Origin of the sequence: Segniliparus rotundus DSM 44985 (assembly GCF_000092825.1) — a bacterium.
Classification (GTDB): Bacteria; Actinomycetota; Actinomycetes; order Mycobacteriales; family Mycobacteriaceae; genus Segniliparus; species Segniliparus rotundus.
The window spans coordinates 443460-556401 of sequence record NC_014168.1; the positions used below are offsets into that span (position 1 = coordinate 443460).

Sequence of the window (112942 nt, forward strand, 5' to 3'; positions counted from 1 at the left end):
GCGATCAAGTCGTGCAGGTCGGTGGACCGGACGATCTCGACGGTGCTCATGCCGCGGCCTCCTCGTCCTTGGTGACCGACCCGAATCCCTGGAGCGCTTGCTCGTAGACCTCGTCAGGGTCCATGAACCGCAGTTCCTGGGCGAGCAAAGCAGGCACGTCCTGGTGGAACAGGCTCACGGCGCTTTCGGGCCGGCCCGGCCGCACCACCCGGCCGTTGCCCCGGCGGTCCTGGGTCAACGACAGCGTGCCGCCGTGCCGGTGCAACGAGATCTCCAAGCTGCCAGCCCCTCGGCGCACAGGCACCGCAAGCCGCGCGGCGAGCCACCCGGCGACCAGGTCGAGGGTGATCGAGGGTTCGGGGCCGAGCACGACGGCCTCGGTGACCGGCTCATAGTTGGGCTCGTCCAGCGAGGCGGTGAGGATGGAGCGGATCGGCGTCGCCCTGGCCCACACGAGGTCGGTGTCGCCGGGAGCGTAGCCGTGGACGAGTTTGGCGAGCGACGCGGCGGCGTCGGCCGCGGTGATCGAGTTCGTGACCCTTCGCGAGGCCAGGGCGCCGATAGGGTCCTCGGCCGGGACTTCGGGGGCCAGGCCCGGCCACCAGGCCACCACCGGTGTGTCTGGCAGCAAGAACGGGATCACGACGCTGTCGCCGTGGTCGGCGAGCGGTCCGTAGAGCCGCAGCACGACCACCTCCGAAGCCCCTGCGTCCCCGCCGACCCGGATCTGCGCGTCGAGCCGGGTCGCGGCGTAGCGCTGGCCCTTCGCGACGATGATGACCCGGCAGGGGTGCTCGCGGTTCGCGGTTCCCGCGGCGGAGATGGCGAGCTCCACGTCCTCGCCGTCCTCAACGCAGACGACGAGGGTGAGCACTCGGCTCACCGCGGGGTTCCCGGTGGCGGTGCGCAGCGCCACGAGGCGCTTGGAGATCTTCTCCGTCGTGGTGGCGGGGAGGTCGATAATGCTCATTTCTGCCCTCCGAGGCGATGAGACACAAGGGGCGCCGATGGGAAACCGCGGCGCCAGGAGCAGACGCGCCTTGCGTCGGCGGGGCGACTCGGCGCGACGGCGCGCGCGAGAGACGACGACACTGCGGCGGATCGCGCGGCAGGGGCGAAGAACATCATGGCCGCCTCCAGGTCCGGCCGCTGCGGGCCAGCATCTCGGTCGCGCTCTTGGGGCCCCAGCCGCCGGAGGGGTATTGCTCCGGCGCGCCGCCAGCGCCCCAATGCTCAAGGACCGGGTCCAGGATCTTCCAGGACAGCTCCACCTCGTCGGTCACGGGGAACAGCGAGGGCTCGCCGAGGAGCACGTCGAGGATAAGCCGCTCGTAGGCCTCGGGCGAGGACTCGGTGAAGGCCTGCCCGTAGTTGAAGTCCATGTTCACATCGCGCACCCGCATCGCGGAACCCGGCACCTTCGAACCGAACCGAAGGGTGACGCCTTCATCCGGCTGCACACGGATGACCAGGGCGTTCTGCCCGAGTTCTTCGGTCATCGCCTCATCGAAGGGCAAGTGCGGGGCGCGCTTGAAGACCAGCGCGATCTCGGTGACGCGCCGCCCGAGCCGTTTGCCGGTGCGCAGGTAGAAAGGCACCCCCGCCCAGCGGCGCGAGTCGACTTCCACGGTGATCGCGGCGAACGTCTCGGTTGTCGAGTCCGACGCGAAGCCTTCTTCTTCCAGCAGGCCGCACACCTCTTGGCCGCCCTGCCAGCCGCGCGCGTACTGACCGCGCGCGGTGGTCTCGTCCAAAGGGTAGGAGAGTTTCGCGGCGGAGAGCACTTTGGTCTTTTCCGTGGTGACTTCGTGCGCCGCGAAACTCACCGGCTCCTCCATCGCGACCAGCGCGAGCAACTGCAACAGGTGGTTTTGGATCACGTCCCGCGCCGCGCCGATCCCGTCGTAGTACCCGGCACGCCCGCCCAGGCCGATGTCCTCGGCCATGGTGATCTGGACGTGGTCGACGTAGTGCGCGTTCCAAATCGGCTCGAACAGCTGGTTCGCGAACCGCAACGCCAAGATGTTCTGCACGGTCTCTTTGCCGAGATAGTGGTCGATGCGGAAGATCGACCGCTCGTCGAAGACCTCTTTGATCACGCCGTTCAGCTCGATGGCGCTCTCCAAGTCGTGCCCGAACGGCTTCTCGACGACCGCGCGCCGCCAGCTGCCTTCCGGCGGGTGGGCGAGGCCGGTGGCGGAGAGGTGTTTGAACACGACCGGGAAGTCTTTCGGCGGCACCGAAAGGTAGAAGGCGTAGTTGCCGCCCGTGCCCCGGTCCTCGTCCAATCCGCGCAACGCGTCGGCGATCCGCTCGAAGGAAGCGTCTTCGTCAAAGGCTCCCTGGACGAACCGCATGCCTTGGGCGAGCCTGGCGAACGTTTCCTCCCGGAACGGGGTGCGGGCTTTGGCCTGCACGCAGTCTCGGACGAAGTCCGCGAAGCCCGCGTCGTCCCAGTCTCTGCGGCCGAAGCCGACCAGGGAGAAGCTGGGGGAGAGCAGGCCTCGGTTCGCGAGGTCGTACACGGCGGGCATGAGCTTGTGGCGCGAGAGATCCCCGGTGACCCCGAAAACAACGAGGCCGCACGGGCCCGCGATGCGCGGCATGCGTTTGTCGCGCTCGTCGCGCAATGGGTTGGTCCACCCGGCAGGCGGGAGCGCCGCCTTGGTCATCCTCGCAGCCCGTTCAGTTTCTCGGCGGTGGCGTCGAGCAGCTCCTGCCAGGAAGCGATGAACTTCTCCACGCCCTGTGTCTCCAAGACCTCGAACACGTCGTCCATGTCGACACCGGCCTCGGCGAGCTGGTCGAAGACATCGTGCGCGTTCTGCACCTTGCCCACCACGGAGTGCAGACGCACCTCGCCGTGGTCCGCGAAGGCCTCCAGCGTTTTCTCGGGCATGGTGTTCACCGTGTTCGGGGCGACCAGGTCGGACACGTACAGCGTGTCCGGGTAGTTGGGGTTTTTGGTCCCGGTGGAGGCCCACAGCGCGCGTTGCGGGTTCGCGCCAGCGGCTTTGAGCTCCGCGAACTCGTCCGAGGAGAATTTCTGCTGGTACAGCTCGTACGCGAGCACGCCGTTGGCGAGGGCGGCTTTGCCGAGCAGCGCCTTCGCCGCGTCGGTGCCGACTTTGCCCAGGCGCTCGTCCACTTCGGAGTCCACCCGGGAGATGAAGAAGGAGGCGACGGAGTGGATCTTGCTGAGGTCGCGACCGGCCGCCGCCGCCGCTTGCACGCCCGCGATGTACGCGTCGATGACCGCGCTGTGGCGCTCGATGGAGAAGATGAGCGTGACGTTGACGCTCACGCCTTCGGCGATCACCCTGGTGATCGCGGGCAAGCCCGCCTTCGTCGCCGGAATTTTGACGAGCAGGTTCGGGCGGTCGACGATCTTCCACAGCTCGAGGGCCTGGGCGACGGTGCCCTCGGTGTCATGGGCGAGACGGGGGTCCACCTCGATGGACACCCGGCCGTCCACCCCGCCGGAGCGCTCATACACTGGGGCGAACACATCGCAGGCCGCGCGGACGTCGTCCGTGGTGAGCGCGGTGATGACCGCTTCGACGTCCGCGCCTCGGGCGACGATCTCCGAGATCTGCGCCTCGTACGCCTCGCCTTTGGAAAGCGCGCCTTGGAAGATCGTCGGGTTCGTCGTCACACCGACCACGGACCGGGTGGCGATCAGTTCCGCGAGGTTGCCGGTGCGCAACCGGTCACGCGAGAGATCGTCGAGCCAGACCGAGACGCCCGCCTCGCTCAATGCCTTCAGGTTTGCGTTCTGTTGTCCGCTCATACTGCCTCCTTGGTTCGGTGTGATCCGGGGTGATTCGTCAGCTTTTGGCTTTTTCGAGAGACCGCGTTGCGGCGTCCACCACGGCTTGCGAGGTGAATCCGAACTCGCGGAACAATGTCTTCCAGTCCCCCGAGGCCCCGTAGTGCTCGATGGAGACGATCTCGCCCGCGTCCCCGACGTGGCGGTGCCAGGTCAACGCGATCCCGGCCTCCACCGCGACTCGCGCCTTGACCGCGGGCGGGAGGACCTGGTCTCGGTACTGCTGGCTTTGCGCCTCGAACCATTCCACGCACGGCGCGGAGACGACTCGCGCCCCGACGCCCCGGCTTTCGAGCTCCTTGCGCGCCTCCACGGCGAGCTGGAGCTCTGAGCCGGTGCCGATGAGCACCACTTGCGGCTCGGTGGCCTCAGCCTCTTGCAGGACGTACGCGCCCTTGGCCACGCCCTCGGCGCTCGTGCCCGGCAGGATCGGCAGGTTCTGGCGGGAGAGGATCAGCCCGGTCGGGCCGTGCAGCTTGGAAAGGCCGAGCTGCTCGCGGTCCAGCAGGGCGAGCCACGCGAACGCGGTCTCGTTCGCGTCGGCGGGGCGCACCACGTTCAGGTGCGGGATGGCCCGCAGCGCGGCGAGGTGCTCGACCGGCTGGTGGGTCGGACCGTCCTCGCCGAGGCCGATGGAGTCGTGCGTCCAGATGTAGATCGGATCGATCTCCATGAGCGCCGCGAGCCGCACCGCCGGGCGCATGTAGTCGCTGAACTGGAGGAACGTTCCGCCGTAGGCGCGCGTGGGGCCGTGCAGGGTGATGCCGCCGAGGATGGCGGCCATCGCGTGCTCGCGGATGCCGAAATGCAGTGTCCGCCCGTACGGCTGCGCTTTCCACGCTTCGGTGGAGATGCCCGAGGGCCCGAACGAGTCGGAGCCTTTGATGGTGGTGTTGTTGCTGCCCGCGAGGTCGGCCGAGCCGCCCCAGAGCTCGGGGAGCAGGGGGCCGAGCGCCTCCAGCGTGTCGCCGGAGGCCTTGCGGGTGGCCACGTCTTTGTCGCCGACCTGCCATTTCGGCAGCGCGTCGGCGAGCCCTTTGGGCAGCTGGTTCGCGAAGACCCGGTCGAAGAGCTGTTTGCGCTCCGGCTCGCGCGCGGCCCAGGCCTCGAACTGCTGGTCCCATGCTTGGTGCGCCTTCGCGCCCCGCTCGCGCAGGCGCCGGGTGCGCTGCATGACTTCGGGGTCGACCTGGAACTTTTGCTCCGGGTCGAAGCCGAGCTGCTCCTTGACGGCGGCGACCTCTTCGTCGCCGAGCGCCGCGCCGTGGACCGCGCCGGTGTTCTGCAGCTTCGGGGCCGGGTAGCCGATGATGGTGCGCAGGATGATGATCGACGGCCTCGCGGTTTCGGCCTTCGCCGCTTCCAGCGCCGCCTCGATGGCGACGACGTCCTCGCCCGAGTCGACGTGCTGGACGTGCCAGCCGTACGCCTCGTAGCGCTTGGCGACGTCTTCGTCGAAGGCGATCGCGGTGTTGTCCTCGATGGAGATGTGGTTGCGGTCGTAGACGACGACGAGGTTGCCCAGCTGCTGCGTACCCGCCAACGAAGACGCTTCGCTGGTCACGCCTTCTTGCAGGTCGCCGTCCGAGGCCACGACGTAAATGTGGTGGTCGAAGGGGCTCTGCCCGGCGGGGGCGTCCGGGTCGAAGAGGCCGCGCTCGCGCCGGGCGGCGTAGGCCATGCCGACAGCGTGGGCGAGGCCTTGCCCGAGCGGTCCGGTGGTGATCTCCACGCCTTTGGTGTGGCGGTACTCGGGGTGGCCGGGGGTGAGCGAGCCGAACACGCGCAGCTGCTCGATGTCGTCGAGTTCGAGCCCGAAGCCGCCGAGGTAGAGCTGGATGTACAGGAAGAGGCTGGCGTGCCCGCAGGACAGGACGAACCGGTCCCTGCCGACCCAGTCGGCGTCGTTCGGGTCGTGCCGCAGCACCCGTTGGAACAGGGTGTAGGCGAGGGGGGCGAGGCTCATGGCGGTGCCGGGGTGCCCGTTGCCGACCTTCTGGACCGCGTCCGCGGCGAGCACCCGGACGGTGTTCACGGCGCGAGTGTCGAGGTCGGTCCAATCGGCAGGGTAGGCGGCGCGGGTGTGCTTGGCGATGAGAGCGGGGTCCGCCGCGTTCGCGGTGTCCTGAGCAGTAGCTGACACGTTCTTCCTCGGTATTGTGGATCTTCGCAGGTCGCGATCGGTATCTCGTGGTGGAGGCTCCGGTCTGTCGCAGGCAGTCGGCTTCGTGGGCGTTCGACGCCTCCGCTCCCCAGCCTAGCGCGCTCGGATCGTGCTCGTCCGAGCAGCTCGGTGAACTTGGCCAAGTCGTCGGCCGCTCTTGTCGGCGCCGGGGCGCCGGGCCCGATTGGGACTGCGGGCCCGACTCGTCTACCATCGTCTGTAGTAGAACAGCCCATTTTTGCTAGGAGCAACGTGCCGGTCAGCGCGGACCCCGTCGAGCGGGGCGTTTCCGCCCCCTCTTTGGGGGCGGGGCGCGTTTTGGCGTTGGCGCGAGACTATCTCGCCCTCACCAAGCCGAGGGTGATCGAGCTGCTTTTGGTGGCCACGATCCCTGTGATGCTGCTCGCTCATCGGGGGACGGTCGATCTGCGCCTGATCCTGGAGACGCTGTTCGGGGGATGGCTGGGCGCGGCGAGCGCCAACACGCTCAACTGCGTGGTGGACGCGGACATCGACAAGGTGATGGACCGGACGAAGAACCGCCCGCTCGCGCGAGGGGCGATGAGCCGCCGCGCGGCCCTTCTTTTCGGCCTCGGACTGGGTTCGGCCTCGTTCTTGTGGCTGTGGCGCTCGGCGAACCTGCTGGCGGCCTCGCTGGTTGTGGCCACCATCGCTTTCTACGTTTTGGTCTACTCGATGTTCCTCAAGCGCCGCACCTCGCAGAACGTCGTCTGGGGCGGCGCGGCCGGCTGTATGCCCGCCTTGGTCGGCTGGGCCGCCGTGACCGGCTCGTTGGACTGGCCCGCGCTCGTCGTCTTCATGGTCATTTTCTTCTGGACTCCGCCGCACACCTGGTCCCTGGCCATGAAATACCGCGACGACTACTCCACGGCCGGGGTGCCGATGCTCCCGACGGTGGCCGACGAGCGTCTGGTCGCCAAACGCATGGTTTGGTACACATGGGCCACGGTGCTGACGACGTTCGCGCTGATCCCGGTCGTCGGCCTGTTGTACGCGGGGGTGGCGATCGCCGCGGGTTCGTGGTTCCTCTACGAGGCGCATCGGCTGAGCGCGGGCCTCGCGGCCGGGCGCCCGGTGACCCCGTTCCGGCTGTTCTTGCAGTCCAACAACTACCTTGCCGCAGTGTTCGTCGGGCTTGCCGTCGATTCCGCGCTGGCGTGGCCGACGGTTGCGAGCCTTCTTTCGTGACCTGCTTCTCACCTGTCTCTTTTCGGCGGGCGACCTTCGTCACGATTCTCCGCGTAGTGGTACCGTGAGTTGTGGTTGCACGCACAGCAAGCGGCCACAGCATGGCGTTGTTACAGTCATTTCTGTTGTGTCCTCGGCCGGAAAGCCCGGATGAAGAAGGGATTGGTGCAGGTGAGCGCGACTTCCAAAGTTCGTTCTCTGATCGACTTGGCGAAGGACGTGGCTGTCGCAGCCGCAGTCGGAGTTCGCGCGGGGATGATACCCCTGCTCCCCGTACCACGTCCGGATTACGCGTTGCGCCTGGTGAAGGGCATTGACACGGTCGGCCCCGTCGCCGCCGCGGTGGTGGCGAACGCCGCCTTCACGCCGGACAAAACCGCTTTGATCGACGAGCACGGATCGCTGACTTGGAAGGAAGTGAACGAGCAGGCGAACGCCTTGGCGCGCGGTTGGGCCGCGCAGGGCCTCAAGGCGGGCGACAGCATCGGCTCGATCTCGCGCAACCACCGGGGCTTGGTGCTCACGATGGTCGCCGCGGGCAAGATCGGTGTGAAAGTCTTGCTGCTCAACACAGGTTTCGCCGCGCCGCAACTGATCGACGTCATGGCGCGCGAAGGCGCCAAAGCCATCGCGTTCGACAGCGAGTTCGCCGGCATCATCCACCGGCTTCCCCCGGAAGTGCTCCGCACATTGGTCTGGGAGGGCGGCGAGGACCCGGCCGCGACGGCGGGGCTGCCGACGGCGGAGTCGGTCAGCGCGGGCCACAGCCGGGAGAACCTGCCCAAGCCGGAGTGCCTTGGCGGGTTCACCTTGCTCACCAGCGGCACCACCGGCACCCCGAAGGGGGCGCCTCGGGGCAAGGTCAACCCGATCGGCTCGGCCCAGTTCTTGCACCGGGTGCCGTTGCGCGGGGGGCAGCGCTTCCTCGCGACCGCTCCGCTGTTCCACGGCACCGGCCTCTCGCAATTCATCCTCGCGCTCGTGCTGCGCCACACCGTGATCCTGCAGCGCCGCTTCAACCCCGAGCAGACCTTGCAGCTCATCGAGCGGCACAAGGCGCAAGTCCTCGTTGTGGTGCCGACGATGCTCCAACGGATTATCGACCTGCCCAAGGAGACGCTGGACAAGTACGATGTGAGCAGCATCCAGGTCGTTTTCGCGGCGGGCTCGGCCCTGTCCCCGGACCTCTCCACCCGGATCATGGACCATTTCGGCGACACCCTGTACAACCTGTACGGGTCGACCGAAGTCGCCGTCGCGACGGTCGCGCAGCCGTGGGAGATGCGCGCGGCCCCCGGCACAGCCGGACGGCCTCCGGTCGGCGTCAAGCTGGCGCTCCTGGACGAGCACGGCAAGCGCATCACCGAGCCCTTCAAGGAGGGCCGCATTTTCGTGCGCAGCATGCTCTCCTTCAACGGGTACACGGACGGGCGCAACAAAGAGATCATCGACGGCCTCATGTCCAGCGGCGACGTCGGCCACTTCGACGACCTCGGCTTGCTCTACGTCGACGGCCGTGACGACGACATGATCGTCTCCGGCGGCGAGAACGTCTTCCCCCAGGAGGTTGAGCACCTGCTGACTGAGCACCCCGAGGTTTTCGAAGTCTGTGTCATCGGCGTGGACGACGACGAGTTCGGCAAGCGGCTGAAGGCGTATGTGGCCAAGGCTGAGGGCTCGGGCCTGGACGCCGAGGGCGTGCAGGCGCACGTCAAAGCCCACCTCGCCCGGTACAAAGTGCCCAAAGAGGTCGTGTTCGTCGACAAGCTGCCCCGCAACGAGACCGGCAAAGTGCTGCGCCGCATGCTGCTGGACGAGCACAACAAAGCAGTGTCCTGCGCCAAAGAAGCCGCTGAGAAACAGTCGGCGCCCTCCGCGACCGCCGCGCGGGAAACCGTCGAGCGAACAGCCCAGGCGATGCAGTCCGGCCCGTCCGCGCTGCCGGCGCAGGACGCCACGCCCGCGCAGCAGGAGGCCGCGGCAGGCGGATCTGTTCCGACTCAGAGCGCCTCGGCCGCCCAGCAAGGGTGACCAAGGGCCTGCACCTTGTGCTCGGCGACGAGCCGCTCCTTGTCGAACGGGCAGTCGCCTCGGTGCTTCGCGAAGCCCGCGCGCACGACGGCTTTGTCGGCGGCGGGGTGGCGGCTCCGGTGATTTCGCGGCTGCGCGCAGGCGACGCGACAGCGGATCTGCTCGCCGAGCTGACAAGCGCGTCGTTGTTCGCCGAGCAACGGGTGCTCGTTCTCGAAGAAGCGCAGCAAGCAGGGGCAGACCCGTGCGCGCGCATCCTCGACCTGGCCCGAGAACAAGACGAATCAGTCACTGTGGTGGTCTGCCATTCCGGGGCGGCGCGCAACCGGCCTTTGGTGAACTCGTTGCGCGAACTGGGAGCGCAGACGCACGCTTGCGCGAAGCTGACCAGGGCGGGGGACCGGCTGGACTTCGTCCGCGCGGAATTCCGCGAGCACGGGGTGCGCGTCCCGCCTGCCGCTGCGCAAGCCCTGTTGGAGTCGGTCGGGTCCGATCTGCGCGAACTCGCCCGCGCGTGCTCGCAGCTCGCTTCGGACACCGGGGGAGTGGTGAACGTTGAAGCGGTGCGCCAGTATTTCCAAGGGAAAGCGGAGGTGAGCGGTTTCGACATCGCCGATCTCGCGCTCGGCGGGGAAACAGCCGGCGCGCTCGCGGCGGCGCGCTGGGCGCTCACCAGCGGCGTGGCGCCGGTGCTCATCGCGGACGCGCTGGCCGAGTCGGCCCTGTCGTTGGCCAGGGTCGCGGCGGCTGGCCGCGCGAGCCCGGAGGCGCTCGCGTCGAGCCTCGGGATGCCGCCGTGGCGGGCCAAGAAAACCCAAGGCCATTGGCGGATTTGGAGCTCCGGCGGCAACGACGAGCAATCGGCGCTGCGCCGCGTGGACCGTGCCCTGCGCTTAGTGGCCGAACTGAACGCGGACGTGAAAGGCGCGGCGGCGGACATTGATTTCGCGGTGGAGTCCGCCGTGCGGCAGATCGCGGGATTGGCGCGCTCCGGTTAGGAGCCGAGCCGCCGCACCGCTTGCCGGACCGGCTCGGGCACCGGGACCGGCGTGCGGGTCACAGCGTCGACGTAGACGTGCGCGAACCGTCCGAGCGCGGCGGGCTCGTCGTCGCCAGCTGTGAAAACAGCGAGCCGGTACACGACGCTGCGCTCCCCGAGGCGCTCGCAGGCGATGCCCACTTCGAGCTGGTCGGGGAAGCTGAGCTGGCGCAGGTAGCGGCACGAGGTTTCCGCGACCACGCCGATGGCCTGCAACTCGCGAGTGTCCATGCCGGTCTCGCTCATCAGCCAGGCGTTCACCGCTGTGTCGAAATACGAGTAGTAGGCAACGTTGTTCACATGCCCGTAGTGGTCGTTGTCCGCCCAGCGGGTGGGCACCGGCCAGCGGGTCGTGAAGGCGGGCGCGTCGCTCATGCGCCCCTCCCGTGAGGGAGTATCACTTGCCGCACGGCGCTCCCGTCGGCGAGGCGGTCCATCGCCTCGTTCAGGTCCGCCAAGGCGAGGGTGTGGCTCTTGAGCTTCTCCACGGGCAGGGCGCCGTCCCGCCAGAGCCCGATGAGGGCGGGGACGTCCTGTTGCGGGTCCGCCGAACCCATATACGAGCCGATGGCGGATTTGGACTCGCCGACGAAGGAGACGGCGGGCAAGGCGAGTTCTTCGGTCGAGGGCGGCAGCCCGATGAACACGGCGGCGCCTCCCCTGCCCGCCAGTTCGAATGCTTGCCGCATGACGGCGGCCTTGCCTGCCGCTTCGAACGCCCACCGGACGCCCAGGCCGCCCGTGGCGTCCGCGACCACGGCAGCCGCGTCCTGCGGGGCCGCGGCGTGGGTCGCGCCCAGCTGCAGAGCGAGCTCCCGTTTCGCCGGGACTGGGTCGATCGCGATGACAGGTGCTGCCTGCGCGGCTTTTGCTCCGAGCACTGCGGCCAAACCGACGCCGCCGAGCCCGATGACCGCCACGCTTTCTCCCGGCGCGACGGCGGCGGTGTTGCGCACAGCCCCGAAGCCGGTGAGCATCGCGCAACCGAAGAGCGCGGCGATGTCCATGGGCAGGTCGCGGTCGACGACGACGGCGGAAGACCGGTCCACAACAGCGTGTTGGGCGAATCCGGACACCCCGAGGTGGTGGTGCAGGGAGCCGCCGATCGCGTCGGTGATTCTGCGTCCGCCGGAAAGCAAAGAGCCCGCGCTGTTGGCTTTGGCCGCCGCCGCGCACAGGGTGGGCTGTCGCCGCGCGCACGCGGGGCACCGGCCGCAGCTGGGCATGAAGACGAGCACCACATGGTCGCCCTCGCGCACGTCCCGCACGTCCGGCCCGACGGCGGCGACGACACCAGCCGCCTCGTGCCCGAGGGCCATCGGCAAAGGACGGGGCCGGTGGCCGTTGATGACGGAAAGATCGGAGTGGCAGACCCCGGCGGCCTCAATGCGCACCAGCAGCTCGTGCGGGCCTGGCTCGGCGAGGTCCACCTCTTCGAGCGCAAGCGGCTTGGAAACGGCGTAGGGTTGCGGTTCGCGCTCGTGGCGCAGCACAGCGGCGAGAGTTTTCATGCGGGCGCAAACTCGTCGAGCCGCATGGGCATGGCGGAACTACGCGTCGATCTTGTTGACCAGCTTCGTGAGGGCGCTTTTGCGGTTGGCGGCGTTGTTCTTGTGGATCACGCCCTTGCTCACAGCCTTGTCAAGGTTGCGATTGGCGGCCACGAGGAGCTGGGCGGCCTGCTCTTTCTCGCCCGCTGCCGCGCTGGTGCGGACCTTGCGGATGGCGGTGCGCAAGGCGGAGCGGACCGCCTGGTTGCGCTGGCGTGCAGCCTCGTTGGTCTTGATGCGCTTGATTTGCGATTTGATGTTCGCCACGTCGGTGTCGTCCTCGTTTTCAGCGGCTCGAAGCCGTGGTCCTTCTGTTGTTTCCGGGTGAGTTGCCCCTCAAGCGTCTCAAGCGCCGGTGAGCTTCTGGCGAAAAATCCGGCCCCACCGGGGAGGAGTCAGACTTTCGCGACGAGACAGCTTAGCACGCGACCCGCGCATGGGGCCAATCGATCCGTTCGGGGGCCCGTCCGCGCGAAGAAATCAACAAGCGCAGGCGCGTTCTGCCCTCTGCGGGCCCGCTATGTCATAATCGACACAGCCGTCATCGAGCATGACGACTCCGAACACGCGAGATCAAGACCGGTCGGCAGCGCGGCCGGGTTTTCTCAGTCGCAGAGCGAGGCTTCGCGTTCGGCGGGCGCGGGAAATCCGGCAAAGGCAAGGACAACGAAGTGAAGCCAGGCACTGACAAAACAAAGCCGGAGAAATCGGCCAAGAGCAGCCAGTCGCAATCGCAGTCCAAGGGCGGTCAGCGCCAGTCCCAAACGCAGGGCGGCGGAGCCCAGTTGGACGGCGCCTTCGAGGATTACACCGAGTCGCCGGGGTTCGAGAAGAACTTCGACGAGATGTTCGAGCAGGACGGCTCCGCCAGAGCCCCGTATCGGGGCGTTTTCCAGGCGTTGGAGCCATTGGACTCCGACGACCTCAACGCCCGCGCGGAAGCGCTCGGCAGGGCCTTCATCAACCAAGGCATCACCTTCTCGCTCTCGGGGCAAGAGCGGCCCTTCCCGCTCGACCTCGTGCCCCGCGTCATCGCAGCGGCGGAATGGGCCAAGCTGGAGAAGGGGATCACCCAGCGGGTCCGCGCCTTGGAGGCGTTCCTCGACGATGTGTACGGAGACCAGGAAATCCTGCGCGACGGCGTCATCCCGCGCTCGCTGATCTTCTCCTGCCAGCACTTCCACCGCCAAGCCTCGGGCATCCGGCCGCCGAACGGCGTGCGCATCCACGTCGCGGGCATCGACATCATCCGCGACGGCCAAGGAACGTTCCGGGTGCTGGAGGACAACCTGCGCAACCCGTCCGGCGTGAGCTATGTGATGGAGAACCGGCGCACCATGACACGGGTCTTCCCCGACCTCTTCGGCACGCACCGCGTCCGCCCGGTGGACGACTACCCCGCGCATTTGCTGCGCGCCCTGCGGGCCGCCGCGGCCACCAACGAGGACGACCCGACCGTGGTGGTGCTCACCCCCGGCGTCGCGAACTCCGCGCACTTCGAGCACTCCCTGCTCGCCCGGCAAATGGGCGTCGAGCTGGTCGAAGGCCGCGATCTTTTCTGCCGGGACAACATCGTCTACATGCGCACCACCGAAGGCGAAGTCCAGGTCGACGTCATTTACCGGCGCATCGACGACGAGTATCTCGACCCGTTGCAGTTCAAACCCGAGTCCCTGCTCGGCGTCGCGGGCATCGTGAACGCGGCGCGGGCCGGGAACGTCGTCATCTCCTCCGCGGTCGGCAACGGGGTCGGGGACGACAAGCTGGTCTACACCTACGTGCCGTCGATGATCGAGTACTACCTCGGCGAGAAGCCCCTGCTCGCGAACGTGGACACCTACCGTTGCTGGATACCGCACGAGCTGGAGCAGACCTTGGACCGGATCAACGAGCTCGTGCTCAAACCTGTGGAGGGCTCGGGCGGCTACGGCATCGTCTTCGGGCCGGACGCGTCGGAGAAAGAGCTCGCCGCCATGTCCCGCAAAATCCGCGCCAACCCCCGGGACTGGGTCGCCCAGCCGGTGATGCAGCTGTCCACGGTCCCGACCAAAATCGGCGACAAAGTCGCCCCACGCCACGTGGACCTGCGCCCGTTCGCGGTCAACGACGGCGAGAACGTGTGGGTGCTGCCCGGAGGCCTCACCCGAGTGGCCCTCAAAGAGGGCTCGCTGGTGGTGAACTCCAGCCAAGGCGGCGGCAGCAAGGACACATGGGTGCTGGGCAACCGCTCCCAGGCGAAGACGGAGGTGGCCTCGTGATGTCAGCCCGCAATGCTGCGTCGTTGTTTGTGGATCCGGTCGGCGATGTGTCGAGCGCGCCGATGGTTGGGCGTTGTGCTGAGAGCGGTGGTGTCTTGTGATGTTGGCCCGCAATGCTGAGTCGTTGTTTTGGATCGGACGGTACGTCGAGCGGGCCGACGACACCGCGCGCATTCTGGACGTCGGGGTGCACCAGCTCCTCGAAGACGCGACGGTGGACTCGGACCAGCAGGCCCGCGGCCTGCTGCGGATCCTGGGCATCACCCCGCCGGAGGGCGAAGAGCTCCACGTCTGGTCGATGACCGACCTCGTCGCGTTCGACCGGGAGAACGGCAACTCCATCGCGGATTCGCTCTACCGGGCGCGCGAGAACGCCCGAGGGGCGCGCGAGGTCACCTCCACAGAGATGTGGGAGAGCCTGAACACCACCTTCAACGGCATCGCGGACAGCGAGAAGCTCGCCCGCAAGCTCGGCCCGCACGAGTTTTTCTCGTACGTGGAGAACCGGGCGGCGTTGTTCTCCGGCCTGGTGGACTCGACCCTCTCCCGCGACGACGGCTACTTGTTCCTCCTGCTCGGCAAGCATCTTGAGCGGATCGACATGGGCATTCGCCTGTTGCTGGTCGGCTCGGGCGACCGCTCGGACGCGTCCTGGGTTTCGGTGCTGCGCGCGGCAGGAGCCCACGACACCTACTTGCGCACGTACCGGGGTTTGCTCAACTCCACCTCGGTCGTCGAGTTCCTCGTCCTCGACCGCCTCTTCCCCCGCTCGGTCTTCTACTCGCTGCACCGGGTGGAGGAATGCCTCGCCGAACTGGACCGAGGAGACTTGTACTCCAGGGTCGGCTCGCGCAACGAGGCGCGCAGGATCATCGGCAGCGCGCGCAGCGCGCTGGAGTACACGCGGGCTTCCGACTTGGTCGACGACCTTTACGCGCGGTTGTCCAGCGTGCAATCGGCCTGCTTGGAGACCGGCGAGGCTGTCGCCGACCGATATTTCACGGTGGAGCCTTACATGCTGTGGAGCGATGTGCGCGCAATTGGGCGCGCGGGAGGGGAGGAAGTCGCATGAGCTGGCGGCTGCGCATCACGCACACCATCGGATACGCCTACGACTCGCCGGTGCGCGCCTCGTTCAACGAAGTGCGCATCAGCCCCCGCAACGACGCCCGGCAGAACGTCATCAACGGACGTGTCACCACCGAACCGGCCGGCCGGTATTACCGGTATTCGGACTACTGGGGCACCTTCGTCACCGCCTTCGACCTGCACGCCCCGCATTCGGAGCTGGAGATCGTCGGCGCTTCGGTCGTGGAGACCGGCGCCGACGACAAGATCGAGAAGCCGCTTTCCTGGGACGAGCTGGGCTCGCCCCGCGTGACCGACAGATACTACGAATACCTCGGCTACACGGATTTCGCCCCGAACCACCGCCCGTTGTTGGGCGTGGCGCGGCGCATCCGCAAACAAGACCTTTCCCCGGCGCAGACGGTGGGCGCCGTCGTGGAGTGGGTGCGGGACGAATTCGAATTCGTCCCGCAGACCACGACCGCGCGGGTGACGGCGGTGGACGCGGTCAACGCCAGCAAGGGCACGGCCCAGGATTTGGCCCACGTCTCGCTCGTGCTGCTGCGCGGTCTCGGCGTCCCCGCCCGGTATGTGACGGGATTCCTGTACCCGGACACCAAGAAAGCGAAGGTCGGCGAACCTGTGGAGGGTCGCGCCTCGGCGTGGGTCGAAGCGTGGTTCGGCGCCTGGCAGGGGTTCGACCCGTTGGTCGGCGCGCCGATCAACGAGCGCCACGTCGCGGTGGGCCATGGCCGCGACTACGACGACGTGCCGCCCATCAAGGGCATCTACACGGGCGGGCTCGCCACCGACCTCGACGTGCACACCGAGATCACCCGCCTGTCCTAGGCCCCCTGCGGCGGACAGACGCGCATCGACGATGGAGCCGCCGCCCTTGCGGAGATCCCGCAGACCGGAGTGTGACCGGCGAAAGCCCACGGGCCCCGGTGTTCCCGAAACTCGCATAGATGCTGCGATCTGCGTCTTTTAACTTGCATCTGAAATGCATATTTGAGATGATGCGACGGTGCAACTCACCAAGTTCACGGATCTCGGCCTTCGCGTCACGATGCTGCTTGCGGCGGCGCCGTCGGGGCGCCAACTGTCCACCGCGCATGTCGCGGAGCAGATGCGCGTGCCGTACACGCACGCCGCAAAGGTTGTCGCGCGGTTGGCGGGACTGGGGGTCGTGGAGTCCGCCAGGGGCCGTGCTGGGGGGCTGCGGCTCGCCGAGTCCGCCTCCAGCCGCTCGATCGGCTGGATCGCCCGGCGGCTGGAGGGGGACGGCGAGGTCGTGGAGTGCGAGGGGGCGAACCCGTGCCCGTTGCGCGAGGGCTGTCGGCTCCGGGGGGCGTTGCGCCAGGCGCAGGAGGCTTTTTTCCACGTCCTCGACGGCTGGACGGTCGCGGAGATGATCCGCACTCCGACGGAACCGATCCTGCGCGAGCTTGTGCTCGCCACAGGCCCGAAGAAAGGAATCTGATGTCCCTGTCCGATCAGGCGAAGTCTGTCCTTCGCGCCACCGCGCCGGCCGTCGGCGCGGCGCTCGACGAGATCGCGCCGCTGTTCTACGACAGATTGTTCGCCGCGCACCCCGAATTGCTCCGAGACTTGTTCAACCGGGGCAACCAGGCGCAAGGGGACCAGCCGAAGGCGCTGGCGGGTTCTATCGTCGCGTTCGCGGGCTTGGCCCTGGCGGGCGACGAGGACCGGTACGGGGCAGTGTTGGACCGGATCGCGCACAAGCACGCCTCCCTCGGCGTGACGGCCGAGCTGTACTCGGTGGTGCACGAGCATTTGTTCGCCGCTATCGCCCAGGTGCTCGGCGAAGCGGTCACCCCGGAGGTCGCTTCGGCGTGGACCGAGCTGTATTGGCTGATGGCGGGCGAGCTGATCGCGCGGGAGCGGGGGTTGTACGACGCCGCCCGCGTCGCCCCCGGCGAGGTGTGGCGCGAGGCGCGGGTGGCCGCGCGGGCGCTGGAGTCGGCGGACGTGGTCAGTCTGGAGCTTGTCGACCCCTCTGGCGCGGGACTGCCCGCGTTTTTGCCCGGGCAGTACGTTTCTGTGCAGGTGGCGCTGCCTGACGGCGCGCGGCAGATCCGTCAGTACAGCCTCGCCGGAGGCACGTCCGAGGGCAGCTGGCGTCTTGGCGTCAAACGGGTGCGCGGCGAAGCGGGCGCCCCGGACGGGGAAGTGTCCAACCATATTTATGAGAACGTTTTCGAGGGGGACCTGGTGCGGGTGTCCATCCCGGCGGGGGAGCTGGTCCTCGACCGTTCCGACCGCCCGTTGGTCCTCGTGTCGGCGGGCATCGGCTGCACGCCGATCATGGGCATGCTCCACGCTTTGGCCGCCGAGCGCTCGGAGCGCTCGACGACCGTGTTGCACGCGGACCGGGCGTTGTCCACCCACGCGTACCGGGCGGAGCTGGCCGATTTGGTCGGGCAACTGCCCAATGGCCGGCTGTGGACCTGGTATCAGAGCCTGGACGGGTCCAGGCGGGGCGCGCTGTCCGGGCTGATGGACTTCGACGCTGTGGACGTCGCGCCGGACGCGGTCGCCTATGTGTGCGGTCCCACGCCGTTTCTCGGGTATGCCGTCAGCGCGCTGACGGCCAAGGGGCTGTCCGAGGCGGACGTGCGTTATGAGGTGTTCGGACCGCTGGCGGCACTCGTCGCGGCGTGACCCCGCTGCTCGCCGCCGAGAGCGCCATGACTGCTGTGCTGTAGCGAACATGCCTTCATTGCAGTCGGCTGATCCTGTGATACGCTTCATCCAAACATGGTAATAACGATGTTTCGTTCAATGAGGAGCGAAAGGCAGCAGGGCATGGCGGCGCGCAAAGGCAAAAGGGTTTTTGTCATCGGTGTTGGGATGACGAAGTTCGAGAAGCCGGGGCGGCGCGAGGACTGGGACTACCCGGACATGGCGCGTGAATCCGGCGCCAACGCGCTCGCCGACGCGGGAATCCCCTACGCCGACGTCGAGGCCGCCAGTGTCGGATACGTCTACGGCGAGTCCACGTCCGGCCAACGCGCCGTCTACGAGCTCGGCATGACAGGCGTCCCGGTGGTCAACGTCAACAACAACTGCTCGACCGGCTCGACGGCGCTCTGCCTCGCGGCGCAGCAGATCCGAGGCGGCCTGAACGACTGTGTGCTCGCGCTCGGATTCGAAAAGATGCAGCCCGGCTCGCTCGGAGCCACCTACGACGACCGCGAGCAGCCGATGGAGCGCCACATCATGGCCCTCGCCGAAATCTCCGAAGTGCTTTTCCCGCCCGCGCCGTGGATGTTCGGCGCGGCGGGCCGTGAGCATATGAAGCTGTACGGCACCACCGCCGAACACTTCGCGAAGATCGGCGAGAAGAACCACCGCCACTCGGTGAACAACCCCAACTCGCAGTTCCGCGACGAGCACACCCTCGACGACATCCTCGCCGCGCGCATGATTTACGACCCGCTCACCAAATTGCAATGCTCGCCGACCTCCGACGGCTCGGCCGCCGCGATCCTCGCCAGCGAGGACTTCGTGGACCAGCACGGCCTCGCGGACCGGGCGGTCGAAATCGTCGGCCAGGCCATGACCACGGACTTCCAGTCGACCTTCGACGGCACCGCGAAGAACATCGTCGGCTTCGACATGTCCAGGCAGGCCGCGCGCGAAGTCTATGAGCAGTCCGGCCTCGGGCCGGAGGATTTCCAAGTCATCGAGCTGCACGACTGCTTCTCCACCAACGAACTCCTGACCTACGAGGCGCTCGGCCTGTGCCCCGAGGGCGAAGGCGGCAAGCTGGTGGACTCGGGCGAGACCACGTACGGGGGGAAATGGGTCGTCAACCCCTCCGGCGGGCTCATCTCCAAGGGCCACCCGCTCGGAGCCACCGGCCTCGCCCAATGCGCCGAGCTGACCTGGCAGTTGCGCGGCGAAGCCGACAAGCGCCAAGTCTCGGGCGTGGCCGCCGCCCTGCAGCACAACATCGGCCTCGGCGGCGCCGCGGTCGTCACCGCGTACCAGCGGGCCACCGGGCCCCGCTGAGCCTGCGGGCAGCGCCGCGCGCGCATCCTGACACCCCGAAAGAAACACGAGAAAAAGGAGCACCCAACCATGGGCCACGTCGAAGCAACCGCAAACGTCCCCTTCCCTCCTGAGAAAGTCTGGTCGGCCATCACCAACCTGGAGGACTACGGCAAGTGGATGTCCATCCACACCAAATGGAAGGGCGACATCCCCGCCAAGCTGGAGAAGGGCACGCAGTACTCCGAGGTCATCACGATGATGGGCATGGCCAACGTCATCACATGGACCGTCGAGCAGTTCGAAGAGAACAAGACGTGGGTCAGCTCGGGCTCCGGCATGGCCGGGGTCACGACCACGACCAGCATCCACCTGACCCCCGACGGCGACGGCACCAAGATCTCCATCGGCAGCGAGTTCAGCGGCAACATCATCAAAGGCCCGCTCGCGAAAGCCATCGAGAAGGCGGCCGTCAAGGACCTGGAGAAGTCCGTCCAGTCGTTGACCGAGCTCTTGAACGCCTGAGCGGAGACTGCCCATGACACAGGCGCAGGAACTCCGGTTCGACGTCGAAGGCCTGGACCGATGGTCGGAAGAATCCACATACGAGGTGACCAGGGAGGCGATCGTCGCGTACGCCGAGGCGACCAACGACCCTATCCCCGCGCACCGCGCGGGCGAGATCGCGCCGCCGGTCTTCGCCATCGTCCCGGTCTTCGAGAACATGATGGAGCCGGTGTTCGCGGTCGTCCCGTTGGAGCTGTTCGGCCTTGTCCTGCACGGCGAGCAGGACTTCCGGTTCCACCGGCCGATCTACCCCGGCGACGTGCTCGTCTCGCGTTCGAAGATGATCGGGTTCGACGGGTTGGAGAACGGCAGCCGCGGCGCCGCCCTCATCGAGACCCGGTTGCAGAGCGGGGAGCTGGTCAACGAACAGTATTTGACCTTCTTCATCCGCAAATTCACCAACCCCGAGGCGGCGGGCGCGCTCTCCCCGGAACACAAATTCCCTGAGGAGTTGCGCGCGCAGGCGCCCGTCGCGCGGGTCGTCGCGCATGTGGACACGGATCAGACCTATCGCTACAGCGAGGCTTCGGGCGACCCGATGCCCATCCACCTCGACGAAGAGGTCGCCCTCGACGCTGGGCTGCCGGGAGTCATCGCCCACGGCCTGTGCGTGCTCGCGTTCACCTCGTGGGCGGCGCTGACGTCGCTGGCCGACGGGAGAACCGAGCGGCTCGCACGCCTCGCGGTCCGGTTCGCGAAACCGGTGCTGCCAGGGCAGGACATCGAGACCACGCTGTGGCGCTCAGCGGCTTCGGGCGGCTCCACGCAGTACGTCTACGAGACCAAAGTCGGCGACGACGTGGTCATCAAAGACGGCCTTGTCGAAATCGCCGACCGCATTGTCGGAAATCACTGACGGAAACGGAGTAAAAACATGGGAGCACTGGACGGACGTGTCGCGGTCGTCACCGGAGCCGGTCGCGGCATCGGCCGCGAGCACGCGCTCTTGTTCGCCAAGGAAGGCGCCAAAGTCGTGGTCAACGACCTCGGCGGCGCGAACGACGGCACCGGGGCCGACGCCGGCCCCGCCGCCGAAGTCGTCCAAGAGATCCTCGCCCTCGGCGGGGAGGCTTCGGCCAACACGAACAACATCGCGGACTGGGACGGCGCGAAAGACCTCGTCGACCAGGCGGTCCGCGACTTCGGACGGCTCGACGTGGTCGTCAACAACGCGGGCATCCTGCGCGACGGCTTCATCGCGGGGATGACCGAAGCCCAATGGGACGCAGTCGTCGCCGTGCACCTCAAGGGGCACTTCAACGTCCTGCGCCACGCCTCGGCGTATTGGAAAGAGGAGAGCAAGGCGGGCCGTCAGCCCAACGCCTCGGTCATCAACACCGCGTCGGACTCCGGCCTCACGGTCCCCAATGACGGCCAAGGCAACTACGGAGCCGCCAAAGCGGCCATTGCGGCGCTCACCCAGGTCGCCGCGAGCGAGCTGGAGCGCTACGGCGTGCGGGCGAACGCCATCGCGCCGATGGCGCGCACCCGGCTCACCCTCGCGACCCCCGGCATGGGCGCGATCTTCGCCGAAGAGGTCGAAGAGGGCGAGTTCGACGGCTTCTCCCCGGCGAACATCTCCCCGCTCGTCGCGTACTTGGCCACGGCGGACTGCACCATCACCGGCAAGGTGTTCCGGGTCGGCGGCGGCTACATCGCCGAGCTCGGCGGCTGGCACGAAGTGAACTCCTATGAGACCGACGGCCCGTGGTCTGTGGAGTTGGTCGCGAAGCAGCTGGCGTAGGGGGCGGCGATGTTCGAATGGTCTGAGATGGACCTCCTGGTCCGGGGGGCGCTGCGGGAGTTCATCGACAAAGAGATCAAGCCGGTCCGCGACCAGCTCGAATCCGGCGAGATCAAGCCGTACCCGATTATCCGCAAGCTGTTCGAACAGTTCGGCATCGCCGCCATGGCGACCGAGCGGCTGGAGAAAGCGCTCGCCCGCGAGGAGGCGCACGAGGCCGCCAGGGCGAAGGGCGAGAAGCCGGAGAAAAGCGACAGCGGCGCGCTGGGCGGCCTCGGGTCGGGCGATCAGGCGAGCCTGATGTTCATGCTCAACAAAGAGCTCGCCGGGGTGAGCCTCGGCCTGGTCGTGTCGTTCGGGGTGAGCCTTGGCCTCGGCGCCGGGACCATTATGGCCAAAGGGACATTGGCGCAGAAAAAGCGCTGGCTGCCGGGGCTGGTCACCGCTGAGAAGATCGCCGCTTGGGCGATCACCGAGCCCGATTCCGGCTCGGACGCCTTCGGCGGGATGAAGACCACAGTGCGCCGGGACGGCGAGGACTACATTCTCAACGGGCAGAAAACCTTCATCACGAACGGCCCGGACGCCGACGTGATCGTGGTCTACGCCAAACTCGACGACGGGTCGGCGCTCAGCCGCCGCGACCGCAAGGTGCTCGCCTTCGTGCTCGACAAGGGCATGGCCGGCCTGGTGCAGGAGAAGCCCTTCCAGAAGATGGGCATGAACTCCTCCCCGACAGGGGAGCTCTTTTTCACCGACGTCCGCCTCGCCCCGGACCGTCTGCTCGGCGAGAGCGAGGACCATTCCTCCGGCGACGGCAGGGACAGCGCCCGCTCGAACTTCGTCGTGGAACGGGTCGGCGTCGCCGCCCTCTCGCTCGGCATCATTGAGGAATGCCTGCGGTTGTGCGCCGACTACGCCAAAACCCGCACGCTGTGGGGGCAGGAGATCGGCGCATTCCAGCTCATCCAGCTCAAGCTGGCGCAAATGGAAGTCGCCAGGCTCAACGTTGAGAACATGGTGTTCCGGGCGATCGAGCTTTCCCGCGCGGGCAAGCAGCCGACGCTCGCGGAAGCCTCCGCGATGAAGCTGTACTCCTCGCAGGCCGCGACGGAGGTCGCGATGGAGGCGGTGCAGCTCTTCGGCGGCAACGGCTATATGCGCGAATACCGGGTCGAGCAGCTCGCCAGGGACGCGAAATCGCTCATGATCTACGCGGGCAGCAACGAGATCCAAGTGACGCACATCGCCAAGGGCCTGCTTTCGCCGTGAGCGCCCGGGGACGGCGCGCGCCGTCCCCGTCTGCGGATCTGCGCGCCCAGCCCGGTAGGGTGGATGTGTGACGGACCATGAGATCGAAGCGCACGAGGCCCTCGTCCCGGAGCTTGAGGAAGTTGAGGAGTTCGACGACGAGGGGCCCGAACTCGCAGACGGCGGGATAGTCCGTCGGATTCTGGCCGAATTCCTCGGGGCGTTCTTCCTCGCCCTCGTGATCGCCACCGCCAGCGGCCCGACGGCCCCCGTGCTCGTCGGCCTCACCGCGGCCGTGTTGTTCTTCCTCTTCGGCCCGGTTTCCGGCGGGCATTTCACCCCGGTCGTCACGGCGGCTCTGGGCTTGCTCGGCCGAATTCGCGCCGAGCTGGCCTGGGTGTACGTTTTCGTGCAGTTCGCTGCGGGCTTCGCCGCGTTCGCGCTGGTGTGGGCGTTGCGACCGCCGTTGGACGACGCCGCCCGAGGCGCGTTGCGCGCCAGCGTGGACACGCTTGTCGGGGCGGTCGGCGGGCAGGTCCCGTGGTTCCCCGCGCATTGGCCGTTGCTGCTTTTGCTGTCGGTGCTGCTCGTCGCGGTCGTGCTCGCTGCGCGGAGCGCATTCGGCCAAGGCTCCCAGGCCGCCGCGTGGATCGGCGGGGTCGTCGGCGCGACATTCTGGTTGGGGAACGCGATCTACCCTGCGGCGAGCGTGCCCGCCGTTGTGTTCAACGGGTACGCGTCGGCTTTCCGCGCGTTGCCGGTGCTGGTGCTCTTCCCGCTGATCGGCGCGTATGTGGGCGCCTTGGTGTACCGCGAGATCGTCGTCGCCCACCCGGCTGAGGCGGAGGAGGACTTCGTGGACGAGACGGACTTCGTGGACGAGGCCGAGCCGGTTGCGGCTGACGAGGCCGAGCTGGTGGACACCCCGGCGGAACAGGGCGAAGACGGACACGGAACTGCTGATGAGGATGAGGATTCGCAGCCGCACGAGTCCTCGTGAGATGATGGTGCATTGACACAGACGCCCTGGCCCCAGGGTGTTGCGCCCAAGGAGCACCGCGATTCCGAACTTCGCCGACACCACGTTCACCGACCCTGAGCGCATCCGCAACTTTTGCGTGATCGCGCATATCGACCACGGCAAATCCACCTTGGCCGATCGGATGCTGCAACTCACCGGCGTTGTGGACGATCGTTCGATGCGCGCCCAGTACCTCGACCGGATGGACATCGAACGCGAGCGCGGCATCACGATCAAAGCGCAGAACGTCCGACTGCCGTGGCAGACCGACGGCGCGGACTACGTCCTGCACCTCATCGACACCCCCGGCCACGTCGACTTCACCTATGAAGTGTCCCGCGCGCTCGCCGCGTGCGAAGGCGCGATCCTGCTCGTGGACTCCACCCAGGGCATCCAGGCGCAGACGCTGGCCAACCTGTATCTCGCGATGGAGCGCGACCTCACCATTATTCCCGTGCTCGGCAAAATCGACCTGCCCGCCTCCGACCCCGAGACGCACGCCTCGGAGATCGCGCACATCACCGGCTGCGACCCCGCGGACATCCTGCGCGTGTCCGGCAAAACCGGCGAAGGCGTCAAAGAGCTTCTCGACGAGGTGGTGCGGCTCGTCCCGCCGCCCAAAGGCGACGCGGACGCGCCCGCCAGGGCGATGATCTTCGACTCGGTCTTCGACACCTACCGGGGCGTGGTCACCTACGTCCGTGTGATCGACGGGAAGATCACCCCGCGCGAGCGCATCCAGATGATGTCCACCAAAGCCCAGCACGAGTTGTTGGAGGTCGGGATCGTCTCCCCCGAGCCGAAGGCCTGCGCGGGCCTCGGGGTCGGGGAGGTCGGCTACCTCATCACCGGTGTGAAAGACGTGCGCCAGTCCAAAGTCGGCGACACCGTGACCTCGTTGCGCCACGGCGCCACGCAGGCGCTGCCCGGCTATCGCGAGGCGAAGCCGATGGTGTTCTCGGGCCTGTACCCGATTGACGGCTCGGACTACCCGAACCTGCGCGAAGCCATCGAGAAGTTGCAGCTCAACGATGCGGCGTTGACCTTCGAGCCGGAGACTTCCGTGGCGTTGGGCTTCGGTTTCCGCTGCGGCTTCCTCGGACTGCTGCACATGGACATCACCAAGGAGCGCCTGCTGCGCGAGTTCGGGCTCGACCTCATCGCCACCGCGCCCGCCGTGGTGTACCGGGTGCTGCTCGACAGCGGCGACGAAGTCGTGGTGACCAACCCCGCGGAATGGCCGACCGGCAAGGTCCGGTCCGTCTTCGAGCCGATGGTGCGCTGCACAGTGATCGCGCCGAACGAGTTCACCGGCCCCATCATGGAGCTGTGCACCTCGCGGCGCGGCCAGATGAAAAGCATGGACTACCTTTCCCAGACCAGGCTGGAGATCGTCTACCACATGCCCCTCGGCGAGATCATCTTCGACTTTTTCGACGAGCTGAAGTCCCGCACCAAAGGCTACGCGAGCTTGGACTACGAGCCGTCGGGCGAGCAGGAGTCCGAACTGGTCAAGGTGGACATCCTCTTGCAGGGCGAGGCCGTGGACGCCTTCTCGGCGATCGTGCACAAGGACGCGGCGCAGGCCTACGGCGGCAAGATGACCACCCGGCTGCGCGAGCTCATTCCCCGCCAGCAGTTCGAAGTTCCGATCCAGGCCGCGGTCGGCTCGAAGATCATCGCCCGTGAGAATATCCGCGCGATCCGCAAAGACGTGCTCGCGAAATGCTATGGCGGCGACATCACTCGCAAGCGCAAGCTCTTGGAGAAGCAGAAAGAGGGCAAAAAGCGCATGAAGACCATCGGCAGGGTCGAGGTCCCGCAGGAGGCCTTCATCGCCGCGCTCACCATCGGGGACGAGGGCAACAACAAAAAGAAAGACTAGTCACGCGGGCGGCGCGGCGTTCCCGTCCGCCGGGGAGCCGCAGGACACAAAGCCCAGCCCGTTGCCCTCGGTGACCGTCGTGCCGTTGTGTTGGAGCGCGCAATGGAGCTTGACAGTCCGGTCGACCGGTTCTGTGGTCGCCTCGATCCAGGCGTGCGTCCAGCCTTGTCCGAGGCGGGCCGTTCTGGTGAACGGCGTCCGCGCGTTCTCCTGCGCCTCGACGCCTCTGCGCTTTCCTGCCCCGCCGCCAGGTTCGATGTCTTTGAGGTACCGCACCCACACTTCGCTCGAACCCGCCGCGGTGACCGCGTAGACGATGTCGGGCTCGCTCGTGGGCGGTTGCGGCGCGCACCCCGAGGCGACGAGGCAGGCGGCGGCGAGAAAAAAGGCGCGGGCGCGGGACGGCATCGGAGTCAGTTGCTCTCGGCGGTGGCGCTTTTCGGGGCCTCGCAGGTCACAGACCGCGTGCCGGTTTTCGTCGCGATGACCGCCCCGTCGTGTTTGATCGTGCAGGTGAGCGACGCTGTGTTGTCGTTGGTCCCCGGATCGTTCGCGTGGATGTTCGCGTGGTCCCAGAAGTCCCCGAGGGTGACTTCTTTTGTGTACGGCACAGCGGCGTAATCCGAACTGCGCCGCGATGGGATTTTCTTCCCCGCCTTCGGGCGGCCCATGTGCGACAGATAGCTGATCTTGATTTTGCCGCTGACCCCGACCCCGGTGATCTCGTAGGTGACATTGTGGCTGCCGTTGCCGCGTTCGTGTTTGCCGCAGCCCGAGACCACGAGGCACAGGCTCAGGAGCGCGATGAGGACGGGGCGTCGCATGGCAGAAGTCTAGCTTCCGGGTCAGGGCCCAGCGCGCGGCCCGCAGGCCATGCGCGTGATCAGAGCCCGTACAAGTCCGCGAAAGGGTCGTGGGACGGATCCAGCTGCGGTTCGATTTCGCTGTCATCGGCCGCGGTCTTCGCCGCCGCGTCGCCGCAGAGCGACCGGATCAGGGCGATGGTCATGTCCATGCCCGCCGCCACGCCCGAGGACGTCCAGCGGTCTCGGTCCTCGACCCAGCGGGCGCGCGGCTCCCACGTCACGTTCTGGCCGTGCTGCGACACAAAGGAGAACAGGGATTTGTTGGATGTGGCGCGGTAGCCGTCGAGCAGTCCGGCCGCCGCCAGCACCAACGACCCGGTGCACACCGAGGCGACGATCCCGGCGCGCGAGGCATGCTCGCGCAAGATGTCGAGAAACTTTTCGTCGGACACGAGCGGCCGCGTCCCGGCGCCGCCGGGGAGCAGCAGGATATCGCTCGCGGCAGCGGGTTCATAGGTGCGGTCGGGGTTCACGCTCACCCCTTGCGCGCTCGCCACCGGCGCACGAGACGGGCCCAGGAACGAGAGGGCGAAATCATCCGGGAGGGCGCTGAGCAACTCGGCCGGGCCGAACACGTCGAGCAGTTCAAAACCGTCGAACAAGAGAATCGAGACCGATCGCCGCGCCATGGGGCAACTGTAGCAGCGCTGCGTTTTCACGAGCGCATGTTTTCTCTTTCGGCGGGCAGAATTAGCTACACAGTAGTAGGGTAGGCCCATGGCAAGCCCCAATGTCGCATTCGATGAGGTCAGGCGTGTTTTTGATGTCACGCTCGCTATTCGGCGGTCTCGTCATGAGCTCATCGAACGCGCCCAAAGGCTCCCTGGCATGGGCCCAGTGGAACGTGAAGCCCTCCTCGTGGCGCTCCAAGCGAACAGCGACCAGCTTCAGGCGGTGACCAAAGATGTGCGTGCGCGCATCAAGCGGATGCAAGCGCCCCGGCTGGCCAAGGCCGTGCCCTGTGGGCGGTGTTCGGATCCGGCTTGCACTGCGTTTGCGCGCGACTGTTCCTGCGCAACGAAGCCTCGGCGCGACAGCTCGTCACATTGGAAGGCGTGAGTCAGAGTGGTTCGGCGCATGGTGCGGCAGAGATCATATTGCGACAGGGGCCAGGGAAGGCGCTACGGTATGACGATGGGCGCTTTATCGAAAACAGTGGCGGCTTTCCTCGTGGCGGGCGCATTCGCGTGCGGTCCCGTTCCTGCGGCGATGGCCAACGGCGTTGCTGCCGAGCTCGTGGTCCAGGCGGCCGCCGACCGTCTCGCCGTCTCCTCCGATGTGGCCGCGTCCAAGTGGTTCTCTGGCGGAGCCATCCACGATCAGGCCAGGGCGGATGACGTCCTAGAGGACGCGGCGGAGCAAGGCTCGGCGGCCGGGTTGGACCAGGACCGGGTGCGGGCTTTGTTCGAGGACCAAATCGCGGCGGCAGAGGGCGAGGAGTACGCGCGGTTCGCCGAGTGGTCGTTCGACCCGCGCTCGGCTCCCCAAGCCCCGACCGATCTCTCCAGCGCGCGGGCGCGCATCAACGAAGCCTCGAGCCGTTTGATCCAGGCGTACGCCCAGTTCGCCCAGAAAACGGCGGCCAAACCCGCGTGCGGCGCCCAGGTGCGAGCAGCGCTCGCCGCCGAGGTCTCCCGGCGAGGATGGGGAGCACAATGGGCGCGCGGGATGCGCCGCGCCGCCACGCATTTCTGCACTGGCTGAACGACCCCGACCGTCCGGTTCCTCGTGCTGGCACACGCCTGGTCCACTCCAGTTGCCTTCGCGGGCGCAGCCATGACCCGTATCTGCCGACCAGCTCGTCGCGTTTGGCGAGATGGCTGAAAACAAACCGGGCGTGCCGTGATCGAAGGATTGTTCGGGGAAGCCCAGGCTCGTGACATCGGCTTTGACGACGCTCTCATTTCCAGGCGACCGTCCGGACAGCAACGAGGTGTCGATATCGACGGCGGTCGTTCTTGATCGGCAATACTGAGCCTCGCTATGTGAGGCCTCGATATAAAAATGCCCGTTGAGAAAGTGCTCTCAACGGGCATCCCGTTGTGGAGCTGAGGGGACTCGAACTCCCGGTGTCCCTGCAGTTCGCGCCCTGCGATAAGCGATTGCAGGGGAGCGCGGAGATTTTCGGGGCCTTCCGGCTGCTGGTGTTCACGGGTAGTTGGTTGACCGGGTCAACATGGTTTTGGCGTGGGCGCCAGGCGGTGGGCCGTTCGTCTTGTTGTGGCTCCTCGCGTTCCGCGTGAGGGCTGTCATTCGTCGTCGCTTGGTGCTTTCTTGGTGTCGGTCTACGACGCGGCAGTGGCTGATGGACTGCAGGACGGCCGCGGGGAGGCGCATAAGCTCTTCGCCTGGCGAGTGGAACGAATCCGTTTGCAGCCGCATGTGGGAGAGGCCGAAATCGTGCCCTTGTTGCGCGCCGACGAGTCTGGCGTGACCGTCACCGGCTCCCTGTCAACCTCGCTCGTGGCAGAATTCCCCTTCACAATGGCCATGCCTGAGCATTCGCCCAGATCAGAGAAATGACCGAAAGGGTTCGCATCTTTGCAACACCGCCAAAATCTATGGTTTCGAACAACTGGCCCACTTCGCCAGTTGGCGCACATAGGCACTGTGTGGTCGTCGATGAAAAATCCCGCCCTGTGTCATCCGGTGGAAATTTTATTCTGACTCCTCCATGACTATCCGGTTGTGATAGGCACGGCGCAGTCAACTCTTCTGCAGCGCAGGGGGACGGGCTGTTCGCGTCCTGTGAGGCGCGAAGGTCCGCACAATGGCGGAAGACCGTTCATTTCTTTTGAACGCCCCACCCGTTCGGGCGCCCGTACGAGGGATCATCGTCTTCTTCGTACTCAGGCTCGTGCATCATCGCCTTGGTCACCCTGCGCATTGGCGAGACCGGCAACTTGTCGTACTCAATGTTCGCGTCTGGCAGGACCTCGGCGAGAATCTCCCCCGGGGTGGGCAGTTCCCCCAGGTGTTTGCGGAAATCGGCCATGGCTTCCAAAGCCTGCTTCCGCGCGTCGTGGGTGGCTGCTTTCGCCGCCTGCACGACCGCTTTCTCAAGGTGGGCCAAATCGACCTTCGGCGCCCGCTCCCGGTCGAAGCGAAACGTGACGAGCACGCCGTCCGCGCCGCACCGCGCTTGCGCGAGCTTGTCGGGGCTCTGGCCTTTTCCGATGATCTGCATCAGATCCTTGCGCAGCGCCACGGCTTCGGCGAACTGGTTCTCCGTGGCCCCGAGGAGATTCTCGGCGCGGGCCTTCGCCGCAGCGGCCTCTTCTTCTGTTGTCATACCTCACCTGCTCACTCTGGTTTCGTCTCAACGGGCGCTTGCGGAGCGGTCCATCGCGTCGGAGCCCATATCGCGGCCCGCTTCCCACACATCGTCGTCCGCCGCGGCGGACTGCGCCTCGTACATCGCCAAAACGTGGTCGCGCTCATCGCGCTCGCCCGGAGTCAAGTCCCCGACGACCGGTTCGGCAGTCTGAACCGGTCGGACGTTTTGGTCGAACTGTCTCTCAAGGATCGGGGGCGCCGACGCGGCGCGTTGCGGGGGAGCCCCCACCGAGCCCGCTTGCGGACTCACCGCGCCGCTGGCCGGCTCCACGCTCGGCGACTCGCCCTGCGGCGATGTCGCCGCGAGTGGTGTTCCGGCGGCAGGCGCGCCCGAGCCGAAGCCGCGCAGATCGGCGCCCATGTGCCCTGCGGGCGTGTTGGAGATGCCCTGACCGGGCGGGCTGGCCTGCTGGCCCGCTTGTTGCGCCCCTCCGGAGCCGCTGTGGGGGGCAGGCGGCTGCGCGTGCGCGGAGCCCGCGCTCGATGAGTCGGCGTGCGGGACGGAACTCTGGAGGTTCTCGGTGGGGGTGCGTGTGGTGTGGGGCAATGCGCCCTCCGGCTGGGGGCCTTGCGTGCCCGGCGGCACAGTGCCTTGTGGTTGCGGCCCAGCGACGGGTTTCTCCTTCGGGCCCTGGAGGTTCTCGGTGGGGGTGCGTGCGGTGTGGGGCAATGCGCCCTCCGGCTGGGGGCCTTGCGTGCCCGGCGGCACAGTGCCTTGTGGTTGCGGCCCAGCGACGGGTTTCTCCTTCGACGCCTCCGCCTGCAGCTTCTCCGCTTTCCCGAACCCGCCCTTCGCGGATTCCAGCCCCCCTTTCACCGGAGCGCCTGCGAGTTTGTCGGTGTCGAAAGGCGTGTGGTTGATCCCCGCGATCGCGCCTTGCTCTGCAGCGGTCTTCGCGACCTCGGAGGCCATCGACTTTCCGAGGTCTGTGGCAGGCTCTATTGCCGACTTGAGCCCGGACGACTCGGGGATGCTCTTCGTGGCCGCCGCCGAACCCTTCTCCACGCCTTTGCCGACGACACTGCCCGCGGCTTTCCCCGCCGCGGCGCCCGCCAGGGTCGCGGGGTCGAACTTCTGCCCGGTCGCCGCCGACGTGATCCCGCCGGTGACGGCCGATCCGGTCACGGCGTCGGCCGCTCCGCCGAGCTGCTTCGACGCGAATTCTCCGAGCTTTCCGGCTGTTGTCTCGCCGACCTCCACGCCCGCCGCCTTGGCGGCTGCGCCGCCCGCTGCTTGCAGGCCCTTCTCGACCGCGCCGCCCGCCACAGCGCCCAGCGGGGCGCCGAGCAACCCTGCCGCCGCGCCGATGCCCGACGTCTTCGCGGCGTCCCGCACGAGGTCCCCGTCGATCTTGTCCCTGGTGCCCTTGTCGACCTGGACCTTTTGTGTGACCACGGACGACACAGTCTTCAAAGCGACGTCCTCGATGCCCACGACCGCGGCAATGGTCGCCGCCCGCATGAGCTTGAGGATCATCTCGCGGGACAGAGTGTTGAACAGCACCTTGGCGGCGGCGATCGCAGCCGCCTCCGCCGCGGCCGAGGCCCCGCAGGTGAACGGCATCATGGCGATGGCCGTCGCGATCTCGGCGGCCAGCGTCACCAAGGCCGCGATCATCATGCCTTTGGTGTATTCGATGGTGTTGGCCGCGTCCTTGAGCGCTTTCGCCTGGTTGTGATGCGCGTCCGCGACCTGCTTGAGCTGGTCCGCGACTTTCTGCTCCAAGTCCGCGAGGGCGTCGTGGATTTTGCCCTCGACGGAGTCTTTCGCAAGGCTCATCGCATCGTTGAACTTCTGCAGGTCCTCCTCCAACGCTTTCGCATATGCCTCGTGCCCCTTCGCCACCTCGCGAACAGCGTCCTCGTCCCCCTCGGGCCATTGGCCCCCGCCCGCCATCTCGAACACCCACTTCAAGCCGTCAGGTATATGGATCGTCATGCCACACCGCCGTCCGCCTGGCCCGGCGGCTCCACGCCGTCTTCCGCCGCGCTCGTCACCACACCGATACGCCCGAAACGCCCGAAATCGGCATGCGGCAACCTCATCCTCTCGCCATCCGCGCCCGCGTCCCCCGAATCCGCCCCCGCCCCTTGAAGCGTGTAGCGCGGAGTCGCCGCGTCCGTCTGTTTGTCCACTTGCTGAATGTTGCGCCCCTCGTCGTTGTCCTTGGACTCGATCTGGTCGGCGGCGTTCAAAATGTTCTTTCCGAACTCGTCGAGCGCCTCGATGTAACCGTCCCCCCCGTCTCCTTCCGCGAGTTTCTTCAGCGACTCCATGGACTCCTTGTACTTGTCCTTGCCCTCCGCGAATGACTTTCCGAACTTGTCGTGCCCCCACGGCTCGCCACGCCCCTCCGTCGCGCTCAGAAAAGTCTGATACGACGACCTCACCGACTCGCTCAAGCTCTGCAGATGGTGCCCGGCAGAACGAAACCCGTCGTAGTCCATCTCGATTTTCCCGTCCGCCACGGAAAACCTCCTTGTTTATCCAGTGTTGGCATCGGCGTCCAGTGCTGTCATCGGCGTCGAGCCCACCGCGAAAAACGGGCAAGACTGGAAAACGCCTTCACGCTACGACTGCACCTGTTCCACTGCCCAGGCTAATCGGAAGTTTCGTCCGGATCGAGGTAAAACAGGATACGTTACAAATAAGTAACATACGGTCTGTGGTGGTTCTGCGGCATGAAAAAAAACGAATCACCTGGTCTTTTCCGCTGCGCCGCATCCCCGCCAAGGGCCCATGGCCGACCGATAATGGCCGCGGCGGCGAGCCTGACAACAGTGTGCCCCAGCCCGTCCGGGGCGCCCTTCGGACTCTCCGATTTTCGCAGTGCGGCGCGGCCGCTCACCACGGCGGACGGTCGTCCACTCCGACCGGTGCGCGCAATGCGCAAGCCCGATTTTCGGGCGCCGGTTGCGCGCGGCGGGCCTTTTGGGACCGGTGGGCAAAGTGGCCTAGGCCTTCGACAAGGCCATGACGGAGTCCTTCTTCGGGACCACGCAGCTCGAACTTCTCGGCCGGCGCGACTGAACAACCCGCCGTGACCTCGTTCAAGAAGGCTTCGAATACATCGAAGCCTTCTCCAACCCCGCAAGACGGCGCAGCATCCTCGGCGAACGGCCCCCGATGGAATACGAAGCCCTTGCCCACGCCGCAGAAAACGTGGCATGATCCCGGAAAGGCAGTCCGGGAAAACGGGGACGGGTCAATGATCCCGAATCAGCGAGTGCGCCATGATCCTGCGGGCGCGCAATATGAAACCCTCGATGACCGCCTGAGGACCGAGCGTTTTAGCCATAACCACACTGTAGACATAGAGACGGACAGTCCGTCAGGAATGGCGACGAGTCAGGCAGGTGCACGTTATGCGAGGATCTTCTTCGTGGAAGAAAACACAGGGTCGCAGGAAGAGTCTCGGAGAGCGCGGACGTTTGCTGGTAGCTGCGCGGCGTTGGTGAGCTTCGCGATGGCTACAGCGTTCGCGGTGGCCGCGCACAGTATCGCTGTTTGGGGCCTTGGTGGTGTCGATCCCACCTCCTACGCGTACGCCTCGTACGAGAATTCCGCCCTGGCAAAGGGAGCGAACCAGGTCAAGGCGGATTTGCTATGGACCTCAGGAGCCTTGTTTGTGCTGGGGCTTTTTCTTTTGTGGGCTGGCCAGACAAAACGCAAGGCCGCGCCGTTCGTCCTGGAGATCATGACGGGTCTCGCCGCTGCTGTCGCGGTCGTCGCCATCTGCGTATGCGCCTAGCCAACTGGGACCTCACCAGGCTGGATCTGTGCGCCGATCACAGGTGGGTGGCGATGCCGACGAAGACGTGCAGCACCCACCATCCGACGAGACCGCCGCTGACGAGGAACGCCAAACCAGCCGCGACGAGGACCACGATAGCCCCGGACCTCCATCCCGCGTTTGATGTTCGGAGACGACCCGCGAACGCCAACACGCCCGCCGCGAGAGCTGTGACCGCGCTGCCCACGACCGAGAGGTCCGAGAAGTCCGAAGCCGCCGCATATTTTCTGGTCGCCTTGTTCCAATCGGGTTTGTCGAACTCAGCGACCGCCTGTTTCAGCAGCTCTTCGGAGTAGACGTGCAGCCCGTAGAACAACGCGAACAACAGGATCGAGAGCACCGTGAGGGCGGCGGCGGCCCCGATCATCACAACACCTTTGTCTCGGGAGTGTGCAATGCGAGTCGGGAACGGCGAGCCCTGATACGTCATGCGTTGATTCTGCCCCAACCCGCTCGATCCTCGCGCATAAGGGCATCCCCGCGCCGGAGCCAAGCCGGTAGCCTGCGACAGCATGCCGTTGCCCGAGACCGATGTCGCGCGTGTGAAGCGCTTCTGCCGAGACAGGTACCCCGCCCACGCCTTCTAGCAGGTGTTCTTCGCCTCCGAGATCACAGGTCGGCACATCACGATCATGAGGTCCGCGCGCTGTACAACGCGCCGAACGCCCGCGAAGCCGAGTGGACCGGTTTCCGATAGCCGGGCTCCGCTACATCAAGACGACGAAGCTGTGGGAGTTGTACTGGCGGGACCGCAACATGCGCTTCCGCCGCTACGAACCGCTATCATCCAGCCACCAGATCGAAACCTTCCTCGATTGGATCGGCACCAGCGGCGACCCTCTCTTCTGGAACTGAACATCTGTCGTGCCATACCGCATCGCCAATGCCTTCGGCAACGGTTTGCGCGTCACAATTCGCTCAGCGGTTTCGGCAGGTACTAGACCTGAAAATTCCGTAGAAGGTCAGTGTGCGGCTGCGGAACCCCGAAGGCCTCTATGAGAGGGTCGAACACTTTCCTCTTGATGTCCGACCCTATCTGGATGTTCCAGACATTGAGGAGGATGCAGAGGTTGTGCCCGCACCGCTCACGCAGCCGTTGGTCGAGGTCTTCGTATGCCGCCTCCAGGGCTTTGGCGTACAGCTGATCCAGCTTTTTCGCCTGCGAACCCAGCTCTTCTGGGGCGTCTCACTGTTCGCTCGGGTGGTTGCCGAGCTCGATGAGTTTCGCGCCGAACATGCACTTGGTCTCGAACTCGAAGCGGGCGCGCCGCGCCGCCAGTTGGACGCTCTCGCACCGCAGAGTCTCCCGCCGCGTCGTCAGCCGAAAGCGCGTGGGCGACGGAACCGCTCCCCGAAGTCGAACACGAGCTGCGGGATTTGGAACACCATGTTCCGCCAAGCTGTGATTTCGGCAAGCACGCCTGGCGGCGTCTGTTCGACAAGCCCGCCCCACAGCTCTCGGGCACGCTGCTCGTACTCTGTGCGGACCTGCTGTGCCAACGCCGAGAGCCCCCTGTCCTCCTAGACTCTCCTCGGCCAGAACAAGCGCATGGAATCGCTCTACACTTTCCACGAGGCCCAACGGAGAACAGGATCGGCGAGCTCGGCCTCCGTATCTCGGCCATTCTCGTGCCAACGCCGCCGCAACTGCCAATGCGGAAGAAACACCCTCCCTAACAGCGGACCTGCCACAAGAAAAACAAACTCCTCAACCCTCTACGATGATCACACGTCGGGATTCTGCCCGCGCAACCAGTCCTCGATATCCCGCACGAGACCTTCGCTCGCCAAATCGGCCTGGGACCGGCCATCCGAGGGAAACTTCCTGTCCCGCACGAGCGCAGCGGGTGCGGCGAGGACATCGGCGGATGAACTGACACTGAACGCGGTGACACGGAATTTCCAGGGCGCACCTGCCATCAGGGCGCCCACATGTGCGGGGTGCGCAGGGACAGGACGGTTTGCGTTGAATTCACGGACTAATATAGCAACCATGTCCATACGGCTCACTTTTTTATTCGCCACCTGCGTCCTGGGGTTAGCTGGATGCGCTTTCTCCGGCGACAAGGACGGAGCAACCGGAGGCAAAGCCGAACCCGCTCAGCACAAGCACCCGTCCTCGACCGCAGAGATTTGCAGTTTTTTCAAGAAGGCGCACACCAAGCTTTCGGCGCAGTATGCGGAATTCGAAAGCAAAACCCTGGACTCGCATTGGACATGGTCGGACGACAGTGTCAGCCAGCTTGGCTCGGCTCTCGCGCCGCTCCTGCGAAGAGAAGCCGAAGACATACAACAATCTGTCTCAGAAAGCGCCACTGGGCCGGTTGCCGCCCAAGTCAAAGACCTCGCCGAGCAGGATGTCCATCTCGCCGAGAAAATTGAGGGACGAACTTTCCAAGGGTCGATCGAGACATCGGAAAGACTTGTCGACGCCACGGTGAAGTCAGTGAAATCCATATGCGCGATCCACTAGATATTCTGAGATCAGCGCTCTCCCGAGTTTTTAGGCAGGCATGGTGACAGAGATCGACGAAGAGCCGTTCAGCGACAGCGCAACCTACGGAAAGCCGCCTTGGACGCTCGCCGGGTCCAGCATGAGGATCAGGACTTGCGGCATTTCCGCCGTGTCCATGTTGTTCGCCGTCCTCCTTTTTGGGTCAGGCGCGAAGGTGCTCTGCACGACAGGATTCGTGGGCTTCATCTTGGTCGTGCCCGCTGTGTTTTTCATCATGCTGGCAGTTCGGAACTTCTCTCAATACAAATTCCTGCGCAAGCTGCAAGACTCCGCGCCAGCTGGCGAAGAGCCGTACATTTGCTCGTACATCGGCTTCAAGTGGGCGCTCATGGACGTTGGGCTGTTCGCAGGAGCTCTCGCGAGCGCTGCTTTGCTCAATTGGTGTTTCGCCAAAATTGGCCTGGTGAAATAATCCCACAGTCGTCAACGCCTTCTGCCGAGCGGGTCGCTCGGATCGAATCCCTCGTCTTCGTCGTCTGCCTCTTCCAAGTGTCGAAGAGACGAATGAGTGGGGAAGTCCTCATCTTTGGCGTTGCGCCGCAGCGGGTCAGAGTAGTCGAAGCTGGACTCGTCGTCATCGTCCGCTCCATCCTCTTGTGAATGAGGTTGCTCTTTAGGCTGGTAGAGCAGTTCTTCTCTTAGCCGCGCCAGTTGAGAGCGCCCCTGCTCGGCCCCTCGTTCTCGCTCTTCCTCGGACAAATTGCGGTACCACTCGAAACCCGCTTGGGCTTTGTCTGCGATGCCTTGGTTGAACGCCTGGCTGCTCGCGGCCTCACGAAGGCTTTTCTTGCCTGCGAGAATTTCATCGACCATAGTTTTGAACGCGGGGTCGTCGGATTTGTTCCGCAGAATCTTCAAGGATGAGGAGAGTGCCTTAGAGACTGCTGGGTCGCCACGGGCGATGTCGAGGACAGGGTCTGGTTCGGGTGTCGACACGTCTAAGCCTCCGGATGCTCGTATGTGCCACCGGGAGCCATTTGGCTGGTCAGGCCGGTCAGGTCTGCGCACGCGCTCACGCTGGTGCCGATGAATCCGTTCACCAATGCCCACCCGCTGTCGATTGCCTTGAGTATATCTTTCCACTTCGCCTCTGCTTCAAAGGCTTGCGAAAGCGCGAACAAACCGCCAACGAGAGCTCCGACCCCCGTCTCTGCAGTTATGGCTCCTGCCGCTAAGGAAATCCCCATGATGATGAGCTTGTCCAGGAGGAACTCCAGCAGGCTGTTCAGGGCACTCACCAGAGAGGCGACCGCCTGTGCGAATATATCCACCTAATGGGCGACTTTTTCAAGCGAGTCCTGCTGATGTTGCACCGAAGAGGCGAATTTTTCGAAGTAGCCTTTGGCGCTTCCGGCTGCCTTGCCTGTCCAAGAATCCAGCATGAACACCATATCTTCGCTGATGTTTTGGCCATATGAGTTGTAGAATTCTCCGATTTTTCTGAGAGAGTCGGCGACTTTCCCGAACGCTTCCCAGTCACCGGTGAACTTTTCGAGCACCCATTTCCCTGGATTTACCCCGCAGACTTGGTCGATCGCCTCTAACACCCAGTGACTCAGGCTCAGCCAACTCCCAGCTCCGAGGGCCTTGTCAACCCCGCCGGGGATGATCTCTTCCGCTTTCGGGGGTTGTAGCTTGCTGGCGGGGTCTTCGGCCGAGAATCTGTGCAGGCCATGCCCGGTCCATTCCGGGGTGCCATTGTATTTGTTGTCAATCTGCTGGGCATGGTACTGGTCTGTGTGGGCGTACATGTCGCCCGCTTTTCCGACCTCATTTGCGGAAACCGTGGTCAGGCTATGCAGGAGCGTGAGATTTGTGTCGACCCCTTGGTGGATGTTTTTTATGCCGGATATGGCCGTCGACCATAGAAATTGACCAGCTATTCCGGCGCTCGTCCAGGACATGTCCTGGAGGTTCGTGTCTGAGTATTTCTTCGCGGCATCGATTTCTTCGGTGATTTTTATCTGGTGTTCTTTAAATGCGTAAAGCGCCGCTGGGTTAACTGTTACTGCCATTCTTCATCCTTTTGTTCAATGCCACCGAAAAAGATGGTTTCCTTACGCCTCGCTGGAATTTCCGCTATTTTGTTTGGCCAGGTTCTCCATCAAGTTTTGAAGCTCCTTTGAGGTGAGCTCTTCGATCACTTCGGGCGCCACCACGGTGAGGTTGCCGCCGAACAGCTTGTTGCCGTGCTCCGTGTCTTTGAGGTAGTCGGGGGTCTTGGCTCCTTCCCAAAGTTTTGACTAGCGGCACCTGCGCTCATGCCTCCCCTGCTGCCGCCCATCCCTGTGCCTTGGGCTGCGCCCGATCCGGCGCGGCCGTTCACGTTCACCACAGGCTTCGGGGCCGCGTAACCGGCTGGCCCGGTCTTCGCGGACAAGCACGGCTCATGATCCCCGCCGCTGAGCGTCCCGACACCGCCGCCGAGGCTTGGACCACCGGACGAGGAGCCGAACGTCGAGTCGCCCGCGCTCATCGCGTGTGTCGAGCTGGACTCGGACGGGTGTGTCGAGCTGGACTCGGACGGGTTGAGACCCGAACCAGGGAATGGCGAACCACCCGCAGGAGATCCGCCCGACGGGGCGCCACCGGCACCCGCGCCTTTGACCCGTCACCAGAACCAGCACCACTGTCCGAGCTTTGGCCCTCGCCACGATCCTCCACCGGGGCTTCGGGAGGGCTGCCCAAATACTCCAGCCCCGGGTACTCGGGTTCATCTGGCTCGTGGTGGTGGTTCCGCATCGCACGCGCGACGGCCTCCACCTGCGTCATCGGGGAGGTGCCAGGTGCGCATTGGCTGTTCTGGTCCGCCACTGACTTCGCCGTCGCCTGCGACTCCGCGACCGCCTGGACCTGTTTCGAATACCCGTCGAGCACCTCGGCGCCCAGCTTGCCTGTGCGCGCCAAATCCTCCAGCTCGTCGCGGGTCGCGTTGCCGGATTTCCCGAGCGAATTCAGCACAGCGCGGCACACCGGTCCGGACTTCCCTGCGTTCAGCGAGAAACCACCAGAATCAGACACTGGGTTCCTCGCTGAAGGGGGTGTCAGGGGTGGTCATGGTGTCCAGTTCCTTCGCTGCTGTCAAGTCTAGATGCGACCCCTCAATAGCTTAGACGCGCAAGACAGGCCCCAGGTTCCATCAGGCAGAAATCTCTCTCGCCGCCCTCGGGAACGCCGCGAGTTGCCTTCCTCGGCCATGATCATATCTCGGTCATGCGCGGTGGACGGTGACTTTCACCTGGTACGTGGTCACAGGGTCTTCAATGGGCACGACAATACTGCTCGACTGGTCGCTGTTGGGGACGGCGGTCAAAATACCGACGACCCAGGCTCCGGTCGGGGTGTCGATCCGCACGGGTCCGCCGCTGTCGCCGTGGTCATAAGGGAAGTGGTCGATCACTTTCTCCATGCTGGTGCTGGACCCAGTGAGGGCGCCGCACCGCAAACCCGTGCTAGCCCTGTAGGTGCGGACGTTCACGGATTGCCTAGCGGCGAGGAGCTGCGACAACTCCTGCGTCGTGTAGAAGCTCGGAGGGGCTTCGAAGCCATGATGTCGGGATTGTTGAAAGGGGCGCTCACGGTCGGGATGATGGCTGTGAAATCCCGCAGCGTCACTGAGATCGACGGGTTGGACTGGAAGACGCCGAAGACGCAGGAGCGCCGCACGGGGCCGTTCCCCGCGTCTATGAGCACGGATTTGGCGGCGCTCATGGAGGGCAAGAAACGCCCAGACCTGGTGTTCGCCAATTCGAGCGGCGACGTGCTGCGAGCGTCGAATTGGCGAACACGGGTCTTCAAGGTGGCGGTGCAAGCCTGCCGGGCCGTGGACGAGGAGTTCCCGACGATCACGCCCAGAGATTTGCGCCATACCGCCGCGTCCCTCGCGGTGTCAGCCGGGGCGAACGTGAAGTCCGTTCAGCGGGTGCTCGGGCACACCAAGGCCAGCATGACCTTGGGCGTGTACTCGGACCTTTTCGACACCGGCCTGGACCTCGTTGTGGACAATCTTGACACCGCGATTCTGGCTGCTGCGGGATTTCGCACCTGGCTGGAAAACGAGGAAACCCCTTCTGATCAGAGTCTCGCTTGATCAGAAGGGGTTTCCTCCTTGTGGAGCTGAGGGGAATCGAACCCCTGACCTCTTCGATGCGAACGAAGCGCGCTACCAACTGTGCTACAGCCCCAAAGCCTGGACAGCTCGACCACTATAGCCGATAGTGTCGCCCAGCCTCAAATTCTCTCTTGGCTCGTCGTGCCGTCACTGGCCGGATGCGCGGCGCAGGACGCCGTCATGCGGGGACGGGAGGTCCACGAAATCGGGGTCGTCCTCGTCGATGGCCACGACGCGCGGGCCGCGGGCTTTGCGGGCCGCGCGTCGCGCGGATTCGCCCGGCGCCGTTTCGCCGCGCTGCGACCCGCGCCGTTCTGCGCGAGGACGGGGCGCGGCGCGCTCGGCGTGCTCGGGGCCGCGACTGCGCGCGAACCGGGCCATGCGACGGGCGCGGATCTGCTCTTCGATGCGGACTTGGCGGCGCAGGTACGCCAAGTAGCCGACGAGCGTCGCGGCGATCACGGCGACCGCGTACCAGACCAGGGGGCTCATCGCGAACGCGAGGACCGTCGCGGCGACGAGCGAGACGATGAGGCCGAGCACGAAACGCTGGCGGACCGCGTAACGGTGCGCGCGGGCCGAGGCGTCGGCGTTCGGGTTGTAACCGCCGCGGCCGAGCCGGTGCGCGAGCTGCTGCAGCTCTGCTTCCTCACGGGCTTGCGCGTCTTCGTCGTCGTGTGCCGCGTGGCGCCGGTCTCGCACGGCGACCACTTCGGCGTCGTCCACGGGCTCGTCTTCGCGCTGGCGGCGGGGCGGGACGTCGTCCTCGATGAACTCGGCTTCGTCGGCGACCTCGTAGTCGTCGTTGTCTTGGGGGCTCTCGGCGCTCTCGGCGCTCTCGGCGTCGTCGGCGTCCGCGAACACTTCGGCCACGGGGCGGCGGGCGCCGCCGCCTTCCTCGTCCTCTTCTTCTTCGAAGGATTCGGCTGCGAGGCCGGGGCGGACGCGGTGTTTGAGTTTGTCCAGGCCGCCCCGGAAGAGCACGCGGGTGTTGAGCGCGGCCTGGCTGACGGTCATCACTTTCGGGCGGCGGTTCACGACCATGGGGACGAGGACGAAGAGCCACACCACCACGAGCAGTACCGAGAGGATCGAATTGGGCACGGACACCTGACCCAGCTCCTTATCGTCGACGAATCACACATGTGTGATTTCAGAGTAGCCGCGCGCGCCCGCCTGCTGGGGGTGCCGCGCCGAGGATCTTGCCCTCGCGGACAAGACGGTTCACGACCCCCCCTCTGGTTTCCGGGGCGGTGAGCCCGAAGAGAACATGGTCCCGCCACATGCCCTGCACCACGAGATAGTCCTTTATCAGTCCTTCCTCCCGGAAGCCGATTCTTTCCAGCACAGTTTTGCTGGCGAAGTTCTCTCTGCGTGTTGTGGCTTCGACCCGGTGCAGTTTGAGGGTTTGGAAACACCAGTCCACGGCCAAGGCTGCGGCCGCTGTGGCGACCCCGCCGCCGCAGACGCGCGAAGCCACCCAGTACCCGATCCACGCCGATTGCAGCGCTCCGCGCTGGACTCCGCCGATGGTCAATTGTCCCGCGTACGTCCGGTCCACCTCGATGACCAACGGGTAGACGACGCCTTTTTTGGTGTGCGCGCGCAGCTGGCTCCACAACGAGAGCCAATGCTGCGCCTTATGGCGTTCTTCCCAGCCGCGGCCCGGTCCGGGCTCCCACGGTTCGAGGTGTTGTTGGTCTGCAATTCTCGCTTGGCTCCACGAACGCGCGTCGGTCAGCCGGATCGGGCGCAGCCGCACCTCGCCGCCGGGGGTTGTGACCGGGCCGAGGACGGGGTTCGCGACTGTTTTCGCCAGTTCAGCCTCGTTGTCCCAAGAAGATCACGTCCACGGGGTCGCCTTCGCGCACGCCGGAGGCGTCTTCGGAGATGTTGATGAGGCAGTTCGCCTCGCCGAGCTGGGAGAGCAGGTGCGGGTTGCTCGCGAGCACGCCGCCGAGGGGCTCGACGAGATATTCCCCGGTCTCGTCGTCCCGCATGAGCTTGCCCCGGATGTAACTGGTCCGCCCGATCACTGACGTGAGTGTTTCTGTCGCCACAGCTTTGAGCACCCGCCGTCGGGGGGAGAGCCTGCCCAGCGCCGAGCGGATCAGCGGGCGGATGATCACCTCGAACACGACCAGCGCGCTGACCGGGTTGCTCGGGATGAAGAATGTGGGGACGCCTTCTTCGCCGAGCGCCCCGAAGCCTTGCACCGAGCCGGGGCTCATCGCGACGCGCGACACTTCCCATTGCCCGAGCTCGGAGAGCGCCTGGTTGACGTTGCGCCCGACGTCGCCGCCGACGGGGCCAGAGATGATGACGACCTCGGCCCGGCCGAGCTGGCCTTCGACAATGTCTTTGATCTGGCGTTCGTCATGGGGGACGATGCCGACGCGGTGCGCTTCGGCTCCGGCGTCGCGGGCGGCGGCGGCGAGCGCGTAGGAGTTCACGTCGTACACCTGCCCGCTGCCTGGTGTGCGGTCCACGTCGATCAGCTCGGCTCCCACCGACAACACGGAGACTCGTGGTTTGGGGTGCACGAGCACTCGGTCGCGGCCGACCGCGGCGAGCAAGCCCACTTGCGCGGGGCCGATGATCGTGCCGGAGCGGACGACGACGTCGCCTGCTTTGAGGTCGTCGCCTGCTTTGCGGACGAAGTCGCCGGAGCGCACGCCGAGGTCCACGCGGATGCGCTCGATGCCGCCGTCGGTGAACGCGATCGGCAGGACCGCGTCGGCGAGAGAGGGCAGGGGCGCGCCTGTTTGCAGCAGCACCGCTTGATGCGGTTGGAGCCGCGCGGGCTGCTTGTTGCCCGCCTCGATGTCGCCGACCACCGGCAGGAACAGGGGGTCGGGGTGCGGGTCGTCGTCCATCGGCTCTGGCAGAGCGACGTCGACGCCCCGGACGGCGTAGCCGTCGACTGCTGCCTGGTCGAAGCCAGGGAAGGAACGACCGGAGATGACGTCCTCGGCGCATTGCAAACCTTGCGCCTCGGAGATCGCCACACGGATAGGGCTCGGGGCAACGGCGGCTGCTAAGACGCGCCGGAGCTGTTCAGCGACTGATCGCACGCGCCGAGCTTAACTCAGCCCGAGCCGGCTGATCAACCAAGCGCGCAGGCCGGGGCCGTACTCTTCTCGGTCCAATGCGAAATCGATCGAGGCTTTCAGGTAGCCGCCGGGGTTGCCGAGGTCGTGGCGGTAGCCGTCCCAGACCACGAGATGCACAGGGCGGCCTCGGTCGATGAGCAGGGCAATCGCATCGGTGAGCTGGATCTCTCCGCCCGCCCCTGGGGCGACTTCGCGCAGGGCGTCGAAGATGGCCCGTTCCAAGATGTACCGTCCCGCGACGGCCAGATTCGACGGGGCCTTCTCGGCGGGCGGTTTCTCGACCAGGCCGCGCACACGGCGCACCGGGCCTTCCTGTTCGACGACGTCGAAGACGCCGTACGCGCTGATCTCCTCACGCGGGACCGGGAACGCGCAGATGACGCTGCCGCCGTGTTCGGCACGCACTTGCGCCATGAGATTGAGCGCGCCCACCTTCTCGCGGATTTCGATCTGGTCGCAGATGTCCCGCTCGCGCTCCTGCGCCACTTGTTGCGGGGATTTGAGCACGAGGTCGTCGGGCAGCAGGACCGCGATCGCGTCGTCGTCCGGATGCAGCAAGGGTTCGACTTGGGCGATGGCGTGGCCGAGCCCGAGCGGTTGATGTTGGATGACTGACTCGACCTTGATGAGCTTGGGGGCGCGGCGCACTTTCTCCAACATGGCCGATTTGCCTTTGGCCTCCAGCGCGCTTTCGAGCACAAGGTCTTCGACGAAGTGGGCGACAACGGAGTCTTTGCCCTCGGAGGTGACGATGACCAGGCGCTGCGCCCCGGCCTGGGCGGCCTCGGCGGCCACGAGTTCGATCCCCGGGGTGTCCACCACGGGCAGGAGTTCTTTCGGGACTGACTTGGTCACGGGGAGGAAGCGGGTGCCCATGCCGGCGGCGGGGACCACCGCGGTGTGGGGCATGCCAGGGCGAGGAAGGGTGGAGAGGGAATTCTCGTTCTCAGCCATGGCACACAGCCTAGAGGCATCGGCCGGGAAAAGCTCAGCGAGATGCCGAAAATGAGCGCCGCCGCGCGGCGGGACGCGGGGCGGCGGAAAAATTGCGCGCGCACAATGGTTCTGTTACGCTTTCGGGGCGGCCCGCTCCTCGGCCTTGTTTCCCCTCCCCCCGTCTAGGGTCGGGTTGAGCGGGCCGCCTTTCTTTTCTCCCCGCTTTTGGCCAACATGGTCGTATGGGACCGCAATCCTCCGCGCAACGCAAAGCCGCGCTTCGGGCGCAGACCAGGTCCGCGCGGCGCGCGCTCTCGGACGCGCAGCGGGCAGCGCGGGACCGGGCGGTCGACGCCCAGGCCGCGCGGATCGCCGAGCGGTTCGGCCCCGGCGACGTGGTGAGCTCGTATGTGCCGACCAGTCTCGAGCCGGGGTCCGACCGCATGTTGGCGGCGTTCGCCGACCGGGGGGCGAGCGTGCTCGTCCCTGTTGTCGTCGGCGTGGACGCGGCGCTCGCGTGGCGGCATTGGCCGGAGGAAGGGCAAGACGCGCCACCAGGCGCGTTGGCCGAGGCGGCAGTCGTTCTTGTGCCCGCGCTCGCGGTCGACCGGCGGGGTGTTCGCCTCGGTCAAGGCGGGGGGCATTACGACCGCAGTTTGGCCGAGGCAGGTCCAGGGGCGATGCTCGTCGCGGTCGTGGACGACCGGGAGCTGGTGGACGAGCTGCCGTGCGAGCCGCACGACGAGCTGCTGGGCTGGGCGCTCACCCCGAAGGGGCTGTGGCGCCTGGGCGGCTGAGGTTCGGCGAGGCGCTGCGGCTCAGCGAGAGGATCGGGCTTGGCGCTCGATGCGGCTCAGCGCGGATTGGGCCAGCTCCCGCATTTTCGGCGCGGGCGAGGGGTAGCAGGACGTGATTTCCACGGCGGCGTTGTGCGCGGCGATCAAGGCGTTGTTGCAGAACCATGCTTTTCCGAGCGCGGAGAGAGTCCAGAGCAGGATATTGGGGGAGCCAGAGCTCGGCTGCCCGATCAGCTGGAAGGTGCTGTTGCCGCCCCCTTGTGTGGAGCCGGTGATCGGCGTTCCTTCGCAGTGCTCGCGCATCGCCGCGGCTTCGGCGATCACATCGGTCGCCGAGAAGCCTTCCCGGTACACCGCCGCGATCTCGACGATCTGCGCGTGCTCTTTGTCCCCGGGCTTCGGCGCGATCGCGGAGGCGCTCGCCACTTGGCCGCGCATGAGCAGCGGCGAGTCCACTTCGAGCACCAGGGCGCGGCATTCGGGAGGGGAAGCGCTGGAATACATGCTCTCGATGTTGCCGCTGGCGTTGAAGTGTCCGGGCTCGAAGAGGCTTTGGATCGCTTCGGCGGCGATCGGCGCGACCCGTTGCGAGGATTGCGCCCGCCGGGCACCGGGTTCTTTCGGGTCCCCGCACGAGGCGAGGGCTGTGATCGTCACGGCCACGCCGAGCGCTCGCGTGATCTTGAGCAGGGGAAATGATGGCAGACGGGCTTGCTCCAGCGGCTTCGCGAGCGTGTCGGCGCGCTCTGAAGCCCTTTCGGCGAGCGCGAGGAGGTCCGCGCCGCCGCGCTGGGGGCGGCTGGCGAGGCCGGTGGCGGCGCGGGCTGGCACCGGCGCGGCGCGCGGCCGGGAGCGTGGGAACATGCGCTCAGTGTAGTGACACAAACCGCCCGCGCACACACGGAATTGCATGGGCGGCTCGGATGCATTATTCTCGCACTTTGAACAGCGCTGGCGAGGGCTGGTGCTGGTCAGTTCGACCAGCACTCGCCGTGATCGACGGAACGCGAACTCTGCACAACCCAGGTTCGGCCGAATCAGTCTTGCTCGGCGGCGCGGTCAACACGACGACTGAACGAACCTGAGGAGCTCCCCACATGGCTGAAACCGCCCGCGTTGAAGCGACTGTCCGCGACGAGTTCGGCAAGGGCGCGTCCCGCCGCGCCCGCCGAGACGGCCACGTGCCCGCCGTCCTCTACGGCCACGGCATCGATCCGAAGCACTTCAACATTCCCGCGAAGGAATTCGCCCGCGTTCTGCGCGCCAACGGCGTCAACGCCATCGTGAGCTTGCACGCCGGGGGCGAAGAGCACCTCGCCCTGACCAAGACGGTCGTGGTGCACCCGACCAAGAGCTACTTGCAGCACGTCGACCTCCAGGTCATCCGCCGCGGCGAGCGCATCGCCGTCGACGTGCCCGTCGTGCTGACCGGCTCCGCCGCCTCCGGCTCTGTGGTCCAGCACGAGACCACCACCCTGTCGGTCGAGGCCGAGGCGATGCACATCCCGGAGCAGATCGAGGTCTCCATCGAAGGTTTGGAGATCGGCTCGAAGATCATCGCCAGCGAGCTGGAGCTGCCCGAGGCCGTGTCGCTGACCGGCGACCCCGAGCAGATGATCGTGCAGATCAACGAGGCTCGCGCCGCCCAGGTCGAGCAGGATTCGGCCGAGGGCTCGGACGAAGCCGAGGCCGACTCCTCCGCCGAAGACGGCGGCGAGGAGAGCTGACTGCGAGCGTCGGCGGGCCCTGCGGTCCGATCGTGATCGCCGGGCTGGGCAACCCCGGCCCCAAATACGAGAAGACCCGCCACAACGTCGGCCACATGGTCGTGGACCTGCTCCTCGCTCGGGCAGGCGGGTCGTTGCGTGCGCACAAAACCTCAGGCATGCTCGCGGCACGGCTGTCCTTCCACGGCCGCGGGGTGATCCTGGGCAAGCCCACGGCGTACATGAACGTCTGCGGCCCGCAGATCGCCAAGCTCGCGAAGTACTTCTCCGTGCCCGCGGCGGATGTCGTCGCTGTGCATGACGAACTCGATATCGGGTTCGGGCTGGTGCGGCTCAAACGCGGCGGCGGGGAGGCCGGGCACAACGGCCTGCGCTCGCTGTCCTCTTCGCTCGGCACCAAGGAGTACTGCCGGGTCCGGGTCGGCGTCGGCCGTCCGCCGGTCGGGACGCAGACGGCGGATTTCGTCCTCGCCGGTTTCCGCGCCGACGAGCGCAAGGAGCTCCCCGGCCTGCTGGAGCGTTCCGCCGACGCGGTGGAGGCATTGGTGCGCGAGGGGCTTGAGGCGGCGCAGAATCGCGTCCATTCGGCATAGCCGAGGCGGGCCGCGCCTACTGGCGCGCGCCGCGGTCGGCCGCGACAGCCTGATAGCCGCCGACGACGTCGGTGGCCCGCCACAGGCCCAGGTCCTGCAGGCTGGCGGCGGCGAGGCTGGACGTGTACCCCTCGGAACAGAGGAGCACCCATTCCACGTCGTGGTCCACCGCCTGCGGGAGGCGCGCGTCGCTGGCCGGGTCGCAACGCCACTCCAACACATTGCGCTCGATGACCAACGCCTCCGGCAGTTCGCCCTCGCGAGCCCGTTGCGCGGCGGGCCGGATGTCCACCAGGATCGCGCCGCGCCGCAACGCAGCGGGAAGCTCATGCGGCTCAAGCCGGGCGAGCCGCGAACGCGCCTCGCCGAGGACTTCGTCGATCGTGCGTTTCACAACAGCGAGGTGAGTCGCCGGGGAGCGCGTCAACGCTTCGGCCGCTCGGGGACGTCGGTGAGCTCTGCGCGAACGCGGCGCAACGACTGCTGTTCGGTCACCTCGTAGTAGCTCATGACCGTCAACGGCGGCGAGTACGCGTGGACGGACAGCGCCGGGGCGGTGGAACCGGGCGCTGCGGCGCCCTTCACCAGGGGCGACACCCCCGGCTGTGCCCAGGTCACGTCGTGGACCCAACCCAGCGCGAACGCGGCTTGCGCCCCGGCGCCGAGGCGGCGTTCGCGAAGCCTGCTGCCGGTCCAACGCCATTCCGCGAGCGCCCCGTCGACGACGGTGAGCGCTCCCAGGGACCCGCCGTGGTCGTGCAGCTCCGTGGTGCGGTCCGGGACCCAGCTGATCGCCCAGACGTCGAGTTCGTCATCGGCGAACAGTTGCCGGCACCATCGGTCGTCGGTCGGCCATCCTCCCGCCGGGGGCAACAGGTGCGCCCAGGCCCCGTCTTTGATCTGTTCGGCCACATCGGCGGTGGTGCGCAGCAGATCAGCCGTGCTCAGCCGGGTGGGCAACGGGCGTTGCCGGGTCAAAAGGGACGGGGTGGACACGGGAGGTGCTCCTGAAGGGTCGTCTTGGTCGGGGGCAGGGCGGGGCTAGGAGCCCGAACAACACCGCAAGCTCACCTGAAGAGCACCAAGACGCATGAGAGCAGTATGGCAAAGACACGGCGATCCCGCAGCCGGGCCGCGGCGCCCTGCTAGCATCGGCGGATGCTCTTCGCCAATGCTCTCATCGGGTTGCGGGAAGGCCTGGAAGCATCGATCATTGTCACGATTCTCTGCGCCTTCCTGGTGAAATCCGGCCTCAAGAGTCATGTGAAATGGGTGTGGACCGGGGTCGCTGTCGCACTTGGGATCACGGTGACTGTTTTCCTCGTCATCACCTATGGCTCCTCGACGCTCTCCAGCCTCGGGCAGGAGTTCGTCGGCGGGGTCGCCTCGTTGGTCGCGGTGGCGATTGTGACCACGATGGTGCTGTGGATGCGCACCGCCGCCGCGTCGCTCTCCGGAGATCTGAAGGCGGCGTTGGCCAAGGCGGTCTCGCTCGGCCCTGCGGCTGTGGTGCTCATGTCCGGGCTCGCGGTCGGGCGCGAGGGGATTGAGACCGCGCTTTTGGTCTTCGACACGACCCAGAGCAACCCCAGCTCGCTCTATGGCCTGCTCGTCGGGGTCGCTGTCGCCGTCGCGCTCGCGATCGCCATGTATTTCGGGGCGCTGAGAATCAATTTGAGCGCGTTCTTCAAAGTCACCGGGGTCCTGTTGGTGTTCGTCGCCGCCGGCGTCTTGCGTTACGGGGTCAATGACCTGCAAGAGGCGGGGGCCCTGCCCGGCTCCGAACGTCTCGCGTTCGATGTTTCGGGGACTATCGACCCCAACACCTGGCCCGCGAAGCTTGTCGAGGGCATGTTCAACATCGTGCCCAATCCGACGCTGCTGTCCGCGATCGCCTGGTTGGTCTATGTCGTCGTGGTGCTGGCGGTGTTCCTGCGGCCGGTGCGGCCCCAATCGGCTGCGCCCCCCGCAGCGCAAGCCCAGCGGGGCGTTTCTGCGGACTCGTAGGGGCGCAGGCAGGCATCTCCTATCCGGCTTCGCAGATCAGTGCGGGTTTCCGGGGGAGTCTGCCCAGGGCGAAAAGGACGCCTTCTGCTACTGTCAGGCGAGGCGACTGCGCAGTCTGGCATCAGCTCTCGTCTGAAACCGGCGCCGTGTGCGACCAGCGCAGTGCGCAACCAGGCCGATGTGATTCGGCCACGACCGAAAGCGACCGAATGAGCAACAGATCCGCCCTCTCGATCATCCTCGCCCCGATGGGCGCCGCGCTCCTGGTCTCCGGCTGCGAGGCGAAGGTCAAACCCGGCCAAGCGTCCGGGGACATCGCCGTCACCGCGACGGACGACTCCTGTCAGCTCACCGCGAACAGCGCGAACACCGGCAACGTCGTTTTCAAGGTGACGAACAAGGGGACAAAGGTCACCGAGTTCTATGTGTACGGGGTCGGCGACCGGGTCATCGGCGAAGTGGAGAACATCGGGCCCGGCGTGACCCGGACGCTCATCGCGCCGCTCAGCGAGCCGGGCTCGTACCAAACCTCCTGCCGCCCCGGCATGATCGGCAACGGCGTCCGCAAGCCTTTCACGGTGACCGGGCCGTCCGTGGCGCAGGCCGATCCGAAGGGCCTGCTCGCCAACGCCGCTTCGGAGTACAAACGGTACGTGGTGAGCCAGATCGACGCCCTCAAACAGGCGACCGCGGAGTTCGCCGACAAGATCAAGGCGGGCGACGTCGCCGGAGCCAAAGCCGTGTACCCGGTCGCCCGCCTCTACTACGAGCGGATCGAGCCCATCGCCGAATCCTTCCAGGACCCGAAGAACAACCTGGACCTGAAGATCGACATGCGGATCGACGACGCGAAGTCCGGTATCGTGTTCACGGGCTTCCACCGCCTGGAGCAGGATCTTTGGGAGGGCGTCAAACCCGACACGAACCAGATCGCCGACCAGCTCGTCGCCGATGTCGGCGAGCTGGACGCGAAGGTCAAAGACCCCGGTTTCACGTTCACCGGCCTCGACATCGCGCACGGCGCGCAACAGCTGCTCGACGAGGTCGCCGCCACCAAGATCACCGGCGAAGAGGACCGCTACTCGCACACCGACCTGTGGGACTTCCAAGCCAACATCGAAGGCTCCCAACATGCGATAGCGGCGTTGCGCCAGGTCATCGACGAGCGCAAGCCGGGCCTCGGACCGCAGATCGACGCCGCGTTCGCGAAGGTGCAGCAGGAGCTGGACGCCTTGCGCCAGGGCGACGGTTTCGTCTTCTACACCGACCAGACGGTCTCCCCGCAGAAACGCAAGGCGTTCTCCGACTCCATTGACGCGCTCTCCAAGCAAGTGAGCCAGGTGGAGGCGGTCGTCGCGGGCTAGGCTGGTCGAGTTATGAACAACTCTCTTGAACCCCGGTACTCCCGGCGCCAGCTCCTCGCCGTCGGCGGGGCAAGCGCGGTTGTGGCGGCTGGAGCGGGCGCCGCGGCGGGGCGCGCGCACATCCCTGAGCGCGCCGCCGCAGGATCGGACCGCGACGGGGTTGTGCCGTTCCGGGCCGCGCATCAGGCCGGGATCGTCACCGCGCAGCAAGACCAGCTGCATTTCGCCGCCCTCGATGTGATGACCGAGTCGCGCGAGGAACTGGTCGCCCTCATCAAACAGTGGACTGTGATGGCCGAGCGCATGACGAAGGGGCAGGAAGCGACCCCCGGAGGCGCCATGGGCGGCAATCCGCTCGCGCCGCCCCAAGACACCGGTGAGGCGTTCGACCTGGCGCCCGCCCAGCTCACCATCACCGTCGGCTTCGGCCCTGGGATCTTCGAGAAGGACGGCAAAGACCGGTTCGGGCTCGCGAAACACCGGCCGGAGCCGCTCACGCCGTTGCCCGGTTTCCCCGGCGACGCGTTGGAGCCCGCGCGTTGCGGCGGCGACGTCGTGATCCAAGCCTGCGCCAATGACCCGCAGGTCGCGGTCCACGCCGTGCGCAACCTGGTGCGAACAGGCTTCGGCGTGGTCTCGGTGCGTTGGTCCCAGCTCGGCTTCGGGCGCACCTCGTCCACCTCGACGCGCCAAGTGACGCCCCGGAATTTGTTCGGCTTCAAGGACGGCACCAACAACATCAAGGCCGAGGAAACAAACGAGCTCGACAAACACATCTGGGTGGCCAAGGACGACGGGCCGGACTGGCTTGTCGGCGGGACGTATCTCGTGGCCCGGCGGATCCGGATGAACATTGAGCGGTGGGACCGCGATTTCCTCAAGGACCAGGAGCAGACCATCGGGCGCACGAAGGAAAGCGGCGCCCCGCTGTCGGGCGGGGGCGAGTTCGAACCGCTGGACCTCGACGCGAAGCTCGGCGTCGAGCCCGCGATCCCCTGGAACGCCCATGTGCGCCTCGCCTCGCACCAAAATCTCGGCGGCATACGAATCCTGCGGCGCGGGTACAATTTCACGGACGGCTCCGATGGCGTGGGCCATCTGGACGCCGGATTGTTCTTCTTGGCGTTTTGCCGAGACCCGCAGAAACAGTTCGTGCCCATGCAACAGACCCTCGCCAAGAGCGACGCGCTCAACGAGTACATCAAGCACACCGGGTCCGCCCTTTTCGTCTGCCCGCCAGGACTTGGGGACGGCGAATACTGGGGCCAGAAGCTTTTCGAGGGCTGATGGGCCAAACCGGGTACGGGGTGCAAGTGGTCCAACGGCTGTTGCCGGACCAGTGGCGGATCCTGCGCAGGCTGCGGCTGGCCGGCCTTGTGGAGGTGATCGGCGAGGACCACGAGTACTACGCGAAAGAAGAAGCGTTCGACGAGGTCGCGTGGCAATCGATGATCGCGACCCACCCGCAGTTCGTGGCCAGCTCGCACAGCGTGCCCGTCGGGCTGGCCAGCCTCCTGTTGGAGCCCGAGCGGGAGGCGGAGGTCTCGTTCCTCTGGGTAGAGCCGCAGCACCGAGGCTCCGGGGTCGCCGAAGCGCTCATGGCCGCCGTCGCCGACTGGGTGAGCCGAGGCGGGTATCGCGCGGGGGAGACCTTGAAAAGGAACCGAAGGCTGTGAGCCCGAGGGCGCCGCTTAGCTTGCGGCGTCGGCGAGTTCTGCCAACACGGCTCCGGGGGAGACGGTCGCGCCGGTCTCCACATGCAGTTTCGTGATGACCCCGGATTTGTGGGCGCTGATCGGGTTCTCCATCTTCATGGCTTCCAGGACCGCGATGAGTTCGCCGGACTCCACCGTCTGGCCCAGCTCCACGGCCACCTTCACCACTGTGCCGCGCATCGGCGCGGTGACGCTGTTGCCGCCCTGGGCGGACGCGCCCGCGACCTTGTGCCGGGGCTTCGGCTTGCGCCGGATGACTCCGGTGTTGTTCGCAGCGGTGAAGAGCTCTTCGGGCAGCAGCACTTCGAGACGGCGACCGCCGACCTCGACCACCACGCCACGAGTGCCGAGGTTTTGTTCGTCGTCGTGCTCGGCGGGGTCGGCGAACGGGGCGACCGTGTTGTTCCATTCGGTCTCGATCCACCGCGTGTGCACGTTGAACTTCTGCCCGTCGCCGATGAACGCAGGGTCGCGCACCACGAGGCGGTGGAACGGGATCGTGGTGGCGAGGCCTTCCAGCGCGAACTCGTCCAGCGCGCGCCGCGCGCGGGCGAGGGCCTCGTTGCGGTCCCGGCCGGTGACGATGAGCTTGGCGAGCATGGAGTCGAACTGCCCGCCGACGACGGTCCCAGCCTCCACGCCGGAGTCGAGCCGCACGCCGGGGCCGTTGGGCTGGCGGTACGTGGTGATCTTGCCGGTGTTCGGGAGGAATCCGGTGCCCGCGTCCTCGCTGTTGATGCGGAACTCGAAACTGTGCCCGCGCGGCTCGGGGTCCTCGGAGATGGACAGCGTCGCGCCAGCGGCGATGCGGAACTGCTCCAGCACCAGGTCGATGCCGGCGGTCTCCTCAGTGACCGGGTGCTCGACCTGCAATCGGGTGTTCACTTCAAGGAAGGAGACGAGCCCGTCTTCGCCGACGAGGTATTCGACCGTTCCTGCGCCGTGGTAGCCCGTCTCGCGGGCGATGGCCTTCGCCGAGGAGTGGATGCTCTCGCGCTGCTCGTCGGTGAGGAACGGCGCCGGGGCCTCTTCGACAAGCTTCTGGAAGCGGCGTTGCAAGGTGCAGTCGCGGGTGCCGACGACGACGACGTTGCCGTGCGTGTCGGCCACGATCTGCGCCTCGACGTGACGCGGGCGGTCGAGGTAGCGTTCGACGAAACATTCGCCCCGGCCGAAGGCCGCAGTCGCCTCACGGGTCGCGGAGTCGAAAAGCTCGGGGATTTCCTCCATGGTCCGGGCCACCTTCATGCCGCGCCCGCCGCCGCCGAACGCGGCTTTGATGGCCACCGGCAGGCCGTGCTCCTGCGCGAAGGCGAGCACTTCGTCGGAGCTGCTCACCGGCTTGTCCGTGCCGGGCACCAGCGGCGCGCCCACTTTGAGCGCGATTCGACGCGCGGTCACCTTGTCGCCGAGGTCGCGGATCGCCTGCGGCGGGGGCCCGATCCAGACCAGGCCCGCGTCGATGACCGCCTGCGCGAAATCGGCGTTCTCGGACAGGAAGCCGTAGCCGGGGTGGATCGCCTTGGCTCCCGAGCGCTCCGCGACGGCGATGATCTTGTCGATGACGAGGTAGCTTTCCAGCGGGGTCTTGCCGCCGAGCGCGAAGGCTTCGTCCGCGAGCCGCGCGAACGGAGCGTTCGCGTCGGGCTCGGCGTAGACCGCAATGCTGCGCAGCCCCGCGTCTTGGGCCGCTCGAATCACCCGAATAGCGATCTCGCCTCGGTTGGCGACGAGAACCGAATCAAACGCCGTGGTGATGTTCGGCATTGCAACCTCCTGTTTTTGCCGTGTGCATGGCTTCCGCGTGGTGTTTTTTACAAGATGGACGGTATGGGGGACGAGTTGGGGCTGATCCCTGAGAGAAATTTTTCTCGCCTCATGGGGCGCCCGGTTCCTCGCCTGTGGCGAAGGGCGCGGCGACGGTGTTGCCCCATTCGCTCCACCCGCCATCGTAATTGCGCGCGCTCGACACGCCGAGAAGGAATTTCAGCACGAACCAGGTGTGCGCGGAGCGCTCGCCGATCTGGCAGTACGTCACCACCTTGCTCCGCTTGCCCTCGGCGAGGCCGTCGAAGACTTGCGTGAGCTCCGCGGCGGACAAGAAATGTCCGCTTGGGTGGATCGCGCTGGCCCAGGGAATGTTTTTGGCCGAGGGGATGTGCCCGGCTCGCGCCGAACGCTCGACCGGGTATTCCGGCACCGGCCTGCGGGGCCCGGCGTATTCCTCCGGGCTGCGCACGTCGAGAACGGTGCAGCTGCCCAAGGAGCGCGCGAGCTGGTCGCGGAAGACCCGGTTCGTCTCGTCGTCGCGTTTGACGAGCGGGTAATCCGCTTGGGCGAGCCGCGGGAAGTCGAGTGTCGTCTCCCTGCCCTCGGCGAGCCACGCGGCGCGTCCGCCGTCGAGCAGGCGGACGTCCGTGTGCCCGAACAGGGTCAGAATCCACACCAAGTGCGCCGCCCACCGGTTCTGTTTGTCCCCGTAGACCACCACCGTGTGGTTGCGATCGATGCCTTTGCTGTTGAGGAGCGAGGCGAACCGGGAAGGGTCGAGCACGTCGTGGCTGTTGGGGCTCGCGAGCTCTGTGCGCCAATCCACCTTGGCGGCAGTCGGAATGTGCCCAGCGTCGTACACGAGGCTGTCTTCGTTCGCCTCCAGGAGGCGAAGTTGCCGGTGGCCGAGGTTCGCCGACAGCCATTCGGTGCTGACGACCCGCTCCGGGACTGCGTAGCCGGCTGCGACAGAAGCAGGGTCCACATGCACGGTGTCGGGTCACTTCCTTCGGGTCTCGTCCGGTATTTTGTCCGGAGTGGGCTTGAGAAGAGTACCCGGTTTCTAAGGAAACGGTAAAGTCCACACGCCTCCGCGTGGCGCGAGTGCGCCGCATCGATGCGAAATAGTGACCTCAGCCGCGCCGCCCGGGCCCAGAGACGTTTTGCTCATCGGGGCGTTGTGACGGGCAGTTCGCCGTCCGGGGCTGAAAGCCGCTCCGCGGTCCCGGCGGCGCGCCACAGCGCGGCGACGTCCAGGCCGACTTCGGCGAGCAGCCGCCGAAGCACCGGCAAGCCCAGTCCGATCACGGTGGAGGGGGCGCCTTCGACGCGGTCGATGAACCAGCTGCCCCTGCCTTCCAGGGTGAAGGCACCGGCCACCTCCAAAGGCTCGCCGGTGGCGAGATACGCCCTGGCCTCGTCGCCGGTGAGGTCGCCGAACTGGATATCCCCCCGCGCGACCTCCTGCGCCCGCGCGACGATCCGACCGTCCGCTATCCGCAGCAGACAATGCCCGGTCAGCAGCGTCCCGACTTGGCCGGACATCTTTTGCCAGCGCGACCACGCGACATCAGGCAGATGCGGTTTGCCGTGCAGTTCGCCGCCTGACAAGAATGCGGAATCGGCCGCGATGACCAGGATTTGCGCCCCGGACGAGGGAGGCCCCCCCATGCTGGCGGCTTCGATCAGCCGCGCCGCCACCGCCTCGGCTTTGGCCTCGGCCAGCGCCGCCACCACATCGCCAGGGTCTGCCTGCGGCCCGAGTCCGGCTGCGATGGCCTCTTCATCGACATCCGAGACAAGGATTTCCGGCTCCACCCCGGCTCCGCGCAAAAGGGCTCGCCGCGAAGGAGATCCGGAAGCAAGGACAACACGAAGGCTCGTGGGGGAATCCGCCATACAGCGGAAACTATCAGACGTGCCTCAGGCGCCGCGCCACGGAGGCGAGGGTTCCTGGAGGAAGGATTGCGGCAGCCCGCCGGGGATGTACGACAACTGCTGGTCGCCTGCGCGCCACAGGTCGCGCGGATGCCTGCGGGTGTCGCGCTCCCAGAGCCGCTGGGCCCATAACTCGGCCAGCACCGCGGAGAGGGCTGCGACTTCTTCATCCGTGGGGTTGCCCTTCACGACGGTGAAGTCAATCGGCCCACGGCTGGTTTCTTCGGTGGCGTGGGGAACGACGGTTGAGGCTGTCATGCCGTCATACTAATCCCAGCACGACTGTTCTTTTGTGACCCTCATGGAACTCTCATGAAATTTTCACGAAGCCCCAACTCTCTGTCGCGGCGTGCTGAAAACGCAGGTCTTCCATGATATCGGGGCGTGGAGCGGCTGCGCGCCGGACCGTGAAAGCGTGATGCGTGTCTCTCATGATGCGGTGCTTGGGCGGGCCCGAGGATTCTTCGGCATGCTCGAACGCATGCGAACACATGAAGCAGGCTCGCTCTGCGCGGCGGCGTCGAGAACAGATCTGTGAGGAGCCCGCGATGACCTCTCTTGCCCAGGCTGCTCCACTGCGGTGGGCCGCCCGGTTCCCAGTGACCCTCTGCTACGTCCTCGGCCTTGCCGCGGTCGCTTTCTTCCAACGCGGCCTCTCGGACGCGCGCGGCCAACAACTGGTTTCCCAGACCAGCACGAATCTGCGCAATCTTGCCGAAGGCAGGTGGCTGACATTGTTGGAAAGCGCTTTTGTCACACAAGAGGATCCGAGCAGGATCTGGGTGTGGCTGCCGGGCTTCGCCTGTCTGCTGGCGCTGGGGGAATGGATCTGGCGGTCTCGCCGGTTGGCGGGCGCGATCGTGTTGAGCCATGTCGGGGGCACGGCGCTCGTGGCCCTCGGGCTCGTCGTGGCGCTCCGGCTCGGCTGGGCGGAGAGTTCCGTGGTGGACGACGACGATGTGGGCGTGAGCTATGCCTCGATGGGGGCGTTCGGCGCGTTGATCGGCGCTGTGCCGCGCGCGTTGCGTCTGCCATGGGCCGCGTGGTGGTTGGCGGCGGCGGCGCTCGCCCTGTGGCGCGATCGGGACTTCACCAGCGCCGGGCATCTCGTCTCCTTGTGCTTGGGCCTGATGGCAGGGGCGTGGTTCGCGCGAGGGGGCGAGCGGACGCGCTGGACGCCTCTGATGCTCTGCCTCGCCGCCGTCGCGTTCGTGTTCTCCTTCGACGTCCTCGTGGACGTGCGGGCCTTTGGGTTCGACCCGCAGGCGCCCGCGGCCTCGCCGCCCTAGGGCTTCATGATCAAGAGGCTGCTCGACGCGGTCTCCACCACTTTGCCGTCTTGGTTGCGCACCTCGCCCTCGGCGAAGCTCACCCGCGAGCCCGGTTTGACGAGCCAGCCCTTGGCGGTGAGTTCGTCGCCGGAGCGCACTGGGCGCACGTAGCTCACTTTGAGCTCGATGGAGGTGTAGCCGACCCCGGCGGGCAGCATCGTGTGCGCGGCGCAACCGCACACCGAGTCCAACAGCGCGCACACCAGGCCGCCGTGCACCACCCCGATCGGGTTGTGCGCGGAGTCGTCCGGCACGCACCGGAAGACGACTTCGCCTTCGCCGAAGGAGACGAGCTCCATGCCGAGCAGCCCGCTGATCGGCGGGCCCGGCAGCCTGCCGTCTCGCATGGCGGCGAGATACTCGGCTCCTGACATGCGCCGACCGGCTGCCGCGTTCGGCGCGGGGTCGTGCCACTGCACGGTCTTCGAACGCGCGGGCCCCCACGAGTCGGGGGTCCGCGGCTCCGGGGGCATGGTCATGGGGCGCGCTTTCTTTCGCTTCTCGGTCGCATGCCGCCCCCACCAAGGGGCGGCGCATAGGGTCTGCCCGGAATTGGCAGGACTGCGCGTTATCGCACAGGCCTGCGCACGGCGGGCTGGCGGCGAAGGAACCGGCGCCCAAGGAGCCACAAGGCCATGACGGCGAGCGGCGCAGCCGCGATCGCCCAGTTCGCGGAGGCGATTGGGCGATGCCCGACGGCGAGCTGGACAAGCGGCCCGCCGAGGGCGATGAGACCGGTTGCCACGAGCACCGCGGCCTGCGCCAGCCAGCGTTTGTTGAGCAGCCACGCGCCGAAAGCGACCCCGGCGAGCATGGCGTTGACCGCCCGGAGGAACGGGATGAAGACGCTCGCGACCGAAAGCGCCTCGGCGGCCTTGCTGAATTGCGGCTCCAGCCTGTCGTAGCGCTCAAGGACCCCGATGCGGGCGATCAACCCCAGCGCCCAAGGGCCCACGCTTCCCACGGCGCCGACGAGGTACGCCACAAGGCCCCACCAACCCCACAGCCCGTAACCGCGCGGCCCGGCCAACGCCAGCACCAAGGACAGCAACGCGAAGAACAGGTTCAGCCGGATCATTCGCAGATCGTACCGGATCGCACCGGCTGGCCCGCATGCCGTGCCGTCGAAGAAAGCGGTGACGGCCACGCGGTGCGCCGCCCGCGCTACTGGGCGAACGCGTCCGTGGCTTCGACCAGGTGGTGCGTGTTTTCCGCTTCGAACGCCGTGTGCCCGGACTGGGCGGTGATCGTCAACTTCGACTCCGGCCAACGCCGATGCAGCTCCCAAGCGCTCGCGACGGGGCAGATCACGTCGTAGCGGCCGTGGACGATCGCCGCTGGTATGTGCCGGATCTTGTCCACGTCTTCGAGCAGTTGGTTTTCCCGCAAGAACGCCTTGTTTTGGAAGTACCAGTTTTCGATGCGGGCGAAGGCGAGCGCGGTGCGCGGGTCTTTCTCGCGGTCATGCGGATCGACGGTCAGGCCGATGGTGCGGTCTTCCCATCCGGTCCAGGCGAAGGCGGAGGCCTCCGCGGCGCTTTGGTCGCGGCCCCAGAGGAGTTTCGCGTGCTCTTCGATGAGGTTGCCGCCCCGCGCGGCGGGCGGGATCGGGGCCAAGTACTCCTCCCAGAGGTCGGGGAAGATTTGGCTGGCGCCTCCAGGGTTGTAGAACCAGTCCAGTTCGGATTCGCGGCACAGGAAGACGCCTCGGAGCACGAGTTCGCTCACCCGCTCGGGATGGGTTTGCGCGTAGGCGAGGGCGAGCGTCGAGCCCCAGGAGCCGCCGAAGACCAGCCAGCGTTCGACTCCCATCTGCTCGCGAAGCTTCTCGATGTCCGAGACCAGATTCCAGGTGGTGTTGAGCGACAGGTCTGGATTCTCGCCCGCGTGCGGGGTGGAACGCCCGCAGCCGCGCTGGTCGAACAACAGCACGTTGTAGCGTTTCGGGTCGAAGAACCGCCGCTGTTTGGGGTTGATCCCCCCGCCCGGCCCGCCGTGCAGGAAGACGGCGGGTTTGCCTTCGGGGTTGCCGACCTGCTCCCAAAAGATCCGCTGGCCGTCCCCGACGTCGAGGTGGCCGGTGGCTCGAGGTTCGATTTCAGGGTAGAGGCTGCGCATGCTTGTCAGCCTAATGCCCTCGCGGCGCCCTTGGCCGCGGCGCTGTGGGAGCGCCGCCCCGCCGTTCAGCCGGTCGGCGGGGGCTCTGCGTGGCTCAGTAGGAGTGCTCCGGGGCGGGGAAAGCCCCGGACTCCACGTCTCGGGCGTATTCGCGGGCGGCTTCGCCCAGCGCCGCGCCCAGCTCGGCGAAGCGCCGGACGAACTTCGCCGTGCGCCCAGCGGTCAAACCGGCCATGTCCTGCCAGACCAGCACCTGCGCGTCGCAGTCCGGCCCGGCTCCGATGCCGACGGTCGGAATGGTCAGCTTGGCGGTGATCTGCGCGGCGAGTTCGGCGGGCACCATTTCCATGACCACCGCGAACGCTCCGGCCTCGGCGACCGCGATGGCGTCGTGGACCAGCGTCTCGGCTTCGTCGCCCCGGCCCTGCACCCGGAAGCCGGAGAGGCTGTTCACGCGCTGGGGGGTGAATCCGATGTGGGCCATGACCGGAATCCCGGCGCGGCTGAGCGACGAGATGTGCTCGGCGTAGTCCTCGCCGCCCTCCAGTTTCACCGCGTGGGCCCCTGCCCGCGCGAAGCGGGCGGCGGTCTCGAATGCTTGCGCGGGGCTCGCCTCGTAGCTGCCGAAGGGCAGGTCGGCGACGACCAAGGCGCGCTGCGCCCCTCTGGCGACGCCGCGCACCAGCGGCAACAGCTCGTCGGCTTCGACCGACACCGTGGTGTCGTGCCCGTAGACCACGTTGGCGGCGGAGTCGCCGACCAGCAGCACGGGGATGTCGGCCGCGTCCAAAAGCGCCGCGGTGGTGTAGTCGTACGCGGTGAGCATCGCCCACTTGCGGCCTTCGCGCTTCATCTCGTGCAAATGGCTGATCCGCACGCGGGGCCGGGTTTGCGTCGCATAAGGAGCAGCAGAAACGGACATGGTGGCGACCTCTCTTTGCCTCGAGGCCCGCTGGCGGGTCCCCGGGTTGGTTTCTTGTCCGAGCTCAGTCTAACGCCGAATGCCTGAGCCGGGCAACCGCCGGACTCCGCTTGAGCCACGACTCGATCACGAACGAGGACGGGCCGCGGGCAATTATCAGGAAGTCATGGCAGGATGGCTTGCTGTGAAAGAAGTGTTCTCTGTTGCGGCGTGGGGCGGCGCCTTTCTCGGCAAGTCCGGCCCCAGGCGCGCGCGGGCATTGGCGATTGTGTCGGCGACGGCCGCGGCCGCAGGTGTGGCGCTCGTCGCCTGCCCTCGGTCCGCCTCCGCGCCGGATATGCCCGAGGCGCTGAAGCCCTTTTACGACCAGCAGGTCGTCTGGGGCTCCTGCCAGGGCTATGTCGCCGACTTCAAACCGAGCCCGAGGACCGAGTGCGCCATGGTCAAGGTGCCGGTGGACTACCAGAACCCGAAGGGCGAGAGCGCGCAGATCGCCGTGTACCGGATCAAAGCCGCCGGCCAGAAGATCGGCTCTTTGCTCTTCAACCCCGGCGGTCCGGGCGGCTCCGGAGTCGGTTTCGTCTCAGGCTCCGCCTCGGCCCTGGTGAAACTGGACATCGCGCAGCGCTTCGACCTGGTCGGCTTCGACCCGAGGGGCATCGGCCACTCGACGCCCTCAGTGCACTGCTTGAGCGACAAAGAGCAAGACGCGTTGCGCGCGCTCAACGACAACGACTACACCCCTGCGGGCATCGCCCGCCAGGAAACCCGCAACAAGGATTACGCGCAGAAATGCGCCCAGCGCACGGGGGCGAATTTCCTCGCCCATGTGAACTCGATGGACGTCGCGCGGGACATGGACGTGCTGCGCCAGGCGCTCGGCGACGAGAAGCTGAATTATGTCGGCTACTCCTACGGCACCAGGATCGGCACCGACTACGCCGAGCTTTTCCCCACGCATGTGCGGGCGATGGTCCTCGACGGCGCGCTCGACCCGAATGAGAGCCCAGTGGACAAACTCGTCAACCAGGCGAAGGGCTTCGAGGACGCGTTCCGCATCTTCGCGGCAGACTGCGCCACCCAGGACCACTGCCCGCTGGGCAACGACCCCGCCCAGGCCGACGAGAAGTTCCGCGCCCTGGTCCTGCCGTTGATCGAGCATCCGGTCAACACGCGCGACGGACGTGGCCTCGGCTACTCGGACGCGGTCCTCGGCACCATCCAGGCGCTGTACTCCAAGCAGCTCTGGGTGGCGCTGCGGGAGGGGCTCACCGAGGTCAAGGCGGGTTCGGGCAATATTTTGCAGCTGCTGTCCGACCTGTACATGGACCGGGACTCGAAGTCCGGGCATTACAGCAACGAGCAAGACGCGAACATCGCTGTGCGATGCGTGGACGACGCTCCGACAACCGACCGTTCGGTCGTGGACCAGATGGACGTGCAGGGCCGCAAGGTCGCCCCGTTCGAGGACGACGAGCGCGGCACCGGGCACGGCGCGCTCGACCCGTGCGCGTTCTGGCCGGTCAAGCCCACCATCGCGCCGACGATTTCGAGCCCGCCCGTCGGATTGCCCAAGATTGTCGTGGTTTCCACCACGAATGACCCGGCCACGCCGTACCAAGCGGGCGTGGAGCTGGCCAAACAGCTCGGAGCCTCCCTCATCACGTACAACGGCACGCAGCACACCGTCTCTCTGCAAGACCAGAGCCAGTGCGTCGACAACGCGGTCCAGCAGTACTTGATCGACCTCAAGTCTCCCGCCGACGGTCTGACCTGCTGATCCGACGCCTTGTGGCGTCGGGCTGCTGAGACCGCGCCGCACGGCTCTTCCTTGCCCCTTTCGGGTGCAAGCTGCGCTTTCTCTGCGCTGGCGCGCGCAAGGGCGCAAAAGTTTGACAGAAAACTGGTGGATCGGTACTGTCCGATGACAGCAATATATGACATATATCCTACATAAAGGCAATATGTGGTAAGTGTTACATAATAAATCGCGCATCAAGCAATGGAGCTGGAAGGACCGCGCCGACATGACCAACCTTGCCGCGAGCATCGGAACCAAAGCGTTTTGCCGTTCTGTGGAAGACAGGGTCAGGCAGCAGGTGGACTCCCTGCCTCCTGCAATTCGGGGTCCTGCTTGCCACCACTTCGGCATACGCGAGGCGGGGGGAAAGAGCCCCGGTATGGGCAAGATCGCGCGGTCAAGGCTGTGCGCCGAGCTGGCCAGTATGGTCGACGGCCCCCATGTGACGATCCCAAGGGAGCGGGCGATCACCGCCGCCACGGCAATTGAGATGATCCATAACTTCGGCCTGATCCATGACGACATCATGGATCAGGACGAGGAGCGCCGGGGCCGCAAAGCCGTGTGGGTGGCGTACGGAACGGGCATGGCCATTCTGCTCGGCGACATTTTGCTGGCCACCGCCGTGAAAATAGCGGCCAGTGTCGGAAACACGAGAATCGCCGATATCTTCAACCAAGCTATCGGCAAGCTCATCGAGGGGCAGCTGCTCGACATGGGCTCGAATATCGGGACCACGTTGGAAGAGCTCTGGGGCATCGCTGAGAAGAAGACCGCGTCCCTGTTCGAGTTGGCGGCAATGTCGATCGCCGAGTTGGCCTGCGTGACGCAGAGGCAGGGCGAAGCGATGGAAAGTTTTTCTCGGCACTACGGCGTGGCGTTCCAGTACATGAACGACGCCGCCAGTTTCTTCGCGGGAAACAGCCACGACCCTCGGGCGCTCTCGGACATCAAGAACCGCAGGGCCACCCTCCCGGCTGTTCTGTTGGTCCAGAATGCATTGCCAGGCTCGGATGCGCTGATCGCGCACTTCAGCGATGACCAGCCGCTCACCGGGGGAGCGGCGTATGAAATTATGCGCGCATTGAGAAGCGACGCTGTGCGGGATATGGCGCGCCAGGCTGTATTGCAAGAGTTGGAAATGGCGCAAAACGCTTTGAGCGCGGAATTCGAACCATGCTCGGTGCTCGCTCTTGCGTCAGAAATGTTGGACTCGAAAATCCTCGGCGGATTGATGTCTCCATGCTGAAAGAACGTGTCCGTCGTGAAATTTCGATAACCCTGCGGCTCAATATCAACAACATCTGGGTGGCGATGTTCCCCGCAGTGGTGTTCGCGGCGGCGGGATGGGTCTCGAATGGCAGCTCCAGCGCGACAGAGGCCCTCAAATTTCTCGCAGCGCTGGTCTGGTCTTATTTTTTCAGCTATGTCTTCGATGCGGCGAACCAAGCTGTCGGGTGCGAGGAGGACGTCCTCAACAAGCCGCACCGGCCGATTCCGCACGGCCTCGTCGACTCGCGGGGCCTCTGGGCCCGTTATCGGTGGGCTTCGGCTCTTTTTGTCGCTGTTTCGCTGGTCGGCAATGCCACCACTCTGGCAGCGTCTTTGGGGTGGGTGCTTGTCACGTTGTTCGCGCACACCCAGCTCAAGCCTCGCCACTACTACCTGTGGAAACCTGTGACCACATGGCTCGGCGTGGTGGCCCAACTCGCTGGCGGCTGGTCTTTCATGGACGATTTGGCGAGCGAAAGCATCATGTGGATCGTTGTGGTCGCAACTATGTTCATCGTGGCTCAGCCTATAGAAGACGTGCGTGACATCGCAGGCGACACTCGCATGGGCAAGGTTTCGTTGGCGTACTTGTTCGGAGCGAAGAAAGTATGCGTGGCTTTCTGCCTGATCATTGCGGCATGGCCGTTTTTGGCGTACGCGCTGTTCCTGCACTCCTCGACTCTGTCGCCTTGGGAATGGGGGGCTTTGCTTTTGCTCGGCGCGCTGTGCGGCATTGCTTTTCACCACGCCTACCAGTGGAATTCACTCCACCATCAAAGGCGTGCCTACATTGTGTACTGTTTCGCCTATATCGCGCTGACGTTGGTCCCTTTGAGCTGTCTTGTGTCTCGATGACGCGGCAATATTTCGAGTATGGAATCGGCCTTCACCAAGGAGGAATCGCGGTGGCTCATGGAGTTCGCTAGAGGGAATGTCGGCACTGTCGACCTGGTGGACGCGCAAGGCCGCTCAACAGGTGTGAGACCCGTGGCCGACGCGCACCGGGCGCCAGGCGTTCTGCACCGCGCCTTCAGCGTGCTGTTGCTCCGGGACGGCAACGAAATGCTTTTGCAGAGGCGTTCGGTCGCAAAAGAGCGGTGGCCTGGTTTTTGGTCGAATAGCTGTTGCGGGCATCCGCGTTCTGCAGACACCCTCGTCGACGACGCGAAGCGTCGTGTTTTCGAAGAGCTCGGCATTCGTGTGGACGCGCTCGAGCATGCCGGATCTTTCGTGTACCGAGCAACGCTGCGCGAGTGGACGGAACACGAGTACGACCATGTGCTGATCGGCAACATGGCCGGGGAGGACTCGCTCTTGCGGCCGGATCCGAAGGAAATCGGCGAGTTGCTGTGGCTTCCCGTGCAAGATTCCCTGGAGGCCCTGCGCCAGGTCACCCCCTGGCTCCCCCTGGTCCTGGAACAAGTCCGGGCTCGTCTTGCCTGAGCCGCCGCGCCGTGCGTGATCTTGGCCGGGGAAACCGCGCCCCCGTTGCGCGGTCGTCATGAAAAGGGCTTAAGCTGGGCGCATGAACCGCCAAGAGGAGTTCGTGCTCCGCGCGCTCGAAGAACGGGACATCCGCTTCGTCCGCCTCTGGTTCACCGACGTGCTGGGTTACCTCAAGTCGGTGGCCATCGCCCCAGCGGAGTTGGAAGGAGCCTTCGCCGAGGGCATCGGCTTCGACGGTTCCTCCATCGAGGGCTTCTCCCGCGTGTACGAGGCGGACATGGTCGCCAAACCGGACCCGTCGACGTTCCAGGTCCTCCCGTGGACCACGAGCAGCGGCAAGCACCACTCCGCGCGGATGTTCTGCGACATCGCGATGCCGGACGGCTCGTCCTCCTGGGCCGACTCCCGATATGTGCTGCGCCGCCAGCTCAATCGCGCCTTGGAACTCGGTTTCTCTTGTTACGTCCACCCGGAGATCGAGTTCTTCCTGCTCAAGGACTCGCCGTCGAAGCTCGCCCCGCCGGTGCCCGCCGACGACGGCGGGTACTTCGACCAGGCCGTGCACGATTCGGCCCCGGACTTCCGCCGCCATGTCGTCCACGCGCTGGAGTTCATGGGCATCTCGGTCGAGTTCAGCCACCACGAGAACGCGCCCGGCCAGCAAGAGATCGACTTGCGCTACGCCGACGCCCTGTCCATGGCGGACAATGTCATGACGTTGCGCTACCTGGTCAAAGAGGTGGCGATCCAGGAGGGCGTGCGCGCCACGTTCATGCCCAAACCGTTCACCCAGCACGCCGGTTCCGCCATGCACACGCACATGAGCCTCTTCGAGGGCGAGGCGAACGCCTTCCACAGCCCGGACGACCCGCTGCAGCTGTCGCCGATCGGCAAATCGTTCATCGCGGGCATCCTGGAGCACGCGAACGAGATCAGCGCCGTCACAAACCAATGGGTGAACTCGTACAAGCGACTCGTCCAAGGCGGCGAGGCCCCCACGGCGGCCTGCTGGGGCGCGTCAAACCGCTCCGCCCTCGTGCGGGTGCCGATGTACACGCCGAACAAAGCCTCCTCGCGCCGCATCGAAGTGCGCAGCCCGGACTCCTCCTGCAACCCGTACTTGACGTTCGCGGTCCTGCTCGCCGCAGGTTTGCGCGGTGTGGAGAAAGGCTACGACCTGCCTGCCCAGGCCGAAGACGACGTGTGGTCCTTGTCCTCGGCGGAGCGCAAAGCGATGGGGTACCGCCCGTTGCCGGAAAGCCTGTCCGAGGCCCTCACCGCGATGGAAGGCTCCGAGCTGGTCGCGCAAGCCCTCGGCGAGCACGTCTTCGACTACTTCCTGCGCAACAAACGCCACGAATGGTCCGAGTACAGCCGTCAAGTGACTCCCTTCGAGCTGCACAATTACCTCGCTCTGTGAGCCCTGGCGGGCGATCTCCCGCATTGCTCCTCGGCTCGGCGCGGGCTACAACAGGCCGAGCGCCCGGACCGCGTCCCGTTCGGACACCAGCTCCGCGACGGAGGCGTCGATCCTTGCCCGCGAGAACTCGCCCACGTGCAGGCCTTCCACGATGAGCCATTCCCCGTTGACGGAGCGCGCGGGGAAGGAGCTGACCAAACCTTCCGGCACGCCGTAGACCCCAGGCGAGGGGAGCGCGACCGAGGTCCAGTCCCCGCCCCATTCGCGTCCGAGCGCCCAGTCGCGAATATGGTCGATGGCCGCCGTGGCCGCCGAACCAGCCGAGGAGACGCCGCGCGCCTCGATAATCGCCGCGCCGCGCTGGGCGACGGTCGGAATGAACTCGTCGGCGAGCCAGGATCGGTCTTCGGCGAGCTGCGCGCCGCTCAGCTGCCCGGCCCGCGCGTGGAAAACGTCGGGATACTGCGTGCTCGAATGGTTGCCCCAAATGCTCACGCGAGAGACTTCGCCCACGCGCACACCGGCCTTCACGGCCAATTGGGCGAGAGCGCGGTTATGGTCGAGCCTGGTGAGCGCGGTGAAGCGTTCCGGCGGAATGTCCGGTGCGTGGCTGAGCGCGATCAACGCGTTCGTGTTGGCGGGGTTGCCCACGACGATCACCCGGATGTCGTCCGCTGCCCCTTCGTTCAACGCCCTGCCTTGCGGCCCGAAGATCCCGCCGTTCGCCCGCAGCAGGTCCGACCGCTCCATGCCGCGCGCCCTCGGTTTCGCCCCGACGAGCAGCGCGACATTGGCCCCGGCGAACGCCGCTGCCGGATCGTCGTGCACCTCGACCGAGTCCAACAGCCCGAACGCGCAGTCCATCAGCTCCATGGCCACACCCTCTGCCGCGCGAGCCGCCGCAGGCGTCTCCAGCAGCCGCAGGACGATCCTCCGGCCCGGGCCGAGCATCGCGCCGGAGGCGATCTGAAACACCGCCGAGTAGCCGATGTTCCCCGCAGCGCCGGTGACCGCGACGACGACGGGCTGGTCTTTTCCCGGAAGATCGTGCGGCATGGCACTGACGCTACTGCGCGGCATGCTCACGCGCGCGGCCGGGTCAGCAGCGTTCGTATTGGCGGCGCAGTTCGGCCTCCAACGCCGAGGGCCTGTGGTTCGGCGAAGGCTGGCTGCAACCGCCGAGGATCAGCTCAACGGACTCCGTGTACGAGAAGATGTTGACGCGCACCGGGGAGCCGAGACCGGGCAACAGCGGGACGACCGCCCGCGTGATGCCTTCGACCCGCTCATTCGTGTTCGGCTTGGCCCAGAGGTCGATCTTCACGTTCGTGAGCGCCCCGGAGGCCTGCGCCCCCGCAGGGTCGGTGACCGCGTCGCCGTCGTCGTCCGGCCCGAGCCGCTCGAGGATCTGCTGCCACAGCTCGCGGCGCTCGCGGTCGGGGAATTGGCCGTGGATTCGGTAGACGCGGAACTCTCTGCGGGCCGCTCCGGGCGGGACGCTGGATTTCCATGTCGCGTCGCGCAGTTCGGGATGTGCGTCGATGAGCTCGGCGATCGCCTCGTCGTCGACGGATGACGAAATCGAGACGACGATGCTGCGCCGACTGTTCGTCCCGGGCAAAGCCTCTTGGTGCACAGTGGCCCCGACGGTGGCGGGCGACTGCGCCGTTTGGAGCCACAGGGCCAAACTGGAGGCGACTTCCGCGCTGGACGGGTTTGGGTTGCTCGCAGCGTTTTCGGGGGCGGAACGGAAGTGGTACTGGAAGCTCGCGTGCGAATCGGAGGTTTTTGTGGCGCGGCTGCTGTTCGCCGGGTAGGCGACGTTGAGGATGACGTCGAACCCGCCGAAGTCCCCGGCGCGCATACGGTCGACGAATGTGCTGCCAACCGCCGCGGCCTGCGTCTGCGAGGCCGTTTCCGCGAGTGTCACATCCAGCCGGAAAGAAGCGCCGCTGCGATAGGCGACGTCGGCGGCCGCCACGCCGGGCAAGGCCCGAACGGCGTTGCCGATGGCACGGGCCTCGGCGCTGCGGTCTGCGGAACATCCGCCCGCCCCGGCGGTCAGGACGACTGCGCAGAGCATCATCGCCGCAACACGAAAGGGCCGCCGTCGTGCGGCGTCGTTCGCGCTCGGGCGGATGCGTCTCATGTCCCTCATCCTAGAGTGGCGCCAGCTGCTCTCCTGCCGTGTGTGCCAAAGAGCAAAACCGGGCGTGCGCCGCGAGCCGGAAATTTTTCGGGCCAGGCCAAGCGGCTTCGCCGCGCGAGCATGCCGACTGCCTGTTCTGTTCGGCCGCGCGCCTTTGACAGGCGGCTGGCGTTGGGCGAGAATGAGGCGGACGCGGGGCGCGATCCGAAAGGAACAGCTATGCCAGTCTGGGTCCGAGATTTCGCTTTGCTCGTGCTCCGCCTCGGCTGTGCGTTCTGCCTGATCCCGCACGGGTGGAACAAAGTCACGAACTGGGGCTTCTCCGGAACTGCGGCGGGTTTCGCCCAGATGGGCGTCCCGTATCCCGAGTTGAGCGCCGCTGTGGCGATAGCGGCCGAGCTCGTGGGCGCGGTTTTGCTCGCCCTGGGCCTGCTCACCCCGCTCGCGAGCTCGGCGGTGATCGTCGCCATGCTCGGCGGACTGCTCACCGCGCCGAACCATGTTTTCACCGGCGGCGGCATGACAGGCGGGCTCCTTCCCTGGCACACTGCGGGCAAGGCGCTCGACCGAGGGGTTGGTTTTCTCGACGAGAAATGGCTGGGCGTCTCGGCGTTCCAATTCTGCCTGCTCGGCCTCGCCGTGCTCATCACCGGTCCGGGCGGGATCAGCCTGGACTGGGTGCTTTTCAAGCATTCTCGCTGGCTCGCGCCTCGGTCATGACAGCTTCGGCGCGGCTGCGTCTCGCGCGCCATGAACCTCCGAAAAAGATAGAATAGGCTATCCTTCTTTTCTGCTGCGCGCTCAGGCCGTCCCGGGCGCGGGGACTCGTGAAGGAGTGAGCGTGCAACGTCTGCGGGCAGCGGTGATCGGCGGTGGGATCGGCGGTCTCGCCGCGGCGATCGCACTGCGGGAGAACGGTCTTTCTGCCGTGGTGTTCGAGAAAGCCCAGGAGCTTCGCGAGATCGGGGCCGGAGTTGTGGTCAGGGCCAATGGCATGCGCGCTTTGGCGAGCATCGGCGCCCGGTCGGCAGTGGGCGAGGTCGCGCTGCCGGTGCGGTGCCGTCCGCCGCAGATGTGGCACGGCGACTCGTTGTCGCCCGACGCGGACCCGCACGGCAACGGCACTTTGGAAAGCCCTGTCGTGTACCCTGCGCACCGGGGCGAGCTGCAGCGGGTCCTCAAGGAGCAGCTGCCTTCCGAAGCGGTGCGCCTCGGCCATACCCTTGAGCGCGTCGCAGAGGACGAGGACGGCGTGGAGGTCTTCTTCGCGAACGGCGAGCACGAGCGGTTCGACCTGGTGATCGGGGCGGACGGCATCCATTCGGTCGTGCAAGGCTGCATAGGCGAGCCGGTGCTCCCCGAGGGGCAAGGCATCATGGCCTACCGGGGGCTGGTTCCCGCCGAGCGCCTCGTGGGGAAGGCCGAAACCGCCCGGCTGTGCCAATGGCTCGGCCAAGACCGCTACTTCATCACCTATCCTGTCTGCCGGGGGAGGCTGCTCAACGTGGTGGCTTCTGTCCCGAACACCCTGCCAGAAGGCTCCTGGTCCGCTCCGGGCGATATCGCAGACTTCGCCCGCGAATACGAGGACTGGCACCCGGAGGTGCGTCGTGTCATCGACGCGATGGACCACACATTCCGATGGGGCATTTATGACCGGCCCCCGCTGAGCCGATGGACGAGCGGCCGAGTCGCCTTGATCGGCGACGCCGCGCACGCGATGCTCCCGTACCTCGGCCAAGGCGTGAACACCGCCATGGAGGACGCGGTCACGCTCGGTGTTTTGCTCGCCGGCGCCGACACCGGCGAACTCGCAGGCCGTCTGCGCATGTACGAGGATGTGAGCCGGGACCGCATCCATCGGATTCAGCAGAGCTCGCGAAGGATGGGGCGGATCTACCGCGACGCCCGGCTCGGGGCCGACGACCGCAGGGAGCGGATGGCCGCCGAGTTGCAAGGCGGCAGTTGGCTCGCGGGCCACGACGCGGAGCGCACGGCCAGGTCGGCGCTGGCCCAACTCGTGCGAGCGGGCCGGAGTCTGGAAAACAGTCGGTGAGCCGTGCGCGCCCCAGGCCGCAGGGGCGTCGAAAGGAGGGCGGGAAACCCCGCCCCTATGATTCGGGGAGGGGTTTCCGCTTGTGCCCGAGGGCTTTGGCCAACGAAGGAGCACTGCGGTTCGGACTCAGAAATTTTGGCGGTGGCGGAGGGATTTGAACCCTCGGACGCTTTCACGTCACACGCTTTCGAGGCGTGCTCCTTAGGCCGCTCGGACACGCCACCAAGCGGTGGACTCTACACGAGCGGGTGGGGGAGCACAAACCGCATTCGCCGGGGATCGGGCAGGCGGGCATGCTGCCCCGGACAGTCGGCGCGGGGTGTTCTTGTGCCATGAGAAATCGCCACATGCGTGGTTGGCGGCATGTCCGGACAGACAAGGCCCGGTGGGAAAGAAATGACCGCAAAGCCGTACCGGTGCGCTGTCGTGGCTATGGCTCGCGCGACACGGCGCCAGCCCTTCTCGTCGAGCGCAGGCAGGAGGTCTTCCTCGACTGGCAAGCGCGCAACGTCGCGTTCCGCAGTTCGAGCTCTTCCGGGGCGTGGGCCTTGGCGAACAGATCGCCAAGGCCCACGCCCCGCTTCTCGGGGGATGCCCTGCGCCGCTTTGGCGTTTTCAGCGATTGCCGTTTTCGGCGATTGCCGTTTTCGGGGTTTGCCGTGCCCTGAGCTTGCGGAAGAAACTTCGGGTGAGCTCGGCGCATTCGGCTTCGAGGACTCCGGAGCGCACCTGTGGCCGGTGGTTGAGCCGAGGGTCCGTCACCACGTCCCATAACGAGCCGACCGCGCCGGTCTTGGGCTCCCGCGCGCCGAAGACGATCCGGGCGATCCGGGCGTTCACGGCAGCCCCCGCGCACATTGTGCATGGCTCCAGGGTCACCGCCAGCGTGCAGCCGATGAGCCGCCAGCCATCGCCGAGGATTGCGGCGGCCTGGCGCAATGCGAGGATTTCCGCGTGCGCGGTCGGGTCGCCGAAAGCCTCTCTGGCGTTCGCGGCGCGGGCCAATTCCTTGCCGTCTGGGCCGAACACGACGGCTCCGACCGGCACGTCCAGCTCGCCTGCGGCGCCTGCGGCGGCAAGGGCCTCGCGCATCAGCGCGGCGTCGGGGTCCCCGGCGTCGAAATCCTCGGTGGCGGGGTTTTGGCGGTCAGTGCTCATTGTTGGGGATTTCGGGGTTGGGGCACGCCGTCGGGGTCCCCGGCGTCGAAATCCTCGGTGGCGGGGTTTTGGCGGTCAGTGCTCATTGTTGGGGATTTCGGGGTTGGGGCACGCCGTCGGGGTCCCTGTTCACCCGCGTGGGCGCTGGTCGGCCTTTTCGAGCTCTTCTTCAAAGCCGAGCTGGCGGGCGAGCGCCGCGAGTTGTTCGTCCGCGTACAGCTCGTCGGACTCGGAGACAATGAGGCCGAGCACGGACTCTGGCAGGCCCAAGTCTTCGAGAATGCCGAAATCCCCTTCCGCCCAAGGCTCTTCGTCGTCGTCGAGCTCGTCTGGGTCCGGGATTTCCACATGCAGCTCGTCAAGGACGTCGGCGGCGAGGTCGTAGTCGAGCGCCGCGGTCGCGTCGGACAGAAGCAGCCGCGAGCTTCCCGGTCCTGGACGGACGATCACGAAGAACTCGTCGTCCACGTTGATCAGTCCGAACACCGCGCTGGTGCTGCGCAGCTCGCGGAGTTCTCGTTCGGCCTGCTCAAGGCTCGTGAGCACCTTGGGGGACAGGCCCAACACGCGCCAGCGCCCCTCTTCGCGCACGACCGCGACCGCGAGTCCGACGGGCCCCTTGGCATGTTGCGACGACATAGCTTCTACGGTAGCCGGATTCTCCGGGGGATGCGCACTCGCATCACCGCTTTGCCCGACTGCGCGCGGGCTTCGGCCCCATGCGCGGCGCTCGCGGCCGCATGAGACCCTATTGAGCTATGGCGATCCGCGACTCTTCCCCCGTCTGCGTCATCGGGCTCGGGCAGATCGGCGGTTCTGTTGTCAAAGCGGCCGCCGAGGCCGGGCGGGAGGTGTTCGGCTACGTCCGTTCGGCCCGGACCTTCGACGCGGCGAGAGCTGCGGGGTTCACGGTTTTCGGCGAGCTTGAGAGCGCGCTCAAGCATGCCGAGCTGCGCCGGGCCGTGATCGTCGTGGCGGTGCCGCTTCCCGCGACCGGGGGGGTGTTCGCCCGGATCGCCGCTTTTGGCGGCTCCTGTGTCGTCACCGACGTCGGGAGCGTCAAAGCGCCGATCCTCGCCGCCGCCGAGGAGCACGGGCTCGGCGGGCGGTTCGTCGGCGGGCATCCGATGGCGGGAAGCGCGAACAGCGGTTGGGCGGCCGCGGACGCCGCGCTGTTCCACGGCGCCGCATGGGTGGTGAGCGTGGACGAAGCGGTGACCGCCGCGGGGTTCGCCGAGGTGGCGCGGCTGGCTTTGGGGCTCGGCGCGGTGGTCGTGCCCGCCCTCGCGGCCGAGCACGACCGGGCCGTCGCCCGAATCTCGCACTTGCCGCATTTGCTCGCGGCGGTGCTCGCGAACACGGGCGCGGCGGGCGGGGAGCTCGCGTTGGGCCTGGCGGCGGGGTCGTTTCGCGACGGGACCCGTGTCGCGGGCTCGGACCCGGCTTTGGCCGAGGCGATGTGCGCGAACAACACGGCAGCGGTGATCGAGGCGTTGGACGAGGCGTTGGACGCTTTGAACGCCGCGCGCACGAAATTGGGATTGACCGGGCTGCCCGGTCCTGTTGTGCGCTCTGGTCGCGAGTCTCGTGCCGCATACGACCGGATAGCGGCGCAGCGGCCCGTCATAGCAGGGGTTGATCTGGAAGAACCTGACTGGCGAGAGCGTCTCGCCGAGGCCGGGAGACGCGGCGCGATTCTCCGCCGCCTATAGTCTCTCAAGGCGCAAATGCGAGCAAGGCGCACGGGCGCGATACCGAAAAGTTACACTATGTCATGGCGGTATCGCCGCTCACGGCACGCGCATTTCGCGTGTTGCAGGATCCGGGCAGGTGCGCCCGGTCAAAACCGAGAGGAATTCGCTCTTGATGACCATCGCTATTGCTGTCGTGGTCGCCGTCGCGTGGCTTGTCATTCTTTTGCCGCTGCTCTACGTCAAAGTGCCCCCCAACAAGGTTGGCGTGTTCACTGGGCGAGGCGGCAAGCCCAAGGTGATCCGAGGCGGGGGGCGTTTGCGTCTGCCCGGTTTCGAGCGGGTGGACTATTTGACGCTGGAACCGCTCAGCGTCCGCATCAAGCTGGACGGGGCGCTCTCCGGCAGCGGCGTGCCGGTCAACCTGGAAGCGGTCGGGATGGTGTCGGTCGGCGCGTCCGACGAGGCCGTCGAACTCGCGATCCGGCGCTTTTTGGGCGTGGACCGGCTGGAGTTGCGGTCCCAGCTCAACGAGATCCTTTCCGGAAGTTTGTCCGAGATTTTGGCGCGGACCACGATGGAGGAGCTCAACGCCGACCGGGAGCAGCTGACCCGCAAGCTCATCGACGAGGCGAGCGCCGACCTGTCCCGGATCGGCTACACCGTCGACATTGTCAAAATCGCGGCGCTTTCCGACGAGAACGGGTTCCTGGGCTCGTTGGGCCGCCGCCGGATCGCCGAGGCCAAGCGCGACGCGTTCGTGGGCACGGCCGAGGCGGAGCGGGACAGCAACGTCCAATCGGCCCAGGCCAAGCAGGCCGGCGCCGTCGCGAAGGCCGAATCGGACATCGCCATCGCCCAGGCCGCGCAGCGGCGCGATGTGGAACTTGCGAAGCTCCGCGCCCAGGTCGACACCGAGAACGCCTTGGCCGACCAAGCGGGCACGCTCGCCGAGACGCAGGCGCGCAAAGACATCAGCATCGCCCAAGAGCAGGCGGAGGCGGCCCGGATCGAGGCCAGCATCGCCGTGCAGGAGCTCCGCGCCGAACACGCCCAGGCGATGCTGCAGGCCGATGTGATCGCTTTCGCCGAAGCGGAGGGGCAAGCCGCGATCAAACGCGCCGAAGGCCAGCATCAAGCGGCGGTGCTGCAAGCCGAGTCCCAGGCGATGGCGACGCGCAAAGTCGGCGAGGCCATCGCGGACGCGCGCCGTTCGGCGGCCCAAGCCCTGCTCGCGGAACGGGAGGCGGAGGCTTCCGGCCTGCTCGCGCTCATGCAGGCGGAGGCAGAGGGTTTGCGTGTCAAGCTGGCCGCCGAAGCCGAGGGCAAGAAGCAGGTCGCGGAGGCGTTGAACCGTTACAACTCGGTGGGCGCGCGCCTTTTGGCTTTGCCGGACGTGCTCAACGCTTTGGTCGCGGCCACCGAGGCCGCTTCTCGTCCGATCGCCGCGTTGGACAGGGTCGCGGCCAATGGCAACGCCGCCGCGTCGCTCACCGCGCTTTCCAGCGTCTCGCCGACTGTGCTCGCCAATGTCTTGGAGTCCTTCAAGGCGTCTGGCGTCGATCTTTCGGAGATGATCGAGGATTCCGCCGCGGACGCGGGCGCGAGCTCCGCCGCCGAAGAGGAATCCGGGTTGGACATCGACCTTGGCCTGTACCAGGGGGCCCAGTCGTAATCCGGGCCGACGTTCAGCGCAGCTGGCTCAGCGCCTCCCACAAGGCCGCGCACGCGTCGGCGCGGCGTTGGCCGCGCCCGAGGGACTCGTCTCGGATGATGATCTCGTCCACGCCCTCGTCCTTCCACAGGGCGGCCTTCTCCGCGATCTGCTGAGCAGTTCCGGCGATGGCCGAGGGCATCCTGGTGTCTGCTTCGAACGCCCGCGCCCGCTCCGGCTCGTCGGTGACCAAGATTCCGGCCTGGGTGGAGCGGCGCACGGATTTCGGGTCGCGCCCGTGTCGTTCGCACGCCGCGTCGAGCGGTTCGGCCGCTGTGCGGAACTCGCCGGGTTTGGTCCATGTGTTCCACTCGTCGCCGTGCTGGGCGACGAGTGAGAGCATGCGCGGGCCCGAGGCCCCGATCAGGACGGGCATATGCTCCTGGACTGGCTTCGGCTCGCTCACGGCCCCGTCCAGCTGGTAGTACTCGCCCGAGAGGGTGGTGGCCGTCTGCCCGAGCAGGCCCCGGATCGCCCGGAGGCCTTCGGCGAAGCGGTCGACGCGCTCCTTCGGCGTTCCCAGCGCCAGCCCGTAGGCGCGGTGCTCGTTCTCTTGCCAGCCCGCGCCGATCCCGAGCGTGAGCCGCCCGTTGGCAATCTGGTCGGTCGTGGCGGCCCAGTTCGCGAGCACGGCGGGATGCCGGTAGGTCATCGACAGCACGAGGTGCGCAAGGCGGACCCTGTGTGTGGCCGCTGCGAGCGCCGACAGCGCGGCGGTGGCCTCCAGCATGGGGCCGCCTGGGTCTGCGGCGGTCGCAGCGCGGGGCATGAAGTGGTCGGCGAGGTAGAGGGCGTGCCAGCCGCCGGAGTCGGCGAGGCGGGCCACGTCCAGAAGGTCTGGCCAGGATTGCGAGGCGGAGGCCCAGAGCGAGAAACGCATACGTCGAGTCTATGCCGCTGCGGCCCATGGCGGCGCGCCCTGCTCAGACGGGGCAGCGCGAGCTCTCCGGGGGCAGTGTCCCGGTGACGAGGTAGTCGTCCACTGCTGCGTCCACGCAGTTCTTTTCCGCCGCGCCGTTTTCGGGCGCGCGCCGCGCGCCCCCGCGCAAGTAATGGCCGTGGCCTGGTTCGGCGGTCACGAGCAGGACGCCGCCGACAGCTTCCGTGAAAGGCGCGGCCCAGGCCAGGGGGGTGGTGGGGTCTGTCTCGCCGCTGACGACCAGCGGCTTGGGGCCTGGGGCCCCACCCGCCGGCGGGGCGGCCCTGTCGATGAAGTCGGATGTGACCGGGTGGGCGGGCGCGGGCCAACCGGCGCATCCGGTCACCAGACCGTTGCCGTAGCCGAGCTCGTACAGCCCGAAGGTCGGATATTTTTGCGCCCATTGCGACGCGAGGCTCCGCACCGCCGCGTCGTCCGGGCGGCGGTCTTGCGGCAGATCGTCACAGAGCACAGTCCAGTTCGCCATGGAGAAGCCCGGATCAGCCTTGCGCAGCGCCGCGCTGTCGCCTGTGCTCATCACCGAGCGCAGGCCTTCCGCGAGGTCTGGCCACTTCGCCGGGGAGGACAGCAGGGTGCTGATCCCGGCGAGCAGCTGCCCGGCCCCAGGGTCGAGGAGGCCTTGCCCCAGGAAGCCCCGAGCGCTGGCGAGGTCCGCGTAGCTCGGCTGGGTCTTCGTCCAGTCGAAGAACGAGTCGAAGGCTTTCTCTTTGGCCTGGACCGCTTCCTCTTCCGTTTTCACCGGGTCCCGCCGCAGGTCGACGGGGGAGTCGAAGACCGCTGCGCGTATCTGCCGAGGATGCAGGTGGGCGTAGGCGGCCCCGAGGAACGTCCCGTAGGAGTAACCGAGGTAGTCGATGCGCTGCGCGCCGAGGGCGACGCGGATGCTGTCGATGTCCTGCGCGGTCTGGTATGTGTTGATCGCGGCGAGCTTCGAGCCGTATTTGGCCTCGCAGTCCTGCGCCACCGCGGCGACTCTGGCCCTGAGTTTGGCCAGTTGCGCCGGGTCGCGCGGGTCCAGGACTTGCTGTTTGGCCTCTTGCGCGGGATCTGGGCCGCACACGACGGGCTCAGACTCGCCGACGCCGCGCGGGTCGAAGCCGATGACGTCGAAATGCGCGGCGAGGTCGTTCTCGGCGCGCAGGGCCATGGCGGCGGCCTCGCGGACGCCGGGTTGGCCCGGCCCGCCGAAGTTCACCAGGAGCGGGGGGCGGTTCTTGCCTCCCGCGTCCTTGGACCGGGTGCGGGAGAGCGCGACGCGCATGGTCTGGCCGTCGGCCTTGTCGTGGTCTTGCGGGACGGTGACGCTCGCGCATCCGAGCTCGAAGCCGTGCTGGAACTGGGCCGCGCGCTCTGTGCCGATGGCGCGCAGGAAGTCGCCCTCCCAGGGGCAAGGCTCCCAGGCCAGCGCGGGTCGCGCGGGCGAGCTGGGGGCGCTCTTGCCGCTCGGCCCGGACTCGTCGGTGTGCGCGCAGCCTGCGATCAGGAGCGCGGCGAGCAGAGACGGGAGGAAACGTCGCATAGGCTTCATCGTATGGGCCGGCGGGGCCCGGAGTGCTTTTTTGACGCCGCGCGCGGGTCGCGCTAGACTGATCCGTCGTGCCTGACAGAGTCGGGCTCATTTGCGTGCCTGTCCATGGTTCTGAATTATCAACAGATTCCTCCTGGTCGGCACGCTGCCTGGACGTTATTGAGGAAGTAGAAGGTATGCCAACTATTAACCAGCTGGTGCGAAAAGGCCGGCAGCCCAAGGGCAACCGGGTCAAGACCGCTGCCCTGAAGGGCAGCCCGCAGCGTCGTGGCGTGTGCACCCGCGTGTACACCACGACTCCGAAGAAGCCGAACTCCGCGCTGCGTAAGGTCGCGCGTGTGAAGCTCACCAGCCAGGTTGAAGTGACCGCCTACATCCCCGGCGAGAAGCACAACCTCCAGGAGCACTCGATGGTGCTCGTCCGAGGCGGGCGTGTGCGCGACCTCCCCGGTGTTCGCTACAAGATCATCCGCGGCGCCCTCGACACCCAGGGCGTGAAGAACCGCAAGCAAGCTCGCAGCCGTTACGGCGCGAAGAGGGAGAAGAGCTAATGTCCCGCAAGGGCCCCGCGCCGCGCCGCGCCGTGGTGAACGATCCGGTGTACGGCTCGCCCGTCGTCACCCAGCTGGTCAACAAGATCCTCCTCGACGGCAAGAAGTCCGTCGCCGAGCGCATCGTCTACAGCGCCCTTGAGCGCGCTCGCGACAAGACCGGCACCGACCCCGTCGTCACCCTCAAGCGCGCGCTGGAGAACGTGAAGCCGACCATGGAGGTCCGCTCCCGCCGCGTCGGCGGCGCGACCTACCAGGTGCCCGGCCCGGTCGCGCCGGGGCGTTCCAACACGCTCGCGCTGCGCTGGCTGGTCAAATTCTCCCGCGCCCGTCGGGAGAAGACCATGGAGGAGCGTCTCGCCAACGAGCTGCTGGACGCCTCGAACGGCTTGGGCGCTTCGGTGAAGCGTCGCGAAGACACCCACAAGATGGCTGAGGCCAACCGGGCTTTCGCGCATTACCGGTGGTGATCTGCTCCATGAGCAACGCACAACTTGGCGCCACGACCGCCTGTTGACATTCACGAGTTGATTTTGAAGAGAAAGTAGAGACATGGCCGGGGCACAGAGCGTATTGACGGACCTGAACCGGGTACGCAATTTCGGGATCATGGCGCACATCGACGCCGGAAAGACCACGACGACCGAGCGCATCCTCTACTACACCGGGGTCAACTACAAAATCGGCGAAGTCCACGAGGGCGCCGCCACGATGGACTGGATGGAGCAGGAGCAAGAGCGCGGCATCACCATCACCTCGGCCGCGACCACCTGTTACTGGAACGACCACCAGCTCAACCTCATCGACACCCCCGGCCACGTCGACTTCACCGTCGAAGTGGAGCGCAACTTGCGCGTGCTGGACGGCGCCGTCGCGGTGTTCGACGGGAAAGAGGGCGTCGAGCCCCAGACCGAGCAGGTGTGGCGCCAGGCGGACAAGTACAGCGTCCCCCGCATCTGTTTCGTCAACAAAATGGACAAGCTCGGCGCGGACTTCTTCTACACCATCAAGACCATGGTGGACCGCATCGGCGTGAAGCCGCTGCCGATCCAGCTGCCCATCGGCGCGGAGAACGACTTCGAGGGCGTCATCGACCTCGTCGGCAACCGCGCGCTGGTGTGGAGCGCGGACACCAAGCTCGGCGAGAAGTACGACGTGGTGGAGATCCCGGCCCACCTGAAGGAACAGGCCGCGGAATACCGCCAGCAGCTGCTGGAAGCTGTCGCCGAGACCGACGAGGTGCTCCTGGAGAAGTTCTTCGGCGGGGAAGAGCTGACCATCGAGGAGATCAAAGGCGGTCTGCGCAAGATCGTCCTCACCAGCGAGCGCTTCCTCGTGCTCTGCGGCTCCGCGTTCAAGAACAAGGGCGTGCAGCCGTTGCTCGACGCGGTCATCGACTTTCTGCCCTCGCCCCTCGACATCCCCGCGACCCTGGGGCACCGTCCGAACGACGAGGAAGCGGTCGTCGAGCGCCACCCGGACTCGAACGAGCCGTTCGCCGCGCTGGCCTTCAAGATCGCCGCGCACCCCTTCTTCGGCAAGCTCACCTACATCCGGGTGTACTCCGGCAAGATCGACGGCGGCTCCGCCGTGGTGAACTCCACCAAGGGCAAGAAAGAGCGCATCGGCAAGCTCTTCCAGATGCACGCCAACAAGGAGAACCCAGTCGAAAGCGCCCAGGCCGGGCACATCTACGCGGTCATGGGCCTGAAGGACACCACGACCGGCGACACCCTCTCCGACGTGAACGACCAGATCGTGCTGGAGTCGATGACCTTCCCGGACCCGGTCATCTCGGTGGCCATCGAGCCCAAGACCAAGTCCGACCAGGAAAAGATGGGCATCGCCATCAACCGGCTCGCCGAAGAGGACCCGACCTTCAAGGTCAAGCTCGACCACGAGACCGGCCAGACCGTCATCTCCGGCATGGGCGAGTTGCACCTTGACATCCTCGTCGACCGGATGAAGCGTGAGTTCAAGGTCGAGGCGAACGTCGGAAAGCCGCAGGTCGCGTACCGCGAGACGATTCGTCGCACGGTGGACAAGCACGAATACACCCACAAAAAGCAGACTGGCGGCAGGGGCCAATTCGCCCGTGTCATCATCAAGCTGGAGCCCTCAGTGGCCGAGGACGGCTCGGGTTACGAGTTCGCCAACGCCGTGACGGGTGGCCGCATCCCGACCAACTTCATCCCGTCTGTGGACGCCGGCGTCAAGGACGCCCTCCAGGGCGGCGTCCTCGCCGGTTACCCGCTCACCGATGTGAAGGTCACGCTTCTCGACGGGGCGTACCATGAGGTTGACTCCGACGAGCTCTCCTTCAAGACGGCTGGAAACCAAGCGCTGCGCGAGGCTGCTCGCAAAGCCGACCCGGTGATCCTCGAGCCGATCATGAAGGTGGAAGTCATCACCCCGGACGATTACGTGGGTGATGTCATCGGCGATCTGAACTCGCGTCGCGGGCAGATCCAAGAGATGAGCCAACGCGGCACTTCGCGGGTTGTTTCCGCGCTGGTGCCGTTGTCGGAGATGTTCGGCTATGTCGGGGACCTGCGGTCCAAGACCCAGGGCCGGGCGAACTACAGCATGCTCTTCGACTCCTACGCGGAGGTTCCGGGGGGCGTCGCGAAGGAAATCATCGCCAAGGCGAACGGCGAATAACCGCCATACGTCACGGCGGCCCCGGCCATTCAGGGCCGGGAACCCGCCGCCAACAGTTACCTAGGAAAGAAAGAGGACACAACAGTGGCCAAGGCTAAGTTCGAGCGGACCAAGCCGCACGTCAACATCGGGACTATCGGTCACGTCGACCACGGCAAGACCACGTTGACCGCTGCGATCACCAAGGTGCTGCACGACAAGTACCCGGACCTGAACGAGGCGCGCGACTTCGCTCAGATCGACAACGCGCCCGAAGAGCGCGCTCGCGGTATCACCATCAACATCTCGCACGTCGAGTACCAGACCGAGAAGCGTCACTACGCGCACGTCGACGCCCCCGGCCACGCCGACTACATCAAGAACATGATCACCGGCGCCGCCCAGATGGACGGGGCGATCCTCGTGGTCGCCGCGACCGACGGCCCGATGCCGCAGACCCGCGAGCACGTTCTGCTCGCCCGCCAGGTCGGCGTCCCGTACATCCTCGTGGCTCTCAACAAGTCCGACATGGTGGACGACGAAGAGATTCTCGAGCTCGTGGAGCTCGAGGTTCGCGAGCTGCTGTCCTCGAACGAGTTCGACGGCGACAACGCCCCGGTCGTGCGCGTGTCCGGCCTCAAGGCTCTTGAGGGCGACCAGAAGTGGGTCGACTCCGTGGCCGAGCTCATGCAGGCTGTGGACGAGAACGTTCCCGACCCGGTTCGTGAGACCGACAAGCCGTTCCTGATGGCGATCGAGGACGTCTTCACCATCACCGGCCGCGGCACGGTGGTCACCGGCCGTATCGAGCGCGGCGTCATCAACGTCAACGAAGAGGTTGAGATCATCGGCATCAAGCCGACGGCGACGAAGACCACGGTCACCGGTGTCGAGATGTTCCGCAAGCTGCTCGACCAGGGCCAGGCGGGCGACAACGTCGGCCTCCTCGTCCGCGGCATCAAGCGCGAGGACGTCGAGCGCGGCCAGGTCGTGATCAAGCCGGGCACCACCACCCCGCACACGGAGTTCGAGGGCACCGCTTACATCCTGAACAAGGAAGAAGGCGGTCGTCACACCCCGTTCTTCAACAACTACCGCCCGCAGTTCTACTTCCGCACCACCGACGTGACCGGCGAGGTCACCTTGCCCGAGGGCAAGGACATGGTCATGCCGGGCGACAACACCGACATCTCGGTGAAGCTGATCCAGCCGGTGGCCATGGAAGAAGGACAGCGCTTCGCGATCCGCGAGGGCGGCCGCACCGTCGGCGCTGGTCGTGTCACGAAGATCAACAAGTAATTTTTCTTCGGATTGAAAAAGACGGGGCGCAACTAGTTCTAGTTGCGCCCCGTCTTTTTTCATGTATCTCATTCATATATATTTTCTTTATCAATTCTATATATTTGATCCTGGCTCCGCGGAACGTGTTTTAGGACGCATTTCTTGAGCGGAGCAGCGTGTTCTGCGCGTATGCAGTATGCTTGTTTGTCGCGCTGCTGTACTCTAGGGGAGTAGTGCTCGTGCAGGAACCGAAACGCTGCTCAACAGCCATGAAAGAGTTAATGACGACTGCAAGGAACATATTTTATGACGAAATTAAGGCCTTTTTATGAAGATATAGAAGCGCACTATGACGTGGAGAACTCTATTGAGTTCTTTTCCTTGTGGCTCGACGAGACGCTCGGCTACACCTGCGGGTACTGGCCGAGGCCGAATATGACTTCCGCAGAGGCGCAGATCGCGAAGTTCGACCTCGCGCTGGGCAAGTTGGGCTTGGAGCCGGGGATGACCCTCCTGGACATCGGCTGCGGTTGGGGAGCCGGGCTGATCCGGGCCTACGAGAAGTACGACGTGAACGTCATCGGCCTGACCATCAGCCCGAGCCAATACGAGTACACGAAGAAGAAGCTTGCGGCGTTGGACGGCAAGCGCAAGGCGGAAGTCGTGCTCCAGGGCTGGGAGGAGTACGAGGGGAAAGTGGACCGGATCGTCTCGGTCGGGGCGTTCGAGCATTTCCGCGTCGAACGGCACGGGGCTTTCTTCGAAAAGGCGTACAGCATGCTCCCCGAGGATGGGAAGATGCTGTTGCATTGCATCGTCGGCTACAGCAGGGCCGCGCTGGAGCAGATGGGCTTGTGGCAAGTCGACCGCAATCTCATCCGTTACACGCATTTGATCAGGAATTACATCTTCCCCGGCGCGGAGCTGGTGGACCCGCAGTCCATCGTCTCCGAGGCGGCCAAGGCAAAATTCCGCTGCGACATGATCCAGCCCCTCGGCCTGCACTATGGCAAGACGCTGGACGTCTGGTTGGAGAACTTCATGGCGAAAAAAGACGAAATCATCGCCTTGAGCTCGCCCGAGCTGTACCAAATCTATATCAACTACCTTGCGGGAAGCGCGCATTATTTCCGCACGGGACATATCAATATCGCGCAGTTCACCCTCACCAAGAAGCCCCTGCCCTGGCTGGAGACCCCGCCGAACACGCCGCCGTTCGTGTTCAAATCCTGGAACTCCTAGGAGCGACCGGCTGCTCGGCATCGGCGGAGCCGGAGGCTCCGTGCTGTCGGCCAGGCGCGGAAGACCGTCCTTTTTCGGGCTTGTCAAGAGGTGCTTGCTCCGTGGGTTGTGAACAATCCTCACCCATGAAAGCGGTGATTATGACCGTCAATTTGAGGTGCGTGTGTAGCTGAATTTCAGGTGCGGGTTGTTTGTGGAGAAGTTCGTAGCTGTGAATTTCAGGTGCACCTGTAGGTCATGTCCGGGTAGTAGCACGATGGGGTGACCCCGCCAAGATCGAAGGTGGAGCTGTACGCGGCGATCCGACGGGACGTGCGTGCGGGGCTCGCGCCGCTCGAGATCCGACGTGCGCACAGGGTGGGGTGGGAGACGATCTATCTGGCGATGGGGTCGGCTTGGCCGAAGAGGTGTCCTACAACGTCCTCCTGGCCTACGTCCGCGCCCGGCGCCCGGAGATCGCGAAGGAGGCGGGCCGAGCGCCGGCCGAGGTGTTCGTCGCGCAGACCCACCGCCCCGGAGGGGAGGCCGAGGTCGATTTCGGGGACGTGGTGGACAGCCTGCGCGGGCAGGCGGTGAAGTGCGCCTTGTTCGCGTTCCGCCTCTCCTATTCGGGGCGTGCGGTGCACAGGGTGTTCCTCTCCGCCGGTCAGGAGGCGTTCTTCGAGGGCCACGCCCACGCGCTCTCTGTGATCGGCGGGGTTCCGTTCGGCAAGGTCCGCTACGACAACTTGAAATCCGCCGTGGCCACGGTTCTCGGGTTCTCCCGCCAACGGGTGGAGACCGAGCGGTGGATCGCGTTCCGCTCGCACTTCGGCCTTGAGGCCTTCTACTGCCTACCGGGGATTCCTCGCCGAACTCCTGCTGGGCGAGTGCGACGAGCGCAACCGCCGCCGCGCGGCAAGACGCATCCAAGCCGCGGGCTTCCCCCGCGACAAGTCGCTGCGCTCGTTCGACTTCGAGGCGAACCCGAACATCGACCCGGCGACCATCCACACTCTCGCGAAATGCGACTGGGTGAAGAAAGGCCTGCCGCTCTGCCTGATCGGGGACTCGGGAACCGGCAAGTCCCACCTGCTCATCGCGCTCGGCACCGAGGCCGCGATGGCGGGCCATCGGGTCAGACACACGTTGGCGACCAAGCTCGTCAACGAGCTGGTCGAGGCTGCCGACGAGCAACAGCTCGCCAAGACCATCACCCGCTACGGGCGCGCGGCGGCCATCGGCGGGCTCGGCTACATGGAGCTCGACCGCAAAGGCGCGGAGCTGCTGTTCCAAGTGCTGACCGAGCGCGAGGAGAAAGCATCAGTGGCCATCGCCTCCAACGAGCCCTTCGGCGGCTGGACCAAGACCTTCACCGGCCCCCGCCTCTGCGCCGCCATAGTCGACCGGCTCACCTTCGGCGGCCACATCATCGAGACCGGCACAGACTCCTACCGCCTCGCCCAAAGCCGCGCGAAATCAGAGACCGGAAACTAGCTCGCAGGCCGCCAGTGTCGTCAGCGCAGTGCTGTTGCGATGCTCTGAGCGGTCACGACTCTGGCGGTCCTGGCCGCGCACCATGCGAGGGCCTGTCGGTGCTCGTCGAGCGTGTAGTCCGCAGTGGCGTCCGCCGCGATGAACGTCTCGATGTCGTTCTGCAGCGCGTCCATGGAGGTGGCCGCGACCCCGGAGAACGTGTAGACGCCGACGATGACGAGCTGGTCCCTGCCCAAAGACCGCAGAGTGTCGAGCAGATCGGTGTGGAAGAAGGCGCTGATCTTCGATTTCGTGATGAACACGTCAGCGCTCGTTCGCTCCAACGGTGGCACGATGGCCCGCTCCGCGTCGTCGTCGGGCATACCTGTGCCATAGAGGTCCAGGAAGAGTCCGCGCTGCTCTGGTGTCATGCCTCCCGGCTGACCGGAGTACAGGACGGGGATCCCGCTGGCACGCGCTGTGTCCAGCAAAGACTTGGCGTTGGCCAGCACCGTCTTCATCGGATCCGAGCCGAGTCGATACGGTTTGACGAAATAATGCTGCATATCGTGGACGAGCAGAACAGCACGAGAGCGATCCAGGCCCCACGGGGCTAGGGACTTAGGAATCGAAAGCCCGTCGAGCGGATAAGAGATCGAGCCCGTCGGGCGCACGTCCGCCCCTGCTTCGCTTCCACCGAACACCCCGGCGAGAGAAGAGGCCGCCAGAGCGGAACCCGCGACGAGCAGCTCACGCCGACGGAAACCAGACATCCCATTCCTCCTAGAGATCGAGAAGCTGCCAAACCAGCTTACAGACACAGCGCAGGCGCCCCTAGGATTCACCGATATTGATCATGGCTCCAGAGCCCCGACACCCCTGAAATTCACCCAGAACCGCCCCTGAAATTCGCAGACCTAATCAAAAGCGGTTTCTTTCTCGTCCTGGGCGGTGAAGTCCACCCCGTCGGCGTGCGGGCCGAACCAAGTGAGGGCCGCGAGCGAAACGCACGCCGCGCCGACAAGGACCCAGAACGAGACCGGATAACCCCATGCCGCAGCCATGCCGGTTTGCAGGGTCGCGTTGCACGAGGTGCAGAGATTGCCGAGCTGGTAGGTCACGCCGGGGTAGAAGCCCCGGATGGCGTTGGGGGACAGCTCGGAGAGATGCGCGGGCACCGCGGCCCAAGCCCCTTGGGTCGTCGCTTGGACGAGGAACATCCCCAAACCGAGCAGCCATGGGTTGTGCGGCACAGTGAACAGCGGCAGGAGCGGCAGGGTCGTCAGCGAGCCGAGGACGATGACGCCGCGTCGCCCGATCCGGTCGGAGAGCGATCCGAAAAAAACGCCGCCGATGATCGCCCCAGCATTCGCGACGATCATGACCCAGTCGGCGACGGCCGAGGACAGCGCGCGGCCCGCGTGCTCGGTCTCCTTCAAAAAGGTCGGGTACAGGTCTTGGGTGCCGTGGGAGAGCGACGTGAACGCGGTCATGAGCAGGATCAGGTAGCCGAAGCGGCGCAGGACGGCCGGGTCGAAGAACACCGCGCGCACCGACGAGCCGTGCGCCCGCATCTTCTCCTGTGTGGACACCCAGACCTCGGACTCTTTGACGAAGGCGCGCACGATGAGGGAGATGAGCGCGGGCAGGATGGACAGGCCGAACAGCCAGCGCCAGGAAAGCCCCAGGCAGGAGTGCAAGAACAAATGCGCGACGGAGGCGAAGAGGAAGCCGCTGGCGTAACCGGCCTGCAAGATCCCAGAGAAGAAGCCGCGTTTGCCGGGCGGCACCTTCTCCATGGTCAGCGCGGCCCCGATGCCCCATTCCCCGCCCATGCCGATCCCGTAGAGCAGACGCAGGACCACAAGGACGGCGAAGTTCGGCGCGAAGGCGCCGAGGAACCCCACCGTCGAATAAAAGCACACGTTCACCATCAACGGGACGCGCCTGCCCGCTTTGTCCGCCCAGATCCCGAACAGGTACGCCCCGAGCGGGCGCATCACCAAGGTGACGGTGATGAGAAAGGTGAGTTGGCGCTTGGAGACATGGAACTCCTGCCCGATCTCGTTCAACACCAGCGTGAGGATGAAAAAATCGAAGGCGTCCATCGCCCAACCGAGCCACGAGGCGAGGAAGGCGCTGCGTTGGTCGCGGTCAAGATCGGCCCAAGGGGAAGGCTTGCGCATGTGAGGCAGATTACCTGCCCTGGTTTTCTCGGCGGCGTCTCCCCGCCAAAGCGCATCCGAGCGCACCGGCCTTAGGAGCCGGGGTGCGCGGCGCGTCCGGCGAGGAGCACCAAGCCGGTCCCCGGATCGAAGATTTCGAAGCAGAAGGCGTGGTCCGCGGCGAAAGAAATCGCGGGCGCCGGGGCCGTCGCGCCGCCAGGCCCTGAGACGGGGGGCGGCGGCGCCATCGACACGCCTTGCTCGCCGAACGCCACAGCGGCCTGGCTCGACCAGCCGCTCGCCCTGGCTTCGGGCGCGAGGCGGGGAAGGGCGGCCTGGGCGGTTGCTTCTGCGGCTCCGGTCAGGTCGGCAAGCGCGGACCAGCGCGGCAGGGCAAAGCCCAGCGGTGCGGGCGGGGCGCTCGCCAAGGCGGTGCGGGCCGCGGGCAATATGCCCGAGAGGGAGGCGCGCGGGTCGACGGGGATGACCAGCCGCATCTCGACGCCGTCGGCGAGCGGGAGCTCTGCGGCCCGCCAACCAGTCCCCGCTGCCGTGCGGGCGAGGACGACGCCGCGCATGGTGGGCGGCTGCGCCGACGCGCCGCCCGCCGTGGTGAACGGCGCTGGCGAGGTCCATTCAGGCCGGAACGGGAAACGCCACCCCGCCAGCAGTTCGGTCAGATCGGCGAAATACACCCCGTGCTGCGCGCCGAGCCCCGGCATGGGTCCGCTGAAGCGCGCGTTGACCGTGCCCAGAGCCCACCCGTTCACCGCCTCGGCCAGTTTCGGGTCGCCCCCTCGCGCGAGATAGAGGCCCATGTCGAAGTTTTCGGCGAGCAGGTCGAGGAATTCGGGGGCGACTGCGAGGGACCGGTCCGCGATCAGCGCGGTCCTGCTGCGCAGAACAGGTGTGCCGTCGGCCCCGGCGTTCGGGACGCTGTCAGGGTCGCCCTGCCACTTTTCGAGTTGGCCGATCATCGCGGCGATCGCAGGGTCCTCGCCTGCGCCGTTCGCGTCAGCGATGATCCGTTCGCGGCGAACGAGGGCCCATGGGCTGAACACCGTGTCATGGTCCGGCGCGAGCGCGTCGAGTTCGTCAAGGGCGAGCTGGGCGCTGCGCCGGGCGAGCGCTGTGACGGCTTCCTGGTGCGCGTCGACGCCGATTTCCGCGAACTTCACTCGCGAGGAAAGCGCCTCAAGATGCGGTTCCTCCTTGGCGGCTCCGCTCGCGCACCCTGCGAGCACGGCGGCTGCTGCGAAAGCGACAGCTCTCCTCATCGCACCGAGCGTACCTGGCGGGCTCAGGAAGGGATGAGCGAGACCTTCACGGACCGCGATCCGTCCCCGACGAGTTCGAAGCCCTTTTCGAAATCCGTCAGCGGGAATTGGTGGGTGCAAATGTCGTCGAGCGGGAGGCTTTGGGACTCGAGCATGCGGATGGCTGTCGGCCAACAGTTCGGGCCCAAATGCGCGCCGAGGACATCGAGCTCTTTGTCATCGCTGATGATGGTCCAGTCGACGGCGACCGCGTCCCGGAAAACCCCGTACTCGATGTATTTTCCTTGTTTGCGCAGGAGTTTGAGGCCTTGCGGCACAGCAGAGGCGTGGCCGGTGCCTTCCAGGTACACGTCCGCGCCGAGCCCCTCGGTGAGTTCGAGGACGACCCCGTTCGGATCGTTCTGCGAGATGTCCACCGTGGTGTCCGCGCCGCAACGGGCGGCCAGTTCCAGTTTTTCCGGTTTCATGTCCAACGCCACGATGTGCTGCGGGTTGCGGGCTTTCGCCCCGGCGATCATGCCGAGGCCGATAGGCCCGCAGCCCGCCACGACCACCACGTCGTCGAACCGGATATGGGCTCGTTGCACTGCGTGCAGCGAGCAGGCGAGCGGTTCGCAGAACGCCGCGTGCTCGGGCGCCAGCTCTCCTGAGATCTTGTGCACCAGCGATTTTGCCGGGAAGAGCATGTAGGTGGCCATGGCGCCGTTGTAGCCTCGGCGGAATCCGTAAATGTCGTGCGGCACGCACATGTGGTAGTTCCCCTTGCGGCAGAAACGGCACTCCCAACAGGGAACGATCTGCTCGGCGGACACCCGGTCGCCGAGTTTCACCCCCCAGCGCAGGGACGCGTCCTCGTCGATGCGCACGACCCGGCCCACGAACTCGTGGCCGGGGATCACGCCGGTGTGCGCCCACGGGGCCCGGCCCTCGTCGCCCCAGAACTTCGCGGCTCCTTGGAAGCATTTGAGGTCGCTTCCGCAGATCCCCACCGCTTCGACCCGGATCAAGGCTTCTCCGGGGCCGGGCACGGGCACGGGCATTTCCTCGACGCGGTAATCCTGGGGGCCATGGCAGACCACTGCCTGCATGGTCTTCGCGACGGGCTCTTCCAGCACGGTCTCAGACAGTTGCGTCACTGCTTCTCCTACGGTGGTCGTTTCCTTCTCCCGCCAGCTGGTGAACAGCGGACTTGCTGGAGCGATACAGCTCGCGCCATGTCTCGTGGAGTCGGTCGTAGCGTTCGCGGCGCTCCTCTCGGGGAATGACTTTACAGACGACGTGAGACCAGTCTGTCTCCGGGGTGACAAGCCCCACACCAACTGCCGCGAGGAGTGCGTCGCCATAGCTCGCGCCCGCCGTTTGCTCGGTGATCGCCTGGGGCTGGCCCGTGATGTCGCTGACCGCTTGCGTCCAGACCGGGCTCTTGACCCCGCCGCCAATCGCGACGATCCGCCGCACGGGGGCTTCTGCTTCGCCGAAGGCTTCGAGCACGTCCCGGACGCCGAAGGCGATGCCTTCGTATGCTGCGCGGAACAGATGCCCTCGAGTGTGGTTCATCGTGAGCCCCGCGAACACCCCGCGAGCGTCGTAGTCGAAGATCGGCGTGCGCTCCCCGGCGAGGTAGGGGAGCGCGAGGAGCCCGTCTGCCCCCGCGGGGACGGATTCGGCCTCTCGGGTGAGGACGTCGAAGTCGGGCCCTCCGGTGACGGACTGCAGCCAGCTGATAAGACTGCCCGCAGTGGAGGTGCCCGCGGCCAGGGCGAGCGAGCCTGTTTGCACGCCTGCGGTGGTCCAGAGCGCGGGATGGTGGCAGAAACTGTCGATGACCTCGACGAAAAACATCGTCGAGCCGTACATGACCATGAGGTCGCCCGGGTGGCGCACGCCGACGCTGTGCGCCTCGGCGTAGGCGTCCACAGTGCCCGCGAGCACCGGGGTGCCGACGGGCAGGGCGGTGGCCTCCGACGCTTCCTGGCGCACATGGCCGACCACTTCGCTCGGCCACGCCAGCTGCGGCAGCGGCACATGGTCGAGCAGCTCGTCTGCCCATTCGGTGTTCCAAGCGAACTCGCGAGTGAGGTAGAGGGGGTCGCATTGGCTCGCCGTGTGGTGGTCGGCGATGTATTCGCCGGTGAGTTTCGCGACGATGTATGAGTTCGAGCTGTACCAGCGCCGTGTCCGCGCCCAGACGTCCGGCTCGTGCCTGCGTGCCCAGGCGAGTTTCGGGCCGACTGCTTGGCTGGAGAGCGCGGAGCCGCACTTCTGCGCGATGGCCTCGGGGCCGAATCGCTCGGCGAGCTCTTGGATCTCGGCGGTCGCGCGCGCGTCGACGCCGTACAAGATGGCAGGGCGCAGCGGTCGGACTTGCTCGTCGCACAGGAGGAGGCAGGGGCCGATGCCGCTCACGCAGACCCCCGCGATCCGTGAGCCTGGTGGGGCCGCCTCGACCAGCTCGCGAGTGATCGCGCAAACCCCGTCCCACCAGTCCCGCTCCGCGTCCATTTCTGCCCACCCGGGCCGGGGCAAGGACATTCGGTGCGGTGAGAGCGCTGTGGAGAGGACTTTTCCGTCGCAGGCGGCGAGAATTCCTTTGCTACTGCCGGTGCCGATGTCGACGCCGATGACGAGGTCCATGTCGTTGAGTGTAGCCGAATATTGTCAATATATATGACATGGATCACGTATTCGGGGTGTTCGTCTCCAGACGCTCCTGGTCGAACTCGTCCGGTTGTTTCGTGTGGATCGGGTCGCTCTTGCGGAACACCAGGAAGAACACCACCCAGCCGACGGCGGTGACGAGCAGGAAGCTGACAAGGCGGTAGATGACCACCGCGGAGAACGCGGCTCCGGAGGGAACGCCGCTGCCGGTCAAGGTGGGGACCAGCACAAGCTCGACCACCCCGAGCCCTCCGGGGAGCAAAGGCACGGCGACTGCGGCGGTTTTGCCCAGCGCGTACGCGGTGAGCAGGCCAGGCAGGCTCGGATGCGCGTCCGTCGCATAACAGGCGCAGGCCAGGCAGGCGATATCGGCGAGCCAGTTCGTCATGCTCCAGCTGAACGCCTTGAGCCCGTCCAGCCGGCTGAGCCGGACCGCCTGCGCCTGCTCGAGCAACTGCTGCCAGCGCAGCAGGCCCTCGTCGGGCGGACGCTTGCGCAGACGGTTCACCAACGCGAAAATTTTGCTGCTCAGCGCGCTCATGTCCTCGGGGCGCGAAGCGATGAACTGGGCGAGGAACAGGAAGGCGAGGAAGCCGCCGACCATGAAGATGAGGGAGAACGGCGTGGTCTTCACCCCGGCCAGGAACGCTCCGCCGAAGCCGATCAGCGCGAGGCCGGCCCCTTTCAGAAGGCCCGACATGACGATCTGCCATGAGGCGACCAGCGCCGTCGCGCCCCAGCGCCGCGTCTGCCGATAGGCGAACGCGGTGGCCAGCACCTGGCCCGCGGGCAGGCTGCAGCTGATGGAGTTGGCGGCATAAATCTCCGCGGCGGAGCGCAACGTCGAGACCCGCACGCCCGCCGAGGCGAACAGGGTGCGCTGGACTTGGCTGAAGCTTTCCATCGAGGCCGCGGCCGCGAGCACGCACGCGCCGACCCAGAGCCAACGGACGTTTTTCGTCTCCTGCCAGTAACGGCGGACCTCCGGCGCCACGTACCAGAGTTCGATGGCTAAGATCACCACAACAACGACAAGCGCCGCGCGGCGCAGCATCTGCGCCGGATTGCGCCCAGGGGCCGCAGAGCCCTCTGGCGATTGGGTCGCCATCCGAGCCACGGTACTGTGACGAGCATAGGAAAGTCCAATAAGGAGCGCCAGACTATGTCAACTCAGGTATCAGACTCCGGGCAACGCGTCCAGGTCGTCCTTCCACAGGACGGGCACATCCACATAACGTTGCGCAAGCTCTCAGATTGGACATGGCGGCTCCTCGTCGTCCTTCTGGGCCTTGTGGTCCTCGGGAAGCTTTTCCTCTTCCTGGAAGTCGTGCTCGTCCCGGTCGCTTTGGCGCTCCTGCTCGCGGCGTTCATGTCGCCGCTGGTCGACTCGCTTGTGTCGCGGCGAGTTCCCCGCTCGCTGGCAGTCGGCGTGGTGTTGGTCTTGGTGCTCGGCGTGCTCACAGGGATCTTCGCCTTCATCATCCAGCAGGCCATCGACGGCTGGCCGGCCCTGCAGGAGCAGGTGCTGCAGAGCTTCGAGCAGCTGCGAGTCTGGGCTGAGCACGCCGGGCTGCATTTCTCCGCCGACCAATTGGAGAAGGCGCGGGACACGACGGTGCATTTCGTGCAGCAGCACCGCTCCGACATCACCCAGGGCGTGTTCTCCACCGCCTCGGCCCTTGTCGAAGGCGTGACCGGGTTCTTCCTGGCGTTGTTCACCCTGATCTTCTTCTTGAGCGACGGCAAAAGCATCTGGGAGTACCTCACGAAGCTGGTGCCGGGGGAGTCTCGGGAACGAGTCCGGGCCGCTGGCTCCTCGGGGTACAAGACGCTGATCGGCTATGTCCGGGGGACAGTTTTTGTGGCCGCGGCCGACGCCATCGGCATCGGCGTCGGCCTCGCCGTGTTGCGGGTGCCGTTGGCATTGCCGCTCGCGTCGCTGGTCTTCCTCGGCGCGTTCGTCCCCGTGGTCGGATCGGTCCTCGCGGGGTCGGTGGCCGTGCTCGTCGCGTTAGTGACGCAGGGTCCGCTGGTCGCCTTGCTCACCCTGATCCTGCTCGTGGCGGTCATGCAGCTCGAGAGTCATGTTTTGCAGCCATTGGTGCTCGGCCGCGCGGTGCGGATACACCCGTTGGCAGTGATCCTTGCCATCGCGGTCGGGGTCGTGCTGGCCGGCGTGGTGGGAGCCCTCTTGGCTGTGCCGCTGGTCGCGGTCCTGAACACGTTCATCGGCCAGCTGGTCCGAGGCCAGGGCCCAGAATCCCAAGAAACGCTGAAATCCGAGGTGGAGCAGGTCGGCGAGCCAGCGTCACTACACTGATGGGCATGGACACCACCAGCCCGGAGTCCGATAGAGTTCTGCCAGAGCGCGTCCCGCCGGAAAGGACCCTGTCGGGGTACACCGTCGGGGTGACGGCCGCGCGCCGCGCCGACGAGTTCGCCGCGCTTTTGACCCGTCGCGGCGCCGTCGTGCTGCACGCCCCGGCGATTGTGATTATCCCGTTGGCCGACGACGCCGAATTGGAGCGAGTCAGCAGGGAGATCATCCAGAATCCGCCGGATGTGGCCGTCGCGACGACCGGCATCGGTTTCCGGGGCTGGCTGGAAGCAGCCGAAGGCTGGGGCGTCGCCGAGGAGCTGCGCAACGCGCTGCAGGGCTCGCGGCTGGTGGCGCGCGGCCCGAAAGCCACCGGCGCGATCCGTGCGGCTGGCTTGCGCGAGGCGTGGTCGCCAAGCTCGGAGTCGTCGAGCGAAGTCTTAGAACGCCTGCTGGAAGAAGGCGTGCAAGGGTTGCGTGTGGCGGTCCAGCTGCACGGGGCGACCACAGAGTTCGAGCCGCTGCCCGACTTCAGCGAAGCATTGCAGGCCGCGGGCGCGCAGGTGCTGGCCGTGCCGGTCTACCGTTGGGAGCCGCCGCACGACCAGTCCGCGATGGATGCGCTGATCGCGGCTGTGGCGCAGGGGACGGTCGACGGCGTGAGCTTCACCAGCGCCCCTGCTGTCGCGTCCATGCTGGGCAGAGCCAAAGAGACGGGCATGTTCGAGCAGCTCCTCGATGGTTTCCGCGCCCAGGTGGCGGCGCTTTGCGTCGGCCCGGTGACCGCCGCGCCGCTTGAGGCGCTCGGCGTGCCGACGAGCGCCCCGGCCCGTTCCCGGCTCGGGGCGCTGGCCCGGCATATCGAGGAGGAGCTGCCGAGACGGGCGAAGGTGTTCCGGGCCCACGGCCACACCATCGCCGTCCTCGCCCGGGCCGTTGTGGTGGACGGCGAGGTCCGCCACCTCGCGCCGTCCATGCTGACGCTGCTGCGAGCATTGGCCCGCCAGCCCGGACGAGTGGTCACTCGCGAGGCATTGCTCGCGAGCCTGCCCGGACACAGCGCCGACGCGCACGCGGTGGAGGCCGCGATCGGCAGGCTCCGAACTGGTTTGGGAGATCCGAAGATCGTGCAGACCGTGGTCAAGCGCGGATACCGGCTCGCCGCTGACTGGGGGGTCGACGACTTCGGAGCCAGCGCCGACAAATACTGAGCCGACACAAACCGGGCCGACCAAGACCGGTCCGACACAGACCGGGCCGGTCCGCAGGCGCTCAAGCGCTCGCGCGGAACTGGTCCAGCAGCAGCTCGGTCAGCGGAGCGAACGCGCGCTGATCATCCGCGCCTGGCGTGATCCAGGCGATTTCCTCGATCTCCGCGTGCGCATGGGGCTCCTGCGCGCAGGCCACCCGGTACACCTCCGCGAGCACTGTCGCCGCAGGCTCATGCGCCGCCGGGGCTTCGAACACGCCGAGCCGCTGCGCGTGCTCGGGGCCGATCTGCACCCCCAGCTCTTCGTCGAGCTCGCGCACCAGCGCGTCGAGCGGCGCTTCGTCTGGTTCGACCTTCCCGCCCGCCTGCATGAACACGGCGGTCCCCCGCTTGCGCGCGACGAGGAAACGGCCCTGCGCGTCGATGATGACCGCGGCGACCACCCGGATGATGTCCATGCCCGCCACCCTAGCCGGTTCTTGTGGCCGCAGGACGATCCGCGCGTCGTCCGCGCCCCGGCCGGGGTAGGGTGATGCTGTGCCGCCCGACCAAGCCTCCCTCCTGCTTGTCGCGCATGGCACGCGGTGCGCTGAAGGCGTGGCCATGTTCGAGGACTTGCGGGACAAAGTGGCCCAGCTGTTGCCGGACGCACAGGTGCGGCTCGCCTATGTGGACGTGATCGGCCCCACCCCCGAGGACGCGCTGCGCGAACTGCCCGGACCCGTCGTGATCGTTCCGGCCTTCCTCGCCAGCGGCTATCACGTTCGGATCGACCTGCCTGAGCAGGTGCGGCGCAGCGGCCGCTCCGACACAGTGACCGCCCCTGCGCTTGGCCCGGACGTCGCGCTTGCCGAGGTGATGGCCGAACGGCTCACGCAAGCGGGTTGGGCGGGCGAGGGCCAAGTGGTGCTTGCGGTCGCCGGCAGCAACGATCCAGCAGCGCAGGCGGAGAACCAGACAACGCTGCGCCAACTGGAGGCCGTGCTCGGCGCGAGCGTGCTGCTGGGCACGATCGGCCAAGGCTCTCCCCGGATCGCCCAGGTGGTCCCCAGCCTCCCCGGCCCCGTTTTCATCGCGCAGTATCTGCTCGCCGACGGCCTTTTCTCACGCAAGCTCATCGACCTCGCCCCGCAGGCGAAAGGCAGAGCCGGGCCACTGGGGACACATCCCAAAGTGGTGCAGCTTGTCGTGCGCCGATACCGGGAGGGCCTCGCTGAGCCGCGCCCCAACGTCTGAAGCGCACGCGCGCGCCGGTCGGCTCAACACTGTTCCCGCAAGATCGCTTCGAGCCTTTGGCACAGCCGCCCGACAGTCTCGCGCGCGACGGCGGTGTCCGGATGGCGGATGCGCAGCCACAGCCCTTGGCTCGTGCGGGAGAACCAGAACTGCGCGTCGTCCGCGACGGTCGTGTTGCTGATATGCGTTGTGCGCCGCTCGGTGTCGGCGGCGGACGCGGCGAACACTTTGCGATAGTCGATATGGCTCACCATGGACACGTCTCTGCGGACGAGCTCGAACGCCCCGGCCCGGCCCGAGAGCACCTGCCCCATCGGCACCTGGGCCGCTGGCAGCGCTTCGCGGAAGGCCAGCCGGTTCTGCCGCACGCCGTCGGCGAAATCGGTCCCGCAACGGAACACCAGCGGAATGTTGGTGACGAACCAGCCCACTGCCTCCTCCCACTCAGGACGCAGCAGGATGCGCATGGGGGTGAGCGTCGCGATGCGCTCAGGCCCGCCCAAATCCCGCACGGCCCCGGCGAGCGCGGTCAATTCGCCGGAGTAGAGGCTGCCTTCGTGGCTGTGGCAGAACGTTTCGAATCTCTCTGCGCCGTTCTCGTCCAGCAGTTCGCGCACGACAGTGCGTTGCGGCTCGATCTCCCCTGGCCGCACCCCGAGGTCCAAGGGGAAACTGGGGAACAGTCCTTTTTGCGAGGTGAGGAACTGCCGCCAGATGGTCAGACCAGGGTGGTCCTGCGGCAGCGGCGGCTGCCCGGTCTCATACGCGCAGTAGTCGAGAAAGCTGCCGACCTCGGGCAACGTCGGCGCTGGTTCGCCCGCGACCCGTGCCAAATAGTCCGCGCGCACTTCGCGGGCAATGATCGCCAATGAGAGCGCGTCCACCGCGCTGTGATCGAAACCGCAGATCACGGTGCTCGTTTCCGGGCGGTCGACGGCGGCGAAGAGCGCGGCGGGAAATCGGGTCGGATCGCACACCGAGCGAAGCTTTTGCCGGAGCGTCGCGCTGAGCTCGTCGGCAGAAGCCATCGGAAGCGCCGCGTCCGGGGCGACGAGCGCGACGGCGCTGGCTGGATGGACCCGCCGAATGATGTTCCCGTCCACCGCCTCGAAAGAACAGCGCAGGCTCTCATGTCTGCGCATCAGCGCGGCGAAGGACTCGGTGAGCGAGTCGGGCCGGATCCTGCCCGGCACGTCGAACGTCACCGCCAACCAGCCGTCGCTGCCATTTTTGGCTCCTTCGCGGCCCAGGAGCACCGCGTTGAGGTGAAAGCCCTGGTTCGCCGACGGCGGGATGTCAGAAACCGGGCCAAGGGGCTGCGGCGGCGAATGCCATTGAAGGTAGCCGCCCGGATCCAATCTGACCAGGTCGATCGTTGTGACCAGCATACAGGGGACCGTCGTCGGGTTAGGCGTGCGACAGTTGCGCGATGGCGTGGCCGCCCGTTCGCACCACATCGAGGAACACGCCTCGCAGATGCTCCACGTATTTGCGGATGGAGGCTTCCGCGATGGGGTTGCCGGGGAAGTACACAATGAGCTCGAGCACGTCGTGGTACCGGTTGAGCCAATTGAACACCGTCGTGGTGGGCGGCACCGGCTGCACGATCTTGTGGTACGAGGTTTCCTTCGTGGCCAGCCACTTCGGGAACAGCCGCACGTCGATGAACGAGATCATCGGCGGCGGCTGGAACGGGATGCCGGTCGAGTCCGCCGCGCCGGTCGCCTCGGCGACGAGGTCGATGACGCGTTGGATCGGCACCGAGGTGAGGTCCTTGGTCGCGGTCATCGCCTCGCGAGCGCGCGGCACGAGGTCCGCGAAGTCGTCCGCGCCCCGCAAGTCGAACACCACCGGGATCGTGTTGATGAACCAGCCGTGCGTGTAGGTGTACCGTTCGTCGTCGCGAGTCGCCACCGCCCGCAGCATATTGAACTGGTCGATGCCGCCGAGCTCGTAGTTCGTGGCCGCGAACGCGGCGTACAGGCCAGCGGTGAAACTGCCGCCGCGCTGCTTGCAGTATTGGTGCAGGACCTCGGCCTCAGCCTCGGTGAGCAGCTCAAAAGCGAGCACTTTCCCGCCCGGCTGGTCCGCTTCCCCGCCCAGGGGCAGGGGGAACTTCTGCAGCTGCCCGCCGAGCGTGTGGTAGTACTCGATCCACCGTTGCGTCTCGGGGGATTCGATGGTGAGCGACGCGAGACGCTCGCGTTCTTCCCGCGCTGCTTCGAGCTGGCTGCCGGGATCAGGCAGCATCAAGGGCTCGTCCTCGGCGATCGACGCGTACAGCGACTTGATTTCGACTATGGCGATGAGGTTGCTGTACCCGTCGCAGAAGCTGTGGTCCTCGGCGTAGACCGCGTGAAAGCCGCCCGCGTGCTCGACAGCGGCGAACACCAGCGCCGGCCAGCGCAAAGGGGAGGTGTTCGCGTCGAAGCGCGAGACGAGGTGGTCGCGCACTTGCGCGCTCGTTTCGAATGTCGGGCCCTCGACCAGCTCCCAGGTGAGCGTCGCGGGGTCGACTTCGTGCCGGACCACTTTGGAAATCGCCTGTCCGGCGTTGCCGATCGCCGCGACCTCCTGCACTTCGAACCAAGAGCGCAGGCTGTCGTGTCGTTTCAGGAATTGCTGCCACACTTCGCCAAGGGCTTCGCGGTCGAGTGGAGCCTCGAAATCGACGGAGACCGCCTCCCACACCGCGGGGGGCGGCGTGGGCAGTTGGGCGTTCGCCGCCGCGCGGCGGATGTGGCGTTCTTGGATGTAGGAGGCGGGCACCGCGCTGACCGGCGCGCCCGGACCTGACGAAGCGGCCGGGGCCGAGACCCGCCACTCCCAGATTTTGCCCGCGGGCGGCTGCCAAAGGTTCACCGGCGTCTGGATGCCGTGCTGCTCGGTCGGACGCGCACGCGACACAGCGGTGTCGGCGCCGTCGTGGACTCCTTTTGCTGGCTGATTCACTCGGTGGTGTCCTCGCATCGTCTCAGGTGCTCGGTGCTTTGCACGTTGGAAACACAGTCTGCCATGTGGAACCGTGTGTTTCACGACGGTAGCACTACCGCCGAGCGGCAGTGTGCTCATCTGCGTTTTTTCCAGCCCAGAAAGCCCAGTTCACAGAGAGAGATTGCGGTTTTCTAACGAAACTCGCCGCTCACGCGGGCTGGCGCAGCCGCTCCGCGCGAGCGGCGAGTTTCTGACCGGAAAGCGCGAACTCCCCGGTCTCGGCGACGCTGACGACGATCCTGCGGAACGTCGAGAGATATTTATGGACGTTGCGGCTGGCGGTTTCGGTGTTCGGGTACCTGCCGCAGAGCACGAGGCCGCTCGGAGACCGGTTGAAGAACAGCGCGACCTCGTCGTCGGAGTAGTTCTTGCTCCGCAGGCCGCGCAGGCGCCATTCTTGCCATTGGTCGATGCCAGGAATGGCGAAGCCGTTGATGAAGGACACGAGGAAGGAGTTGTCCCGCGTGGGGCCCAGCAGCTCGCGGACCCGCGCGTAGGGGACTGAGGCGATGAGCCTGCCGGTTTGCTGCGTCTGCTGCGCGAGCGGGAGCGCCGAGGAGAACGAGTCGGACATGCGCAAGTCCACGGTCATCGGCGCGACCCCGACGAACCAGCCGAGGGATTCCGCCCAGCGGGGATGGTTGCGGGTGTGGAACGGCATGACGGCGCTGAACTGCTCTCGGTCCGAAGTGAGTTTCGTGCTCAACGCCAAAGCGGCGATGATGCCTGCCTGGTAGTTGCCCCCGGCGGCCTTGCAGGCTTCGGAGAAATCTTCGCTCAGCTGCGAGTCCAAGAGCCACGACATGTACCCGCGCTGCGCCACTTTGCCCCGGTGCGACCGCATGTCCTCCAACGGCAGCGGGAAGGTCACCGCGCCGCCGTCCTTGAGGACCGCGTCCCAGGCGCGCACGGCGGGGTGCTCGGGGCCCACCGCCTGCGCGGCCACGCGTTCCTCGGCCGAGAAGTCGACGTACGAGTCCTTGTCCCCGGCGGGCTCCGGGGTGAAGTCCGGGGCCTCGACGAGCACCTGGCGGTACAGCTGCACCAGCTCGTTGCCGAGCAGGTAGATGGAGTACCCGTCCAAAAGGCTGTGGTCGGCGACGAACAGCACGGTGAACGTGCCATCGTCGCGCTCAAGGGTGGAGAACACGTAGCCGGGCCAGCGCGACGGCGAGGCGATGGTGTCGAATTGTTGGCTGAGCTCGCGGTGCACGGCTGTCGCCGAATGCAAATCGCCGACGTCGATGGGAACGAAATCCGCCGCGCCCTCGGGGAGGGTGCGGCGGATGAGCGGCGAGGTCTGCGGGTGCGACAGGTCGACGAGCTCGACTTGGGAGCGCAGCACTTCATGGCGGTCCGCCCAGAGGCGCAGGGTGCGGGCGAAGGCCGCGTGGTCCAGCTCGCCCTCGAACTCCAAGGCGGTGCCGATCCACGATTCCCGCGTCTCGCACTTCGCGAGCGTGTACGCGCGCAGGTGCGCTTCGTGGACGAAGGAGGCGGGTCGGGGGTCCACCGGCCAGTCGCGCATCACGGTTTCGGCGTGTGCCATCCAATGGGTGACCCGGCCTGGGGTGATCGGGTAGTCGAAGAGTTCGACGAACTCCATCGGCCCGCTTCCTCTCTGTCTCGTTTCCGTCCGTTTCCGCGCCAGGGGTGTGGATTATTCTGCCGCTGGCGGCATCGGGGCGCGGGGCGCGAAAGCAGTGTGCTCTGCGTCTCGATACTCGGAAGAACTATTCCATGGAATCCTACATCACATTCACGCTCGTCGCTCGTGTGCGCGATAGTTGTCAGAGTTCGATGTTGCAATGGAAACCGTGTTGAGATGGACAGGATGAGCCCGCGCCAGCTATTCGAGGAGCCAGCCCGATTGTTCCAGGATCTGGCTTCGGGCCGCCGAGGGCCGTTCATGGTCCGAGGCGGGCCCGGATCTGGCAAAACGAGGCTGGTCGTGGATTTGGCGTGTCATTGGGCCCCGCAACCGGGCACGGTCACGGTGGTGCTCACCTCGAACCGCGCGGCCGCGGACCGGCTCCGGGCCCAGATCCACGGCAGGCTGCTGCGGGCCAGCCCCCAGCTGGCGTTGGCCAAACCGCTGGTGCGAACCACCCATTCGTACGCCTTCGCGCTGCTCGAAGCGCGCGCGAGGGCCTCGGGGAATCCGCCGCCCCGGCTGATTCCGGCGGCGGAGCAGGACGCGACATTGCGCGAGCTGGCCATCGATCAGGCCGCTCGCTGGCCCGAGCCGTTGCGCGCGGCGCTCGGCTCGATGGAATTCACCGCCCAGCTGCGTTCAGTTTTCCAGCGCGCGGCACAGCACGGGCACGGGCCGGAAGGACTGATCGCGCTCGGCACGGCGCGCGCCCGCCCGGAATGGGTCGCGGCGGGGCGCACCTGGCGGGAATACGAACAGGTGATGACGCTGCGCGGCGCGGTCGGCATGGCCGACCCGGCCGCGAGCCCCGGCGCGCTCGACGCGGCGGAGCTGCTGGGCGCCGCGCTCGACGCGGTGGCCGAAGACCCGGACCTGCTGTTGCACCCGCTCGGCAAGCCGGGTTCCCGGTTCGTGGTGTTCGTCGACGACGCCCAGCATTTCGACCCCCAGGCGGCCCGGTTGAGCAGCCTCGCCGCGCGCCGCGCCGATCTCGCGGTCTGCACCGTGGACCCGGACCAGTCGGTGTTCTGGTTCCAAGGCGCGCAAACCGGCCCTGGCTTGTGGCGCGAAGCCGAGCAGTTGCGCCTGGGCCCGAGCCAGCGGTTGTCGTCTTCGGTGGCGCAGCTGGTCGCCGCGGTCGCGCCGCGCTCCGCGCCGCAGGTCGCGACCTGCCGCGAGTCGGCGGGGGAGGCGCAGACGCGGCTGTACCCCACCGTCGCGGCCCAAGCCGAGGGCGTGGTCGAGGCGTTGTGCCGGGCGCACGCCCGCGATCAGGTCCCGTGGTCGCGCATGGCGGTTCTGGTCCGTTCTGTTCCCGTGTTGGAGCCGTCGCTCGCACGCGCGGCCGCCCTCGCGGACGTGCCGTTGCGCCTTGCGGCGATGAGCGGCCCGCTCGCGGCGAACACGGCTGTGTCGGCGTTGCTCTCCCTGCTCAAAGCGCTCGCGCGCAAGGCGTTGGAGCCCGCAACAGCGTTGGAGCTGTTGGTCTCGCCGATCGCCGGGGCCTCTGTTGCCCAAGCGCGCTCCCTGCGCAGGCTTCTGCGCGCTCAGGAGCCGGACCGCCCGTCGCTCGACCTTCTCGCCGAACTTGTCCTCGGAGCACGAGAACACGATGTGCCCGAGCCAGTGCTGCGCCTGCGTCGGGTGTGGCGGGCGGCCTGCGAGGCGCTCGGCGCTCCAGCTCCGACGGTCGAGACCGTCCTATGGGCCGCGTGGTCGGCGAGCGGACTGGAGGAGCGTCTGCCCGAAGGCGATTTCGCGGCGGTGCGCGCGCTGTTCGCCGCCGCGCGAGCGCAGCGCGCCGCCGACGCGGCCGACGCCGCGGCCGAGCTGGCGCGGTTCGCGGAGCGGGTCGAGCGCGAACGGCTGCCCGTGTCCGCAACGCTGGGCGACGGGGGCGGCTCGGATGCGGTGACCTTGCTCTCCGCGCACGCCGCCGCCGGACAGGAATGGGACGTCGTGGTCGTCTGCGGGGTGCAGGAGGGGCTGTGGCCCGGGTTTTCTGAGTCCAGTTCCTTGCTCGGCGTGGACGAGCTCGCTGCCGCGCTGGCGGGGACTCCGGCAGAAGCCAAGCTGGACGCGCGCAAACAAGTGCTTGCGCAGGAGCGCAGGCTGCTCTATCTCGCTTGCTCGCGCGCTCGGGAGCAGCTGCTGGTCACAGCAGTGGAAGGCGAAGGCGATTTGGTCCCGTCCCGTTTCTTGGCCCCGTTGGCCCCGTTGGCCCTGCGAACGCAGGAGCACGGCCCGGCAGAGCGCGCCGCCGCGGCGCCCCCACCGGCTCCGGCGACCCCGTGGAGCTCGGCGGGCGTCGTTGCCGAGCTGCGCGCCCTCGCCTGCGGGGCAGACCAGCACAGGGCGCAGCGCGCTGCCGCCGCCCTCGCCGCGTTGGCCCAGGCCGGGGTGATCGGCGCCCATCCCAAGAGCTGGCACGGACTCGCCGAGGTCTCCACAAGCGAACCGCTCGCCAAGGACGGCTCTCTGACGCTGAGCCCTTCTCGGGTCCAGCAGTTGCTCGATTGCCCGTTGCGCTGGCTCTTCGAGAGGGCAATGCCTGCTGCTCCGGGCGAGGCCGCTGCCATCGGCACAGCCGTGCACCTGCTGGCCTCGGTGGCGGACCGCTTCCCTGAGGACGAGTTGCAGGCCGCGCTCGACGCAGCGGCACGCGCGGCGGACGAGCGCAGCGCCCGCCCGCCGTGGGCCGCGCAACGGCGACGGGAACAGCTCGCGCGCCTCTTCGCCGCGTTCATGGCGTGGCGCAACGCCTCACGCGGCGAATTGACCCAGGTCGGAGTCGAGATTCCCGTGGAGATGAGCGTTTCCGGGGTGACGCTGCGCGGGAGGATCGACCGTCTGGAGAGGACAGCGCGCGGCGAGCTGGTGATCGTGGACTTGAAGACCGCTGCGACGCCCCGGAGCGCCGCGTCGGTTCGAGAGGACCCCCAATTGGCCTGTTACCAGCTTGTCGTCCGCATGGCGCGAGACGAGCCGGTGGCGGGTGGCAAACTCGTCTACCTCGGCGCCCTGCGGCAGGAGACGGGCGCTGCCGAGCGCGAGCAGCCCGCCCTCACCGAAGAAGAGGCCGCCCAGTGGAACAGCACGATCCGCGAGGCCGCCGCGGCGGCGGCAGGCCCGCAGTTCCGCGCCCGGCCGAACCAGCATTGCGGCAGCTGTCCGGGGCGGCGGTGCTGCCCGGCCCTGCAAAGCGCGCCGGGGGCTCCGCTCGCCGGCGCGGCGGGCGGGGCGCGATGATCGGTCCGAGATTGCTCGCCCAAGCGATCGGCGCGCCTGTGCCGAGCGAGGAGCAAGAGCAGGTGATCGGGGCGCCGCTCGCATCGTCCGCGGTGCTCGCCGGGGCCGGGTCGGGCAAGACCGAGACCGTCGCGGCCCGGGTGGTGTGGTTGATCGCCAACGGCCTGGTGGAGCCGGAACACGTGCTCGGCCTGACCTTCACGAGATCCGCCGCGCGGGGCATGCTCGCCCGGGTCCGCGCGCGGCTCGCGGGCTTCGCGGCTTCGCCGCTCCTGGAGCGCGTCGACCCCACCGGGCGCCTCGGGGAGCTTTTGGAGAACTCCGAGCCCCAGGTGATGACATATGACGCCTATGCGGGGGAGCTGGTCTCGCGTTGGGGCTTGCTCCTGGGGGCAAGCGCGACCGAAGCCGCGGCGGGCGGGCGGGTCGTGTTGTCCGAAGCAGGGATGTGGCAGTTGGCGTACGAGACGGTCGCGAACTGGGAGTCGTTGCTCTCGGTGGACAGGGGCGTCGCAGGCGTCGCGGAGGCGGTCACCGCGTTGGGCAGGCGGATGGCGGAGCAGCTCGCCGCTCCGGACCGGGTCCTCGCCGCCGCCGAGGAGCTCGCGAGACTGGTGCGGACATTGCCGAAAGGGCCGAGGCAGCGCGCCGAGCCCTCGCTCGAATTGCGCGAAGCCGTGGCCGTGCAGCAGGCTCGGGCGGAACTGCTGGGCGTGGTCGCGCGGATGCAGGACCGGTTGCGTTCGAGCGGGGCGGTGGACTTCGCGACGCAGACAGCGCGCGCCGCCGAACTCGCGCAGCGATTCCCCCAGGTCCGCGCCGAGGAGTGCGCGGCGCACCGAGTGGTGCTGCTCGACGAGTACCAGGACACCGGCCATGCCCAACGGATACTGCTGCGCGCGCTGTTCGGCCCGCCCCGCATCGGCGGGGCAGCGCGGGGCGGCGGGGCGAACGGGGCAGCAGTGACCGCGGTCGGCGACCCGCACCAGGCCATTTACGCCTGGCGCGGCGCGTCCTCGGGCAACCTCGCAGCCTTCCAAGCCGACTTCGGAGCACCTGAGGCGCTTACGCTCATGACAAGTTGGCGCAACCCCGCGTCGGTGCTCGACCTCGCGAACCTCACCGCCGCGCCGCTGCGCCGCGCCGGGATCGCCGTCCCCGAACTCGCCGCCCGCCCCGACGCGCCCGCCGGCGAGGTGCGGGTGGCGCTGTTCGACGACGCGGCCGCCGAACGGGCCTGGATCGCGGAGCGTCTGCGCCACGCGGCACAGACCTCGCCGACGAGGCCTTCCATGGCGGTGCTGGTCCGCCGCAACGCCGACGCGGTGCCGGTCGCCGAGGCTCTCACGGCGGCGGGCCTTGAGGCGCAGGTGATCGGGTTGGGCGGGTTGCTCGCCACCCCGCAGGTCGCCGAACTCGTGGCGATGTTGGAGCTGATCGCCGACCCCGGAGCCTCCGCCGCGGCGTTGCAGGTGCTCACGAGCCCGAGGTGGCGGATCGGAGCCCGCGACCTCGCCGCGCTGGCGCAACGGGCGCAGGAGCTAGGACCTGGGCGGGCGCGGCCGCTCGCCCCCCGCGATCCTGCCGAGCTGGTCGAACAGCTCACCGCCGTGCTCGCCGACGACGGGTCTGAACGTGCCGGGTTGGGCGACGCCCTCGCGGATTTGGGCGACCAAGGGCGGTACTCCGCCGCCGGATACGCGCGCCTCGCCCTGCTCGCAGGCGAACTCGACCGCTTGCGCGGACAGCTCGCCCGACCGCTGCCGGAGTTCGTGACCTTGGTGGAGCGCGTGACCGGGCTTGCCGTCGAAGCGGACGCGCAGGCGAAAGAACGGCTCTCGGCCTTCGCGTCGGTCGTCGCAGAGCACGCCAAAGCCGCCGAGCTGCTCGGCGGCTCGGCGAGCCTCGCGGGCCTCGTCGGCTATGTGCGCCTCGCCGAGACGGTCGAGCGCGGGCTGCCGGTCGGCGAGGTCGCCCCCGACCCCCGCAAGGTGCAGGTGTTGACGGTCCACGCGGCCAAAGGCCTGGAATGGGACGTCGTCGCGGTCGCGCACCTCTGCGCAGGAGTGTTCCCGACGGGCCGGGCCCGCTCCACCTGGATCGGCGCCCTCGCCGAGTTGCCGCCCGAGGACCTCGGCCCGTTGACCTCGTCGCAGGACCGGGCGGAGCTGCAAGAGATGCTGCGCGCGGAGCGCGAGGCGGCCAAGGAGCTCGCTGGTGAGGAGGAGCGCCGGCTCGCGTATGTGGCGGTGACCCGCGCCAAGCAGACCCTGCTGCTCTCCGGCCATTGGCTGGCCGAAGGGGCCGAGCGCGCGCTCGGCCCCTCAGCCTTTCTCGTCGAGTGGCGCGACGCCCTCGTCGCCGCAGGCGGCTCGCCCGACATGTGGGCCGAATCGCCCGCGCTCGACCACATGCGTCCTGCGTCCGGCGAATCAGAAGGCGCGCTGTGGCCGCCGGACCCCCTCCTCGGTCGTCGAGCCCAGACGCAACGGGGCGCGGAGCGTGTGCGGGCGGCGTTGGCGGACGCCGTCCCGCTTCCGCGACCAGAAGGCCCCGACGCCGAGCTGTATGAGGCCGCCGCCGCGCTTGTCGCCGAACGCGCCGCCGCGGCAGAGGCGCGATCAGTCGAGCGGGCCGGGCTCACCGTCAGCGATGTCGTCGGCATCGCTGTCGATCCCGCCGGGTTCGAGCGCGAGCGCGCCCGGCGCGGTCCCCGCCCGCCTGCGCCCGAGGCGCAGGCGGGGATCGGCTTCCACGAATGGGTGCGCCGCTGGTACCTCTCCGAGGAGCTTGTCGGTTTGGACGAGCTGCCCGGCGCGGCGGACGACGACGATGCGGTCGCGAGCGAAAAATTGCGGCAGAAATTCCTCGAATCGCCCTGGGCCGCGCGCAGCCCGGTGGCTGTGGAGACCCCGTTCGAGCTCAACCTCGACGGGGTGCTGGTGCGTGGGCGCATCGACGCGGTGTTCGCCGAGCCAGGCGGCGGTTATGTGGTGGTGGACTGGAAGACCGGCCGGGCCGATCTCCGCAGGGCGAAGGCGCAGTTGTCGGTGTATCGGCTCGCGTGGCAGCGGCTCACCGGAGCCGCGCAGGTCGCGGGCGCGGTCCACGAGGTGGCCACCGGGGTGACGAGGACCTTCGACGATCTCTACACAGCTGAAGAGCTCGCGGCGCTGCTGCGCTGAAGAGCTCGCGGCGCTGTCGGGCGATCTGCGCCGCCGCCGGGGCTATTTGCCCGTGACAGCGATCTTCAGCGCTCCGTACAGAAGCGGGAATTGCAGCGGGAGCCGCCCGAAGGCGATCGCCTCGGGGAGGACGCCTTTGCCGGTGAAGTCTTTGGCCATTTGCACGTTCGCCGGGTAGACGGCGGCGAACAGCGCGGCGGCGGCGAGGCCGCCGAGCTTGCGGGTGCGCGGGATGACGAGGAGCGCCCCGACGCCGATTTCGGCGACGCCGGACAGGTATGTCCAGAGCCTGGCCGAGCCGGGCAGGCTGGGCGGGACGATGCGGTCGAATTGCTTGGGGATGAGGAAGTGCAACGGGCCGGCGACCAAGAGCGGCGCGGTGATCGCCACCAGGTTCCATGAACCGGCGGGCTCCGCCGCCCCCGCCGGGGTGCGCAGGGGCGTGAGCTCCGCCAGCGGGGCGGGCAGAAGGTCCACGGCGAGCTGCGCGAGCCCTTCGAACTCGTGTCTGAGCTCGGCGAGAGCCGGGGCTATTTCGCCTTTGCGGGTTCGGGACGGCAACGACAGCGCTTTGCCCGCGAACCGCCACGACCTCGGCAGGACCCCGTCGAGGCCGAACGGGGCGAGCAGTTTGGCGAGGAAGCTTCGCTTTGGGGGCAGCGCCGGCGCCACAAAACTTGCGAGGGGCGCGGGCAGCCGGTCGGCCAGCTCGGCGACGCTGTCGCCGAAATCCGCGACTCGCCGGTCCAAGTCGAGGTCGTGCACCGCCTTGCCCACTGCGGCGGGAAGTTTTTTCCGCTCCGAACGTTCCAGCGATGGTGAGATGCTCATCTCGCCAAGCGTAGCCGAATGCCGCGTAGCATGGGCCCATGACCGCACTCTTCGACCAGATCGCAGCAGAGAAGTACGTGTTGCTCACGACATACCGCAAAGACGGCACGCCCAAGCCGCTCCCGATTTGGGCGGTCCGCGACGGCGACGAGCTCTTGATATGGACGGTGGCGGACTCGTGGAAGGTCAAACGCATCCGCAACAATCCGAGGGTGACGTTGCGGGCGTGCGACCGCACGGGCAAAAACCCTTTCGGGCCGACGGTCGAGGGCACTGCGGCCATCCTGGACGCGGCGGGCACCGAGCGCGCGAAACAGGCGGTCAAGGAGAAGTACGGGCTGTTCGGCCGGGCTATGGTCGCCGCGTCCGACCTGCGCGGGAAGGCGCGCACGGTGGGTCTGTCCATCACCGAGGCCCCTGCGCAGGCCCCTCTGCCCTAGCCCCTCGCGTCAGCCCCAGCCCCTCGCGAGGCCCGTCCTTGTGCAGCGAGCGGGTCGCAAGGGCGCCGACGACGAAGATCCCGGCGGCGAGCAGGAAGGCCGAGTCGTGGCCGAGGTTTTGATACACCAGCCCTGAGGCGAAGGAGCCCAGGCTGATCCCTATGTTGCAGGCGGAACTCAGCATGCTGGCAGTCATGTCCGGCGAGACCCGCGAGTAATGCAGTATCGCGGACGAGTTGAGCGTGGGAATGGCGCCGAAGCCGATCCCCCACAGCGCCGCCGCCGCGAAGGACGGCCACATCGAGGGGAGCAGCGACCACAGACAGAGCTGCGCGCCGCACAGCAGCAGGAATCCCACCGCGATCGCGCCGCGCAGCCGGTGCGTCGCGACGGCCCCGGCCAGCCCAGTTCCGGCGAGCGTGCCGATCCCGTACGCCATCAGCAGGGCCGGCGCCAATCGGTCGGGGAAGCCCGCCGCGGTCAGTTCGGCTCGGAGCAGGGTGAACGCGAGAAAGTGCCCGGTGAGCCACACCAGGCCGAAAAGGCACACGGTCGCGGCGGGGCGGTCGGGCCAGGGGAAGAACGGTCTGCGGGCGCCTCCTGCGAGCGGGGGAGCGTCGGCTTTCCCCGACGGCAGGGCGGGCAGGAGCAGCCTGGCTGCGACCACGCACGCTCCCGCGCTGCCCGCAAGGGCCAAGAAGGTCCCCCGCCAGCCGGAGCCGCCCGCGGCCGCCACGGCGGGCACGGCGAGCGCGAGGGCGAGCACATTGCCGGAGAAAAAAATCGCGACAGCGGGCACCATGCGTTTCGCCGGGCTCAGGCGGTGCGTGATGTCGATGCCGACGCCGAAGAAGATCGCGTGGCCGAAACCGCCGATCACTCGGGCGGCGACGGCCAGCGGCAAGCTCCGGGTGACGGCCAAGGCCGCGGTGGACACCGCGAAAGCGCTCATCGAAAGCATGAGCACCTGTCTGCGGTCGAAACGGTCGAGCAGCCGGATCGCCGGGACGGAAGCGAGGACCACCGTGATCGCGTAGCAGCTCACGAGGAGCGCGGCGCGCGATTGCGGGACCCGCAGATCGGCGGCGATGTGCGGCAGGACCCCGACCGGGCCCACTTCCACTGTGATGACCACCAGCATGCACAGCGAAAGGAGGACCAGTTTGCCGAGCGGAAAAGGCTGCTGGTCCTTCTGGCCGATGGGCGCGGGCTGGTCAGTTGCCATGGGCTCGGCTGCCAGGCGCGCTGTCCGAGGGCTCGCGCCGCGAGGGCGCGGCGCGCCCGCACGCGCGCGACGCCGCGGGAGCAGCGCACGCAGGTGTTTTTGGCTCGAGCGCCCGCGGCGGCGGGTCCAACCGGTCCATGACGAAGCCCATCTGCTTGATGATACTGATACCCTGGTCAGCCGTGGCCCCGCTTTCTTCGTACGATCTCGTCGTGGTCGGCTCCGGCTTCTTCGGCCTCACCGTCGCGGAACGCGCCGCGTCGGAGCTGGGAAAACGAGTGCTCGTGCTGGAGCGCCGCGCCCACCTCGGCGGCAACGCGTGGTCCGAGCCCGAACCCGAAACCGGGATCGAAGTGCACAAATACGGGGCGCACCTGTTCCACACCTCGAACACCGCGGTCTGGGACTATGTGCGGCGGTTCACGGAGTTCACCGACTATCAGCACCGCGTGTTCACCAAACACGCCGGACAGATCTATCCGCTGCCGTTCGGCCTCGCCCTGTTCTGCCAGTTCTTCGGCCGGGCCTTCACCCCGGCCGAGGCGAAGGCGTTCGTCGCCGCCCAAGCCGCCGAGGCGGTCGGCGACCCGGACGAGAACCTGGAGAACAGGGCGGTCTCGCTCATCGGCCGCCCGCTCTACGAGGCGTTCGTGCGCGACTACACCGCAAAGCAGTGGCAGACCGACCCCAAAGAGCTTCCCGCGGAGATCATCACCCGCCTGCCGGTGCGCTTGACCTTTGACACCAGGTACTTCAACGACCGTTTCGAAGGCTTGCCGAAAGACGGCTACGCCGCGTGGCTCACCAAGATGGCCGAGCACCCGCTCATCGACGTGCGCGCCGACGTGGACTATTTCGACGTCGCCGAGCGGATTCGGGAGGAGAACCCGCAGGCCCCAGTGGTGTACACCGGTCCGCTCGACCGCTACTTCCACTGGTCCGCGGGCGCATTGTCGTGGCGGACCCTGGATTTCGAGACCGAAGTGCTCGACGTCGGCGACTTCCAAGGCGCCGCCGTGATGAACTACGCGGACCTCGACGTCCCGTACACGCGCATCCACGAGTTCCGCCACTTCCACCCGGAACGGGACTACCCGAAGGGCAAAACCGTCGTCATGCGCGAATTCTCGCGCTTCGCCGCCCGCGCCGACGAGCCGTACTACCCGGTGAACTCCCCGGCCGACCGGGCCAAGCTCGCCGTGTACCGAGAGCTCGCCAAACGTGAGGGCGCCGAGCGCAGGGTCCTGTTCGGCGGACGCCTTGGCACGTACCAGTACCTGGACATGCACATGGCCATCGCGAGCGCCATGCGGATGTTTGAGAACGAGCTGCGCCCGTACTTCGCCACCGGGGCCTGGCCGGGCGCGCGGAGCACGGCAGCGACACAGAGAGGGGCCGTATGAGCCAGCCCGAAGCGGCACAGCAGGCGGCGCAGACCCCGCCTGTCGGCGTGGGGGCGCCCCCCACGAGTTCTGCGAGTGGGGTGCGAGACGAAACACTCCTCCAAAGGCTCGTCCTGCCTCGGGCGGGGGAGTCCGCAGGGGTGCGCAGGCTGTATGTGGAGCATCCCAACTCCGCGACGCCGAGGGCGCACGCGATCGACCGTTCCCGGCTGCGCATGCGCCCGGACACCGAGGTCTCTTTCGCCACCTACTTCAACGCTTTCCCCGCCGCGTACTGGCGGCGCTGGACGACTCTTCGCTCGGTGGTGCTGCAGGTCGAGCTCAGCGGCCGGGCCGGGGTCCAGGTCTATCGGTCCAAATCCGACGCGGCCCCGGTCCTGTTGGAATCCGCGGTCACCAGCGGCGGCGACCAGGCGCAAACCCTGCGCTTCGAGCTGCCGCTCACCGCGTTCGAGGACGGCGGCTGGATGTGGTTCGACGTGACCGCCGAAGAGGAACCGGTGGTCTTGGAGCGGGCGAGCTGGCATTCCCCGTCCGAACCGCCGGGCGGCTGTGGCCCGGAGCAGAGCAAAGTCGCCATCGGCATTCCGACCTTCAACCGGCCCGCCGACGCGGTGCAGGCCCTCCTCGCCCTCACCAGCGACCCCGTGCTCGACGCGCGGGTCGGGGCCGTGGTCATGGTGGACCAGGGGACGAAGAAAGCCAAAGACGAGCCGGGGTTCGCCGAGGCCGCGTCCCGGTTGGGCGATCGCCTCACGGTGCACCACCAAGGAAACCTCGGCGGCTCCGGCGGCTACGCCCGCGTGATGCACGAGGCGCTCACCACGACCAAAGCAGAGCGCTTCGTGGTCATGGACGACGACGTGGACGTGGAGCCCGAGTCGATTCTGCGCCTCATCGCGTTCGGGCGTTGGGCGCAGACCCCGACCATTGTCGGCGGCCAAATGCTCAACCTGCAGGAGCGCTCGCACCTGCACTCGATGGGCGAAGTGCTCGACCGTGTGCGCCTCATTTGGGAGAAAGCCCCCAACACCCGCTACGACCACGACTTCGCCCGCACCCCGCTCCTGCAGACCAAGCAGCTGCACCGGCGGGTGGACGTGGAGTTCAACGGCTGGTGGCTGTGCCTCATCCCGCGCAAAGTGCTCGAAGACGTCGGGTTGCCGATGCCGTTCTTCATCAAATGGGACGATGTGGAGCTCGCGTTGCGCGCCCGCAAGGCGGGCTATCCCACAGTCGGCCTCCCCGGAGCCGCGATCTGGCACATGGCCTGGGCGGACAAAGACGACCGGATCGACTGGCAGTCGTACTTCCATTTGCGCAACCGGCTCATCGTCGCCGCGCTGCACCACGACGGCTCCCGTCTCGGCCTGTATTTCCACCTCGCGAAGGCGACGTTGTTCCACGCCCTCACCATGGAGTACTCGACCTTGGCGTTGCAGCTCAAAGCCGTCCGGGACTTCAAAGCCGGTCCTGAGGGCTTGCACGGGCTGCTGCCCAAGGCCCTCGGCGAGGCCCAATCGCTGCGCAAGAACTACCCCGACGCGCACGTCATCGCCTCCGCAACCGAGCTGCCGTTGCCGTCCGGCCGCGACATGGGGGGCACCCGCAAACCGCTCGGGCGCGTCGGCAAGGTTGTGCGGATGGCCACCGCCGTCGCCCATCAGCTCAGCAAAGAGAACCCGGAGCACCATGAGCGCCCGCAGGCCAACGTCTCGTCCCTGGACGCCTGGTGGTGGATGCTGTCGAAAGTGGACGGGGTGACCGTCACCGTGGGCGGCGGATCTGGCGTGGTGTACCGCAAGCGTTCCAGGGCGGAGGCGGTCCGGCTCGCCAAAGAGTTCGCCCGCGAATTCGTCGGCCTCGCCCGCGACTACAGTTCGCTCGCGAAACGCTACCGCGCCGCAGCGCCCGAGCTCACAAGCGAAAAGACCTGGCTGAAGACTTTTGGCGTGAAGGATGGAGCATGACTGACATCGAACAGGGATCGAGCGTGGTCCCGAGCCGTTCGAACCCTGCCGTCGGCCTGATCAAGGCCATGCGGCCGAAGCAGTGGGTGAAGAACGTCCTGGTGCTCGCCGCCCCGCTGGCCGCCCTTGGCAGCAAAACCGGCGTGAGCTTCACCGACATCCTCGGTCCGATCCTGATCGCGTTCGCCGCGTTCTGCC

109 protein-coding genes, 2 tRNA genes and 1 pseudogene (2 of these 112 only partly in view) are annotated in these 112942 nt (G+C 66.8%); 54 read left to right on the forward strand and 58 right to left on the reverse strand.

What is annotated here, in order from left to right:
• From pgl to tkt, 5 genes are all read right to left on the reverse strand, one after another.
• Positions 1–50 carry the 5' end (the start) of a 6-phosphogluconolactonase gene (pgl, locus tag SROT_RS02320; protein ID WP_013137406.1) on the reverse strand. The gene continues 658 nt to the left of window position 1, outside the view, so only the first 50 of its 708 coding nucleotides appear in the window; its start codon is at positions 48–50; its stop codon lies off the left edge, out of view.
• The gene (locus SROT_RS02325; protein WP_013137407.1) at positions 47–970 is read right to left on the reverse strand and encodes a glucose-6-phosphate dehydrogenase assembly protein OpcA; all 924 of its coding nucleotides are present in this window, start codon (positions 968–970) and stop codon (positions 47–49) included. Before SROT_RS02325 ends, pgl begins: the two co-directional genes overlap by 4 nt.
• Positions 971–1124: 154 nt before the next feature.
• The gene (zwf, locus tag SROT_RS02330) at positions 1125–2672 is read right to left on the reverse strand and encodes a glucose-6-phosphate dehydrogenase (protein WP_013137408.1); all 1548 of its coding nucleotides are present in this window, start codon (positions 2670–2672) and stop codon (positions 1125–1127) included.
• A complete protein-coding gene (gene tal, locus SROT_RS02335) occupies positions 2669–3790 on the reverse strand; it encodes a transaldolase (protein ID WP_013137409.1) in 1122 nt (373 codons plus the stop codon). Before tal ends, zwf begins: the two co-directional genes overlap by 4 nt.
• Before the next feature lie 37 nt (positions 3791–3827).
• On the reverse strand, positions 3828–5972 hold the full coding sequence (gene tkt, locus SROT_RS02340) for a transketolase (RefSeq protein ID WP_013137410.1): 2145 nt from the start codon (positions 5970–5972) through the stop codon (positions 3828–3830).
• 273 nt (positions 5973–6245) lie between these two features.
• Here tkt and SROT_RS02345 point away from each other — a divergent pair, with 273 nt between their 5' ends.
• The 3 genes from SROT_RS02345 to holA all read left to right on the forward strand — a co-directional run bounded on the left by SROT_RS02345 (position 6246) and on the right by holA (position 10231).
• Positions 6246–7202, forward strand: coding sequence for a heme o synthase (locus SROT_RS02345; RefSeq protein WP_013137411.1), 957 nt, complete (start codon positions 6246–6248; stop codon positions 7200–7202).
• Between the two features lie 171 nt (positions 7203–7373).
• Positions 7374–9233: an AMP-binding protein gene (locus SROT_RS02350; RefSeq protein ID WP_245535341.1), complete on the forward strand. Its 1860-nt coding sequence runs from the start codon at positions 7374–7376 to the stop codon at positions 9231–9233.
• Positions 9230–10231, forward strand: coding sequence for a DNA polymerase III subunit delta (holA, locus tag SROT_RS02355; protein ID WP_013137413.1), 1002 nt, complete (start codon positions 9230–9232; stop codon positions 10229–10231). The genes SROT_RS02350 and holA overlap by 4 nt, the downstream gene beginning before the upstream one ends.
• Here the strand turns inward: holA and SROT_RS02360 are convergent.
• The 3 genes from SROT_RS02360 to rpsT are packed head-to-tail and all read right to left on the reverse strand — an operon-like array spanning position 10228 to position 12089.
• Complete coding sequence (locus tag SROT_RS02360) at positions 10228–10647, reverse strand: acyl-CoA thioesterase (protein WP_013137414.1); 420 nt, start codon at positions 10645–10647, stop codon at positions 10228–10230. The two genes, holA and SROT_RS02360, sit on opposite strands and share 4 nt — an antisense overlap.
• Positions 10644–11783 (reverse strand): zinc-binding dehydrogenase, encoded by a 1140-nt coding sequence (locus SROT_RS02365; protein WP_013137415.1) that lies wholly within the window; start codon positions 11781–11783, stop codon positions 10644–10646. The genes SROT_RS02360 and SROT_RS02365 overlap by 4 nt, the downstream gene beginning before the upstream one ends.
• 39 nt (positions 11784–11822) lie before the next feature.
• Positions 11823–12089 carry a 30S ribosomal protein S20 gene (rpsT, locus tag SROT_RS02370; RefSeq protein ID WP_013137416.1) on the reverse strand — a complete coding sequence of 89 codons (267 nt, stop codon included), beginning with the start codon at positions 12087–12089 and terminating at the stop codon, positions 11823–11825.
• Positions 12090–12667: 578 nt separating this feature from the next.
• On the opposite strand from rpsT, the gene SROT_RS02375 reads away from it, so the two are divergent.
• From SROT_RS02375 to lepA, 12 genes are all read left to right on the forward strand, one after another.
• A complete protein-coding gene (locus SROT_RS02375) occupies positions 12668–14080 on the forward strand; it encodes a circularly permuted type 2 ATP-grasp protein (protein ID WP_148223504.1) in 1413 nt (470 codons plus the stop codon).
• A 100-nt stretch (positions 14081–14180) separates the two neighbouring features.
• Entirely contained in the window at positions 14181–15152 is a 972-nt protein-coding gene (locus SROT_RS02380; protein ID WP_013137418.1) for an alpha-E domain-containing protein, read from the forward strand.
• Positions 15149–15997 (forward strand): transglutaminase family protein, encoded by an 849-nt coding sequence (locus SROT_RS02385; RefSeq protein WP_013137419.1) that lies wholly within the window; start codon positions 15149–15151, stop codon positions 15995–15997. The genes SROT_RS02380 and SROT_RS02385 overlap by 4 nt, the downstream gene beginning before the upstream one ends.
• Positions 15998–16175: 178 nt before the next feature.
• A complete protein-coding gene (locus SROT_RS02390) occupies positions 16176–16631 on the forward strand; it encodes an RrF2 family transcriptional regulator (RefSeq protein WP_013137420.1) in 456 nt (151 codons plus the stop codon).
• A complete protein-coding gene (locus SROT_RS02395) occupies positions 16631–17833 on the forward strand; it encodes a globin domain-containing protein (protein ID WP_013137421.1) in 1203 nt (400 codons plus the stop codon). Before SROT_RS02390 ends, SROT_RS02395 begins: the two co-directional genes overlap by 1 nt.
• Positions 17834–17977: 144 nt before the next feature.
• Positions 17978–19186 carry a lipid-transfer protein gene (locus tag SROT_RS02400; RefSeq protein WP_013137422.1) on the forward strand — a complete coding sequence of 403 codons (1209 nt, stop codon included), beginning with the start codon at positions 17978–17980 and terminating at the stop codon, positions 19184–19186.
• 69 nt (positions 19187–19255) lie between these two features.
• Entirely contained in the window at positions 19256–19690 is a 435-nt protein-coding gene (locus SROT_RS02405; protein ID WP_013137423.1) for a type II toxin-antitoxin system Rv0910 family toxin, read from the forward strand.
• Between the two features lie 13 nt (positions 19691–19703).
• Positions 19704–20588 carry a MaoC/PaaZ C-terminal domain-containing protein gene (locus tag SROT_RS02410; RefSeq protein WP_013137424.1) on the forward strand — a complete coding sequence of 295 codons (885 nt, stop codon included), beginning with the start codon at positions 19704–19706 and terminating at the stop codon, positions 20586–20588.
• Between the two features lie 18 nt (positions 20589–20606).
• Positions 20607–21476, forward strand: coding sequence for an SDR family oxidoreductase (locus tag SROT_RS02415; protein WP_013137425.1), 870 nt, complete (start codon positions 20607–20609; stop codon positions 21474–21476).
• 9 nt (positions 21477–21485) lie between these two features.
• Positions 21486–22748, forward strand: a complete 1263-nt coding sequence (locus tag SROT_RS02420; protein WP_013137426.1) for an acyl-CoA dehydrogenase family protein — start codon at positions 21486–21488, stop codon at positions 22746–22748.
• A 67-nt stretch (positions 22749–22815) separates the two neighbouring features.
• Positions 22816–23727: an aquaporin gene (locus SROT_RS02425; RefSeq protein ID WP_013137427.1), complete on the forward strand. Its 912-nt coding sequence runs from the start codon at positions 22816–22818 to the stop codon at positions 23725–23727.
• Between the two features lie 37 nt (positions 23728–23764).
• Positions 23765–25633, forward strand: coding sequence for a translation elongation factor 4 (lepA, locus tag SROT_RS02430; protein ID WP_013137428.1), 1869 nt, complete (start codon positions 23765–23767; stop codon positions 25631–25633).
• Here lepA and SROT_RS02435 read toward each other — a convergent pair whose 3' ends face one another.
• From SROT_RS02435 to SROT_RS02445, 3 genes are read right to left on the reverse strand one after another with little or no spacing between them, the layout of a single operon-like run.
• Entirely contained in the window at positions 25634–26041 is a 408-nt protein-coding gene (locus SROT_RS02435; protein WP_013137429.1) for a hypothetical protein, read from the reverse strand.
• A 5-nt stretch (positions 26042–26046) separates the two neighbouring features.
• Positions 26047–26457: a hypothetical protein gene (locus SROT_RS02440; protein WP_013137430.1), complete on the reverse strand. Its 411-nt coding sequence runs from the start codon at positions 26455–26457 to the stop codon at positions 26047–26049.
• Positions 26458–26516: 59 nt separating this feature from the next.
• Complete coding sequence (locus tag SROT_RS02445; RefSeq protein WP_041407578.1) at positions 26517–27128, reverse strand: DJ-1/PfpI family protein; 612 nt, start codon at positions 27126–27128, stop codon at positions 26517–26519.
• 505 nt (positions 27129–27633) lie between these two features.
• Here SROT_RS02445 and aroQ point away from each other — a divergent pair.
• Together aroQ and SROT_RS02455 are read left to right on the forward strand one after the other, a co-directional pair.
• A complete protein-coding gene (gene aroQ, locus SROT_RS02450) occupies positions 27634–28203 on the forward strand; it encodes a gamma subclass chorismate mutase AroQ (protein WP_187288055.1) in 570 nt (189 codons plus the stop codon).
• Between the two features lie 594 nt (positions 28204–28797).
• The gene (locus tag SROT_RS02455) at positions 28798–29022 is read left to right on the forward strand and encodes a hypothetical protein (protein WP_148223310.1); all 225 of its coding nucleotides are present in this window, start codon (positions 28798–28800) and stop codon (positions 29020–29022) included.
• Positions 29023–29284: 262 nt separating this feature from the next.
• Here the strand turns inward: SROT_RS02455 and SROT_RS02460 are convergent, their stop codons facing one another.
• The 3 genes from SROT_RS02460 to SROT_RS02470 are packed head-to-tail and all read right to left on the reverse strand — an operon-like array spanning position 29285 to position 32304.
• The gene (locus SROT_RS02460; protein ID WP_013137434.1) at positions 29285–29791 is read right to left on the reverse strand and encodes a YbaB/EbfC family nucleoid-associated protein; all 507 of its coding nucleotides are present in this window, start codon (positions 29789–29791) and stop codon (positions 29285–29287) included.
• Positions 29792–29818: 27 nt separating this feature from the next.
• Complete coding sequence (locus tag SROT_RS02465; RefSeq protein WP_013137435.1) at positions 29819–31774, reverse strand: WXG100-like domain-containing protein; 1956 nt, start codon at positions 31772–31774, stop codon at positions 29819–29821.
• Complete coding sequence (locus SROT_RS02470; protein ID WP_013137436.1) at positions 31771–32304, reverse strand: hypothetical protein; 534 nt, start codon at positions 32302–32304, stop codon at positions 31771–31773. Before SROT_RS02470 ends, SROT_RS02465 begins: the two co-directional genes overlap by 4 nt.
• Positions 32305–33044: 740 nt before the next feature.
• Here SROT_RS02470 and SROT_RS02475 point away from each other — a divergent pair.
• Positions 33045–33587, forward strand: a complete 543-nt coding sequence (locus tag SROT_RS02475) for a hypothetical protein (RefSeq protein WP_148223311.1) — start codon at positions 33045–33047, stop codon at positions 33585–33587.
• 37 nt (positions 33588–33624) lie between these two features.
• Here SROT_RS02475 and SROT_RS02480 read toward each other — a convergent pair whose 3' ends face one another.
• The gene (locus tag SROT_RS02480; RefSeq protein WP_148223312.1) at positions 33625–34059 is read right to left on the reverse strand and encodes a hypothetical protein; all 435 of its coding nucleotides are present in this window, start codon (positions 34057–34059) and stop codon (positions 33625–33627) included.
• 248 nt (positions 34060–34307) lie between these two features.
• On the opposite strand from SROT_RS02480, the gene SROT_RS15920 reads away from it, so the two are divergent.
• Positions 34308–34484 carry a DUF3024 domain-containing protein gene (locus tag SROT_RS15920; protein WP_083777815.1) on the forward strand — a complete coding sequence of 59 codons (177 nt, stop codon included), beginning with the start codon at positions 34308–34310 and terminating at the stop codon, positions 34482–34484.
• A gap of 462 nt (positions 34485–34946) precedes the next feature.
• Here SROT_RS15920 and SROT_RS02490 read toward each other — a convergent pair whose 3' ends face one another.
• The gene (locus SROT_RS02490; RefSeq protein WP_041406836.1) at positions 34947–35129 is read right to left on the reverse strand and encodes a hypothetical protein; all 183 of its coding nucleotides are present in this window, start codon (positions 35127–35129) and stop codon (positions 34947–34949) included.
• Between the two features lie 225 nt (positions 35130–35354).
• Positions 35355–35561: a hypothetical protein gene (locus SROT_RS02495; protein WP_041406838.1), complete on the reverse strand. Its 207-nt coding sequence runs from the start codon at positions 35559–35561 to the stop codon at positions 35355–35357.
• Between the two features lie 61 nt (positions 35562–35622).
• Between SROT_RS02495 and SROT_RS02500 the strand changes: the two genes are divergently transcribed.
• Positions 35623–36102 carry a hypothetical protein gene (locus SROT_RS02500; RefSeq protein ID WP_013137439.1) on the forward strand — a complete coding sequence of 160 codons (480 nt, stop codon included), beginning with the start codon at positions 35623–35625 and terminating at the stop codon, positions 36100–36102.
• Between the two features lie 40 nt (positions 36103–36142).
• Positions 36143–36556 (forward strand): hypothetical protein, encoded by a 414-nt coding sequence (locus tag SROT_RS02505; RefSeq protein ID WP_013137440.1) that lies wholly within the window; start codon positions 36143–36145, stop codon positions 36554–36556.
• Between the two features lie 11 nt (positions 36557–36567).
• Here SROT_RS02505 and SROT_RS02510 read toward each other — a convergent pair whose 3' ends face one another.
• The 5 genes from SROT_RS02510 to SROT_RS16960 all read right to left on the reverse strand — a co-directional run bounded on the left by SROT_RS02510 (position 36568) and on the right by SROT_RS16960 (position 39622).
• Positions 36568–37002 (reverse strand): hypothetical protein, encoded by a 435-nt coding sequence (locus SROT_RS02510; RefSeq protein WP_049773266.1) that lies wholly within the window; start codon positions 37000–37002, stop codon positions 36568–36570.
• An 80-nt stretch (positions 37003–37082) separates the two neighbouring features.
• Complete coding sequence (locus SROT_RS02515; RefSeq protein WP_148223313.1) at positions 37083–37382, reverse strand: hypothetical protein; 300 nt, start codon at positions 37380–37382, stop codon at positions 37083–37085.
• Between the two features lie 33 nt (positions 37383–37415).
• Positions 37416–38159: a hypothetical protein gene (locus SROT_RS16340; RefSeq protein ID WP_013137443.1), complete on the reverse strand. Its 744-nt coding sequence runs from the start codon at positions 38157–38159 to the stop codon at positions 37416–37418.
• Positions 38160–38616: 457 nt separating this feature from the next.
• Positions 38617–39165 carry a hypothetical protein gene (locus SROT_RS16955; protein ID WP_041406843.1) on the reverse strand — a complete coding sequence of 183 codons (549 nt, stop codon included), beginning with the start codon at positions 39163–39165 and terminating at the stop codon, positions 38617–38619.
• A 190-nt stretch (positions 39166–39355) separates the two neighbouring features.
• On the reverse strand, positions 39356–39622 hold the full coding sequence (locus tag SROT_RS16960; protein WP_013137444.1) for a hypothetical protein: 267 nt from the start codon (positions 39620–39622) through the stop codon (positions 39356–39358).
• A gap of 69 nt (positions 39623–39691) precedes the next feature.
• Between SROT_RS16960 and SROT_RS16965 the strand changes: the two genes are divergently transcribed.
• Positions 39692–40234 (forward strand): tyrosine-type recombinase/integrase, encoded by a 543-nt coding sequence (locus tag SROT_RS16965; protein WP_049773267.1) that lies wholly within the window; start codon positions 39692–39694, stop codon positions 40232–40234.
• A gap of 21 nt (positions 40235–40255) precedes the next feature.
• Here the strand turns inward: SROT_RS16965 and SROT_RS02540 are convergent.
• The 5 genes from SROT_RS02540 to SROT_RS02560 all read right to left on the reverse strand — a co-directional run bounded on the left by SROT_RS02540 (position 40256) and on the right by SROT_RS02560 (position 44322).
• Positions 40256–40328, reverse strand: a tRNA-Ala gene (locus tag SROT_RS02540).
• A gap of 74 nt (positions 40329–40402) precedes the next feature.
• Positions 40403–41365 carry a divisome protein SepX/GlpR gene (gene sepX, locus SROT_RS02545; RefSeq protein ID WP_013137445.1) on the reverse strand — a complete coding sequence of 321 codons (963 nt, stop codon included), beginning with the start codon at positions 41363–41365 and terminating at the stop codon, positions 40403–40405.
• A gap of 43 nt (positions 41366–41408) precedes the next feature.
• Positions 41409–42074: a GNAT family N-acetyltransferase gene (locus tag SROT_RS02550; protein ID WP_013137446.1), complete on the reverse strand. Its 666-nt coding sequence runs from the start codon at positions 42072–42074 to the stop codon at positions 41409–41411.
• 1 nt (position 42075) lies between these two features.
• Positions 42076–43329 carry a molybdotransferase-like divisome protein Glp gene (glp, locus tag SROT_RS02555; RefSeq protein ID WP_013137447.1) on the reverse strand — a complete coding sequence of 418 codons (1254 nt, stop codon included), beginning with the start codon at positions 43327–43329 and terminating at the stop codon, positions 42076–42078.
• A gap of 9 nt (positions 43330–43338) precedes the next feature.
• Positions 43339–44322, reverse strand: coding sequence for a UTP--glucose-1-phosphate uridylyltransferase (locus tag SROT_RS02560; RefSeq protein ID WP_013137448.1), 984 nt, complete (start codon positions 44320–44322; stop codon positions 43339–43341).
• A gap of 224 nt (positions 44323–44546) precedes the next feature.
• On the opposite strand from SROT_RS02560, the gene SROT_RS02565 reads away from it, so the two are divergent.
• Positions 44547–45101: a 5-formyltetrahydrofolate cyclo-ligase gene (locus tag SROT_RS02565; protein WP_013137449.1), complete on the forward strand. Its 555-nt coding sequence runs from the start codon at positions 44547–44549 to the stop codon at positions 45099–45101.
• 21 nt (positions 45102–45122) lie between these two features.
• Here SROT_RS02565 and SROT_RS02570 read toward each other — a convergent pair whose 3' ends face one another.
• A complete protein-coding gene (locus SROT_RS02570; RefSeq protein WP_148223315.1) occupies positions 45123–45965 on the reverse strand; it encodes a sensor domain-containing protein in 843 nt (280 codons plus the stop codon).
• 233 nt (positions 45966–46198) lie between these two features.
• On the opposite strand from SROT_RS02570, the gene SROT_RS02575 reads away from it, so the two are divergent.
• Complete coding sequence (locus SROT_RS02575; RefSeq protein WP_013137451.1) at positions 46199–46828, forward strand: 50S ribosomal protein L25/general stress protein Ctc; 630 nt, start codon at positions 46199–46201, stop codon at positions 46826–46828.
• A gap of 29 nt (positions 46829–46857) precedes the next feature.
• Complete coding sequence (pth, locus tag SROT_RS02580; protein WP_041406849.1) at positions 46858–47421, forward strand: aminoacyl-tRNA hydrolase; 564 nt, start codon at positions 46858–46860, stop codon at positions 47419–47421.
• A gap of 16 nt (positions 47422–47437) precedes the next feature.
• On the opposite strand, the gene SROT_RS02585 is transcribed toward pth, so the two are convergent.
• Both SROT_RS02585 and SROT_RS02590 read right to left on the reverse strand, forming a co-directional pair.
• A complete protein-coding gene (locus tag SROT_RS02585) occupies positions 47438–47815 on the reverse strand; it encodes a rhodanese-like domain-containing protein (protein ID WP_013137453.1) in 378 nt (125 codons plus the stop codon).
• A 29-nt stretch (positions 47816–47844) separates the two neighbouring features.
• Entirely contained in the window at positions 47845–48417 is a 573-nt protein-coding gene (locus SROT_RS02590) for a cupin domain-containing protein (RefSeq protein ID WP_013137454.1), read from the reverse strand.
• A 162-nt stretch (positions 48418–48579) separates the two neighbouring features.
• Here SROT_RS02590 and efeU point away from each other — a divergent pair, with 162 nt between their 5' ends.
• The 4 genes from efeU (at position 48580) to SROT_RS02610 (ending at position 52468) form a co-directional block, all read left to right on the forward strand.
• Positions 48580–49428 carry an iron uptake transporter permease EfeU gene (gene efeU / locus SROT_RS02595; protein ID WP_013137455.1) on the forward strand — a complete coding sequence of 283 codons (849 nt, stop codon included), beginning with the start codon at positions 48580–48582 and terminating at the stop codon, positions 49426–49428.
• Positions 49429–49637: 209 nt separating this feature from the next.
• A complete protein-coding gene (gene efeO / locus SROT_RS02600) occupies positions 49638–50792 on the forward strand; it encodes an iron uptake system protein EfeO (protein ID WP_013137456.1) in 1155 nt (384 codons plus the stop codon).
• 12 nt (positions 50793–50804) lie between these two features.
• Entirely contained in the window at positions 50805–52079 is a 1275-nt protein-coding gene (efeB, locus tag SROT_RS02605) for an iron uptake transporter deferrochelatase/peroxidase subunit (RefSeq protein WP_013137457.1), read from the forward strand.
• Positions 52079–52468, forward strand: coding sequence for a GNAT family N-acetyltransferase (locus SROT_RS02610; RefSeq protein WP_013137458.1), 390 nt, complete (start codon positions 52079–52081; stop codon positions 52466–52468). The genes efeB and SROT_RS02610 overlap by 1 nt, the downstream gene beginning before the upstream one ends.
• A 15-nt stretch (positions 52469–52483) precedes the next feature.
• Here SROT_RS02610 and SROT_RS02615 read toward each other — a convergent pair whose 3' ends face one another.
• The 4 genes from SROT_RS02615 to SROT_RS02630 form a co-directional block, all read right to left on the reverse strand.
• Positions 52484–54274 (reverse strand): acetyl/propionyl/methylcrotonyl-CoA carboxylase subunit alpha, encoded by a 1791-nt coding sequence (locus tag SROT_RS02615; RefSeq protein ID WP_013137459.1) that lies wholly within the window; start codon positions 54272–54274, stop codon positions 52484–52486.
• Positions 54275–54383: 109 nt separating this feature from the next.
• Entirely contained in the window at positions 54384–55268 is an 885-nt protein-coding gene (locus SROT_RS02620) for a sulfurtransferase (RefSeq protein WP_013137460.1), read from the reverse strand.
• A 176-nt stretch (positions 55269–55444) separates the two neighbouring features.
• Complete coding sequence (locus tag SROT_RS02625; RefSeq protein WP_013137461.1) at positions 55445–56176, reverse strand: Maf family protein; 732 nt, start codon at positions 56174–56176, stop codon at positions 55445–55447.
• Between the two features lie 24 nt (positions 56177–56200).
• The gene (locus SROT_RS02630) at positions 56201–56473 is read right to left on the reverse strand and encodes an acyl-CoA carboxylase subunit epsilon (protein WP_013137462.1); all 273 of its coding nucleotides are present in this window, start codon (positions 56471–56473) and stop codon (positions 56201–56203) included.
• Between the two features lie 290 nt (positions 56474–56763).
• On the opposite strand from SROT_RS02630, the gene SROT_RS02640 reads away from it, so the two are divergent.
• Positions 56764–57504 carry a rhomboid-like protein gene (locus SROT_RS02640; RefSeq protein WP_013137464.1) on the forward strand — a complete coding sequence of 247 codons (741 nt, stop codon included), beginning with the start codon at positions 56764–56766 and terminating at the stop codon, positions 57502–57504.
• Here the strand turns inward: SROT_RS02640 and SROT_RS02645 are convergent.
• The 4 genes from SROT_RS02645 to panB all read right to left on the reverse strand — a co-directional run bounded on the left by SROT_RS02645 (position 57501) and on the right by panB (position 60586).
• On the reverse strand, positions 57501–58025 hold the full coding sequence (locus tag SROT_RS02645) for a PaaI family thioesterase (RefSeq protein ID WP_013137465.1): 525 nt from the start codon (positions 58023–58025) through the stop codon (positions 57501–57503). The genes SROT_RS02640 and SROT_RS02645 overlap by 4 nt on opposite strands.
• Positions 58026–58114: 89 nt before the next feature.
• A complete protein-coding gene (locus SROT_RS02650) occupies positions 58115–58624 on the reverse strand; it encodes a tat pathway signal sequence (RefSeq protein WP_148223316.1) in 510 nt (169 codons plus the stop codon).
• Positions 58625–58710: 86 nt separating this feature from the next.
• Complete coding sequence (pip, locus tag SROT_RS02655; RefSeq protein WP_013137467.1) at positions 58711–59664, reverse strand: prolyl aminopeptidase; 954 nt, start codon at positions 59662–59664, stop codon at positions 58711–58713.
• A 94-nt stretch (positions 59665–59758) separates the two neighbouring features.
• On the reverse strand, positions 59759–60586 hold the full coding sequence (panB, locus tag SROT_RS02660) for a 3-methyl-2-oxobutanoate hydroxymethyltransferase (RefSeq protein ID WP_013137468.1): 828 nt from the start codon (positions 60584–60586) through the stop codon (positions 59759–59761).
• Between the two features lie 184 nt (positions 60587–60770).
• Here panB and SROT_RS02665 point away from each other — a divergent pair, with 184 nt between their 5' ends.
• From SROT_RS02665 to glnA, 5 genes are all read left to right on the forward strand, one after another.
• Complete coding sequence (locus SROT_RS02665) at positions 60771–62366, forward strand: alpha/beta hydrolase (RefSeq protein WP_013137469.1); 1596 nt, start codon at positions 60771–60773, stop codon at positions 62364–62366.
• 247 nt (positions 62367–62613) lie between these two features.
• Entirely contained in the window at positions 62614–63636 is a 1023-nt protein-coding gene (locus SROT_RS15470; protein WP_013137470.1) for a polyprenyl synthetase family protein, read from the forward strand.
• Positions 63564–64514, forward strand: a complete 951-nt coding sequence (locus tag SROT_RS02675) for a UbiA family prenyltransferase (RefSeq protein WP_083777817.1) — start codon at positions 63564–63566, stop codon at positions 64512–64514. The genes SROT_RS15470 and SROT_RS02675 overlap by 73 nt, the downstream gene beginning before the upstream one ends.
• Positions 64515–64571: 57 nt before the next feature.
• Positions 64572–65102: an isopentenyl-diphosphate Delta-isomerase gene (gene idi, locus SROT_RS02680; protein ID WP_041407589.1), complete on the forward strand. Its 531-nt coding sequence runs from the start codon at positions 64572–64574 to the stop codon at positions 65100–65102.
• Positions 65103–65184: 82 nt separating this feature from the next.
• Positions 65185–66525 (forward strand): type I glutamate--ammonia ligase, encoded by a 1341-nt coding sequence (gene glnA / locus SROT_RS02685; protein ID WP_013137473.1) that lies wholly within the window; start codon positions 65185–65187, stop codon positions 66523–66525.
• Between the two features lie 45 nt (positions 66526–66570).
• Here the strand turns inward: glnA and SROT_RS02690 are convergent, their stop codons facing one another.
• Positions 66571–67581 (reverse strand): malate dehydrogenase, encoded by a 1011-nt coding sequence (locus tag SROT_RS02690; RefSeq protein WP_013137474.1) that lies wholly within the window; start codon positions 67579–67581, stop codon positions 66571–66573.
• Positions 67582–67624: 43 nt separating this feature from the next.
• Positions 67625–68674 (reverse strand): hypothetical protein, encoded by a 1050-nt coding sequence (locus SROT_RS02695; RefSeq protein ID WP_013137475.1) that lies wholly within the window; start codon positions 68672–68674, stop codon positions 67625–67627.
• 219 nt (positions 68675–68893) lie between these two features.
• Between SROT_RS02695 and SROT_RS15475 the strand changes: the two genes are divergently transcribed.
• Both SROT_RS15475 and SROT_RS02705 read left to right on the forward strand, forming a co-directional pair.
• Positions 68894–69394 (forward strand): DoxX family protein, encoded by a 501-nt coding sequence (locus SROT_RS15475; RefSeq protein WP_013137476.1) that lies wholly within the window; start codon positions 68894–68896, stop codon positions 69392–69394.
• Between the two features lie 121 nt (positions 69395–69515).
• Positions 69516–70730 carry an FAD-dependent monooxygenase gene (locus SROT_RS02705; RefSeq protein WP_013137477.1) on the forward strand — a complete coding sequence of 405 codons (1215 nt, stop codon included), beginning with the start codon at positions 69516–69518 and terminating at the stop codon, positions 70728–70730.
• 136 nt (positions 70731–70866) lie between these two features.
• Here the strand turns inward: SROT_RS02705 and SROT_RS02710 are convergent.
• The 3 genes from SROT_RS02710 to SROT_RS02720 form a co-directional block, all read right to left on the reverse strand.
• Positions 70867–70954 (reverse strand) — tRNA-Ser (locus tag SROT_RS02710).
• Positions 70955–71345: 391 nt separating this feature from the next.
• Positions 71346–71888: a nucleoside deaminase gene (locus tag SROT_RS02715; protein WP_013137478.1), complete on the reverse strand. Its 543-nt coding sequence runs from the start codon at positions 71886–71888 to the stop codon at positions 71346–71348.
• A gap of 129 nt (positions 71889–72017) precedes the next feature.
• Positions 72018–72527 carry a tRNA adenosine deaminase-associated protein gene (locus SROT_RS02720; RefSeq protein WP_013137479.1) on the reverse strand — a complete coding sequence of 170 codons (510 nt, stop codon included), beginning with the start codon at positions 72525–72527 and terminating at the stop codon, positions 72018–72020.
• A 119-nt stretch (positions 72528–72646) separates the two neighbouring features.
• Here SROT_RS02720 and SROT_RS02725 point away from each other — a divergent pair, with 119 nt between their 5' ends.
• Positions 72647–73600, forward strand: a complete 954-nt coding sequence (locus tag SROT_RS02725) for a prephenate dehydrogenase (protein WP_013137480.1) — start codon at positions 72647–72649, stop codon at positions 73598–73600.
• 151 nt (positions 73601–73751) lie between these two features.
• The gene (locus SROT_RS02730) at positions 73752–75254 is read left to right on the forward strand and encodes an SPFH domain-containing protein (protein WP_041407593.1); all 1503 of its coding nucleotides are present in this window, start codon (positions 73752–73754) and stop codon (positions 75252–75254) included.
• Positions 75255–75267: 13 nt separating this feature from the next.
• Here the strand turns inward: SROT_RS02730 and SROT_RS02735 are convergent, their stop codons facing one another.
• Together SROT_RS02735 and SROT_RS02740 are read right to left on the reverse strand one after the other, a co-directional pair.
• Positions 75268–76173, reverse strand: a complete 906-nt coding sequence (locus tag SROT_RS02735; RefSeq protein ID WP_013137482.1) for an LLM class flavin-dependent oxidoreductase — start codon at positions 76171–76173, stop codon at positions 75268–75270.
• 43 nt (positions 76174–76216) lie between these two features.
• Positions 76217–77752 carry an alpha/beta fold hydrolase gene (locus tag SROT_RS02740; protein WP_245535343.1) on the reverse strand — a complete coding sequence of 512 codons (1536 nt, stop codon included), beginning with the start codon at positions 77750–77752 and terminating at the stop codon, positions 76217–76219.
• A gap of 185 nt (positions 77753–77937) precedes the next feature.
• On the opposite strand from SROT_RS02740, the gene rpsL reads away from it, so the two are divergent.
• The 5 genes from rpsL to SROT_RS02765 all read left to right on the forward strand — a co-directional run bounded on the left by rpsL (position 77938) and on the right by SROT_RS02765 (position 83475).
• Complete coding sequence (rpsL, locus tag SROT_RS02745; RefSeq protein WP_013137484.1) at positions 77938–78312, forward strand: 30S ribosomal protein S12; 375 nt, start codon at positions 77938–77940, stop codon at positions 78310–78312.
• A complete protein-coding gene (gene rpsG, locus SROT_RS02750) occupies positions 78312–78782 on the forward strand; it encodes a 30S ribosomal protein S7 (RefSeq protein WP_013137485.1) in 471 nt (156 codons plus the stop codon). Before rpsL ends, rpsG begins: the two co-directional genes overlap by 1 nt.
• A gap of 82 nt (positions 78783–78864) precedes the next feature.
• A complete protein-coding gene (fusA, locus tag SROT_RS02755; protein ID WP_013137486.1) occupies positions 78865–80973 on the forward strand; it encodes an elongation factor G in 2109 nt (702 codons plus the stop codon).
• 84 nt (positions 80974–81057) lie between these two features.
• A complete protein-coding gene (tuf, locus tag SROT_RS02760; RefSeq protein WP_013137487.1) occupies positions 81058–82251 on the forward strand; it encodes an elongation factor Tu in 1194 nt (397 codons plus the stop codon).
• A gap of 288 nt (positions 82252–82539) precedes the next feature.
• Positions 82540–83475, forward strand: a complete 936-nt coding sequence (locus SROT_RS02765) for a class I SAM-dependent methyltransferase (RefSeq protein WP_013137488.1) — start codon at positions 82540–82542, stop codon at positions 83473–83475.
• Between the two features lie 374 nt (positions 83476–83849).
• Here SROT_RS02765 and SROT_RS17345 read toward each other — a convergent pair whose 3' ends face one another.
• Positions 83850–84101 (reverse strand): hypothetical protein, encoded by a 252-nt coding sequence (locus SROT_RS17345; protein WP_148223318.1) that lies wholly within the window; start codon positions 84099–84101, stop codon positions 83850–83852.
• Between the two features lie 208 nt (positions 84102–84309).
• Here SROT_RS17345 and istB point away from each other — a divergent pair.
• Positions 84310–84951: pseudogene (istB, locus tag SROT_RS02775) on the forward strand (IS21-like element helper ATPase IstB); the annotation flags it as partial.
• Between the two features lie 20 nt (positions 84952–84971).
• Here istB and SROT_RS02780 read toward each other — a convergent pair.
• The 6 genes from SROT_RS02780 to SROT_RS02805 all read right to left on the reverse strand — a co-directional run bounded on the left by SROT_RS02780 (position 84972) and on the right by SROT_RS02805 (position 92138).
• Complete coding sequence (locus SROT_RS02780; protein ID WP_013137489.1) at positions 84972–85703, reverse strand: isochorismatase family protein; 732 nt, start codon at positions 85701–85703, stop codon at positions 84972–84974.
• A 144-nt stretch (positions 85704–85847) separates the two neighbouring features.
• Positions 85848–87116 carry an MFS transporter gene (locus tag SROT_RS02785; RefSeq protein WP_013137490.1) on the reverse strand — a complete coding sequence of 423 codons (1269 nt, stop codon included), beginning with the start codon at positions 87114–87116 and terminating at the stop codon, positions 85848–85850.
• Between the two features lie 71 nt (positions 87117–87187).
• Positions 87188–88372, reverse strand: a complete 1185-nt coding sequence (locus SROT_RS02790; RefSeq protein WP_013137491.1) for a serpin family protein — start codon at positions 88370–88372, stop codon at positions 87188–87190.
• A 23-nt stretch (positions 88373–88395) separates the two neighbouring features.
• On the reverse strand, positions 88396–89460 hold the full coding sequence (locus SROT_RS02795) for an alcohol dehydrogenase catalytic domain-containing protein (protein WP_083777905.1): 1065 nt from the start codon (positions 89458–89460) through the stop codon (positions 88396–88398).
• 31 nt (positions 89461–89491) lie between these two features.
• Positions 89492–91006, reverse strand: coding sequence for an FGGY-family carbohydrate kinase (locus SROT_RS02800; protein ID WP_013137493.1), 1515 nt, complete (start codon positions 91004–91006; stop codon positions 89492–89494).
• A gap of 43 nt (positions 91007–91049) precedes the next feature.
• Positions 91050–92138 carry a lysylphosphatidylglycerol synthase transmembrane domain-containing protein gene (locus tag SROT_RS02805; protein ID WP_013137494.1) on the reverse strand — a complete coding sequence of 363 codons (1089 nt, stop codon included), beginning with the start codon at positions 92136–92138 and terminating at the stop codon, positions 91050–91052.
• Positions 92139–92192: 54 nt separating this feature from the next.
• Between SROT_RS02805 and SROT_RS02810 the strand changes: the two genes are divergently transcribed.
• Complete coding sequence (locus SROT_RS02810; RefSeq protein WP_013137495.1) at positions 92193–93350, forward strand: AI-2E family transporter; 1158 nt, start codon at positions 92193–92195, stop codon at positions 93348–93350.
• A 5-nt stretch (positions 93351–93355) separates the two neighbouring features.
• Positions 93356–94558 carry a uroporphyrinogen-III synthase gene (locus SROT_RS02815; RefSeq protein ID WP_148223319.1) on the forward strand — a complete coding sequence of 401 codons (1203 nt, stop codon included), beginning with the start codon at positions 93356–93358 and terminating at the stop codon, positions 94556–94558.
• A 61-nt stretch (positions 94559–94619) separates the two neighbouring features.
• Here SROT_RS02815 and SROT_RS02820 read toward each other — a convergent pair whose 3' ends face one another.
• Positions 94620–95015: an NUDIX hydrolase gene (locus tag SROT_RS02820; RefSeq protein WP_013137497.1), complete on the reverse strand. Its 396-nt coding sequence runs from the start codon at positions 95013–95015 to the stop codon at positions 94620–94622.
• Between the two features lie 79 nt (positions 95016–95094).
• Here SROT_RS02820 and SROT_RS02825 point away from each other — a divergent pair, with 79 nt between their 5' ends.
• Positions 95095–95793 carry a sirohydrochlorin chelatase gene (locus SROT_RS02825; protein ID WP_013137498.1) on the forward strand — a complete coding sequence of 233 codons (699 nt, stop codon included), beginning with the start codon at positions 95095–95097 and terminating at the stop codon, positions 95791–95793.
• 23 nt (positions 95794–95816) lie between these two features.
• Here the strand turns inward: SROT_RS02825 and SROT_RS02830 are convergent, their stop codons facing one another.
• From SROT_RS02830 to SROT_RS02840, 3 genes are all read right to left on the reverse strand, one after another.
• Complete coding sequence (locus SROT_RS02830) at positions 95817–97181, reverse strand: condensation domain-containing protein (RefSeq protein WP_013137499.1); 1365 nt, start codon at positions 97179–97181, stop codon at positions 95817–95819.
• A 19-nt stretch (positions 97182–97200) separates the two neighbouring features.
• Positions 97201–98745 carry a condensation domain-containing protein gene (locus SROT_RS02835; RefSeq protein WP_013137500.1) on the reverse strand — a complete coding sequence of 515 codons (1545 nt, stop codon included), beginning with the start codon at positions 98743–98745 and terminating at the stop codon, positions 97201–97203.
• 190 nt (positions 98746–98935) lie between these two features.
• A complete protein-coding gene (locus SROT_RS02840) occupies positions 98936–100393 on the reverse strand; it encodes a condensation domain-containing protein (RefSeq protein ID WP_013137501.1) in 1458 nt (485 codons plus the stop codon).
• Between the two features lie 228 nt (positions 100394–100621).
• On the opposite strand from SROT_RS02840, the gene SROT_RS02845 reads away from it, so the two are divergent.
• Together SROT_RS02845 and SROT_RS02850 are read left to right on the forward strand one after the other, a co-directional pair.
• Positions 100622–103690: an ATP-dependent DNA helicase gene (locus tag SROT_RS02845; RefSeq protein WP_187288057.1), complete on the forward strand. Its 3069-nt coding sequence runs from the start codon at positions 100622–100624 to the stop codon at positions 103688–103690.
• Positions 103687–106875 carry an ATP-dependent helicase gene (locus SROT_RS02850; protein ID WP_013137503.1) on the forward strand — a complete coding sequence of 1063 codons (3189 nt, stop codon included), beginning with the start codon at positions 103687–103689 and terminating at the stop codon, positions 106873–106875. Before SROT_RS02845 ends, SROT_RS02850 begins: the two co-directional genes overlap by 4 nt.
• A 42-nt stretch (positions 106876–106917) precedes the next feature.
• Here SROT_RS02850 and SROT_RS16975 read toward each other — a convergent pair whose 3' ends face one another.
• On the reverse strand, positions 106918–107706 hold the full coding sequence (locus tag SROT_RS16975) for a DoxX family protein (protein WP_013137504.1): 789 nt from the start codon (positions 107704–107706) through the stop codon (positions 106918–106920).
• A gap of 38 nt (positions 107707–107744) precedes the next feature.
• Between SROT_RS16975 and SROT_RS02860 the strand changes: the two genes are divergently transcribed.
• Positions 107745–108146: a PPOX class F420-dependent oxidoreductase gene (locus tag SROT_RS02860; protein WP_013137505.1), complete on the forward strand. Its 402-nt coding sequence runs from the start codon at positions 107745–107747 to the stop codon at positions 108144–108146.
• Here the strand turns inward: SROT_RS02860 and SROT_RS02865 are convergent.
• Positions 108112–109371, reverse strand: coding sequence for an MFS transporter (locus SROT_RS02865; protein WP_013137506.1), 1260 nt, complete (start codon positions 109369–109371; stop codon positions 108112–108114). The two genes, SROT_RS02860 and SROT_RS02865, sit on opposite strands and share 35 nt — an antisense overlap.
• A 158-nt stretch (positions 109372–109529) precedes the next feature.
• Between SROT_RS02865 and glf the strand changes: the two genes are divergently transcribed.
• The 3 genes in view from glf to SROT_RS02880 are tightly spaced (each overlapping or abutting the next) and all read left to right on the forward strand, a layout consistent with a single transcriptional unit that may run on beyond the window.
• Positions 109530–110774 (forward strand): UDP-galactopyranose mutase, encoded by a 1245-nt coding sequence (gene glf / locus SROT_RS02870; RefSeq protein ID WP_049773270.1) that lies wholly within the window; start codon positions 109530–109532, stop codon positions 110772–110774.
• Entirely contained in the window at positions 110771–112744 is a 1974-nt protein-coding gene (locus SROT_RS02875) for a glycosyltransferase (protein WP_013137508.1), read from the forward strand. Before glf ends, SROT_RS02875 begins: the two co-directional genes overlap by 4 nt.
• Positions 112741–112942, forward strand: the beginning of a protein-coding gene (locus SROT_RS02880) for a decaprenyl-phosphate phosphoribosyltransferase (protein WP_013137509.1). It continues 722 nt past the right edge of the window; the window shows 202 of its 924 coding nt (coding positions 1–202); its start codon is at positions 112741–112743; its stop codon lies beyond the right edge, outside the window. Before SROT_RS02875 ends, SROT_RS02880 begins: the two co-directional genes overlap by 4 nt.

Coding starts and splice junctions, on each gene's coding strand:
- SROT_RS02725 (WP_013137480.1), top strand. CDS start 72,647: ATGGCGATCCGCGACTCTTCCCCCGTCTGCGTCATCGGGCTCGGGCAG.
- SROT_RS02575 (WP_013137451.1), top strand. CDS start 46,199: ATGGCTGAAACCGCCCGCGTTGAAGCGACTGTCCGCGACGAGTTCGGC.
- SROT_RS02435 (WP_013137429.1), bottom strand. CDS start 26,041: ATGCCGTCCCGCGCCCGCGCCTTTTTTCTCGCCGCCGCCTGCCTCGTC.
- SROT_RS02805 (WP_013137494.1), bottom strand. CDS start 92,138: ATGGCGACCCAATCGCCAGAGGGCTCTGCGGCCCCTGGGCGCAATCCG.
- idi (WP_041407589.1), top strand. CDS start 64,572: ATGGAGTTCGCTAGAGGGAATGTCGGCACTGTCGACCTGGTGGACGCG.
- SROT_RS02465 (WP_013137435.1), bottom strand. CDS start 31,774: ATGACGATCCATATACCTGACGGCTTGAAGTGGGTGTTCGAGATGGCG.
- SROT_RS02850 (WP_013137503.1), top strand. CDS start 103,687: ATGATCGGTCCGAGATTGCTCGCCCAAGCGATCGGCGCGCCTGTGCCG.
- SROT_RS02875 (WP_013137508.1), top strand. CDS start 110,771: ATGAGCCAGCCCGAAGCGGCACAGCAGGCGGCGCAGACCCCGCCTGTC.
- SROT_RS02720 (WP_013137479.1), bottom strand. CDS start 72,527: ATGTCGTCGCAACATGCCAAGGGGCCCGTCGGACTCGCGGTCGCGGTC.
- panB (WP_013137468.1), bottom strand. CDS start 60,586: ATGTCCGTTTCTGCTGCTCCTTATGCGACGCAAACCCGGCCCCGCGTG.
- fusA (WP_013137486.1), top strand. CDS start 78,865: ATGGCCGGGGCACAGAGCGTATTGACGGACCTGAACCGGGTACGCAAT.
- SROT_RS02695 (WP_013137475.1), bottom strand. CDS start 68,674: ATGAGACGCATCCGCCCGAGCGCGAACGACGCCGCACGACGGCGGCCC.
- SROT_RS02395 (WP_013137421.1), top strand. CDS start 16,631: ATGTCCCTGTCCGATCAGGCGAAGTCTGTCCTTCGCGCCACCGCGCCG.
- SROT_RS02765 (WP_013137488.1), top strand. CDS start 82,540: ATGACGAAATTAAGGCCTTTTTATGAAGATATAGAAGCGCACTATGAC.
- SROT_RS02795 (WP_083777905.1), bottom strand. CDS start 89,460: ATGCAGGCAGTGGTCTGCCATGGCCCCCAGGATTACCGCGTCGAGGAA.
- SROT_RS02480 (WP_148223312.1), bottom strand. CDS start 34,059: ATGACGTATCAGGGCTCGCCGTTCCCGACTCGCATTGCACACTCCCGA.
- SROT_RS02625 (WP_013137461.1), bottom strand. CDS start 56,176: ATGGCGGATTCCCCCACGAGCCTTCGTGTTGTCCTTGCTTCCGGATCT.
- SROT_RS02380 (WP_013137418.1), top strand. CDS start 14,181: ATGTTGGCCCGCAATGCTGAGTCGTTGTTTTGGATCGGACGGTACGTC.
- SROT_RS02565 (WP_013137449.1), top strand. CDS start 44,547: ATGGGACCGCAATCCTCCGCGCAACGCAAAGCCGCGCTTCGGGCGCAG.
- SROT_RS02610 (WP_013137458.1), top strand. CDS start 52,079: ATGGGCCAAACCGGGTACGGGGTGCAAGTGGTCCAACGGCTGTTGCCG.
- SROT_RS16340 (WP_013137443.1), bottom strand. CDS start 38,159: ATGGCAGTAACAGTTAACCCAGCGGCGCTTTACGCATTTAAAGAACAC.
- SROT_RS15475 (WP_013137476.1), top strand. CDS start 68,894: ATGCCAGTCTGGGTCCGAGATTTCGCTTTGCTCGTGCTCCGCCTCGGC.
- SROT_RS02840 (WP_013137501.1), bottom strand. CDS start 100,393: ATGGAGTTCGTCGAACTCTTCGACTACCCGATCACCCCAGGCCGGGTC.
- SROT_RS02865 (WP_013137506.1), bottom strand. CDS start 109,371: ATGGCAACTGACCAGCCCGCGCCCATCGGCCAGAAGGACCAGCAGCCT.
- SROT_RS02815 (WP_148223319.1), top strand. CDS start 93,356: ATGGACACCACCAGCCCGGAGTCCGATAGAGTTCTGCCAGAGCGCGTC.
- SROT_RS02675 (WP_083777817.1), top strand. CDS start 63,564: ATGCTCGGTGCTCGCTCTTGCGTCAGAAATGTTGGACTCGAAAATCCT.
- SROT_RS02780 (WP_013137489.1), bottom strand. CDS start 85,703: ATGTCTGGTTTCCGTCGGCGTGAGCTGCTCGTCGCGGGTTCCGCTCTG.
- glf (WP_049773270.1), top strand. CDS start 109,530: ATGATACTGATACCCTGGTCAGCCGTGGCCCCGCTTTCTTCGTACGAT.
- SROT_RS02360 (WP_013137414.1), bottom strand. CDS start 10,647: ATGAGCGACGCGCCCGCCTTCACGACCCGCTGGCCGGTGCCCACCCGC.
- SROT_RS02740 (WP_245535343.1), bottom strand. CDS start 77,752: ATGCGACGTTTCCTCCCGTCTCTGCTCGCCGCGCTCCTGATCGCAGGC.
- SROT_RS02325 (WP_013137407.1), bottom strand. CDS start 970: ATGAGCATTATCGACCTCCCCGCCACCACGACGGAGAAGATCTCCAAG.
- aroQ (WP_187288055.1), top strand. CDS start 27,634: ATGGGCGCTTTATCGAAAACAGTGGCGGCTTTCCTCGTGGCGGGCGCA.
- SROT_RS02460 (WP_013137434.1), bottom strand. CDS start 29,791: ATGACAACAGAAGAAGAGGCCGCTGCGGCGAAGGCCCGCGCCGAGAAT.
- SROT_RS02615 (WP_013137459.1), bottom strand. CDS start 54,274: ATGCCGAACATCACCACGGCGTTTGATTCGGTTCTCGTCGCCAACCGA.
- SROT_RS02790 (WP_013137491.1), bottom strand. CDS start 88,372: ATGAGGAGAGCTGTCGCTTTCGCAGCAGCCGCCGTGCTCGCAGGGTGC.
- SROT_RS02645 (WP_013137465.1), bottom strand. CDS start 58,025: ATGACCATGCCCCCGGAGCCGCGGACCCCCGACTCGTGGGGGCCCGCG.
- SROT_RS02830 (WP_013137499.1), bottom strand. CDS start 97,181: ATGCTGGTCACAACGATCGACCTGGTCAGATTGGATCCGGGCGGCTAC.
- SROT_RS02800 (WP_013137493.1), bottom strand. CDS start 91,006: ATGGACCTCGTCATCGGCGTCGACATCGGCACCGGCAGTAGCAAAGGA.
- SROT_RS02365 (WP_013137415.1), bottom strand. CDS start 11,783: ATGAAAACTCTCGCCGCTGTGCTGCGCCACGAGCGCGAACCGCAACCC.
- SROT_RS02500 (WP_013137439.1), top strand. CDS start 35,623: ATGTCCATACGGCTCACTTTTTTATTCGCCACCTGCGTCCTGGGGTTA.
- SROT_RS02400 (WP_013137422.1), top strand. CDS start 17,978: ATGGCGGCGCGCAAAGGCAAAAGGGTTTTTGTCATCGGTGTTGGGATG.
- SROT_RS02475 (WP_148223311.1), top strand. CDS start 33,045: ATGATCCCGAATCAGCGAGTGCGCCATGATCCTGCGGGCGCGCAATAT.
- SROT_RS02560 (WP_013137448.1), bottom strand. CDS start 44,322: ATGGCTGAGAACGAGAATTCCCTCTCCACCCTTCCTCGCCCTGGCATG.
- tal (WP_013137409.1), bottom strand. CDS start 3,790: ATGAGCGGACAACAGAACGCAAACCTGAAGGCATTGAGCGAGGCGGGC.
- SROT_RS02630 (WP_013137462.1), bottom strand. CDS start 56,473: ATGACAGCCTCAACCGTCGTTCCCCACGCCACCGAAGAAACCAGCCGT.
- SROT_RS02415 (WP_013137425.1), top strand. CDS start 20,607: ATGGGAGCACTGGACGGACGTGTCGCGGTCGTCACCGGAGCCGGTCGC.
- glnA (WP_013137473.1), top strand. CDS start 65,185: ATGAACCGCCAAGAGGAGTTCGTGCTCCGCGCGCTCGAAGAACGGGAC.
- zwf (WP_013137408.1), bottom strand. CDS start 2,672: ATGACCAAGGCGGCGCTCCCGCCTGCCGGGTGGACCAACCCATTGCGC.
- SROT_RS02735 (WP_013137482.1), bottom strand. CDS start 76,173: ATGCGTTTCTCGCTCTGGGCCTCCGCCTCGCAATCCTGGCCAGACCTT.
- SROT_RS02375 (WP_148223504.1), top strand. CDS start 12,668: ATGTTCGAGCAGGACGGCTCCGCCAGAGCCCCGTATCGGGGCGTTTTC.
- SROT_RS02845 (WP_187288057.1), top strand. CDS start 100,622: ATGAGCCCGCGCCAGCTATTCGAGGAGCCAGCCCGATTGTTCCAGGAT.
- SROT_RS02445 (WP_041407578.1), bottom strand. CDS start 27,128: ATGGCGCGGCGATCGGTCTCGATTCTCTTGTTCGACGGTTTTGAACTG.
- SROT_RS02505 (WP_013137440.1), top strand. CDS start 36,143: ATGGTGACAGAGATCGACGAAGAGCCGTTCAGCGACAGCGCAACCTAC.
- SROT_RS02420 (WP_013137426.1), top strand. CDS start 21,486: ATGTTCGAATGGTCTGAGATGGACCTCCTGGTCCGGGGGGCGCTGCGG.
- SROT_RS02785 (WP_013137490.1), bottom strand. CDS start 87,116: ATGCGCAAGCCTTCCCCTTGGGCCGATCTTGACCGCGACCAACGCAGC.
- SROT_RS02650 (WP_148223316.1), bottom strand. CDS start 58,624: ATGATCCGGCTGAACCTGTTCTTCGCGTTGCTGTCCTTGGTGCTGGCG.
- SROT_RS02385 (WP_013137419.1), top strand. CDS start 15,149: ATGAGCTGGCGGCTGCGCATCACGCACACCATCGGATACGCCTACGAC.
- efeB (WP_013137457.1), top strand. CDS start 50,805: ATGAACAACTCTCTTGAACCCCGGTACTCCCGGCGCCAGCTCCTCGCC.
- SROT_RS02440 (WP_013137430.1), bottom strand. CDS start 26,457: ATGCGACGCCCCGTCCTCATCGCGCTCCTGAGCCTGTGCCTCGTGGTC.
- efeU (WP_013137455.1), top strand. CDS start 48,580: ATGCTCTTCGCCAATGCTCTCATCGGGTTGCGGGAAGGCCTGGAAGCA.
- rpsL (WP_013137484.1), top strand. CDS start 77,938: ATGCCAACTATTAACCAGCTGGTGCGAAAAGGCCGGCAGCCCAAGGGC.
- SROT_RS02715 (WP_013137478.1), bottom strand. CDS start 71,888: ATGAGCACTGACCGCCAAAACCCCGCCACCGAGGATTTCGACGCCGGG.
- SROT_RS02405 (WP_013137423.1), top strand. CDS start 19,256: ATGGGCCACGTCGAAGCAACCGCAAACGTCCCCTTCCCTCCTGAGAAA.
- rpsG (WP_013137485.1), top strand. CDS start 78,312: ATGTCCCGCAAGGGCCCCGCGCCGCGCCGCGCCGTGGTGAACGATCCG.
- SROT_RS02860 (WP_013137505.1), top strand. CDS start 107,745: ATGACCGCACTCTTCGACCAGATCGCAGCAGAGAAGTACGTGTTGCTC.
- SROT_RS15470 (WP_013137470.1), top strand. CDS start 62,614: ATGACCAACCTTGCCGCGAGCATCGGAACCAAAGCGTTTTGCCGTTCT.
- SROT_RS16975 (WP_013137504.1), bottom strand. CDS start 107,706: ATGAGCATCTCACCATCGCTGGAACGTTCGGAGCGGAAAAAACTTCCC.
- SROT_RS02640 (WP_013137464.1), top strand. CDS start 56,764: ATGACCTCTCTTGCCCAGGCTGCTCCACTGCGGTGGGCCGCCCGGTTC.
- SROT_RS02810 (WP_013137495.1), top strand. CDS start 92,193: ATGTCAACTCAGGTATCAGACTCCGGGCAACGCGTCCAGGTCGTCCTT.
- pip (WP_013137467.1), bottom strand. CDS start 59,664: ATGCGCAGCCTCTACCCTGAAATCGAACCTCGAGCCACCGGCCACCTC.
- SROT_RS16965 (WP_049773267.1), top strand. CDS start 39,692: ATGATGTCGGGATTGTTGAAAGGGGCGCTCACGGTCGGGATGATGGCT.
- efeO (WP_013137456.1), top strand. CDS start 49,638: ATGAGCAACAGATCCGCCCTCTCGATCATCCTCGCCCCGATGGGCGCC.
- SROT_RS02820 (WP_013137497.1), bottom strand. CDS start 95,015: ATGGACATCATCCGGGTGGTCGCCGCGGTCATCATCGACGCGCAGGGC.
- SROT_RS02570 (WP_148223315.1), bottom strand. CDS start 45,965: ATGTTCCCACGCTCCCGGCCGCGCGCCGCGCCGGTGCCAGCCCGCGCC.
- SROT_RS02410 (WP_013137424.1), top strand. CDS start 19,704: ATGACACAGGCGCAGGAACTCCGGTTCGACGTCGAAGGCCTGGACCGA.
- SROT_RS02690 (WP_013137474.1), bottom strand. CDS start 67,581: ATGCCGCACGATCTTCCGGGAAAAGACCAGCCCGTCGTCGTCGCGGTC.